General features: G+C 63.2%; 103 protein-coding genes and 2 pseudogenes (1 of these 105 running past the window's edge). 42 read left to right on the forward strand and 63 right to left on the reverse strand.

The genetic code is table 11. From position 1 onward, the window contains the following. Positions 1-166: 166 nt before the first annotated feature. From murJ to QSV46_RS20195, 5 genes and pseudogenes are all read right to left on the reverse strand, one after another. Entirely contained in the window at positions 167-1,693 is a 1,527-nt protein-coding gene (gene murJ / locus QSV46_RS20175) for a murein biosynthesis integral membrane protein MurJ (protein ID WP_314955248.1), read from the reverse strand. A gap of 227 nt (positions 1,694-1,920) precedes the next feature. Next, positions 1,921-3,072, reverse strand: a complete 1,152-nt coding sequence (locus QSV46_RS20180) for a DegT/DnrJ/EryC1/StrS family aminotransferase (RefSeq protein WP_314955251.1) — start codon at positions 3,070-3,072, stop codon at positions 1,921-1,923. 51 nt (positions 3,073-3,123) lie between these two features. Then, entirely contained in the window at positions 3,124-4,128 is a 1,005-nt protein-coding gene (locus QSV46_RS20185; RefSeq protein WP_314955253.1) for a Gfo/Idh/MocA family oxidoreductase, read from the reverse strand. 183 nt (positions 4,129-4,311) lie between these two features. Beyond that, on the reverse strand, positions 4,312-5,724 hold the full coding sequence (locus QSV46_RS20190; protein ID WP_314955255.1) for a mannose-1-phosphate guanylyltransferase/mannose-6-phosphate isomerase: 1,413 nt from the start codon (positions 5,722-5,724) through the stop codon (positions 4,312-4,314). Positions 5,725-5,731: 7 nt separating this feature from the next. Continuing rightward, positions 5,732-6,240 (reverse strand): annotated as a pseudogene (locus QSV46_RS20195) (NAD-dependent epimerase/dehydratase family protein); the annotation flags it as partial. 248 nt (positions 6,241-6,488) lie between these two features. Between QSV46_RS20195 and QSV46_RS20200 the strand changes: the two are divergent. Together QSV46_RS20200 and QSV46_RS20205 are read left to right on the forward strand one after the other, a co-directional pair. Then, a complete protein-coding gene (locus tag QSV46_RS20200) occupies positions 6,489-7,448 on the forward strand; it encodes a lysylphosphatidylglycerol synthase transmembrane domain-containing protein (RefSeq protein WP_314955257.1) in 960 nt (319 codons plus the stop codon). Further along, positions 7,445-8,464 carry a glycosyltransferase family 4 protein gene (locus tag QSV46_RS20205; RefSeq protein WP_314955259.1) on the forward strand — a complete coding sequence of 340 codons (1,020 nt, stop codon included), beginning with the start codon at positions 7,445-7,447 and terminating at the stop codon, positions 8,462-8,464. The genes QSV46_RS20200 and QSV46_RS20205 overlap by 4 nt, the downstream gene beginning before the upstream one ends. Here QSV46_RS20205 and QSV46_RS20210 read toward each other — a convergent pair. From QSV46_RS20210 to rfaD, 6 genes are all read right to left on the reverse strand, one after another. Continuing rightward, the gene (locus QSV46_RS20210; protein ID WP_314955261.1) at positions 8,452-9,399 is read right to left on the reverse strand and encodes an NAD-dependent epimerase/dehydratase family protein; all 948 of its coding nucleotides are present in this window, start codon (positions 9,397-9,399) and stop codon (positions 8,452-8,454) included. The two genes, QSV46_RS20205 and QSV46_RS20210, sit on opposite strands and share 13 nt — an antisense overlap. Further along, positions 9,396-10,616 carry a glycosyltransferase family 4 protein gene (locus tag QSV46_RS20215; protein WP_314955264.1) on the reverse strand — a complete coding sequence of 407 codons (1,221 nt, stop codon included), beginning with the start codon at positions 10,614-10,616 and terminating at the stop codon, positions 9,396-9,398. Before QSV46_RS20215 ends, QSV46_RS20210 begins: the two co-directional genes overlap by 4 nt. Positions 10,617-10,618: 2 nt before the next feature. Further along, complete coding sequence (locus QSV46_RS20220; RefSeq protein ID WP_314955267.1) at positions 10,619-12,532, reverse strand: nucleoside-diphosphate sugar epimerase/dehydratase; 1,914 nt, start codon at positions 12,530-12,532, stop codon at positions 10,619-10,621. Between the two features lie 84 nt (positions 12,533-12,616). After that, positions 12,617-13,903, reverse strand: coding sequence for an O-antigen ligase family protein (locus tag QSV46_RS20225; protein WP_314955270.1), 1,287 nt, complete (start codon positions 13,901-13,903; stop codon positions 12,617-12,619). After that, complete coding sequence (gene rfaE1, locus QSV46_RS20230) at positions 13,900-15,384, reverse strand: D-glycero-beta-D-manno-heptose-7-phosphate kinase (RefSeq protein ID WP_314955274.1); 1,485 nt, start codon at positions 15,382-15,384, stop codon at positions 13,900-13,902. Before rfaE1 ends, QSV46_RS20225 begins: the two co-directional genes overlap by 4 nt. Before the next feature lie 12 nt (positions 15,385-15,396). Further along, a complete protein-coding gene (gene rfaD, locus QSV46_RS20235) occupies positions 15,397-16,377 on the reverse strand; it encodes an ADP-glyceromanno-heptose 6-epimerase (protein WP_314955276.1) in 981 nt (326 codons plus the stop codon). A gap of 172 nt (positions 16,378-16,549) precedes the next feature. On the opposite strand from rfaD, the gene waaF reads away from it, so the two are divergent. Further along, positions 16,550-17,626, forward strand: a complete 1,077-nt coding sequence (gene waaF, locus QSV46_RS20240) for a lipopolysaccharide heptosyltransferase II (protein WP_314955279.1) — start codon at positions 16,550-16,552, stop codon at positions 17,624-17,626. A 159-nt stretch (positions 17,627-17,785) separates the two neighbouring features. Here waaF and QSV46_RS20245 read toward each other — a convergent pair whose 3' ends face one another. Further along, complete coding sequence (locus QSV46_RS20245) at positions 17,786-18,823, reverse strand: glycosyltransferase family 4 protein (RefSeq protein ID WP_314955281.1); 1,038 nt, start codon at positions 18,821-18,823, stop codon at positions 17,786-17,788. A gap of 126 nt (positions 18,824-18,949) precedes the next feature. On the opposite strand from QSV46_RS20245, the gene galE reads away from it, so the two are divergent. The 3 genes from galE (at position 18,950) to QSV46_RS20260 (ending at position 22,620) form a co-directional block, all read left to right on the forward strand. After that, the gene (galE, locus tag QSV46_RS20250) at positions 18,950-19,963 is read left to right on the forward strand and encodes a UDP-glucose 4-epimerase GalE (protein WP_314955284.1); all 1,014 of its coding nucleotides are present in this window, start codon (positions 18,950-18,952) and stop codon (positions 19,961-19,963) included. A gap of 117 nt (positions 19,964-20,080) precedes the next feature. Next, the gene (locus QSV46_RS20255) at positions 20,081-21,883 is read left to right on the forward strand and encodes an ABC transporter ATP-binding protein (protein WP_314955287.1); all 1,803 of its coding nucleotides are present in this window, start codon (positions 20,081-20,083) and stop codon (positions 21,881-21,883) included. A 35-nt stretch (positions 21,884-21,918) separates the two neighbouring features. Beyond that, entirely contained in the window at positions 21,919-22,620 is a 702-nt protein-coding gene (locus tag QSV46_RS20260) for a fumarylacetoacetate hydrolase family protein (protein WP_314955289.1), read from the forward strand. Between the two features lie 85 nt (positions 22,621-22,705). On the opposite strand, the gene QSV46_RS20265 is transcribed toward QSV46_RS20260, so the two are convergent. The 4 genes from QSV46_RS20265 to QSV46_RS20280 form a co-directional block, all read right to left on the reverse strand. Further along, complete coding sequence (locus tag QSV46_RS20265) at positions 22,706-23,164, reverse strand: YybH family protein (protein WP_314955292.1); 459 nt, start codon at positions 23,162-23,164, stop codon at positions 22,706-22,708. A 13-nt stretch (positions 23,165-23,177) separates the two neighbouring features. Then, entirely contained in the window at positions 23,178-24,107 is a 930-nt protein-coding gene (locus QSV46_RS20270; protein WP_314955295.1) for an aspartyl/asparaginyl beta-hydroxylase domain-containing protein, read from the reverse strand. A 140-nt stretch (positions 24,108-24,247) separates the two neighbouring features. Beyond that, positions 24,248-24,403 carry a hypothetical protein gene (locus QSV46_RS20275; protein ID WP_014493894.1) on the reverse strand — a complete coding sequence of 52 codons (156 nt, stop codon included), beginning with the start codon at positions 24,401-24,403 and terminating at the stop codon, positions 24,248-24,250. Between the two features lie 145 nt (positions 24,404-24,548). Continuing rightward, complete coding sequence (locus tag QSV46_RS20280) at positions 24,549-25,472, reverse strand: LysR family transcriptional regulator (protein WP_314955335.1); 924 nt, start codon at positions 25,470-25,472, stop codon at positions 24,549-24,551. 215 nt (positions 25,473-25,687) lie between these two features. Between QSV46_RS20280 and QSV46_RS20285 the strand changes: the two genes are divergently transcribed. Then, a complete protein-coding gene (locus QSV46_RS20285) occupies positions 25,688-26,398 on the forward strand; it encodes an SDR family NAD(P)-dependent oxidoreductase (protein WP_314955337.1) in 711 nt (236 codons plus the stop codon). Between the two features lie 16 nt (positions 26,399-26,414). After that, a complete protein-coding gene (locus QSV46_RS20290; protein ID WP_314955339.1) occupies positions 26,415-26,651 on the forward strand; it encodes a 4-oxalocrotonate tautomerase family protein in 237 nt (78 codons plus the stop codon). Between the two features lie 142 nt (positions 26,652-26,793). On the opposite strand, the gene QSV46_RS20295 is transcribed toward QSV46_RS20290, so the two are convergent. The 12 genes from QSV46_RS20295 to QSV46_RS20350 form a co-directional block, all read right to left on the reverse strand. After that, on the reverse strand, positions 26,794-27,435 hold the full coding sequence (locus QSV46_RS20295) for a phasin family protein (RefSeq protein ID WP_314955341.1): 642 nt from the start codon (positions 27,433-27,435) through the stop codon (positions 26,794-26,796). Next, entirely contained in the window at positions 27,404-28,066 is a 663-nt protein-coding gene (locus tag QSV46_RS20300; protein WP_314955344.1) for an AAA family ATPase, read from the reverse strand. The genes QSV46_RS20295 and QSV46_RS20300 overlap by 32 nt, the downstream gene beginning before the upstream one ends. Positions 28,067-28,206: 140 nt before the next feature. Further along, entirely contained in the window at positions 28,207-29,667 is a 1,461-nt protein-coding gene (locus tag QSV46_RS20305; RefSeq protein WP_314955346.1) for an NAD(P)/FAD-dependent oxidoreductase, read from the reverse strand. A gap of 160 nt (positions 29,668-29,827) precedes the next feature. Then, on the reverse strand, positions 29,828-31,249 hold the full coding sequence (ahcY, locus tag QSV46_RS20310; RefSeq protein WP_314955349.1) for an adenosylhomocysteinase: 1,422 nt from the start codon (positions 31,247-31,249) through the stop codon (positions 29,828-29,830). 129 nt (positions 31,250-31,378) lie between these two features. Further along, entirely contained in the window at positions 31,379-32,575 is a 1,197-nt protein-coding gene (metK, locus tag QSV46_RS20315) for a methionine adenosyltransferase (protein ID WP_314955352.1), read from the reverse strand. A gap of 62 nt (positions 32,576-32,637) precedes the next feature. Continuing rightward, the gene (locus tag QSV46_RS20320) at positions 32,638-33,993 is read right to left on the reverse strand and encodes a hypothetical protein (protein ID WP_314955354.1); all 1,356 of its coding nucleotides are present in this window, start codon (positions 33,991-33,993) and stop codon (positions 32,638-32,640) included. Positions 33,994-34,445: 452 nt separating this feature from the next. Continuing rightward, complete coding sequence (locus QSV46_RS20325) at positions 34,446-35,564, reverse strand: cobalamin-independent methionine synthase II family protein (protein ID WP_314955357.1); 1,119 nt, start codon at positions 35,562-35,564, stop codon at positions 34,446-34,448. 21 nt (positions 35,565-35,585) lie between these two features. Beyond that, positions 35,586-36,302 (reverse strand): ABC transporter ATP-binding protein, encoded by a 717-nt coding sequence (locus QSV46_RS20330; RefSeq protein WP_314955359.1) that lies wholly within the window; start codon positions 36,300-36,302, stop codon positions 35,586-35,588. Beyond that, positions 36,295-37,050 (reverse strand): ABC transporter ATP-binding protein, encoded by a 756-nt coding sequence (locus QSV46_RS20335; protein ID WP_314955362.1) that lies wholly within the window; start codon positions 37,048-37,050, stop codon positions 36,295-36,297. Before QSV46_RS20335 ends, QSV46_RS20330 begins: the two co-directional genes overlap by 8 nt. Continuing rightward, complete coding sequence (locus QSV46_RS20340; protein WP_314955365.1) at positions 37,047-38,075, reverse strand: branched-chain amino acid ABC transporter permease; 1,029 nt, start codon at positions 38,073-38,075, stop codon at positions 37,047-37,049. The genes QSV46_RS20335 and QSV46_RS20340 overlap by 4 nt, the downstream gene beginning before the upstream one ends. An 8-nt stretch (positions 38,076-38,083) precedes the next feature. Beyond that, entirely contained in the window at positions 38,084-38,953 is an 870-nt protein-coding gene (locus QSV46_RS20345) for a branched-chain amino acid ABC transporter permease (protein ID WP_212250637.1), read from the reverse strand. Positions 38,954-39,086: 133 nt separating this feature from the next. Beyond that, positions 39,087-40,265 carry an ABC transporter substrate-binding protein gene (locus QSV46_RS20350; protein ID WP_314955379.1) on the reverse strand — a complete coding sequence of 393 codons (1,179 nt, stop codon included), beginning with the start codon at positions 40,263-40,265 and terminating at the stop codon, positions 39,087-39,089. A gap of 507 nt (positions 40,266-40,772) precedes the next feature. On the opposite strand from QSV46_RS20350, the gene QSV46_RS20355 reads away from it, so the two are divergent. Then, positions 40,773-41,057, forward strand: coding sequence for a hypothetical protein (locus QSV46_RS20355; protein ID WP_314955382.1), 285 nt, complete (start codon positions 40,773-40,775; stop codon positions 41,055-41,057). A gap of 94 nt (positions 41,058-41,151) precedes the next feature. Here QSV46_RS20355 and purU read toward each other — a convergent pair whose 3' ends face one another. After that, complete coding sequence (gene purU, locus QSV46_RS20360; RefSeq protein ID WP_314955385.1) at positions 41,152-42,015, reverse strand: formyltetrahydrofolate deformylase; 864 nt, start codon at positions 42,013-42,015, stop codon at positions 41,152-41,154. Between the two features lie 156 nt (positions 42,016-42,171). Here purU and QSV46_RS20365 point away from each other — a divergent pair, with 156 nt between their 5' ends. Then, positions 42,172-43,011: a uroporphyrinogen-III synthase gene (locus QSV46_RS20365; protein WP_314955388.1), complete on the forward strand. Its 840-nt coding sequence runs from the start codon at positions 42,172-42,174 to the stop codon at positions 43,009-43,011. Between the two features lie 4 nt (positions 43,012-43,015). On the opposite strand, the gene QSV46_RS20370 is transcribed toward QSV46_RS20365, so the two are convergent. The 3 genes from QSV46_RS20370 to QSV46_RS20380 all read right to left on the reverse strand — a co-directional run bounded on the left by QSV46_RS20370 (position 43,016) and on the right by QSV46_RS20380 (position 47,077). After that, on the reverse strand, positions 43,016-44,404 hold the full coding sequence (locus QSV46_RS20370) for a CHAT domain-containing protein (protein WP_314955390.1): 1,389 nt from the start codon (positions 44,402-44,404) through the stop codon (positions 43,016-43,018). Further along, on the reverse strand, positions 44,356-46,188 hold the full coding sequence (locus tag QSV46_RS20375; protein WP_314955905.1) for a tetratricopeptide repeat protein: 1,833 nt from the start codon (positions 46,186-46,188) through the stop codon (positions 44,356-44,358). The genes QSV46_RS20370 and QSV46_RS20375 overlap by 49 nt, the downstream gene beginning before the upstream one ends. Positions 46,189-46,402: 214 nt before the next feature. Continuing rightward, the gene (locus tag QSV46_RS20380; RefSeq protein WP_247505597.1) at positions 46,403-47,077 is read right to left on the reverse strand and encodes a Crp/Fnr family transcriptional regulator; all 675 of its coding nucleotides are present in this window, start codon (positions 47,075-47,077) and stop codon (positions 46,403-46,405) included. Between the two features lie 338 nt (positions 47,078-47,415). Between QSV46_RS20380 and QSV46_RS20385 the strand changes: the two genes are divergently transcribed. The 6 genes from QSV46_RS20385 to QSV46_RS20410 all read left to right on the forward strand — a co-directional run bounded on the left by QSV46_RS20385 (position 47,416) and on the right by QSV46_RS20410 (position 54,521). Next, positions 47,416-48,237, forward strand: a complete 822-nt coding sequence (locus QSV46_RS20385; RefSeq protein ID WP_314955395.1) for an ABC transporter ATP-binding protein — start codon at positions 47,416-47,418, stop codon at positions 48,235-48,237. Next, complete coding sequence (locus QSV46_RS20390; RefSeq protein WP_314955398.1) at positions 48,234-50,165, forward strand: long-chain fatty acid--CoA ligase; 1,932 nt, start codon at positions 48,234-48,236, stop codon at positions 50,163-50,165. The genes QSV46_RS20385 and QSV46_RS20390 overlap by 4 nt, the downstream gene beginning before the upstream one ends. A 76-nt stretch (positions 50,166-50,241) precedes the next feature. Next, entirely contained in the window at positions 50,242-51,135 is an 894-nt protein-coding gene (locus QSV46_RS20395) for a branched-chain amino acid ABC transporter permease (protein ID WP_314955401.1), read from the forward strand. Positions 51,136-51,138: 3 nt separating this feature from the next. Further along, positions 51,139-52,212, forward strand: a complete 1,074-nt coding sequence (locus tag QSV46_RS20400) for a branched-chain amino acid ABC transporter permease (RefSeq protein ID WP_314955404.1) — start codon at positions 51,139-51,141, stop codon at positions 52,210-52,212. A 43-nt stretch (positions 52,213-52,255) separates the two neighbouring features. Beyond that, positions 52,256-53,539, forward strand: coding sequence for an ABC transporter substrate-binding protein (locus QSV46_RS20405; RefSeq protein WP_314955408.1), 1,284 nt, complete (start codon positions 52,256-52,258; stop codon positions 53,537-53,539). 142 nt (positions 53,540-53,681) lie between these two features. After that, positions 53,682-54,521 (forward strand): ABC transporter ATP-binding protein, encoded by an 840-nt coding sequence (locus QSV46_RS20410; protein WP_314955411.1) that lies wholly within the window; start codon positions 53,682-53,684, stop codon positions 54,519-54,521. A gap of 2 nt (positions 54,522-54,523) precedes the next feature. Here the strand turns inward: QSV46_RS20410 and QSV46_RS20415 are convergent, their stop codons facing one another. Further along, the gene (locus QSV46_RS20415) at positions 54,524-55,660 is read right to left on the reverse strand and encodes an AGE family epimerase/isomerase (RefSeq protein WP_314955414.1); all 1,137 of its coding nucleotides are present in this window, start codon (positions 55,658-55,660) and stop codon (positions 54,524-54,526) included. Between the two features lie 86 nt (positions 55,661-55,746). On the opposite strand from QSV46_RS20415, the gene QSV46_RS20420 reads away from it, so the two are divergent. Beyond that, a complete protein-coding gene (locus tag QSV46_RS20420; RefSeq protein WP_314955415.1) occupies positions 55,747-56,970 on the forward strand; it encodes a phenylacetate--CoA ligase family protein in 1,224 nt (407 codons plus the stop codon). 702 nt (positions 56,971-57,672) lie between these two features. Here the strand turns inward: QSV46_RS20420 and QSV46_RS20425 are convergent. Continuing rightward, a complete protein-coding gene (locus tag QSV46_RS20425) occupies positions 57,673-57,867 on the reverse strand; it encodes a hypothetical protein (protein ID WP_314955418.1) in 195 nt (64 codons plus the stop codon). On the opposite strand from QSV46_RS20425, the gene QSV46_RS20430 reads away from it, so the two are divergent. Continuing rightward, positions 57,860-58,270: a MarR family winged helix-turn-helix transcriptional regulator gene (locus QSV46_RS20430; RefSeq protein WP_314955420.1), complete on the forward strand. Its 411-nt coding sequence runs from the start codon at positions 57,860-57,862 to the stop codon at positions 58,268-58,270. The genes QSV46_RS20425 and QSV46_RS20430 overlap by 8 nt on opposite strands. 56 nt (positions 58,271-58,326) lie before the next feature. Here QSV46_RS20430 and QSV46_RS20435 read toward each other — a convergent pair whose 3' ends face one another. After that, the gene (locus tag QSV46_RS20435; protein ID WP_314955423.1) at positions 58,327-58,659 is read right to left on the reverse strand and encodes a hypothetical protein; all 333 of its coding nucleotides are present in this window, start codon (positions 58,657-58,659) and stop codon (positions 58,327-58,329) included. A 143-nt stretch (positions 58,660-58,802) separates the two neighbouring features. Here QSV46_RS20435 and QSV46_RS20440 point away from each other — a divergent pair, with 143 nt between their 5' ends. The 5 genes and pseudogenes from QSV46_RS20440 to QSV46_RS20460 all read left to right on the forward strand — a co-directional run bounded on the left by QSV46_RS20440 (position 58,803) and on the right by QSV46_RS20460 (position 62,612). Continuing rightward, a complete protein-coding gene (locus tag QSV46_RS20440) occupies positions 58,803-59,093 on the forward strand; it encodes a recombinase family protein (RefSeq protein ID WP_314955426.1) in 291 nt (96 codons plus the stop codon). 1,204 nt (positions 59,094-60,297) lie between these two features. Beyond that, positions 60,298-60,474: pseudogene (locus tag QSV46_RS20445) on the forward strand (DNA ligase); the annotation flags it as partial. Then, the gene (locus tag QSV46_RS20450) at positions 60,471-60,683 is read left to right on the forward strand and encodes a hypothetical protein (RefSeq protein WP_314955428.1); all 213 of its coding nucleotides are present in this window, start codon (positions 60,471-60,473) and stop codon (positions 60,681-60,683) included. The pseudogene QSV46_RS20445 and the gene QSV46_RS20450, both read left to right, overlap by 4 nt. Before the next feature lie 98 nt (positions 60,684-60,781). Further along, on the forward strand, positions 60,782-60,982 hold the full coding sequence (locus tag QSV46_RS20455) for a hypothetical protein (RefSeq protein WP_314955431.1): 201 nt from the start codon (positions 60,782-60,784) through the stop codon (positions 60,980-60,982). A gap of 178 nt (positions 60,983-61,160) precedes the next feature. Beyond that, positions 61,161-62,612, forward strand: coding sequence for a hypothetical protein (locus QSV46_RS20460; protein ID WP_314955434.1), 1,452 nt, complete (start codon positions 61,161-61,163; stop codon positions 62,610-62,612). 680 nt (positions 62,613-63,292) lie between these two features. On the opposite strand, the gene QSV46_RS20465 is transcribed toward QSV46_RS20460, so the two are convergent. Further along, entirely contained in the window at positions 63,293-64,111 is an 819-nt protein-coding gene (locus QSV46_RS20465; protein ID WP_314955908.1) for a GDP-L-fucose synthase, read from the reverse strand. Positions 64,112-64,232: 121 nt separating this feature from the next. After that, positions 64,233-65,303, reverse strand: coding sequence for a GDP-mannose 4,6-dehydratase (gmd, locus tag QSV46_RS20470; RefSeq protein WP_314955437.1), 1,071 nt, complete (start codon positions 65,301-65,303; stop codon positions 64,233-64,235). Between the two features lie 245 nt (positions 65,304-65,548). On the opposite strand from gmd, the gene QSV46_RS20475 reads away from it, so the two are divergent. Continuing rightward, entirely contained in the window at positions 65,549-66,091 is a 543-nt protein-coding gene (locus tag QSV46_RS20475; protein WP_314955440.1) for an HAD family hydrolase, read from the forward strand. 4 nt (positions 66,092-66,095) lie between these two features. After that, positions 66,096-67,307 carry a glycosyltransferase family 4 protein gene (locus QSV46_RS20480; RefSeq protein ID WP_314955442.1) on the forward strand — a complete coding sequence of 404 codons (1,212 nt, stop codon included), beginning with the start codon at positions 66,096-66,098 and terminating at the stop codon, positions 67,305-67,307. Here QSV46_RS20480 and QSV46_RS20485 read toward each other — a convergent pair. From QSV46_RS20485 to QSV46_RS20495, 3 genes are read right to left on the reverse strand one after another with little or no spacing between them, the layout of a single operon-like run. Then, complete coding sequence (locus QSV46_RS20485) at positions 67,304-68,401, reverse strand: DegT/DnrJ/EryC1/StrS family aminotransferase (protein ID WP_314955445.1); 1,098 nt, start codon at positions 68,399-68,401, stop codon at positions 67,304-67,306. The genes QSV46_RS20480 and QSV46_RS20485 overlap by 4 nt on opposite strands. A 12-nt stretch (positions 68,402-68,413) precedes the next feature. After that, complete coding sequence (locus QSV46_RS20490; protein WP_314955448.1) at positions 68,414-68,884, reverse strand: acyltransferase; 471 nt, start codon at positions 68,882-68,884, stop codon at positions 68,414-68,416. Continuing rightward, the gene (locus tag QSV46_RS20495) at positions 68,881-69,942 is read right to left on the reverse strand and encodes a Gfo/Idh/MocA family oxidoreductase (protein WP_314955451.1); all 1,062 of its coding nucleotides are present in this window, start codon (positions 69,940-69,942) and stop codon (positions 68,881-68,883) included. Before QSV46_RS20495 ends, QSV46_RS20490 begins: the two co-directional genes overlap by 4 nt. Before the next feature lie 324 nt (positions 69,943-70,266). Between QSV46_RS20495 and QSV46_RS20500 the strand changes: the two genes are divergently transcribed. From QSV46_RS20500 to QSV46_RS20530, 7 genes are all read left to right on the forward strand, one after another. Further along, a complete protein-coding gene (locus QSV46_RS20500; RefSeq protein ID WP_314955454.1) occupies positions 70,267-71,619 on the forward strand; it encodes a hypothetical protein in 1,353 nt (450 codons plus the stop codon). Continuing rightward, positions 71,606-72,916, forward strand: coding sequence for a hypothetical protein (locus QSV46_RS20505; RefSeq protein ID WP_314955457.1), 1,311 nt, complete (start codon positions 71,606-71,608; stop codon positions 72,914-72,916). The genes QSV46_RS20500 and QSV46_RS20505 overlap by 14 nt, the downstream gene beginning before the upstream one ends. Positions 72,917-72,929: 13 nt before the next feature. Then, on the forward strand, positions 72,930-74,105 hold the full coding sequence (locus tag QSV46_RS20510) for a glycosyltransferase (RefSeq protein ID WP_314955460.1): 1,176 nt from the start codon (positions 72,930-72,932) through the stop codon (positions 74,103-74,105). 115 nt (positions 74,106-74,220) lie between these two features. After that, positions 74,221-74,667 (forward strand): hypothetical protein, encoded by a 447-nt coding sequence (locus QSV46_RS20515; RefSeq protein WP_314955463.1) that lies wholly within the window; start codon positions 74,221-74,223, stop codon positions 74,665-74,667. After that, a complete protein-coding gene (locus QSV46_RS20520; protein WP_314955465.1) occupies positions 74,664-75,782 on the forward strand; it encodes a DegT/DnrJ/EryC1/StrS family aminotransferase in 1,119 nt (372 codons plus the stop codon). Before QSV46_RS20515 ends, QSV46_RS20520 begins: the two co-directional genes overlap by 4 nt. Before the next feature lie 65 nt (positions 75,783-75,847). Further along, complete coding sequence (locus tag QSV46_RS20525; RefSeq protein WP_314955468.1) at positions 75,848-76,546, forward strand: class I SAM-dependent methyltransferase; 699 nt, start codon at positions 75,848-75,850, stop codon at positions 76,544-76,546. 20 nt (positions 76,547-76,566) lie between these two features. Beyond that, on the forward strand, positions 76,567-77,754 hold the full coding sequence (locus QSV46_RS20530; RefSeq protein ID WP_314955470.1) for a glycosyltransferase family 1 protein: 1,188 nt from the start codon (positions 76,567-76,569) through the stop codon (positions 77,752-77,754). A gap of 6 nt (positions 77,755-77,760) precedes the next feature. Here the strand turns inward: QSV46_RS20530 and QSV46_RS20535 are convergent, their stop codons facing one another. Next, complete coding sequence (locus QSV46_RS20535; RefSeq protein WP_314955473.1) at positions 77,761-79,224, reverse strand: hypothetical protein; 1,464 nt, start codon at positions 79,222-79,224, stop codon at positions 77,761-77,763. 384 nt (positions 79,225-79,608) lie between these two features. Between QSV46_RS20535 and QSV46_RS20540 the strand changes: the two genes are divergently transcribed. Then, the gene (locus QSV46_RS20540; protein WP_314955476.1) at positions 79,609-80,811 is read left to right on the forward strand and encodes a hypothetical protein; all 1,203 of its coding nucleotides are present in this window, start codon (positions 79,609-79,611) and stop codon (positions 80,809-80,811) included. On the opposite strand, the gene QSV46_RS20545 is transcribed toward QSV46_RS20540, so the two are convergent. The 5 genes from QSV46_RS20545 to QSV46_RS20565 form a co-directional block, all read right to left on the reverse strand. Continuing rightward, complete coding sequence (locus QSV46_RS20545; protein ID WP_314955479.1) at positions 80,808-81,257, reverse strand: VOC family protein; 450 nt, start codon at positions 81,255-81,257, stop codon at positions 80,808-80,810. The genes QSV46_RS20540 and QSV46_RS20545 overlap by 4 nt on opposite strands. After that, positions 81,257-82,198: a class I SAM-dependent methyltransferase gene (locus QSV46_RS20550; protein WP_314955483.1), complete on the reverse strand. Its 942-nt coding sequence runs from the start codon at positions 82,196-82,198 to the stop codon at positions 81,257-81,259. The genes QSV46_RS20545 and QSV46_RS20550 overlap by 1 nt, the downstream gene beginning before the upstream one ends. A 13-nt stretch (positions 82,199-82,211) precedes the next feature. Beyond that, positions 82,212-84,053: an HAD-IIIC family phosphatase gene (locus tag QSV46_RS20555; RefSeq protein ID WP_314955485.1), complete on the reverse strand. Its 1,842-nt coding sequence runs from the start codon at positions 84,051-84,053 to the stop codon at positions 82,212-82,214. A gap of 84 nt (positions 84,054-84,137) precedes the next feature. Then, positions 84,138-84,374, reverse strand: coding sequence for an acyl carrier protein (locus QSV46_RS20560; RefSeq protein WP_314955488.1), 237 nt, complete (start codon positions 84,372-84,374; stop codon positions 84,138-84,140). Between the two features lie 94 nt (positions 84,375-84,468). Then, on the reverse strand, positions 84,469-85,329 hold the full coding sequence (locus tag QSV46_RS20565; RefSeq protein ID WP_314955491.1) for an AAC(3) family N-acetyltransferase: 861 nt from the start codon (positions 85,327-85,329) through the stop codon (positions 84,469-84,471). Between the two features lie 290 nt (positions 85,330-85,619). Here QSV46_RS20565 and QSV46_RS20570 point away from each other — a divergent pair, with 290 nt between their 5' ends. Then, entirely contained in the window at positions 85,620-86,582 is a 963-nt protein-coding gene (locus tag QSV46_RS20570) for a glycosyltransferase family 2 protein (RefSeq protein WP_314955493.1), read from the forward strand. 9 nt (positions 86,583-86,591) lie between these two features. On the opposite strand, the gene QSV46_RS20575 is transcribed toward QSV46_RS20570, so the two are convergent. From QSV46_RS20575 to QSV46_RS20585, 3 genes are read right to left on the reverse strand one after another with little or no spacing between them, the layout of a single operon-like run. Next, positions 86,592-87,515: a transketolase family protein gene (locus QSV46_RS20575; RefSeq protein ID WP_314955495.1), complete on the reverse strand. Its 924-nt coding sequence runs from the start codon at positions 87,513-87,515 to the stop codon at positions 86,592-86,594. After that, positions 87,512-88,330: a transketolase gene (locus QSV46_RS20580; RefSeq protein WP_314955498.1), complete on the reverse strand. Its 819-nt coding sequence runs from the start codon at positions 88,328-88,330 to the stop codon at positions 87,512-87,514. Before QSV46_RS20580 ends, QSV46_RS20575 begins: the two co-directional genes overlap by 4 nt. Continuing rightward, on the reverse strand, positions 88,308-89,225 hold the full coding sequence (locus QSV46_RS20585) for an NAD(P)-dependent oxidoreductase (protein WP_314955501.1): 918 nt from the start codon (positions 89,223-89,225) through the stop codon (positions 88,308-88,310). Before QSV46_RS20585 ends, QSV46_RS20580 begins: the two co-directional genes overlap by 23 nt. A 170-nt stretch (positions 89,226-89,395) precedes the next feature. Here QSV46_RS20585 and QSV46_RS20590 point away from each other — a divergent pair, with 170 nt between their 5' ends. Then, complete coding sequence (locus QSV46_RS20590) at positions 89,396-90,349, forward strand: sulfotransferase (RefSeq protein WP_314955504.1); 954 nt, start codon at positions 89,396-89,398, stop codon at positions 90,347-90,349. Continuing rightward, complete coding sequence (locus tag QSV46_RS20595) at positions 90,339-91,226, forward strand: phosphotransferase family protein (protein ID WP_314955507.1); 888 nt, start codon at positions 90,339-90,341, stop codon at positions 91,224-91,226. Before QSV46_RS20590 ends, QSV46_RS20595 begins: the two co-directional genes overlap by 11 nt. Here the strand turns inward: QSV46_RS20595 and rfbG are convergent, their stop codons facing one another. Further along, a complete protein-coding gene (gene rfbG / locus QSV46_RS20600) occupies positions 91,227-92,294 on the reverse strand; it encodes a CDP-glucose 4,6-dehydratase (RefSeq protein WP_314955509.1) in 1,068 nt (355 codons plus the stop codon). Continuing rightward, positions 92,291-93,061, reverse strand: a complete 771-nt coding sequence (gene rfbF / locus QSV46_RS20605) for a glucose-1-phosphate cytidylyltransferase (protein WP_314955512.1) — start codon at positions 93,059-93,061, stop codon at positions 92,291-92,293. The genes rfbG and rfbF overlap by 4 nt, the downstream gene beginning before the upstream one ends. 217 nt (positions 93,062-93,278) lie before the next feature. On the opposite strand from rfbF, the gene QSV46_RS20610 reads away from it, so the two are divergent. Both QSV46_RS20610 and QSV46_RS20615 read left to right on the forward strand, forming a co-directional pair. Beyond that, positions 93,279-94,844 carry a hypothetical protein gene (locus QSV46_RS20610; protein ID WP_314955515.1) on the forward strand — a complete coding sequence of 522 codons (1,566 nt, stop codon included), beginning with the start codon at positions 93,279-93,281 and terminating at the stop codon, positions 94,842-94,844. 185 nt (positions 94,845-95,029) lie between these two features. Beyond that, on the forward strand, positions 95,030-96,937 hold the full coding sequence (locus QSV46_RS20615; protein WP_314955518.1) for an acyltransferase family protein: 1,908 nt from the start codon (positions 95,030-95,032) through the stop codon (positions 96,935-96,937). Between the two features lie 15 nt (positions 96,938-96,952). On the opposite strand, the gene QSV46_RS20620 is transcribed toward QSV46_RS20615, so the two are convergent. Next, on the reverse strand, positions 96,953-98,662 hold the full coding sequence (locus QSV46_RS20620; protein WP_314955520.1) for a hypothetical protein: 1,710 nt from the start codon (positions 98,660-98,662) through the stop codon (positions 96,953-96,955). Positions 98,663-98,771: 109 nt separating this feature from the next. On the opposite strand from QSV46_RS20620, the gene QSV46_RS20625 reads away from it, so the two are divergent. Further along, positions 98,772-99,812: an acyltransferase gene (locus QSV46_RS20625; RefSeq protein WP_314955523.1), complete on the forward strand. Its 1,041-nt coding sequence runs from the start codon at positions 98,772-98,774 to the stop codon at positions 99,810-99,812. A gap of 119 nt (positions 99,813-99,931) precedes the next feature. On the opposite strand, the gene QSV46_RS20630 is transcribed toward QSV46_RS20625, so the two are convergent. After that, a complete protein-coding gene (locus QSV46_RS20630; RefSeq protein ID WP_314955526.1) occupies positions 99,932-102,490 on the reverse strand; it encodes a M10 family metallopeptidase C-terminal domain-containing protein in 2,559 nt (852 codons plus the stop codon). Between the two features lie 393 nt (positions 102,491-102,883). Between QSV46_RS20630 and QSV46_RS20635 the strand changes: the two genes are divergently transcribed. The 3 genes from QSV46_RS20635 to QSV46_RS20645 all read left to right on the forward strand — a co-directional run bounded on the left by QSV46_RS20635 (position 102,884) and on the right by QSV46_RS20645 (position 106,354). Then, positions 102,884-104,356 carry a DUF6056 family protein gene (locus tag QSV46_RS20635; RefSeq protein ID WP_314955529.1) on the forward strand — a complete coding sequence of 491 codons (1,473 nt, stop codon included), beginning with the start codon at positions 102,884-102,886 and terminating at the stop codon, positions 104,354-104,356. Between the two features lie 413 nt (positions 104,357-104,769). Next, entirely contained in the window at positions 104,770-104,982 is a 213-nt protein-coding gene (locus tag QSV46_RS20640) for a hypothetical protein (protein ID WP_314955532.1), read from the forward strand. A gap of 178 nt (positions 104,983-105,160) precedes the next feature. Next, positions 105,161-106,354 carry a CoA transferase gene (locus QSV46_RS20645; RefSeq protein ID WP_314955535.1) on the forward strand — a complete coding sequence of 398 codons (1,194 nt, stop codon included), beginning with the start codon at positions 105,161-105,163 and terminating at the stop codon, positions 106,352-106,354. Positions 106,355-106,454: 100 nt separating this feature from the next. Here QSV46_RS20645 and QSV46_RS20650 read toward each other — a convergent pair whose 3' ends face one another. The 10 genes from QSV46_RS20650 to QSV46_RS20695 all read right to left on the reverse strand — a co-directional run. Continuing rightward, positions 106,455-107,324, reverse strand: a complete 870-nt coding sequence (locus QSV46_RS20650; RefSeq protein ID WP_314955537.1) for a porin family protein — start codon at positions 107,322-107,324, stop codon at positions 106,455-106,457. A 159-nt stretch (positions 107,325-107,483) separates the two neighbouring features. Next, a complete protein-coding gene (locus QSV46_RS20655; protein WP_314955540.1) occupies positions 107,484-109,001 on the reverse strand; it encodes a tripartite tricarboxylate transporter permease in 1,518 nt (505 codons plus the stop codon). 11 nt (positions 109,002-109,012) lie between these two features. After that, entirely contained in the window at positions 109,013-109,555 is a 543-nt protein-coding gene (locus tag QSV46_RS20660; protein WP_314955543.1) for a tripartite tricarboxylate transporter TctB family protein, read from the reverse strand. Between the two features lie 150 nt (positions 109,556-109,705). Continuing rightward, positions 109,706-110,680, reverse strand: a complete 975-nt coding sequence (locus tag QSV46_RS20665) for a Bug family tripartite tricarboxylate transporter substrate binding protein (RefSeq protein WP_314955545.1) — start codon at positions 110,678-110,680, stop codon at positions 109,706-109,708. Positions 110,681-111,072: 392 nt separating this feature from the next. Next, the gene (locus tag QSV46_RS20670) at positions 111,073-111,636 is read right to left on the reverse strand and encodes a hypothetical protein (protein ID WP_314955547.1); all 564 of its coding nucleotides are present in this window, start codon (positions 111,634-111,636) and stop codon (positions 111,073-111,075) included. Positions 111,637-111,749: 113 nt separating this feature from the next. Further along, positions 111,750-112,343: a type II secretion system protein GspM gene (gene gspM, locus QSV46_RS20675; RefSeq protein WP_314955550.1), complete on the reverse strand. Its 594-nt coding sequence runs from the start codon at positions 112,341-112,343 to the stop codon at positions 111,750-111,752. Beyond that, entirely contained in the window at positions 112,340-113,377 is a 1,038-nt protein-coding gene (locus QSV46_RS20680; RefSeq protein WP_314955553.1) for a PilN domain-containing protein, read from the reverse strand. Before QSV46_RS20680 ends, gspM begins: the two co-directional genes overlap by 4 nt. Position 113,378: 1 nt before the next feature. After that, positions 113,379-114,293: a type II secretion system protein GspK gene (locus tag QSV46_RS20685; RefSeq protein ID WP_314955556.1), complete on the reverse strand. Its 915-nt coding sequence runs from the start codon at positions 114,291-114,293 to the stop codon at positions 113,379-113,381. After that, a complete protein-coding gene (locus tag QSV46_RS20690; RefSeq protein ID WP_314955559.1) occupies positions 114,290-114,994 on the reverse strand; it encodes a hypothetical protein in 705 nt (234 codons plus the stop codon). Before QSV46_RS20690 ends, QSV46_RS20685 begins: the two co-directional genes overlap by 4 nt. Continuing rightward, positions 114,991-115,343 carry the 3' portion of a prepilin-type N-terminal cleavage/methylation domain-containing protein gene (locus QSV46_RS20695; protein WP_314955562.1) on the reverse strand. Its footprint extends 43 nt past the window's final position, so the window shows 353 of its 396 coding nt (coding positions 44-396); the start codon falls outside the window, past its right edge; the stop codon is at positions 114,991-114,993. Before QSV46_RS20695 ends, QSV46_RS20690 begins: the two co-directional genes overlap by 4 nt.

Raw genomic sequence — 115,343 nt, forward strand, 5'->3', positions numbered from 1 at the left:
GACGCTTTCACACCCGAGGAATGCGCCAACTATCTCAAAAATTCAGGCTATCGAACTTAATGCCATCACGCTTTAGGGTGAAGTGCGTCAACACGGCCGGTATCGGAGGCAGAGCGGACGTCACACGAAGTGCAGCGCGAGTTTATGAGCACATCTCCTAGCTCGCCTAGCCGCGCACAAGCGAGACTAACCAGCGGCGGCCGAACAACACGAGGACCACGAGCGCATAGACGATCGCTCCTCCAACGGCCAATAGCGCGAGCGTCAATTCGTCCCGGAAAGGCATCGAGGCAAAATAGACACCGCTGAAACGCGCGATCATCCAGAAGGCAGCGGCCATAATGATTCCGGTCAGCAGGAATTTGGCGAGCGACATCAGCCAGGCGCGATCCAACACGAGAAATCCGCGCCGCACGGCGAAGAAGAGCACTAGCAGCAGATTAGTCCAGATCCCCACGGCGGTTGCCAGCGCAAGCCCGATCTGGGCGAGCGACCCCATCAAGGCGAACTTCAGCGCGACGTTGACGGCGATGCCCGCCAACGACGCGCGGACCGGCGTCGCGGTATCCTTACGCGCATAGAAGGTCGCGATCGCGCTGCGGATCAGCACAGCCGGAATCAGGGCAATCGCATAGGCCGCGAGCGTCGCACCGGCGGCGGCGGCATCGGCCTTCGAGAACGCGCCACGGGCGAACAGCGCGCGCATGATCTCATCGGGCACGGTGAGGAAGGCTGCGACGAACGGCACGGAGAACAGCAGCGTGAAATCGAAGGCGCGTCGCTGCGCCTTCATCGCGCCGTCATGGTCGTTGGCCGTGATCCGCCGCGACATCTCCGGCAGCAGCACCGTGCCGATGGCAATGCCGATCACACCGATCGGCAACTGGTTGAGGCGGTCGGCGTAATAGAGCGCCGACAGCGCGCCTGCGGGCAGGAAGGTCGCGATAATGGTGTCGGCGAACAGCGCGACCTGCGTGCCCATCGATCCCAGCGTCGCTGGCCCCAGTGCTTTGAAGAAGCCGCGGATGTCTTCGTCGAGCCTGAGCGGTGCAAAGCGCGGCAGCCCGCCATGGCGGGCGAGATCGCCTGCGAGCAGGAAATACTGCAAAAAGCCCGAGATCAGGACGCCCCAGGCCGCGGCGTGGCCCGCACTTGGAAACCAGGCGGCCAGCGCCAGCGTCATCATCATCGAGATGTTGAGGAAGATCGAGGCGGCCGCGGCGCTGGCAAAACGCTGCATGACGTTGAGCATGCCGCCGTAGAGCGTCACCAGCGTGATGAGCAGCAGATAGGGAAAGGTGATCCGCGTGAGCTCGATCGCCAGCTTGCGCTGCTCGGCGTCCTCGGAAAAGCCAGGCGCCAGAATGCTCATGGCCTGCGGCATGAACAGCCAGGCGACGATCAGCAGCACGACCTGTGAGGCCAGCAGCAGCGTGAAGATGCGGTCGGCGAACAGTTTTGCCGCGCCCGCCCCGCGCTCGCCATGGACGTGCGCATAGGCCGGCACCCAGGCGGCGTTGAAGGCGCCCTCGGCAAAGATCGCGCGGAAGTGATTGGGCAGCCGCAGCGCCACGAAGAAGGCGTCGGCCACCGGGCCGGCGCCGAGGATCGCCGCGAGCATGATGTCGCGGGCAAATCCCGTCAGCCGCGAGAGCAGCGTGTAACCACCAACCGTGAAGATGCGTCCGAGCATGCGTCTGTTTTAGAGCATGGCGCGATTAGGTCTAGGGCAAGCCGCGGCGGAAGGTTCACCCTCCCCGGCTGCAAATCGCACATGAAATGCGCGCTAGGGGCGCCGACGGTCACCGCAGCGTCATGGCCGGGCTTGTCCCGGCCATCCACGCCTTACCACGCACTCAAAGAACGTGGATGCCCGGGACAAGCCCGGGCATGACGACCAACGTAACAGGAACGCTTAAATCAGCCCGCGATCGCGCCGCGGACGGCGGCGATGATCCGCTCCTGGTCGGCTTCGGTCAGATAGGCGTGCATCGGCAGGCTGATGACGTCCTGCGACAGGCTCTCGCAAGCCGGCAAGCCGCCGTCGGCGACCGGATACTGCCTGTAGGCGGTCTGCTGATGCATCGACTTGCCGTAATAGATCGCGGTCGGCACGCCCTGGGCCTTCAGCGCGGCGGCAAAGCCGTCGCGGTCGGTGCCCTCAGGCAGGCGGATCGTGTACTGCGCCCAGACCGAGGTATTGCCCGGCGCAAGACGCGGCACGGTGACCACGTTGGACAGACCGCGCGCGTAGCGCTCGGCGACCTTGTTGCGGGCGGCGATCTCGTCGTCAAAAATCTTCAGCTTCTCGATCAGGATCGCGGCCTGCATGGTGTCGAGCCGGCCGGTCAGGCCGAGGCGGACGTTGTCGTATTTGTCGACGCCCTGCCCGTGCACGCGGATGCTGCGCAGCGTCGCGGCCAGTTCGTCGTCATCGGTGAAGATCGCGCCGCCGTCGCCGAAGCAGCCGAGCGGTTTTGCCGGGAAGAAGCTGGTCGCGGTGGCGAGCCCGAACGTGCCGAGCTTGCGGCCCTTGTAGCTCGAGCCAAACCCCTGGGCGGCGTCGTCGAGCACGAACAGGCCTTCGGCCCTGGCGATTTCGGCGATGGCGTCGTGATCGGCGGGCTGGCCGAACAGATCGACCGGGATGACCGCGACCGGCCTCAGGCCGGCCTTGCGGGCGGTCGCAATGCCGCGCTTGAGCGATTCCGGGCTCATGTTGAAGGTCGCCTCGTCCACGTCGACATAGACCGGCGTCGCGCCGGTCCGCGCCACCGGCGAAGCCGTCGCGATGAAGGTGAAGGACGGACACAGCACGGCATCGCCGGGCCCGACATTCTTCGCCATCATCACCATCAGGATGGCGTCGGTGCCGCTGGCACAGCCGATCACGTGCTTGGCGCCGGAGTAGGCCGCGAGCTGCTTCTCGAGCTCGGCGACCTCGGGGCCGTTGACGAACTGGCAATGGTCGAGAACACGCTTCACGGCCGCGTCGAGCGAAGCACCGAGCCGGCGGCGCTGCGAAGCGACGTCGATGAAGGGAATGGGTTCGGAACGCAGATGCTGGTTCATGGCGCCCTGCTGATTGTCTTGCGAAGCTTGAGAAATCGACATGGAAAGGGATCAGCCGGCAACGCGGCGCGGGCCCTTGCGGGCGGGCGACGTCGCCGCGGGCCGCGACGCCGTCTCCAGACACTGCGTGGCGATCTCGAGACTGGCGACGCCTTCGTCGCCGGTCACCGCCGGAATCTCGCCGCTACGCACGGCGTTGAGGAACGCGATCAGCTCGGCGCGGAGCGGCTCGTCGTGCCCGACCGGCAGATGCCGCATCGAATAGCTGCCATCCGGCTTGAAGCCGAAGCATTCGGTGACCTGGCGCGTCAGCAGATCGCCCATCACGTACTTGCCGCGGGTCGCGACCGTGACGCTGCGCGCCTTGAACGGCGTCAGCCAGTTGGTGTTGATGTGCGCCAGCACGCCGTTGGCGGTGCGGAACTGCAGGAGCGCGATGTCCTCGCGCTCGGCGACCGCACTCGACAATTGCGGCTGCACCTCGACGATGTCGGATTCGGTGAACCAGCGGATCAGGTCGATGTCGTGCACGGCCAGATCGATGACGACGCCGACATTGGACATGCGCGGCGGGAACGGGCCGACGCGCGTGATCGCGATGGAGAGAATGTCCTCGCCCGCGATCGCCTGCTTGACCGCGGCAACCGCCGGGTTGAAGCGCTCGACATGGCCGATCATCAGCGTCACGCCGGCCTTTTGCGCGGCGGCGACGATCTCGCGACCCTCCACGACCGTGGAGGCGATCGGCTTCTCGACCAGCACGTGGATGTTGTTGGCGATGCAGGCGAGCGCGACCTCGTGATGCAGATGGGTCGGCGCAGCAATGGTGACGGCATCGACCCCGGCAGCGAAGAGCTGCTCGATGGTCTCGAACCCCTCGCAGCCGGCAAGCTCGGTGGCGCGCGTCAGGTGCACCGGCGAAGGATCGACCACGCCGACGAGGGTGACGTCGGGCAACCCTGCGAGCACGCGCGCGTGGTTGCTGCCCATCACGCCCGCGCCAATGACGCCGACGCGCAAGCCGGCCCTTGCCGGTGCTGATCCTTTGGAACTCATCTGAGCAAACCCCGATTCAACGCAAATCCCCGGGCCGCTTCTAGCACGGGCGCCACACTTGTGGCGAATGCCGCCCTTATGGGCCGGACACGATTTGATTCAAAAAATTACACGTTCCCCGGGCCTTAAGCCGAAAAAGGGACCGCCTTTCCGGCCCGGGTCGCGTGATTCGGAGCTGGCTGGTTACGACCTTTGATAGTCGTCTTCAATCCGGATGATGTCGTCTTCCCCGAGATAGCTGCCGGTCTGGACCTCGATGAGCTCCAGCATGATTTTACCGGGGTTCTCCATCCGGTGCACCGCGCCCATCGGGATGTAGATGGATTCGTTCTCGTGCACCGTCTTGACGGTCTCGTTGACGGTGACCCGGGCCGCGCCGCGGACCACGATCCAGTGCTCGGCGCGATGGTGGTGCTTCTGCAGCGACAGCCGCCCGCCCGGCTTCACCACGATGCGCTTGACCTGATGACGCTCGCCATTGTCGACCGACTGGTAGCTGCCCCAGGGCCGGTGCACCTTGAGGTGCTCCTCGGTGACCTTCGGTGCGACCGTCTTGAGCTTGGTGACGAGACGCTTCAGGCCGTTGGCATCCTTCTGTCGCGAGACCAGCACCGCATCCGCGGTCGCGACCACGATGAGGTCGTCGACGCCTTCGAGCGCGACCAGCGCCTGGTCGGTGGTGACATTGCAGTTGCGCGAATCTTCGAACACCGCAGCACCGTGCGAGGCGTTGCCCTGCGCATCCTTCTCCGACAGCTCCCACACCGCATGCCAGGAGCCGACATCGGACCAGCCGCAGGACACCGGCACGACGGCGGCGCGCGAGGTCTTCTCCATCACGGCGTAGTCGATCGAGATCGCCTTCGCCGCGCCGAACGCCACGGGCTCCAGCGTCACGAAGCCGAGATCGCGGCCGGCATTGGCCACCGCATTGGAGATCGCCTCCACGCTCGCCGTGTCGACCCTGCGGTATTCGTCGAGCAGCACGCTAGCCGGGAACATGAAGTTGCCGCTGTTCCAGAGGTAGCCCGAATTGACGTAGTCGGCGGCCTTCACCGCATCAGGCTTTTCGACGAAGCGCGCGACCGCGTGCACCGTGCCGGAGATCGCCTCGCCCGGACTGATATAGCCGTACTCGGTCGCCGGCCGCTCCGGCTTGACGCCGAAGGTGACGATGCGCCCGGCGCTGGCGGCGGTAAGGCCCTCGCGGCAGGCCGCGACGAAGGCGGCATTGTCCTGCACCACGTGATCGGCGGCGAGCGCGAGCACGATCGCTTCACTGGCGCGGTTCTGCGCGAACACCGCGCCCGCGGCGATCGCCGGGCCGGAATCGCGCCGCATCGGCTCGAGGATCACGTCGGCCTCGATGCCGATCTCGGCGAGCTGCTCCAGCACCATGAACCGGTAGGACGCGTTGGTGATGACGATCGGACGATCGAACAGCGAGGCGTCGGACACGCGCAGCAGCGTGTCCTGGAAGGTCGAGCGCGTGCCGAACAGCGGCAGGAATTGCTTGGGGCGCACCTCGCGCGAAGCCGGCCACAGCCGCGTTCCGGCACCGCCGCACATGATCAGGGGGATAATGCGTTTGTCCATCGTCATTTCAAACCTTGAAGTAGTCCCGATACCAGGTGACAAAATTGCGAACCCCGTGCGCGATCGGCGTTGACGGTGCAAAGCCGGTATCGCGCATCAGATTCTCGACATCCGCGAACGTTTCCAAAACGTCTCCCGGCTGCATCGGCAGCAATTCTTTGATCGCCGTCCGACCCAGCTCCTGCTCCAGAAAGTCCGACGACATGCATCAGCTCTTCCGGATGGTGGTTGCCCACATTGTAGACCTTAGACGGCGCATTTGCGGCAGCCGGGTCATCCGCGGCACCCGATCGATGAGCTTGGATACTACACGGGCAACATCGTCAATACAGGTCAAGTCGCGGCGCATTTTGCCATGGTTAAAGAGCCGGATCGGCCGGCCCGACATGATGGCGTTCACAAACAGAAACACGGCCATATCGGGCCGTCCCACGGGCCGTAGACGGTGAACAAGCGAAGGCCCGTCACCGGCAGCCGGTCGAGATGGCTGTGGGACTGCGCCATCAGCTCGTTCGCCGATGAAGCCGGCGGCAGCCGTGACCAAAATCGCCTGATCCGTCATCCTGTTCCCGCGGCATCCCTAGTTCACGGCGCCTCTTTAGCCGCGATATCGAGGGGGTCGCAATAGCCCGAGAGCCCTCTTCACGACGGCTCTTCACGACGGCTATTGCAAGATCGGCGCCAAGACCATACCAAAGCGGCCGAATTCGGCGTCCTGCGTCGGGTTGCCTGAAATCTTCGCAAACCCTGTTCAAGCGGGCGAGATGCGCCGAATCCTGCTGTCGACGGCTAAAATCCTGATTTCCGCAGCGCTGCTCTACCTGGCGCTGCGCAAGGTGGATCTGACCGAACTGTTCTCGCGATTCACTGCGACCAGCCTGCTCTGGATCGCCATGGCAATCGCGATCACGTTCCTGCAAATCTTCGTCGGCGTGCTGCGCTGGCGCGAGATCAGCGCCGAATGCGGCGCGCCGCTCGAGCTCGCCCGGGCCATGCGCTACAACGTGATCGGCGCCTTCTTCAACCAGACCCTGCCCTCCGCGATCGGCGGCGATGCGGTCCGGCTGTGGCTGGTCGCGCGCGCCGGCGCCGGATGGCGGGCGGCCACCTATTCGATCTTCGTCGATCGTGCGATCGGCCTCGTCGCGCTGGCCATTCTCATCGTGGCGAGCCTGCCCTGGAGCTACCAGCTGATCACCGATCCGCACGGACGCTCGGCCCTGCTGCTCGTCGACCTCGCCGCGCTCGCCGGCGGGATCGGCTTCCTGGTCTTCGGCGTGCTGAAATGGCGGTGGCTGAAGACCTGGTGGGCCACCCACCACATCCACGCCTGCGCCGTGATCGCCAACCGCGTGATCTTCAACGCCAGGCGCGGACCTGTGATCGCGATCCTGTCGCTGCTCGTGCACGTGCTCGCCGTCGTCATCGCCTGGTGCGTGGTGCAGTCGATCGCTGCACCCGTCACGTTCGCCCAGGTCTTCCTGCTGGTGCCGCCGGTGATGTTGATCACTCTGATGCCGATCTCGATCGCCGGCTGGGGCGTCCGCGAGGCGACCATGGGCCTCGCCTTCGGCTTCGCCGGGCTTGCCGCCAATGAAGGCGTCAACATCTCGCTGTTGTTCGGCGCGGTATCCTTCATCGTTGGCGCGTTCGGCGGCCTCGTCTGGATCCTCAGCGCGGAGAAAGCCGCGCAGGGCTCGGCGCAGCTCGGGGTCCCCGAGTGAACCCGGCCAGTGATGTCGTTGTCACCGTGCCCTCGCTGCTTGCCCTCGCGATTGCCGCGCTGATCTCGGCCCTCGTCACCTGGGCCAGCCGTCCTCTGCTCCAGCGCTACGCGCTGGCGCGGCCGAATGCGCGCTCGTCGCATCGCATCCCGACGCCGCAAGGCGCCGGCATCGCGGTGATCGCCGCAACGCTGCTGGTCGCATCAATGTGGGCGGCCTGGGCGAACATTGCGATCCCGCCGGCGCTGGTCATTGCAACGATCGTGATCGCGCTGGTCGGATTCGCCGACGACATCGTGTCGCTTCCGGTGCCGGTGCGGCTCGTGCTGCAGGCCGCCTGCGTCGGTGCGGTGGTGTTCACGGCGCCCGAGACGTCGCGCATCGTGCCGGCGCTGCCGCTCGCGCTGGAGCGCGGCTTCATCCTGCTCGCCGGAATCTGGTTCGTGAACCTCGTCAACTTCATGGACGGGCTCGACCTGATGACGGTGGCGGAAGTGGTGCCGGTCACCGCGGCGCTGCTGCTGCTCGGATGGCTCGGCGAGCTCTCATGGCCCGCCGCGCTGATCGCAACGACGCTGTGCGGTGCCATGCTCGGCTTCGCGCCGTTCAACAAGCCGGTCGCAAAGGTGTTCTTGGGAGATGTCGGCAGCCTGCCGATCGGCCTTCTGCTCGGCTGGTGCCTGCTGGAGCTGGCCTGGCACGGACAGCCGGCCGCCGCACTGCTGTTGCCGGCCTATTACCTCACGGATTCCACCATCACGCTGTTTCGCCGCGTCGCGCGGCGCGAGCAATTCTGGTCGGCGCACCGTTCGCATTTCTATCAGCGAGCGACCGACAACGGCTTCACCGTTCCGCGCGTGACCGGCGAAGTGTTGGCGCTCAATATCGTGCTGGCGGTGCTTGCGATCGTCACCGTTCGCGCCGGCTCGATGGCGGCCACATTGCTCGCGCTTATCGCTGGCGCAATCGCGATCGGATTGGTGCTGCGCCGCTTCTCCCGCCGTCAGGGCTCCTGAGTCGACAGCGCCAGCCGCAAGCCCTCGTCGAGGGAGACCTGCGGCTGCCAGCCGGTCGCGATCGCTTTCGAAAGGTTGAGCTCGAGCGAGCCGATCAAACTGTCATGCGTATCCTGCCGGCCCATCACGCTGAGCAGCGTGCTCAGCAAGTCCGGCGGCATGCCGAACAGGCGCGAGTTCTTGCCGGCCGCCTTCGCCAGCCGCTCGATGAATTCGGGCGTCGACACTTGTTCCCTGTCGGCCACCAGGAAGATCTCGAAACTGCTCGCAGGATCGGGGTGAGCCAGCCGGCGCAGGATGAACGACGACAGGTTCTGCACGGCCAGGAACGCGCGCTGATTGTGGATCGCGGCAAAGGGCAGCGGCAGTCCCAGATTCACCGCGCGCGTCAGCAGCGCGAAATTGCCCTTGGCGCCCGCGCCATAGACCAGCGGCGGCCTGATCACCGAGATCTTCATGTCGCTGTCGCGCGCCAGCGTCCTCAAGCCCGCTTCGGCGGCAGCCTTGGACATGCCGTAGAGGCCGCGCGGCGTGAGGATGTCGTTCTCGCTGAACGGCGCACGGCCTTCATTGCTACGGCCGTGCACGAGAACGGTGCTGACGAAGATGAACTGGCGCACGCCCGCCGTCGCCGCGCAGCGCGCCAGATGCAGCGTGCCGGCGATGTTGACGTTGCGGTAGAGCTGGACGGCGTGCTCCTCGTGCTTGTGATGAACGCGCGCGGCGAGATGGACCACGGCATCCACGCCTTCGAGCGCGGCCGTCCAGTCGGTATCGGGGCCGATCGATTCGATCACGACCTCGTCGTCGATCCCCTCCGGCCCGCGTACCGCGCGGCGGACCGACCATCCCTCGCGCGCCAGCGCGGGCGCGACATGACGGCCGACGAAGCCGCTCGCTCCCGTCACCAGCACGACTGGCTTGTGCTCGCTCATCGTTGCTCCGCCAGAACAGGGTTGTGCAACAATTCGTCCATCAGGCCGGCATAGGCGTTCATCGCGACGGTCCGGTCGAACTTCGAGGCGGCTTTCACCGCGCGTTCCGCCATCGCGCCGCCGTCTGCCCGGGACGCCGCGCGGATGGCATCCGCGAGCTGATCGGCGCGGCCCGGCGTCACGACCCAGCCGAGCCCGTTCTCCACCACCGTCAGGGCAGCCTCGGCCTCCGGCTCGGATACCAGCGCCACGGGACGTCCGACCGCCAGCAGATTGTAGAACCGGCTCGGCACCGACACTCCCGCAACCTCCTTCCGGTACGGAATGATCCAGAGATTGGCAGACGCCAGGAAGGCCTCGAGCTCGGCATCCTCGACCCGCGCCACGAAGGAGACATTGGCGAGGTTCGCCTCGGCCTGCAACTGCTTCAGCCGCGTAAAGCCGATGCCCCAGCCGGACAGCAGGAAGTGAATGTCCGGCTCGTCTTTCAGCAGGCGCGCCGCCTCGAACACGATGTCCGGATCATGGGTAAAACCGAGATTGCCCGACAGGCCGACGACGAAACGCGCCGACAGCGCCTTGCGGAACGGATTGTCCGACGTGATCGGACGCGGCCCGGGCGCGAGCGTTGCCCAGTTCGGGATGAAGCGGATCTTGTTTCGCGTCATGCCGGAATAGCTCAGGAGCGGCCGCTCCGCATCGCGGCCGATGGTGATGACGGCATTCAGCGCGCGGAACATCAGGCTGTTGGCGGCGCGCATCGTTCGCGTCACGATGGAACCGGGCTTCAGGAGTCCCGCCATCACCAGCACGTCGGGAAACAGGTCGTGCATGATCAGTGCGGAGCGCGCGCCCCTCAACCTTGCTGCCGCGGCAACGGCATAAGGCAGCATGAACGGCGCCGTGACGGTGAGCACGACGTCGCCAGCCTTAAGCTCTCGGATCAATGCGAGGAACGTGCGCGAAGCGAACAGCAGCTCGGATCCGCCGCGCCGCACCAGCGCAGCCTTTCCCGCCATCTTGTTCTTGACGGCGACGACGCGCGGCTTGCCGGGGCCGGTCTGCGAAGTCGGCAATGCGCCTGGCGAGCCCGACAGTACCACGACCTCGTGGTCCGCCGCGACGCGGCAGGCGATCTCGGCCATGATCGCCGCGGTCGTGCTCGGATCCGGCGGGTAATGCTGACTCGCTACGACGATCTTGCCTTGAGGCTGCATGGTCAGGCCGCGGTCGACCCGAATTCCGGCACCGCGTCCTTCAGGATGGTCCTGATGGTGGCGCGATCGTCCCGGGCGATCGCCTGCTCGAGCGCCGCGATCCACTTGCGCAGCGTCTGCATCGGCGGCTCGTTCGGCTGCGCGGCCATGATGCCGGCGACGCCGATCTCGCGGGTCGGTTCCTCGGAGGCGAACAGGATCTCGTGCAACCGTTCACCCGGTCGCATGCCGGTGAACACGATCTCGATGTCGTAGCCGGGCTGGAGGCCGGAGAGACGGATCATGCGCTCGGCGAGATCGACGATCTTCACCGGCTGGCCCATGTTGAGCACGTAGACCGAGACGTCGGGACGCTGCGTTCCGAGCGCGTGCGTTGCCGCCGTGATGACGAGATCGCAGGCCTCGCGGATGGTCATGAAGTAGCGGACCATGTCGGGATGCGTCACCGTCACCGGCCCACCGGCTTCGATCTGGGCCTTGAACTTCGGCACCACCGAGCCGTTCGAGGCCAGCACATTGCCGAACCGGACCGAGATCAGCCGCATCGGTGGCCTCGCGCCGCCGCGACCTGCCGCAAGATCGTGGTCGAGCGCCTGGCAGTACATCTCGGCGAAGCGCTTGGTGAGGCCGAGCATCGACACCGGCTCGATCGCCTTGTCGGTCGAGATCATCACCATGGCTTCGGCGCCGGCGCTGTGCGCGGCATCGGCGACGTTGATTGAGCCGAAGATGTTGGTCTTGACGCCCTCGCTCCAGTCGCGCTCCAGGATCGGCACGTGCTTGAGCGCGGCGGCATGGAACACGATGTCAGGCTTGAACTCGGCCATCAGGCGCATGATGCGCTCGCGGTCGCGGATGTCCGCGATCCGCCCTTCGATCGCGGCCGCCGCGCCGTGTGCCGCGAGCGCTTCCGTGACGGCGTAGAGCGCCGGCTCGGAATTCTCCACGATCAGGAGCCGCGCGGCGCCGAAGGCGACGACACGCTCGCAGATCTCGGAGCCGATCGAGCCGCCGCCGCCGGTGACAATGACAGCCTTGCCCTTGATCAGGGCTTCGAGCCGCGCATAGTCGATCGTCTCGCTCGGCCGCAGCAGCAGGTCCTCGACCGCGACGGCGGTGAGGCGCGGCGTATCGCCGCTCTCCAGCGAAGGCATGCGGTTGACGATGACACCCAGCTTGCGCGCCCGCATCAGGATCGATTCCGGATGCGCCTCCGGTTCGAACGCCGAGGGCGTCATAATGAGGCGCGCGATCGCCTTGTTACGCTTGGCGAAGTCGGCGACGACATCTTCGATATCGTCGATGCCGCCCAGCACAGGCACGTTGCGGATGAACTGCCCGCGATCGGAGTTCGACGGCGACAGGAGGCCGACCGGCCAGATACGCTTGATCGCCCCGCTCTCGATGCCGCGCAGCAGCACCTCGGCATCCGCCGCGCGGCCGATCAGCAGCGTCGGTGCGGCATCTACCGAGCGGGCATGACGCCGCACCCGCGTATAGCGGAAATAGCGATAGGTCATGCGTAGCGCGCTGAGGAAGGAAATCTCGAGGAACCAGTACAGGACGATCGTCATCTTGCCGAGGAAGAAGGCGCCGCGGACGTTGGGGGCGACGAAGATGTAGTCGAGCACCAGCAGGGCAACCGTCAGCACGGTCGCGACGCGGATGATGTTCAGCGCGTCAGGTAGCGAAATGAACCGCCATTTCGTCGTGGTCAGGTTGAAGAGGAAGAACACGACCACGCTGAAGGCGAGGAAGTAGGGCAGGATCTGGAACAGCAGCGGCAGGCGGTCGTAGAAGCCGTCGCCGCCCTCGAAACGCAGATAGAAGGCGACGAACAGCGCCGCCGTGGTCGCCAGCAGGTCGTGGAGCGCGATCATGAAATTGCGCAAGGTGAGATGCGAAAGACGCGTCATCCGCCGACCGATGAATATCCCGTTGGGTGCAACCTGACCGCGCTGATAGCCCATCTCGACCGGAGTTGCCAGCCGCGCGGCCGTTCAGGAACCGGCTTCCCCCATCTTCGCTCCGGCCTGTTGTGTCCGGAGCACCATGCCGCCGGCAACGCCGACGCCGATGACGTACATCCAGCCCTCGTGGAAGTCGAACAGATGGGAGTTGAACAGCGAGGTGAAGAGGTTTTGGACCACGACCAAAAGCCCGATCCAATGAGCCAGCCCGTCGCCGCGAAACAGCAGGAAATGAAAGACCCAGATCGCGTAGAGAACGAAGATGCCGATGACGCCCCACTGCACGGCGACATGCAACGTCTGGTTATGCGGATTCGGAAAGACCCTGACGCCCTGAACCCATGAGGGCTCTTTGGCAGCTCTCTCGAACAGTCCCTGGGAGGATCCGGTACCATGCCCCACAAACGGAGCCTGCATAAAAAACTGAATTGAATGCCGCCAATATTCGAGGCGTTCGCCCATGGACGTCGGAACGTTCTCCTCCATGTAGAGCCGATAGTCTCGGGAGAACGTGTCTGCGGTCTTGCGCAATTGCGGCGAAGCCTGCCAGGCCAGGACGGCGCCGGCGAGCAGGGCAACGCAGATGATCGCGATGCTGCGCCATCTCAAATGCAGCAGCGCGAACACGGCAAGCATGATGGGCACGGTGACTAGGGCGGTGCGCGAGACCACCACGAAGGCCATGTTGACCAGGAAGCTCAGCGCCAGCGTGATGAGCAAGCCGGCGAGCCAGTAGCGCTTCTCACGCAGCAGCATCATCACGGGATACGCGAGCGCGACCGCACACAGCGTGAATTCCTGACTCTGGTCGATGTAGTTCTTGACAAAGATGCCGCGCTCGAGGGGATCATAGGGTTTCAGCGACAGGCCGGGATAGAAGACGACCAGCCACGACATCACCGAGAGCAGTGCACAGGACACGAGGAAGGCGATAAAGATCCAGTGTCCGCGCGGAGATCGTTCAAAATGATAGAGCAGCACGGGCAGCACCAGCAGCTTGACCGTCGGGCTCAGCGCATAGAGGCGCGCGCCCCAGGCCGCATCCGACCACAGCGTTCCCATCAGTGCGAGCAAGACGAGCGCGATCGGCGCGGCAGCGATCGGACGCTTCAGCGATTGCAGGAAGGCACGAACGTCGAGGAACGGCACCATGCAGACCAGGAACGCGACGTTGAAGATCGCCGCGAGCGAGGTCGACCACGGCAGCGAGGCCGCGGTCAGGAGCGCGAACAGGTCGACCGTCTCGCCCCAGGCGGCCGGACTGCGCAGGCGTCGCCAGAACATCGCGGCCGTCGTCTCGCGGGCGAGCGCCGTCACTTATCCCCTCCGCGCGCGCGATGGACGAGTGCCGTCGTGCTGAAGCCCTGCAGGATGTCGACCAGCACGACGGTTCCTCCGGCCGCCTCGACGACCTCGTGGCCGACCACCTGCTCGCGGGTGTAGTCGCCGCCCTTCACCAGCGCGCTCGGCCTGATCCGGGTGATCAAATCGATCGGGGTGTCCTCCTCGAAGATGACGACGAGGTCGACAGCTTCGAGCGCCGCAAGCACTTCCGCGCGCGCGCGCTCGTCCTGGACCGGACGCTCCTCGCCTTTCAGCCGCCGCACCGAAGCGTCGCTGTTGAGGCCGACGATCAGGCGGTCGCAGGCGGAGCGCGCCGCGGTCAGCACCTTGACGTGGCCGGGATGCAGGATGTCGAAGCAGCCATTGGTGAAGCCGACCCGCAAGCCCTGCCGCTTCCATTCCGCCAGTTGCGCGTCGAGCCTATCAGGTTCGAGCACGATCTTCTCCTCGGCCGCCAGATACGCATGCGGCAGGATCTTCCGCCGCAGCTCGGCCGTGCTCACGCTGGCGGTACCCTGCTTGCCGACGGCGACGGCGGCGGCGGCATTGGCCATGCGCAGCGCCGTATCCCAATCGGCGCCCGTGGCGAGCGAGACCGCGAGCGCTGCGGCAACGGTGTCACCGGCACCGGAGACGTCGCGCACCTTCACGGGGAAAGCCGGAACATGAACGGCCGCGCCATGGCGCGGCACCAGCGTCATGCCGTGCTCGCCTTGCGTGACCAGGATCGCCTCGCAGTCGGCGAGCCGCATCACGTCCTCGCTGGCATCCACGATGCTCTGCGGCGTGTCGGCGCGGCTTCGCGTCGCTTCCGAAAATTCCTTGCGGTTGGGCGTGAGAAGCGTGGCGCCGCGATAGATCGCCCAGTTCAGGCTCTTGGGATCGACGATCACGGGCTTGCCGAGCTTGCGGGCAGCGTCGATCGTGTTGCGGATCACGCGCGCGGTCAGCACGCCCTTGGCGTAGTCGGAGAGCAGCACGATGTCGGCGCGGACAATCTGCGGCAGGATCGCCTCGATCAGCTTCGACTCGGTGTCATCGGAAGCAGGCACCGCCTGCTCCCAATCCGCGCGCAGCATGTGCGTGGAGAAATGCTCGGACACGAAGCGGACTTTGCGCGTAGTCGGCCGCGACGGGTCGCACACCAGCACGCTTTCGATGGCACCATGTTCAGAGAGCGCCGAGGCGAGCCGCCTGCCGGAATCGTCCTCACCGACGAGGCCGACGAAGATGCAGCGCGCGCCGAGCGAGGCGACATTGCGCGCGACGTTGCCGGCGCCGCCGATATGGATCTCGCTGCGATTGGCCGCGATGACAGGCGCCGGTGCTTCCGGCGAGATCCGCGACACCTCGCCATAGACGAATTCGTCGAGCATGATGTCGCCGATGCACAGCACCGTGCGGCCGCTGATGGCTTGCGTGAGGGCATCGAAATCGAGAATGGGCGTCGGCATGGTCCTGGAGCCTCAGCGGAAACGGTCGGGCCGGTCGAGGTAGTCCCCGACATAGGCTTTCACCGAATCCTCGAGCGTCGTGAAGCCGCCGTTATAACCGGCACGGAGAAGACGATCGACCTTGCTCTGGGTGAAGTATTGATAGCTGCCGCGGATGCTTTCGGGCATGTCGACATATTCGATGTTGGGCTTGCTGCCGAGCGCGGCATAGGCAGCCAACGTCAGATCCCTGAAGCTGCGCGCTGTGCCGGTTCCGACATTGAAGAGGCCAGACACCGATGGCGTCGCCAGCAGCCACATCACGACGCGCACGACGTCGTCGACATAGATGAAATCGCGGCGCTGCTCGCCGTCGGCGATGCCCTCGCGGTGCGACTTGAACAATTGCACGACCCGGCCCGCTTTCACGTCGTCGAAGCGGCGCGTCAGTACGCTCATCATCGAGCCCTTGTGGTACTCGTTGGGGCCGAACACGTTGAAGAATTTCAGCCCGGCCCACTGCGGCGGCAGCTTCTCGCCGCGCGCGACGCGCTCGGCGACCGCGAGATCGAACAGATGCTTGCTCCAGCCATAGAGATTCATCGGCCGCAGTTTTTTCAGAGCGGGCAGCGAGGCGTCGTCGTCGAAGCCCGCTGCGCCGTCGCCATAGGTCGCCGCCGACGAGGCGTACATGAGCGGTACGGTATTCGCCGTGCACCAGTCGAGCAGGCGCATCGACAGGCGGAAATTGGTCTCGATCACGAGGTCGCCGTCGGTCGCAGTGGTCTCGGAAATCGCCCCGAGATGGATCATGGCATCGAGCTTGCGGCCCTTCAGCCAGTCGGGAATTTCAGAGGGGGGCACGATATCCACAAGCTGTCGCTTGGCCAGGTTCCGCCACTTGCCCTCGCTGCCGAGGAGATCACAGACCACAACATCGCTGCGACCGGCGTCATTGAGCGCGGCCACGACATTCGACCCGATAAAACCGGCCCCGCCGGTCACCAGCAACATTCCACCTACCCTGCCAGGTTTTGCCCTGCCCGAATTCTGCGGCCCGTCCTGCCCTAGCGCATGATCCGCCAAAGTGTAAGCGGTTTTGGCATTGGCCTTCAGCCGGCTTTACCTGCCGGCCGGGAGCGGCTAACCGAACCGCCACGTCAGCACGCTTCGGTCCCATTAACGAATGAACAAAGATTCGCAACTTAGCGGAAATGCAGATCGGAGCGACACGCGCCCGATTCTGATCGTCCCCTATATGTGGATCGGCGATTTCGTCCGGAATCACACCGTGGTCCGGGTCCTGAAGGAGCGCTGGCCGAACCGGCCGGTCGATCTCCTGACGACGTCCCTGTGCGCCCCGCTGGTCGATTACATGCCCGGCGTGCGCGCTGGCATCGTCTGGGACCTGCCCCGCGGCCGGCTGGCCGTAGGCCGCCAACTGGCCCTGGCAAAGCTCCTGCGCGAACGGAATTACGGCACCGCCCTGGTGCTGCCGAGGACCTGGAAGGCCGCCATAGCGCCGGCGCTGGCCGGCATTCCCGAAAGGGTCGGCTTCGTCGGCGAGTTCCGGTTCGGCCTGATCAACCGCTGGCGCTGGGGCGAGAAGAAGCTGCCCCGCTTCATCGACAAGAACGCCGCTCTCGCCCAGCCTGACGGTGCGCCCCTGCCGGCCGAATGGCCCGTGCCGCAACTCCGGGTTCCGGCCGAGGAGATCGTCCGCTGGCGGCAGGCCAACGGCCTCGGCGCCGGCGCCGGCGCCGCCGTGGCGCTCGCCCCCGGCTCGGTCGGCATCTCCAAGCGCTGGACCTACTATCCGGAAGCGGCCCGCTTGCTGGTCGAGCGCGGGCTGGAGGTCTGGGTGGTCGGCGGCCCCGCGGAGAAGGGGCTGGCCCAGGAGATCGTCGCGGCGGGCGGCCCTGATGTCCGCGACCTCACCGGCACCGATTTGCGCAACGGCGTGCTCGCCATGGCCGCAGCCGGCGTCGCCATCTCCAACGATTCCGGCCTGATGCACATCGCAGCCGCCCTCGGCACGCCCACCATGGGCATCTTCGGCCCGACCAGCCCCTATCTCTGGGCCCCCCTCAACGGCCTCGCGGCAACCGTGGTCCAGGACAAGAGCGTGCTGTCCTGCCAGCCCTGCCAGAGCACGATCTGCAACATGAACGATCACCGCTGCATGCGGGATATCGCGGCGAGCGAGGTGGTGGGGATTGCGGAGCGGGTGTTGCGGGAGGATATGGCGAAAGCCACGACCTGAGGCCTCGCGCCGATGATGGCATCCTGCCACTGTTTTGCCCGACGAGTCAAACAGGCTTCGTAAAATCCGCAGATCACTGGACCGCGCGCCAAGCCATTGATTCCGCTAGCACCGGCTACTGTGCATGGGGTTGTTTTCGCGATTTTTGTTTGAGGCGGCTCAGAGCAGCGGCCGATAGACCTCGCCGATCCGCGCCGCCTCGGCATCGAGGCTAAAGCGTTCGAGCACCCGTGCCCGTCCGCGCTCGCCCATCGCGGTCGCCGCAGCCACATCGCGCATCAGCGGCTCCAGCGCCGCAGCGAGCGCATCGGCATCACCCGTCGGGACCAGCACGCCGCTCACGCCATCCTCCACCACGAGCTCCGCCGCGCCGGCGCGCGCGGCGACGAGCGCGCTGCCGGCCGCCATCGCCTCGATCAGCGTCAGGCCAAAGCCTTCGTTGCGCGAGGTGAAGGCGTAGATCGTCAGCCGCTGGTACCAGCGCTGCACTTGTTCGATCGGCAACTCGCCGGTGATGACGATGCGCGATTGCAGGCCGGCGGCTTCGATGCGTTTCTTCAGATCGTTCGCAAAGGGCGTTTGCTCGGGCGTGACCTGGCCGACAATGACGGCGGTGAAATCGGGATAGCGCGGCAACAGCCGGCACATCGCGTCGACAAACACATCGGTGCCCTTCTGCGCACGTACGCGGCCGAAACAGCCGATGGCGTAACGGCCCGGCAAGCCGCTTTCCGAGAAGGCCGCGACGCGGTCGATCGGCGGCGCGTAGATTTCGGTGTCGACACCGTGCGGGATCACCGTCGCCTTCACCTTCAGGAACGACGCCGAGAAATCCGATGTCGCGACGATCGCGTCCATGCGCCGGATCAGCCAGCGCGTGATCCAGCTGTGATGCCGCTGCGCCGCCGAGGTGAACACGAGTTTCAGCGGCCAGCCGAGCGCGCGCAGCACCACGCCTGCGATCATCTCGTTGTTGCGCCGCGCGTGCCAGATCAACGGCCGCTTGCGGCGCCACAACTTCAGGACATCGGCGCTGCGCAGCCGCGCGATTCCCTCCGGCGCGTCAGAGCCGAACCACGCGGCGCGATATAGTTTCGCCAGCCGCGGCGCCACCATCCGGTTGGTCGCGGTGACCCCGGAATAGCGCCTGTGCAGATTTGGCACGATCACTTCGAGGTCGCCGGGGGTCTTCGCCACGTCACGCTCCGTTTCGGAAAGCTCCTATACGCAACATTAAGCATAGTGACCAGTTCAGCCGCGCCGATACCCCCTCTTCACCACGCAAACGTTAGCTTGGAGCGTTGATCGAGGACGGGTGAGACCATGACTGTGCTAGTCACCGGCGGCGCCGGCTATATCGGAAGTCATACGGTCCTGGCGCTGGCGGAAGCCGGCGAGGACGTCGTCGTGATCGACGATCTCTCCACCGGTTTTTCCGCCTACCTGCCGGAAGGCGTGCCGCTGTTCATAGGCGATGCCGGCGACGAGAACCTGCTCGAAGGCGTGATCGCCCAGCACAACATCGAGAGCATCATCCATTTCGCGGGCTCGGTGGTCGTGCCGGATTCGATGCGCGACCCGCTCGGCTATTATCGCAACAACTTCACGACCGCGCGCAATCTGCTCAACGTCGCGGTCAAGCGCGGCATTGGCCGTTTCATCTTCTCCTCGACCGCGGCCGTCTACGGCAATCCGGACCAGGTGCCGGTGCCCGAGCACGCGCCGACGCGGCCGCTGTCGCCCTACGGCTCGTCGAAGCTGATGACCGAGATCATGCTGCACGACGTCGCCGCCGCCTACGGCATGCAGTGCGTGACCCTTCGCTATTTCAACGTCGCCGGCGCCGACCCGCAGGCCCGCATCGGCCTTGCCACCGTCGGCGCAACGCATCTGCTCAAGATCGCGGTGGAAGCCGCGACCGGCCAGCGCGCCAAGATCGACGTGTTCGGCACCGACTATCCGACCCAGGACGGCAGCTGCATCCGCGACTTCATCCATGTCACGGACCTCTCGCAGGCGCATCGCTCGGCGCTGGCCTATTTGCGCAATGGCGGCGCCTCGACGACCTTGAATTGCGGCTATGGCCGCGGCTATTCGGTGCTGGAAACCATCGACGCGGTGCGCCGGGTGTCCGGCCGCAGCTTCGCCGTGCAATACGCCCCACGCCGGCCCGGCGACATCATGACCATGGTCGCCGACACCAGCCGCATCCGCAGCCTGCTCGACTGGAATCCGCAATACGACGACCTCGAGACCATCGCCGCGCACGCGCTGGCCTGGGAGGACAAGCTGTTCCGCGAGCGCCATGGCGAGCTCCGCCATGCCGTCTCGGCCTAGATTCCGTCCGGGCGCAAGTCCTTAATTGGGCTTGAAAAGCGTAGCTTTAGCGGGCACAGAGGCCGTTCGATCCCTGACGCGCGGGCAGGCTTTCCCTGCGCCGTCAATGGACTACGGATGGCCCAGTTTCCAAAGAAAATCACCGACGATCCCTATGCGGCAATGGCCCTCGTTCGCCGCCTCATCACGGAACAGGGGATCCTCTACTGGCGGCGCTACCTCGTCGCCTTTTCGCTGATGGCTCTTGCCGCCGGATCGACCGCGGGTGCGACCTATGTGCTCGGTCAGGTCATCAACCAGGCCTATGTCGACAAGAACATCCCGGGCATCGCGATGTTCTCAGGGATCACGGTGATCCTGCTCTTCATCAAGGGCGTGGCGACCTACGGCCACATGGTGATCCTGACCAAGATCTCCAACGCCATCCTCGCCACCAACCAGCGCCAGCTGTTCGCAAAACTGATGCGCGAGAGCGTCGGCTTCTTCTCCGAGCGGCATTCGTCTGAATTTTTGGCGCGGCTGACGGCCGGCGCAAAGTCCATCACCGACGTGCTCAACATGCTGGTCAACGCCGTCGGGCGCGATCTCATGATGCTGCTCGCCATGATCGGCGTGATGGTTTGGCAGGATCCGGTGATGTCGTTCATCGGCCTCGTCGTGGTGCCGCCGGCGATGCTGGTGCTGCGCAAGCTGGTCAAGCGCATCAAGGGCCTCGCCTTCAACCAATTCACGGGCACCGCCGACATCATGGAGACGATGCAGGAGTCGCTTCAGGGCATCCGCACGGTCAAGGCGTTCACGCTCGAAGATACCATGCAGAAGCGCATCGACGAGAACATCGCGATCGTCGAGCGTAACGCCAACAAGATGGCTCGCGTCGCCAACCGATCCAACCCGCTGATGGAGATGCTCGGCGGCTTCGCAGTCGCCGGCTGCCTGCTTTACGGCGGCTACAGCGTGGTCGCGCTCAACGCCACGCCGGGCGCATTCTTCTCGTTCATGACCGCCTTCCTGATGGCGACCGAGCCGGCCAAGCGGCTGGCGCGGCTCAACATCGACCTGAACAGCCAGCTCGTCGGCGCGCGCATGCTGCTCGAAGTCGTCGACAGCCCCGCCAGCGAGCATTCCGACGACGACAAGCCTGCGCTGAAATTGTCCGACGCACGGATCGAGCTGCGCGACGTCAGCTTCTCCTATCGCGCGGGCGAGACCGTGCTCAACCGCATGAGCTTCACCGCCGAGCCCGGCAAGGTCACCGCGCTTGTCGGCCCTTCCGGCGGCGGCAAGTCGACGGTGCTCTCGCTCCTGCTGCGCTTCCACGAGGTGACGCAAGGCGACATCGTGATCGACGACCAGTCGATCGGCGCGATCTCGCGAAAGTCGTTGCGCGCCCAGACAGCCTATGTCGGCCAGGACGTCTATCTGTTCCGCGACACCATCCGCAACAACATCGCGTTCGGCAAGCCCGGCGCGAGCGAAGCCGAGATCATGGATGCCGCCAGGGCGGCCTGCGCCCATGATTTCATCATGGGCTTCCCGCTCGGCTATGACACCCCGGTCGGCGAGCACGGCACCCAGGTATCAGGCGGCCAGCGCCAGCGCATCGCGGTCGCGCGCGCGCTGCTCAAGAATGCGCCGATCATTCTGCTGGACGAGGCCACCGCCGCGCTCGATTCCGAGTCCGAGAAGCAGGTGCAGGAGGCGATCGAACATCTCTGCCAGAACCGCACCACCATCGTGATCGCGCATCGCCTTCATACCATCATGCACGCCGACGCGATCCTGGTGGTCGAGGGCGGCGAGATCGTCGAACAGGGCCGGCACGACGAGCTGCTGCGCCGATCCGGCCGCTACGCCTCGTTCTTCCGCCTGCAGCATCACGACGCCGGCGCTCTGGCGCCGATCAGCGCAACCGCATAGAGTTCGTTCCACCTCAAGAGCAGCGAGACCGCTATATGAACGCCGCCTCCTACGTCATCCCGCTTCCAGCCCAGCCGTCTCTTCCCGTCGTCGGGGAAAGCGGCCGTTATCCGGTGCGCCGCATCTGGTGCGTCGGCCGCAACTATCTCGAGCACATCCGCGAGATGGGCAATGACGAACGCGCCCCGCCATTCTTCTTCGCCAAGCACGCCGACATGCTGGTGCCCGACGGCGCCACCATCCCCTATCCGCCGCTGACGAAGGATCTGCATCACGAGGTCGAGCTGATCGTCGCGATGAAGAGCGGCGGCCTCAACATCCCCGCCGAGAAGGCGCTCGACCACGTCTACGGATATGCCGTCGGCATCGACCTCACCCGCCGCGACCTCCAGCTCGCCTCGCGCAAGAAGGAGCGCCCGTGGGAGGTCGGCAAGTCGTTCGACGGCTCCGCCCCGTGCTCGGCGGTGCAGCCGGCCTCGAAGATCGGCCATCCCGCCAAGGGCAAGATCTGGCTCACGGTCAACGGCAAGGAAGCGCAGAAGGGCGATCTCACCGAGCTGATCTGGAACGTGCCCGAGATCATCTGGCAGCTTTCGCAGCAGGTGAAGCTCGCCGCCGGCGACATCATCATGACGGGTACGCCGGCCGGCGTGTCGCAGCTCCAGCCCGGCGACAAGCTCGAATGCGGCGTCGACGGCGTCGGCACGCTGAAGGTGAGCATCGGTCAGCCGGAGTAGGCTGCACGACATCGCGACATCGAAAGGCCCCGGATCTGTCCGGGGCCTTTTGCATTTCGATCGCACGCTGCCGAACGGCTTCGATCTACCAGGCCTTCACCGGCCGATTGGCGTGGCTCGTCTGCGGCACACCGCGGTTCAGCGACATGTGCGAATGCACACACAGCCAGTCATCGCCATGTCTCGAAAACACCATCGTCGCCCGGCCGGGACGCGGAAACGCGCTGCCATCGGGATGGTAGCCCGTGCTCGTCCACGGCGCGATCACAGTGGCCATCGTGCCGTCGGAAGACCCCAGAATCGAAGTCTGATCGAGGACGAAGCGAAAGTCGGTCGTCTTCGGCCAGACATTGTCCCATTGCGTCGAGACCCATTGACCGAGGCCGGGGATCACATCGTTATGCGTGCCGAAGGCAAGCACATCGGGATGAAACAGCGGCCGCGCCGAAGCGTAGTCGACCTCGCGGACATAGCCGGCGAAGGTCTCCAGCCACGTGCGGAAGAACTGCGCTGTCTCCGCGTTTGCGTTTGGCAAGGAACTCATTGCGACGCTCCGCTCACCGCAACGCCGACAGCACGATGAGGCCGAGGATCAGCGCCGTCAGCGAGTATTTCAGCGTGTAGTAGACGTTGCGGTTCCACTCCTTGACCTTGCGGCTGGCGAGATGGATCTCGTAGAGCTTGCCGAACACCTTGTTGAGCACGCCGACATTCTCGCCGTCGACGTTTTGCGTCGCCGACGCCTTGACGATGTGATGGCTGACCCAGCGGTTGATCGCGGTCATGAAGCCGAACTTCATCGGGCGCTCGACGTCGCAGAACAGGATGATGCGGTTGACGTCGGTCGCATTCTCCGCGCTGTGAATAAAAGTCTCATCGAACATGAAGGCCTCGCCGTCGCGCCAGACGCATTCGACGCCGTCGACCAGGATGCGGCACTTGTTCGAGTTGGGCGTGACGAGGCCGAGGTGATAGCGCAGCGAACCGGCGAAGGGATCGCGGTGGGCGCCGAGCTTGCCGCCGGGCGGCAGCATCGCGAACATCGCGCCGTGCACGCTCGGGATCGCGTTGAGCAGCTCCACCGTGTTCGGGCACAGCGTGCGCGCCGAGGGCAGGAAGTCGTCGTACCATTTCAGGTAAAACCGCTTCCAGCCGCTCTTGAAGAACGAGTAGAAGCCCCAGTCGTTGTTCTTCGCGGCGGCGCGGATGAAGCCTTCGTCGAATAGGCGCACGGCTTCGTCGCGAATGGTCTCCCAGTTCTCGCTGAGCGGTTTCAATTCCGGAAACCGATCGACCGGGATCACTGGCCTGTTCGGCACGGCCGAGCCCGCGTACATCAGGACGTTATAGGGGGCGAGATAGGTGGAGTGATCGCCGAGCTGGCGCGCGAATCGCAGCCGCTGCTTGCCGCGGAAGTGAACGTAGATCGTTGAAGCCGCAAGCACATACAAAATGACGAGTTGCGGTGCAAAAAGGTGTTTCAGCATTTCCCCAAATCCCGAGTAACCCAGGCGGGGACGTGATCTATCGCGACGCCGCCCGAGCGGCAAGATATTCACCGCAGGGTTGCGTTCACGCTGGGGAGAGCACGGATGCAGATGGGGCCGAAACGGACTGAACGGCCGAATCAGGCCCGCGACAGCGCCTGAAGACCCTTGAAGGTCAGGCGCTTGGGGTCGGTGACGCCGGCGAGATAGAGCCGGCGGATGAAGGCGATGACGGCGTCACGGTCGCAATCGGTCAACGCGACGACGGCGTCGACCGCGATCTTTTGGGCTTCCATTGGGCTCACCTCGGCCTTGCGAGTAACCCCGGCCGAGACAGGCTAGGACTCATCCGTTAAATCGGCGTTAACCGTTTGGGCAGCATCGCCGATTCAGGTGGACGCCCGTATACGCAAAACAACGCATTGCCGCCTGCGCAACTGGTCAGCGCGCACTGATGCTCTTCTTGAGCTGCGCAAAGTGCTTCTTCAGCCGCGGCACGGCGAAGTCGGTGAACGCCCGCACCTTCGGCACCGAAAGCCGGCCCTGCGGGCAGATCAGGTGCGCGGGCATCTCGGGATCCTCATCGCCCGACAATACGATCTCAAGCTCGCCGCGCCGGACCTGCTCGGCCACCTGGTACGAATACATCCGCGCGACACCGCGCCCGGCGACGGCGGACGCCACCGCCGCATAGGTGCTGTTGACGACGAGCCGCGGCGTAAATTGGACCGTGCGCGGCACCGACGAACCTGCCCGCGGCGCAAAGGTCCAGGAATTGGGAAGGTGCGCCATTGCCACGATCTGATGCCTGGCGAGATCGCCGGGTTCGGTGATGCGCGGATGCTGCTTGAGATAGCGCGGGGCCGCGACGACGACGCGACTGATCTCGCCGACCCGCATCGCCACCATCGCGGAATCCGCCAGATGGCCGATGCGAAGCGCGACATCGACGCCCTCCTCGATCAGATTGACCGCGCGGTCGAACAGCAGCAGCTTTGCCGATACGGTCGGATAGGCGTCGAGAAACGCATCGAGGATCGGCCGCAGCACCATCTCGCCCGACACCACGGGGGCGGTGATCGTAAGCAGGCCGCGAGGTGCCGTGCGCGGTCCGGCGGCGATGTCGTCGGCCTCCTCCAGCTCGGCGAGCACACGGCGGCAGATCGCGACATAGCGCTCGCCCTCCTCGCTCAGTTTGATCGAGCGCGTGGTCCGGTGCAGCAGTTCGGTGCCGACTCGTTCCTCCAGGAAGGCAATGGCTCGACTCACGGCCGCCGGCGAGCGGCCGAGCTTGCGCCCGGCGGCCGCGAGGCTGCCCTCGTCCACCGCGACGACGAAAACCTTCATTGCGTCGAGACGATCCATGCCCCCGCCAACCCCTCAAACTCCTGTTCCGCAAACTAGGGCCTCGCCCGCGCCCCGACAACCGATCCGGCCGCCTGACGGGCATTCGTTCGCGGCGCGAAACAGTGTCTGCCGTTCGGCGGGTCTTCGCGGCAACGGCGGGCGAGCGTACTTCAGGGCCACGCCAGTCACTCCCCGCAGCCGACCGGCTTTGTTTCCAGCAACAGGAGCCCATCATGGGTATCGAGCAGAAAGTCGCCATCATTACCGGAGCTTCGCAGGGTATCGGCGCTGCCCTGGTTCAGGGCTTTCGCGACCGCAACTATCGCGTCGTCGCAACCGCCCGCTCCATCAAGCCATCGAGCGACGATGAGGTTCTCGCCATTGCCGGCGACATCGCCGACCGGAGCACAGCAGAACGCGTGGTTTCGCAGGCCATCGCCCGCTTCGGCCGGGTCGATACGCTGGTCAACAATGCCGGCATCTTCGTCGCAAAGCCGTTCACGCAGTACACCGCTGAGGACTATGCGACGGTGATGGGCACCAACGTCGCGGGCTTCTTCCACGTCACGCAGCTGGCGATCGCCGAAATGGAGAAGCAGGGTTCGGGCCACGTCGTCCAGATCACGACGACGCTGGTCGACCACGCCAATTCCAACGTTCCGTCGGTGCTGGCCTCACTGAGCAAGGGCGGGCTGAGCGCCGCGACCAAGTCGCTCGCGATCGAATATGCCAGGCGCGGCATCCGCGTGAACGCGGTGTCGCCCGGGATCATCAAGTCGCCGATGCACCCGGTCGAAACGCATGCCCAGCTCAGTGCGCTGCACCCCGTCGGCCACATGGGCGAGCTGTCCGACATCGTCGATGCCGTGCTCTATCTCGAGGGGGCCTCCTTCGTCACCGGCGAGATCCTGCACGTCGACGGCGGCCAGAGCGCCGGCCACTGAGCGCGGGAGAAACACGATGCCCATCATCACCATTCAAGTGACCCGCGAGGGAACGACGCCGGGAGCGGCGTCGATCACGCCGGAGGAGAAGGCCGCACTGATCAAGGGATCGAGCCAGCTGCTGCTCGACGTGCTCGGTAAGCCGCTCGATTCCACCTTCGTCGTGATCGAGGAAGTCGAGACCGACAATTGGGGCTGGGGCGGCCTGCCCGTGCAGGAATTCCGGCGCCGCCGCGCAGCCCAGACAGGATGATCCGCGCGGCACGCTGCGCAGGGCTTGCAGCAGACCTGGTATGGTCTCCGCGTTCTGTCGGTCCTGCTGACGCTTGCGAGCTGGTGGAATTGGTCTGCGGACGCAAAGGATGATGCTGCGCCTGCGACGCAGGCGAGGGGCGCTACCTCGCGCCGGGCGTTGTCATGTTTTGAGCAAGCAATCTCAGCAACTCGGTTTGCTTCAGGACCAACTCACATTGCTTTCGCGCATGCGTGCTCGACAGCTCAACCAACTCCGCCAGCGTTCGCGCACGGCCCAACTCCCGCGCATACTCCAACGTCGCGCCAGCATTCACTTTCATCAGTTCGAGCACGACGGCGCGACACTCAGCTGCCGTTCCAATCGCCTCGATAAGGTGGCTTTCCGCCGCGGCGACTGCTCCAGACTCCGACGTCCCACCGGCTAGCCGTGGCTTGGCGATGTCGTTGGCATAATCCAGCGCAGCGTGAGCACCAGCCTTCATGCCGTCCAAGGCGCGGTCCTGACAATCCTTGACCATGTCCAGGATGAGATCGGTGGTGGTACTGCTCGGAGGTTCAGGGCTTGCAGCGATGACGCTGGCCGCTTCCTGTGCCGGAGCGGTCATCGGAGCAGGCGCTGCTTGCGCGATCTGCGGCGCATCCTGGAGGAAGACGGTGACCGGGCGCGGGGGCATCGCCAAGCCCTCGTCGACGGCGCGGCTCACTTCCGCCGTCAGTTCCACCAGCGAGCGACGCCTGGCGCGTGCAATGTCAGCAGGCTGTCTTGAGCGCGGCTTGTCCATGATCATTCGACTCCACGATGAGACGCTCCGAGATCCAATCCCATAGGGCCACAATTTCCTCCGCGGCTTTTCCCTCCGGCGCGAATTCGGTCACGCCCAGCCCTGCCCCGAGCGCATCCTGATGGTCGTTACGCTGCCCAATGAAGGGGAGCGCAAGCACGCCGAGCGAGTTGAGCGACGTGGCAGCTTCGCTCAGCCGGCACCCCCGTGCGGGCGTCTGATTGAGGATGAAGGCAAACCGGCGATTGCGCCTGCGAATAGCGATCAGCGTAGGGATTGCGGCTTCGATATCGGCCGGGCTCGGACGCGCCGGGATGAGGCAGAGATCGGCGCTGGCGATAGCGCGCAACGCCAGGCTGTTGGTCGTCGCGGCAGTGTCGATGATTGCAAGCCAGACGCCTTCAGCCCGAAGGCGCGCGATCAACGGCTCGATCTCGGCGGGATCGGCAACATGCTCGACGCAAGGATAGCGATTCTCGCGGCGCTCTTTCCATTTCAAGATCGTGCCTTGCGCGTCCGCTTCAATGAGAGCGACGCGCTCTCCGCGCTGCATCGCTGCCACCGCCAATCCAGCGGACAGCGTACTCTTACCGCTTCCGCCCTTCTGCGTGACCAGAGCAAGGACGTACATGTTCCGCGCTCTCCTCAAGACGGCAACAACGCGGAACTCAGACGTCGCCGGAAATAAATTTCTTGCAACGCAACAATGCTACCCTAAGTCGCGATTCGTCTCAAGCGCTCAAGCCTTCTCCGGTAATTTACGTAGCAAGATCAGGAGTATCGCATCACGCCGTCGTCGATCCGGCCGAAGCGCAGGGAGACGATGTCGAGGGCATAGTTCTGGTAGAGCCGCCACGGCTGCTTCGAGCCCTGCTTGGGCATCTTCGCCACCGAGCGCTGCACATAGCCCGAGGTGAAATCGAGCGACGGCTGCGCGGTGATGGTCGGATCATCATTGTGCGGCACGCACTGGCGGAAATTGTGCCGGTCCATGTAGTTGATCAAGCGGCAGACATATTCGCAGGTGAGATCGCATTTCAGCGTCCACGACGCGTTGGTGTAGCCGAAAGCCGACGCCATGTTCGGCACATCCGCATACATCATGCCCTTGTAGGTCAGCGCATTGGCGAAATCGACAGTGCGGCCGCCGACACTGATGTCGAGGCCGCCGACAACCTGGAGCACCAGCCCTGTCGCCGTCACGATGATGTCGGCCGCAAGCTCGCTGCCGTCCTTGAGGCGGATGCCGTCGCGCGTAAAGGTGTCGATCTCGTTGGTGACGACGGAAGCACGCTGCTCCCGGATCGCCTTGAAGAGATCGCCGTCAGGCACGAGGCACAGCCGCTGGTCCCAGGGATTATAGCGCGGCGTGAAATGGGTCGCGACGTCGTAGTCGGGGCCGAGCGCGCTTCTCACGCCCTTGAGGACCAGCTCCTTGACCTTTGCGGGACGGCGCCGGCTGAGCTGGAAGAAGAACATCCCCCACATCACGTTGCGCCAGCGAATGACATGATAAGCGAGCCGCGTCGGCAGGTTGCGGCGCAATTTGTTGGCGACGGGATCCTGCGCCGGGCGCGACACTACGTAGGTCGGCGAGCGCTGAAGCATGGTGACCTGCGCCGCCTTCTTGGCGAGCTCCGGCACCAGCGTCACTGCGGTTGCACCCGAGCCGATCACGACGACGCGCTTGCCCGCATAGTCGATATCCTCGGTCCATTTCTGCGGATGCACGATGCGGCCGGCGAAATCGGCTGCGCCTGAAAACTCCGGTGTATAGCCTGCCTCGTATTTGTAGTAGCCCGAGCACATGAACAGGAAATTGCAGGTGAAGCGCACCGGCTCGGTTGCGCCCTCACCCGTGACGCGCTCGGCCTCCACGGTCCAGCGCGCCTCACTCGTTGACCACTCCGCACGCTTGACGCGATGGCGGAAACGGATGTGCTTCTCGATGCCGTTCTCGGTTGCGGTCTCGCGCACATAGTTCAGGATCTGCGGCCCGTCCGCGATCGCCTTCGAGTCGGTCCACGGCTTGAACGAATAGCCGAGCGTGAACATGTCGCTGTCGGAGCGGACACCGGGATAGCGAAACAGGTCCCAGGTGCCGCCGATGCAATCGCGCCCCTCCAGGATGACGTAGCTCTTGCCCGGGCATTTGGTCTGAAGATGATAGCCCGCGCCGATGCCTGATAGCCCGGCACCTACGATCAGGACGTCGAAATGTTCTTGTTGCATGGTTTCCTCCGCCGAGGAGGATTGTCCGCCCGCCGCTGCTGGCCGTCAATTGGCAATCAGCCGTGCAGCAACTGCAGAGCGAGTTGAATTCCATGCGCCGAAACAACGAAGCCCCGGATCGCTCCGGGGCCTCGCGTCGATGCTCGGTCCAACCAATGGCTCAGTAGCGATAGTGATCGCTCTTGTACGGACCTTCCTGCTTGACGCCGATATAGTCGGCCTGGTCCTTGCGCAGCTCGGTGAGCTTGACGCCGATCTTGGCGAGATGCAGCCGGGCCACCTTCTCGTCCAGCGACTTCGGCAGCACGTAGACTTCCTTCTTGTACTTGCCGTCCTTGTTGTTGGCGAACAGCTCGATCTGCGCCAGCGTCTGGTTGGTGAAGGAGGCCGACATCACGAAGGACGGATGGCCCATCGCGTTGCCGAGGTTCACGAGACGGCCCTCCGACAGCATAATGATGCGGTGCTTGTCGGGGAATTCGATCTCGTCGACCTGCGGCTTGATGTTGGTCCACTTCAGGTTGCGCAGACCCGCGATCTGGATCTCGTTGTCGAAGTGGCCGATGTTGCAGACGATGGCGCGATCCTTCATCGCGCGCATGTGCTCGATGGTGATGATGTCCTTGTTGCCGGTGGCGGTGACGAAGATGTCGGCGCGCGGGGCGGCATCTTCCATGGTCACGACCTCATAGCCTTCCATCGCCGCCTGCAGCGCGCAGATCGGATCGATTTCGGAGACCATGACGCGGCAGCCGGCCTGGCGCAGCGAGGCGGCCGAACCCTTGCCGACGTCGCCGAAGCCCGCGACCATCGCGACCTTGCCGGACATCATCACGTCGGTGCCACGGCGGATGCCGTCGACCAGCGATTCACGGCAGCCATAGAGGTTGTCGAACTTCGATTTTGTCACGCTGTCGTTGACGTTGATCGCCGGCCACAGCAGCGTGCCGGCCTTCTGCATGTCATAGAGACGATGCACGCCCGTCGTGGTCTCTTCGGAAACGCCCTTGATGCTCCTGGCGATCTCGGCGAAGTAGCCCTTCGGCTTCTCCTTGAGCTGCTTCTTCAGAAGCGCGAAGAAGACTTCCTCTTCCTCGGAGCCGGGCTTGTCGAGGAAGGCGGTGTCGCCGTTCTCGGCGCGCAGACCGAGATGAACGTACATGGTGGCATCGCCGCCGTCATCGAGGATCATGTTCGGGTGACCGCCGCCGTGCCAGTCGAACAGCTTTGCGGTGTAGTCCCAGTACTCGGTCAGCGTCTCGCCCTTGACGGCGAAAACGGGAATGCCGGCCGCCGCGATCGCCGCGGCAGCGTGGTCCTGCGTCGAATAGATGTTGCAGGAAACCCAGCGGATGTCGGCGCCGAGCGCGGCCAGCGTCTCGATCAGCACGCCGGTCTGGATCGTCATGTGCAGGGAGCCGGCGATGCGCGCGCCCTTCAAAGGTTGTTTGGGGCCGTATTCCTCGCGGGTGGCCATCAGGCCGGGCATCTCGGTCTCGGCGAGCGAGAGCTCCTTGCGGCCGAAATCGGCGAGCGAAATGTCCTTGACGATGTAGTCGGTGAAGCCGGGCTTCGCATTCATAGCGGAGGTCCTGTTGTTGAATTGGTCGTTCCGGGGTCGCCCTCGAGAGGTGCCCCCGGAATCTCGACGCGATGGATGAGGATCCCGGGTTCGCTCGCTCACGCGGGCGCCCCGGAATGACGCATAAGGTTAGACGGCGCGCTTGAGCGCTTCGACGAGGTCGGTCTTCTCCCAGGAGAAGCCACCCTCGTTGTCCGGCGTGCGGCCGAAATGGCCGTAGGCTGAGGTGCGTGCGTAGATCGGGCGGTTGAGATCGAGATGGGTACGGATGCCGCGCGGGGTGAGGTCCATCGCCTTGGCGGCGGCCTTCTCGAGCTGATCCTCCGACACCTTGCCGGTGCCGTGGGTGTCGATGTAGATCGACAACGGACGCGCCACGCCGATGGCGTAGGCGAGCTGCAGCGTGCAGCGATCCGCAAGACCGGCCGCGACGATGTTCTTGGCGACGTAGCGCGCGGCGTAAGCCGCCGAACGGTCGACCTTGGTCGGATCCTTGCCGGAGAACGCGCCGCCGCCATGCGGGGCCGCGCCGCCGTAGGTATCGACGATGATCTTGCGCCCGGTCAGGCCGGAATCGCCGTCGGGACCGCCGATGTAGAACTTGCCGGTCGGATTGATGTGCCAGATGGTCTTCGGCGTGATCCAGTCCTTCGGCAGCGCCTCGCGCACATAGGGCTCGACGATGTCGCGGATCTGCTTGGACGAGATGTCCTCGACCAGATGCTGGTGCGACACCACGATCTCGCGCACGGCGACCGGCTTACCATTCTCGTACTGCACCGTGACCTGGCTCTTGGAGTCCGGACCCAGCACCTTCTCGCGGCCGGAATGGCGGGCTTCGGAGATGAGACGCAGGATCTTGTGAGCGTAGAAGATCGGCGCCGGCATCAGATCCGGCGTCTCGTTGGTGGCGTAACCGAACATGATGCCCTGGTCGCCCGCCCCCTCTTCCTTGACCTCGCCCGGCTGCAGCGCATCGACGCCCTGCGCGATGTCGGCCGACTGCGGATGCAGCAGGATCTCGATGTCGGCCTTCTCCCAGTGGAAGCCGTCCTGCTCGTAGCCGATGTCCTTGATCGCGGCGCGCACGACGCTCTCGATCTGGTCGTTGGTGACGGACTTCGGGCCGCGGGTCTCGCCGGCGATCACCACCTTGTTGGTCGTGGCCAGCGTCTCGCAGGCGGCGCGGATCTGCCAGGGGTCGATGCCGGCCTTCGGCCCTTCGCGGTAGAACAGATCGACGATTTCATCGGAGATCCGGTCGCAGACCTTGTCGGGATGGCCCTCGGACACGGACTCGCTGGTGAAGAGATAGGACGCGCGCATCAGTAACCCCTTGTTCCGCCGCTAAGCTGGCGGGCGTTTGCGATGTTTACCTTCGGATTAAGTCAATCACGCCGTCGCGAGATGACGTAGGATTCGTCGAGAAACCAGAGCCCGTTGTACTTTCGCAGCACATCCCTGGCGGCATCCAGAGTGCGGCCGTTTTGAGTCATTTCTGTCAAACGATCGTCCTCGATCTGAGCGACATACACCGCCGCATTCCACGCTGCAAAGGCCGTCGAGGTTCCGATGGTACCCGTTACCTCGTTGGGCAGCGCTTCCATATCATACCTGAAGATCGAACGGTTATCCGCGTAGGCATTAAAATTCAGGTCCCGGCCCAACGCCCCAAGCTCGTACTTCACCGCGCGCAATAACTCATGACGGCTGACCGAGAAAGGATTTTCTCCCGGCCAGATCGCCTGGATCATTTCCATGCCCGGATCCTGGCCGTGGGAGTGGATTCCGATCAGCCGCCCCCCGGGCCGAAGCGCGCGCGCCAGGGGCGCAATAATCCGCTTTGCCCGGAAATTGACCGAGGACAGGGCTCGGTAGGGCTGTGAGGCAATGACGAGATCGAAATTGGCCTCGGTCTGCCCCGGCCGGGGAATGGTCGAATCCAGCAGGAACCGGTGATCCTCGCGATAGAGCACAAGGACGACGGGCCGTTCATAGAGCGGCATGGCCGTGCGTGGGCTGATGGCGGCACGCCAGTTCTGCTCCAGGAACGGCCGCAGCTCGGCGATCTGCTGCTCGAACTCGCCCGATGAGGCGCCCCGCAGCGGAACCTCGTGCCAGACGGTCGCAGCCGCCGCCGCAGGCGACGCCGGCGTCAGCCAGGGCGCCTCCGAATAGAACATGTTGGTGAAGACGAACACCGACGCCGGATGCTCGAAAATGCGGTCCGGCACCTTCTCCAGCGTCAGGCGAAGGTCCTCGAGACTGAGTTCCTTGCCGGCCACATAGAACGGCATATGCGGGTAGCGCTGGTGCGTTGCGCGCAGCACCCGCGCCAGCACCGTGCCGTCGCCGACGCCGGCATCGAAGATGCGCAGCGCCGGCGGACGCGGATGGATGCTGGCGAGCTCGAGCGCCACGCGCTCGGCGACCACCCGCTTCTCGCTGCAGGTATGGACGAACAGCAGGTATTTCTGCCGGTTCTCGAAGAAGCGGAAATTGCCGCGCGGATCACGCTTTTCCGGCGGCACCTGAAGCCCTCGCGGCGGCGGCAGGCCGCCGGTCGTCGACGCGGCGATATAGGCCTGGATCCGCTCCAGCGTGTCGATGGTGATGCGCTTTCCCTCGCGCAGGCGCTGCACCAGCTTCCCATCGTTCACCGCGCGCCGGCCAAACGTCGATTCCGCCATGTCCGCCTTGCGGCAGAACTCGGTGATCTGGCTGAGGATTTCGTCGTTTTTCATGAGTTGGGAAACGGTGGGCAGAAGCGTTGGGAACAGTCTCTTAGCAAGATCTGCCCACTAGGGGAATACCCACTCTGCCCTTCCTCTACTTCCAATGGCGGGAACTGAACGCAGCGAACCGTTTTCCGCCGCCGTCTCCCGCAACGCCGGCACGCCGGGGGCGGGAGGTACGCAGATGCTGACGTGGGTGCGGCAGAGGTCGTCTCATCGACCAAGGGCACGCGGGTGCAGCGGTCGCTGGGCGACGTCTATCTGATGGAGAAGTGACGACGGCGCGCTCTTCGCCCAACATTCAGCTGTCATCGCCCGGCCTTGACCGGGCGATCCAGTATTCGAAGACGTCAGTGATTCACCGAAAGGCCACGGCGTACTGGATTCCCCGCCTTTGCGGGGAATGACGACGAGAGCGTGGTGACGCTCCGCGTCACTCACGTGGCGAAGCGAGCGGAGGCTTACTGGCCCCACACTTCCTTGGCGATCTCCACCGCAAGGCTGAGCTTGGCCCACTGCTCTTCCTCGGAGAGGATGTTGCCCTCTTCGGTGGAAGCAAAACCGCACTGAGGCGACACCGCGAGCTGCTCCAGCGGCGCGAACTTGGAGGCCTCTTCCAGACGACGTTTGATGTCCTCCTTCTTCTCGAGCTCACCGAACTTCGAGGTGATGACGCCGACCACGACGACCTTGTTGCCCTTGGGCAGGAAGCGCAGCGGCTCGAAGCCGCCGGCGCGGTCGCTGTCATATTCGAGGAAGTAGCCGTCGTAATTGGTGCCGGCGAGCATGGTCTCGGCGACCGGTTCGTAACCGCCCGAGGAGATCCAGGTCGAGCGGAAATTGCCGCGGCAAACATGGGTCGTCACCACCATGTCGGCGGGCTTCTCGGCGAGCGCGTAGTTGATGATGCGCGCATAGATCTGCTGGAGACCTTCGGGATTGTCGCCGCGCTCGCGGGCCTTCTGCAATTCGTCCTGCGAGCAGAGATAGGCCCAGACGGTGTCGTCGAACTGGAGATAACGACAGCCGGCGTCGTAGAACGCCTTCACGGCCTTGCGGTAGGTCTTGCCGAGATCCTCGTAGAACGCGTCGAGATCGGGGTAGACGTCCTTGGATATCGCCTTGCGGCCGCCGCGGAAGTGCAGCACCGCCGGCGAGGGGATCGTCATCTTGGCGGTGACGTGGGCCTGGTCGGTGTACTTCTTCAGAAAGCGGAAGTGGTCCAGCATCGGGTGGTCATCGGGGAAGTCGAGCTTGCCGATCACGCGTACCGCGTCGTGACGGGTCTGCACGCCCGCGAACTGGATGCCGGTGTCCGGGTGGAACAGCTCGCAGCCGGTCAGCTTGGCCAGAAAATCGAAATGCCACCAGGAGCGGCGAAACTCGCCGTCGGTCGCGAGCTTGAGGCCGATCGAGGCCTGCTTGTGCACGACCTTTTCGATCTCCATGTCCTCGATCTTGCGCAGATCGTCGATCGAGATCTCGCCCTTCTCGAGACGGCTGCGGGCTTCCTTGATCTTGGCCGGACGCAGGAGGCTGCCGACCTCGTCGGCGCGGAAGGGGGCTCTGGTTCGCTGCATTCTTCTAACTCCCGGGATGCTCTAGTGGGCGGCCGCTCCGGCGACGCCAAGGTGGCGCTCCAGGACCGACGGGTCGGCCTTCAGCGCGGCGCTCGGGGCGTCGTGGACGATCGTTCCGCGCTCCAATATCACAACGCGGTCGGCGAGCCCCAGAATCTTTTGGGCATTCTGCTCGACGATGATGGAGCAGATGCCCCCTGTCCGGGTGATGGTCCCGATCGCCCTCAAGAGCTCCTCGACAATGATGGGCGCAAGGCCCTCGGTCGGCTCGTCCAGCAGCAGGACCTTGGGATTGAGGGTCAGCGCGCGGCCGATCGCCAGCATCTGCTGCTCGCCGCCGGAGAGCTGGTTGCCGAAATTGCCCCGCCGCTCCTTCAGCCGCGGGAACATCTCGTAGACCCTCTCGACGGTCCAGGGGCCGGGCTGCGCCACCGCCGTCATGTTCTCTTCGACCGTCAGCGAACGGAAGATGTTGCGCTCCTGCGGCACCCAGCCGATGCCGGCGCGGGCCCGCTGGTCGGGCCGCAAGGGCGTGACGTCGGCGCCGGCGAGCGCGATGGTGCCGGAGAAGCGGCGGGTGACGCCAACGATGGAGTTGATCAACGTGGTCTTGCCGGTACCATTGCGCCCCAACAGCGCCAGCACCTGCCCTTCGGCGAGGCGCAGGGACATGTTGGGCAGCACCACCGCCTCGCCATAGCCGGCGCGAAGTCCGTCGATTGCGAGCAGGTCAGACATTGACCGCCTCCTCGCCGAGATAGACCGCCTTGACCTGCGGATCGCGCGCGACCTGGTCCGGCGGGCCTTCGGTGAGCAGCGCACCCGAGACCAGCACCGAGATGCGATCGGCGAAGGAGAAGACGAGATCCATGTCGTGCTCGATCAGGAGCACGGTGACGTCGCGCGGCAGGCTGCCTACGACCGCAAGAATGTCGTGGCGCTCGCTCTCGGGCACGCCGGCGGCGGGCTCATCCAGCAGCAGCACGCGCGGCTTGGCTGCGATCGCGACGGCGATCTCGAGCAGGCGCTGCTTGCCGTAAGGCAGGGTTACGGTCTGCTCGTTCATGACGTCGAGCAGATGGAAGCGCGTCAGCAGATCGGCGATCTCGCCGTTGACGTCGCTGCGCGTGCCCATCCGACGCCACCATTCGCCGCCATGGCCGAGGCGCTCGGAGACGGCAAGGCCAATGGTCTCGAGCGGGGTAAGATCAGGATAGAGCTGGTTGATCTGGAAGGTGCGCGACAAGCCGCGCAGCACGCGCTTGTGCACGGGCAGATCGGTGATGTCCTGGCCTTCGAGCAGGATGCGGCCCGAGTTCGGCTTCAGCACGCCGGTGAGCTGGTTGATGACGGTAGTCTTGCCGGCGCCGTTCGGGCCGATCAGCGCGTGGCGGGCGCCCTGCTCGACCTTCAGGGAGAGATCGCGGGTGACGCGCAGGCCGCCGAACTGCTTTTCGAGATTCTGGGTTTCGAGCGCGATGGTCATGCGTCGCTCTCCGGCACGGCGACGACCGCCTTGCGTCCGGCAATCTGCTTGATGATCAGGTTTGGCACGTACAGCGCCCAGCGATGCAGGCGCTGGCGCCCGACCAGCACGATCACGACCAGCACGAGGCCGATCCAGAACTGCCAGTATTGCGGGGTGATCGTCGAGAACAATTCCTGGAGCATGCGGAATACCACCGCGCCGATCAGCCCGCCATAGAGATAGCCGGTGCCGCCGATCACGAGCACCAGCATCAAATCGGCCGAGCGCTCGAAGGCAAACACGTCCAGCGAGGCGATCGCGGTGGTCTGGGTAAACAGTGCCCCGGCGATGCCGGCATAGAACGCCGCGAGCGTGTAGATCGCGATCAGGCGGCGGTTGACCGGAACGCCGATGGCGGCAGCGCGCAGCGGATTGTTCTTGATCGCGCGCAGCGACAGGCCGAACGGCGAATGCACGACGCGGCGGGCAAGCAGGAACAGCACGAACAGCACGGCCAGCGAATAGAAGAAGCCGGTCTTGCCGAACATGTCGAAGGGAATTTCGCCGAAGATCGGCTGCATCTCGATGCCTTGCAGACCGTCGGTGCCGCCGGTGATGTTGGAGAAGCGTTCGGCGAGCGCTTCCAGCAGCAGCGCGATTCCGAGCGTGACCATCAGCCGGGTCAGATCGACGCCGCGGATCACCAGGAAACTCGTGGCGAAGCCCAGCACCATCGCGACGAGCCCGGCGACGATCAACGCGAGCACGGGCTCGTTGATGATGCCGTGCAGCGCAAGCAGCCCCGCAGCATAGGCGCCGGCGCCGAAGAAGGCGGCGTGGCCGAGCGAGACGATGCCGGCATAGCCGAGGATGAGGTCGAGCGACATCGCAAACAGCGCCAGCCGCAGGATATCGGTCATGATCAGGTAGCGCGTGGGAAATGCGAAGCCGCAGCCCAGCACGATGAGCCAGAAGGTGGCCTCGCCGTAGTGCCAGCGCGCCTGGCGCTGGGCGTGATAACCGACGTCGGATGAAGCGCTCATCGGCGAACTCAACGCGCGGCCGTGCGGCCGAACAGGCCGTTCGGGCGCCAGATCAGAATCACGATCATCATGGTGTAGATCACAAAGGGGCCCATCTTCGGCACGTAATATTTGCCGGCGACGTCACCGATGCCGAGCAGGAGCGAGGCCAGGAAGGGACCGGTGATCGAGGAGGAGCCGCCGACGGTGACCACGATCAGGAAGTAGATCATGAACTTCAGCGGGAAATACGGATCGAGGCCGAGAATCTCCGCGCTGAGGGCGCCGCCGAGACCGGCAAGGCCGCAACCGAAGGCGAAGGTGAAGGCGAACACCTGCGGCACGTTGATGCCGAGGCCGCTCGCGGCACGGGGATCATCGACCGCTGCGCGCAGCCGGCTGCCGAAACGCGTCTTTGCCAGCACCATCTGGAGCGCGATGGTGAGCAGGCCGCAGATCACGATGATCATCAGCCGGTAGCGGCCGATGCCGACGCCGAACAGGTCGAACTGGCCCTGGAGCGCGGCCGGCAAGTTGATGAAGACGCGCGAAGAGCCCTGGATGTAGTCGACGGCCGCGACCGACATGAAAGTCAGGCCGATCGTGAACAACACCTGATCCAGATGGCTGCGCGCATAGAGGTGACGGTAGAGCGTGCGCTCGAGCGCGATACCGATTGCGGCCGACGAGACGAAGGCGAGCGGCAGCGCGGCGAAGAACGGCCAGCCCATCCGGTTGACCAGCACCATGCAGACATAGCCGCCGGCCATGGCGAAGGCGCCGTGGGCGAGGTTGACGAAGTTCATCAGGCCGAGCGTGACCGCGAGCCCGCAGGCGAGCACGAACAGCAGCATGCCGTAGGCAACGCCATCGAACAGGTTGGTAAGGATGGAGGTCATCGAGAGCCGATTGATCCGGGTGGGCGTTCGTCATTCCGGGGCAGCGCGCAGCGCTGAACCCGGAATCTCATTCAACAATTTCGAGATCCCCGATGCGCGCTAAGCGCGCTCGGGGATGACGCGCTTTCGCGCGTCACTTCTTGGTCTTGCCGAGATCCTTGACGGCTTCGAAGGTCGCGAACTCGACGTTATAGAGTTCTCCGTCGACCTTCTCGACCTTGCGGATGTAGATGTTCTGCACGATGTCACGCGTCTCGGGGTCGATCGAGATCGGGCCGCGCGGGCTCTCCCACTTCTGGCCCTTCATGGCCTCGACCAGCTTGGTGCCGTCGGTGTCGCCATTGGTCTTCTTCAACGCCTCGTAGATGAGGTGGATGCCGTCATAACCGCTCACGGCCATGAAGCCCGGACGGTTGCCGAAAGCCTTCTTGTAGGCCGCGACGAAATCCTTGTTCATCTGCGAGGGGTGCGCCGCCGAATAGAGATGTGCGGTGACCGTGCCGAGCACGGCGTCGCCCATGTTGTTGAGCAGATCGTCGTCAGTGACGTCGCCCGGCCCGATCACCTTGATGCCGGCCTTGTCGAGGCCGCGCTCGGCGTACTGCTTCATGAAGTTGCCGCCTTGGCCGGCCGGCACGAACACGAAGATCGCGTCGGGTTTTGCGTCCTTCATGCGCTGAAGGAACGGCGCGAAATCGGGATTTGCGAGCGGCGTCTTGACCTCCTCGACCACCTCACCGCCGCCGGCTGTGAAATTCTGCTTGAAGAAGTTCAGCGCATCGTTGCCCGGCGCGTAGTCGGAGGTGAGCGTCGCCACCTTCTTGATGCCGTTCTTCACTGCCCAGTCGGCGATGATGGTGGAGGACTGCGCCAGCGTGAAGCTTGTGCGCACGATGTAGGGCGAGCGCTCGGTGATGATCGAGGTGCCGGCCGCCATCACCACTTGCGGGATCTTGGCCTGCGTCGCGAGCGGAGCCGCCGCGAGCGCGGCCGGCGTCACGCCGAAGCCGGCGATGAAATTGACTTTGTCGTTGACGATCAGCTCCTGCGCGGCCGTCTTGGTCTTGTCCGGAATCGCAGCGTCGTCCTTGAGGATGATCTCGACCTTCTTGCTGGCGACGGTGTCGCCCTTCTGCTGCATATAGAGCTTGATCGCATTCTCGATCTGCTTGCCGGTCGAGGCCTGGCCGCCGGTCATCGGCAGGATCAGGCCGATCTTGACGGCGTCCTCGGCCTTGGCGGGCGCGAGAGCCGCCAGGCCGGCGATGACGGCCGCTGCTGCCGTCCATGAAAATGTCTTGCGTTCGAACATCAGACGTCCCTCCCCTTCATTCCTGACCTCTCGTGCGCCGGACCGAGTGCCCGGTCCTTGCCGTTATCTTAGCTCACGCACGCGCGATGTCGCGCGCCACAAGGCGTCTTTCGCGCCCTTATTGTCAATCGGACGTTTGGCGGCCATTCGGCGCAAGCCAAGCGTTCCGATCGCCGACGGGAAGCAGTGTGTCGAGGTTACCCCGGACTCCCCGGCTTCGCCTATTTGTACGATTGTACAAATAAAATGGACCTGTCAACGAAAAAACCCCCGCGCCGACCAAGCCGATTTGTCGCGAGGCTGTCGCCACAGTCTAGAAATGCGACCGACGGCGTGGATGGAGGATTTCGTCTTTCTTTTGTAGAAATCGGACATTGAAGGGCTCGGCCGACCGCTGTTCGGTAATACGTTACCTACCTCGAATAAGTCTATTTTACCTTGTTGAAGGCTAGTCTCCGCCGCGCCAGCCTGATCTGGCGTCCAACACACTGAATTCGCGCACCCTCAATGCTCAAGCCTTTCCGCTCCGTTCTCGCCCTCGTTGCGCTCGCCGCGGGGCTGTCCGGCTGCGGCACCGTCAACGAAAAGCTCTCGGCCGGCATGGGTGACTACGTCCCGCAATGGGCTGGCGGCCTGCCAGCCGACGCACCGCCGCGCCCCGGCACGCCGCAATACGACGCCTATCTGAAGGAGCGCGAGCGCAAGCGGCTGATGCCGGCGGCGGATCGTGAGAAGGAAGAGCAGGCGCAGAAGGGCGCGACGGGGTCTACGTTGGGAAGCACGGTGCGCTGAGGCGCGATCGTCATTCCGGGATGGTCCGAAGGACCAGATCCGGAATCTCGAGATTCCGGGCTCGCCTCTTCGAGGCGCCCCGGAATAACGGTGCCTAATCCATGAACACCACGGTCTTGCGGCCGTTGGGGATGACGCGGTCGTCGAGATGGTACCGGATCGCGCGGGCGAGCACACGGCGCTCGATGTCGCGGCCCTTGCGCACCAGGTCCTCGGGCGTATCGCGGTGGCTGATGCGCTCGACGTCCTGGTCGATGATCGGGCCCTCGTCGAGGTCGCGCGTCACGTAATGCGCGGTGGCGCCGATCAGCTTGACGCCGCGCTCATGGGCCTGGTGATAGGGCTTTGCGCCCTTGAAGCCCGGCAGGAACGAGTGGTGGATGTTGATGCAGCGTCCCGACAGCTTTGCCGACAGATCGTCCGACAGTATCTGCATGTAGCGGGCGAGCACGACGAGATCGGTCCCGGTCCCGGCGACGAGATCGAGGATCTGCGCCTCCTGCTCGCGCTTGGTCTCCCTGGTGACAGGCAGATGGTGGAACGGAACGCCGCCGAAATCGAGCCCGGCATAGACCTCGCGCGGATGGTTGGAGACGATCGCGGCAAGCGTCATCGGCAGCTCGCCGGTGCGCCAGCGATAGAGGATATCGACCAGGCAGTGGTCGGACTTCGACACCAGCAGCATCACCTTGCGATGCGCGGCGCGGTCGCGCATCTGCCACTCCATGCCGAAACGCTCGGCGATCGCGGCAAAGCCGGTCTGGAGTGCCGACAGCTCCACCGCAAGGTCGGCGGCGGTGAAGACCACGCGCATGAAGAACTTCTTGGTCTCGACGTCGTCGAACTGCTGGGCGTCGAGAATGTTCTGTCCGTTATGGGCCAGGAAGGTCGACACCGCCGAGACGATGCCGGGACGATCAGGACAGGACAGGGTCAGAACATATTGGTGATCGGGCATGACTGTTGAAACAATGGCTCTTGATGAAGGTTTGTGCAACGGCTGCCGAACGAGCCGCGATTTGCGCCCTGCTCTATCACCGACCCCGGCCTTGCGCCAATCCCGACCGCGGAGTCAGGATGAACGTACCATTGAAATTCTGACCGGAGCACGCCCATGGCCGACCGCTTGAACGGCACCCGCATCCTCATCCTGGAAACGCGCGAGGAGGCGCAGTTTTCCAAGCTGCTGGCCGAACAGGGCGCCGAGGTCGTGCAATGCCCGATGTTCACCATCGAGGATGCACCGGACCCCGCCCCGGTCGAGGCCTGGGTCCGCCGCGCCATCGACAGACCCTTCGACGACCTCGTGCTGATGACCGGCGAAGGCCTGCGGCGGGTCATGAAGCTCGCGCGCGCTCGCGGGCTCGATCAGGCTTTTGTCGCGGCCCTGGCAAAATCGCGAAAATTTACCCGCGGGCCGAAACCCGGCAAGGCGCTGCGCGAGATCGGGCTCGAGCAGCAGCAGATGACGGAGAAGCCGACCACCGAAGGCATCATCGAGATGCTGGGTAAGCTCGATCTGAAGGGGCGGCGCCTCGGCGTGCAACTCTACCCCGATAAGGACCATAGCGCGTTGACCGGCGCACTCTCTGCGCAAGGCGCGGAGGTCGATACCGTGCTGCCCTACGTCTACGATTCCAAGGCAGCGGACGCGAGCATCGTCGCCGCCATCGACGACATGGCCGAGGGGCGGATCGATTCCATTGCACTGACCAATCTCGGCCAGGTCCGCCGGCTGATCGAAACCGCCAAGGCGCATGGCAGCGAGGCGAAGCTGCGCGCCGGTTTCGAACGCACACTGATCGCCTCGGTGGGACCTGCAGTCTCGGGCGAGCTTGCCGCGAACGGATTGCGCACCGACGTGTCGCCGGCCGATGAAGCCTATTTCATGCGGCCGCTGATCTCGGCGATGGCCGCGGCGCTGGCGGAGCGGAAGCCGGCCGCAGCACGCTGATCCGCTACATGGCGCTGGCCCCGACCAGCACGAACGGCGCCCATGTTCCAGGCCGAGCATTCTCGCCACCCTTCGCGACCAGGGCCGAGATCGAACGACGCAGCGCCTCGGCGCGGCCGACATCGGGATGGCCATTCATGGCGTCGATCGTGCCCGTGGTGATGGCAACCGCCGCATCGGAGTTCACCGCCCAGTGCGACACCAGCAAAGCGCGTGTGCCGGCATAGAAGAAGGCCCGCGCCAGACCGGAGAACGCCTCCGAATTCGCCGCCTGCCCGCCGGCGGTGTTGCAGGCCGAGAGGATCACCCAGTCGGCATCGAGCTTGAGACCCGAGATTTCGGATGACGAAAGATACCCGTCATCGGTCGATGTCGGCGCCGTTGGCGGGCTGAGGATAAGCCCGGGCTCGATCGATCCACGCACTTGCCCTGCAAGCGCGCCATGCGTCGCAAAATGCAGGACGCGATATTTCGCGAGATCGCCGCTCTGACCGAGCGCCTTCATCTTGGTCTCGGTGGCATCTCCAGCGAGGACGACATCGCCTTTGACGGGCGAGAAGGTGTTTGCCACGGCGCAGAGTTCGAGCGCGGTTTCCGGCAGTGGCATCTGGCGCCTGAGCTGCGCAATGTCGGCCGTGCCGCCCGACAGCGCGTCCACGGCGCGCAAGTTCCTTTGCGCGACCTGGGCCGGCTGCGGCGGGATGGCGGCACAGGTCTGGATCTGGCGCGCCAGTTTGGCCCGCGCCATCGAAAGATCGCTGCTGCCATCGCCATCGAGCAAGGGATTGCCGACACCGAGAAACGGTTTCGACGCTGCGGTCTTGCGTGCGACCTGTCGCAGGGCCTTCAGACTGGAGACGGATGGCAAGACCGTCGTCGCAAAGCGCCTGACCAGCCAGGGCACCTTCGTGCGATCCCCACCTGCGTCCGGCTTCTCAGTCAACAGGACCTGAAACGGCAGCGTTGCCAACGGGCCCGACGGCACCAGGATCAGCTCCTTGCCATCGATGTCGCGCGCAACCGGGCCGAGCAGCGCCTGATAGAGCGCAACAGCGCGCTCCTGATCAAACGGCAATGGCTCGTCTGCGCCGAGCGAATTTTTGCGGCCGAGCTTCTGCGCACATGTGGACGCCTTGTCCAGCCATGCCTCTGCGTCCAGACCGCAGCGCAAGGCGCCGACCGCCTCAATGAGCTGCTTCTCACCGAGCTCGGCCGCGTGCCAGCGCACATCGGCGCGCGTCACTGTCCAGACGAAGGTGGCACGCGACGTCGTGGTGAACAACAGCATCGCCTCGTTGGAACGAAGCTGCTTCTGGACGTCCTCGATCGCAATGGGCGCCTTGGTCACCAGCGCCGCATAGTCCGAAAACTGCGCGGCGATCGTCCGATCCAACTCCCGGATCTGACCTGCGATGGCCGAAGCCCGAGATCGAAGGGCCTGTTCCGCCGCCGCGTCGCGTGCGTTATCGGCTCGCGAGATCGCCGCGACGAGCATCCTGTCGACCGCAACGGCCTGCTGGCTGAGATCCTGCCGCTCGCGGACGCGGGCCGCCAGATCGCCGCGCCCGTCGGCGATGCGGGCCGACATTCCTGCGATCGCTCGTGCGGCCTGCTCGTCACCGATTGCGCTGCCTCGAACGCCTGCGACCGCAGCGCGCCCGCCTGCCCGCCATTGGCTGCGCTCGCAAGATTGTAGGCGGCGACGATCAGTCCCGGATAGGGATTGGTGTCTTCGCGGGCCTTCAGATTGCTTCGGCTCTCCCCGCCGAACTCAGCGGCATGGTGGCTGCTCTGGATCGCCACCGCGCGGGCGAACGCGTCGCGAGCCTGCTGCCAATCCTTCAGGTCGAGATAATGCGCACCGAGATTGGCGAAGCTGTTGGCGACATCGGGATGCTGCTCGCCGAGAGCCCGCAGCCGGACATCCAGCGCGCGCCGCAGCAGCGGCCCGGCCTCCTGCTGCCGGCCGGTGCTGTCCAGAACGACGGCGAGATTGTTGAGGCTGTTGGCGACCAGCGGATGCGAGCCGCCGAGCGCGGCTTCGCGTATGGCAAGCGAGCGGCGCGCGAACGGTTCGGCCTCGGCGTAACGATCGCCGTCACCCATCAGTGTCACCAGATTGTCGAGCGCGATCGCGACGTCGAGATGTGTCGAACCGAGAGCCTTCTCGCGGATCGCCAGCGATTTGCGGAGGAGTTGTTCGGCCTCTCGGCCGCGGTTGAGATGCGCCCAGGCCTCGGCAAGATTGTTCAGAGCCGTCGCCACGTTCGGATGCGCCGCGCCAAAGGACTTTTGCTGGATCGCGAGCGCGCGCGTCAGCAGCCCCTCGGCCTCGGCGTCCCGGCCCTCGCGCGAAAACACCAGGGCAAGATTGTTGAGGCTCGCGGCGACGTCGGGATGATCGGGTCCGAGCGCCTTTTCCCTGATGGCCAAAGTCCGGCGGGCCAGTTGCTCGGCCTCCTGAAACCGCCCCTGCGCGCGCCGGAGCTCGCCGAGGTTGTTGAGCGTGGCGGCCAGATAGATGCTATCAGGGCCGTGCTGCTTTTCCTGAAGCACCAACGCTTCGGCGAAATTCGCTTCCGCCTGTTGCAATCGGCCCAGTGCGCGGTTGACTTCCGCGATGTTGTTCAAGGCCACCGGGATCATGATCTCGGCCTGGCCGGGCGACTTCCGGAACACATCGAGCGCGCGATTGAACAGCTCGAGCGCCTCGGTCTCCTTCATCTGGCGGTGACGGAGAGTGCCGAGCTGCATGCGCGCCAGCGCTGTCGTAAGATGGCCGGAACCCAGCACGTTCTCGTCGATGGCGATGGCGCGCGACATATCGCGCTCGGCCTCGCCGAGCCGATTCTGGCCCAGCTCGATCTGGCCCAGCGTACCCAGCACGGCCGCGACATCGGGATGATTGGGACCAAGGCTCTTCTCGCGGATTGCGAGCGCGTGCCGCAGGACGCTTTCGGCCTCTGTGGCGTCGCCTTGCGTCTGGAGCGTCTGGCCGAGCACGACCAGCGTGGTTGCCGTCACGGGCGACTGCCGCCCTGTGCTCTTCTCGGCCTCAACGACGAGCTTCCTGGCCAGACCGACGGCCTCGCCATATCGGCCCTCCTTGGCCAGCGCCGTAATGCGCTGCATCAGCGCCAGCATGTCCTGCGGTCCGGCCTGCCCCGGCAAGACCATGGCACTCACGAGAAACACGAAACAAAAAAACTGCGCGGCAAACCTCGGCAACTGTACCCACATGCTGCAATCGCTCCGATCCCCCCGCGCCCGCGAACCTGTTGGGCCACAGCAAGATGAAGACTATGTGACCGCGACATGTGCCTGTGGAGGAGGCGGTCGCGATCCGCTGGCGCGCCGATCTCTGGCCGGTACATGCCCCCGCCAACGCGCGCTAGTCCCCATATCCGCGCAGCCGCTCGACGTCGAGGATGGTGACGCCGCCATATTCGAGCCGCAGCAGCCCTTCTTTTTCCAGCCGGTTCAGCGCGCGGTTGGCGTTCTGGCGCGACATCCCGGAGAGCGCCCCGATCTCCTCCTGGGTGATCTCCAGATGCGCGGTCGATTCCGGATAGAGGATCGGGTTGAACAGCGAGGCGATGCTGCGGGCGAGGCGCGCGGTGGCATCCAGCGTGCGGTTGACCTCGAGCATGCCGATGAACTGGCCGAGCCGCTCGTTGAGCTGGCGCACCAGGAAACGATTGAAGCCGACGCTGTTCTCGAACAGCCACATGAAGGCGCTGCGCTCCATCAGGGCGACGCGGCTGTTGCGCAGCGCGACGACGTCGTAGCGGCGCGGTTCGTTCTTGAGCACGCTGCCCTCGCCGAACCAGGCTCCCGCCGTCAACCCCGCCAGGCTTGTCTCCTTGCCGTCGCGTGAGACCCCGCCCATCCGGGCAAGGCCAAAGACCATGCCCGCCCAATAGTCGAACGTGTCACCGCGCATGAACACGGTCTCGCCGGTGCCGTAGGACCGCTCCGTGATGCCGGCACGGGCGACCTCGATCTCCGCTTGCGTGAGCTCGCGCGACCAGGCGGCGACGCGCTTCAGTTGATCCTCTGAAATCATGATCCCGAAGCCAACCGCACCGTTCTCGTCGCTCCATTCTTCTGTTGCACTGCAACACGACCGCTTCGATATCCATCCGACGAAAGACGAAGGCCGCGGCGACCCGAAAAACTTTGTCGCAGAATTGTCAGCCGGGAGACATTCTAAAATAGCGCTTTCCCCTATTGAGGACCACCTCGGGCGATGCGGCTTTTGATCCCAAACAGGAAGAAAGCGGCGCGGCTTTCGGTGGAGACCATCTGCTGCATGGCCTCACCGGCACGGCCGTACTAGGATCGCACGACAGGAACCGACGAAGAGCGCCGCTGAATGCGCCATCACCGGGAGGGATTTGTTTGGTGGCTACCAATCTCGAAGTGCGCGGCGTGTCCTTGCGATTCGGCGGCGTCCGTGCGCTGACCGATGTCAGCTTTGCCATCAGGGACGGCGAACTGTTCTCGATCATCGGCCCCAACGGCGCCGGCAAGACCTCGATCGTGAACTGCATTTCCGGCCGCTACAAGCCGACCGAAGGCCAGCTCTTCTACGGGGAACGCGACATCACCGGCCTGACGCCGAATGCGCGGGCCTCCCTGGGCATCGGCCGCACCTTCCAGAATCTCGCGCTGTTCCACCACATGAGCGTGCTCGACAACATCATGGTCGGGCGCCATCACCTCTTGAAGAACAATTTCCTCACCGGCTCGCTGTACTGGCTCACCGGCGCGCGCAAGGAAGAGCTCGAACACCGCCGCAAGGTCGAGGAGATCATCGACTTTCTCGATCTCCAGTCGGTGCGTAAAGCCCCCGCCGGCACCCTCTCCTACGGCCTGCGCAAGCGGGTGGAACTCGCCCGCGCCATGGCGCTGGAGCCGCGCCTCATCCTGCTCGACGAGCCGATGGCCGGCATGAACTTCGAGGAGAAGGAGGACATGGCCCGCTACATCGTCGATCTCAACGAGGAGTTCGGGATGACGGTGGTGATGATCGAGCACGACATGGGCGTGGTGATGGACATCTCCCATCGCGTCATGGTGCTGGATTTCGGCCGCAAGATCGCCGAGGGCGACCCGGCTGCGGTTCTTGCCGATCCCCATGTCAGGCGCGCCTATCTCGGCGAAGAGGACGAGGTGCTGGTCGATCCCGACGATGCTCCGCCAGCGCGGGAGAGCGCGGCATGATGGATTACGCAGGCCGCGTCGCGCAGGCCGACACCTATCCGAAGATGCTCCGGCTCAACGCGAAGGAGCACGGCAACGAGATCGCGCTGAGAGAAAAGGATCTCGGGCTGTGGCGCGTTTTCACCTGGAACGATTACAACACCCGCGCGCGCGACTTTGCACTCGGCCTCGTCGAGTTGGGCCTGGGACGCGACGACGTCATCGGCATCATCGGCGACAACCGGCCGGACTGGGTTGCGGCGGAAGTGGCGACCCATGCGATCGGGGGCTTGAGCCTCGGGCTCTATCGCGACGTGCTGGACGAGGAAGCCGCCTATCTCCTCACCTATGGTGAGGCTCAGCTCGTTTTCGCCGAGGACGAGGAGCAAGTCGACAAGCTGCTGGCGCTGGCCGAGCGCGTGCCGAGATTGAAGCACATCATCTATTCCGACCCGCGCGGGATGCGCAAATATGACGACCCGCGTCTGATGTCGGCGGAGAAATTCGCCGGGCTCGGCCGTGCCCGGGCCACACGCGAACCGGAGCTGTACGATCGGCTGGTGGATGCGACCAAGGGCGAGGACGTCGCGATTCTCTGCACCACGTCAGGCACGACTTCGCACCCCAAGCTTGCCATGCTCGCCGCCGGCCGCGTGCTCGGCCATTGCGCGACCTATCTCGCCTTCGATCCGAAGGGCCCCGACGACGAATACGTCTCGGTGCTGCCGCTGCCCTGGATCATGGAACAGGTCTATGTGCTCGGCAAAGGCCTGCTCTGCCGGATGAAGATCAACTTCGTCGAAGAGCCCGAGACCATGATGAACGATCTGCGCGAGATCGCGCCGACATTCGTACTGTTTGCGCCGCGCGTCTGGGAATCGATCGCCGCAGACGTCCGCGCCAAGGTAATGGATGCAACGCCCTTCAAGCAGCGCCTGTTCGATATCGGTATGAAGTCGGGCCTTGCCGCGCTCGAACAGGGCCAGCGCTCGGGCTTTGCCGACGCGATCCTGTTCCGCGCGCTGCGCGACCGGCTTGGCTTCAGCCGCCTGCGCTCGGCCGCGACTGGCGGCGCGGCACTCGGGCCCGAGACCTTCAAGTTCTTCCAGGCCATGGGCGTGCCGCTGCGCACGCTCTACGGCCAGACCGAGCTCCTGGGCGCCTACACGCTGCATCCCGAGGGCAAGGTTGACCCCGACACGACGGGCGTACCGATGGCCGACAGCGTTGAGATCCGCATCGACAACGCCGATGTCCACGGCGTCGGCGAAATCGTGGTGCGGCATCCCAACATGTTCCTCGGCTATTACAAGAACCCCGAGGCGAGCGTCGCCGACATCAGGGACGGCTGGATGCTGTCGGGCGACGCCGGCTATTTCAACGACAACAAGCAACTCGTCGTCATCGACCGCATCAAGGATCTCGCCGAGACCTCGCGCGGCGAGCGCTTCTCGCCGCAGTTCATCGAGAACAAGCTGAAATTCTCGCCCTACATCGCCGAAGCGGTGGTGCTGGGCGCCGGCCGCGATGCGCTCGCGGCGATGATCTGCATCCGCTACTCGATCATCTCGAAATGGGCGGAGAAGAACCGCCTCTCCTTCACGACCTACAGCGACCTCGCCTCCCGGCCCGAGGTCTATGCCCTGCTCAAGAAGGAGGTCGAGACCGTCAACGCCACGCTGCCCCCTGCGCAGCGCATCTCGCGCTTCCTCTTGCTCTACAAGGAGCTCGACGCCGACGACGGCGAGCTCACCCGCACCCGAAAGGTGCGCCGCAGCGTGATCAACGAGAAATACGCCGGCATCATCGACGCGATTTATCGCGGCGATGCCGACATCCCCGTCGACACCGTGATCCGCTTCCAGGACGGCACCACGCAGCGGGTGCGAACGACGCTGCGCGTGGTGGATCTTGGCGGGCACGGGCATCTGGCGGAGGCTGCGGAGTGAGCTCACTTCCGATGCAGAGCGCCAATCGACGCACTGTTTCCCCGCAAGCGGGGAGAGGCGAAGGACAGCATATCATATGAACACCGCCTTCCTTATCCAGCTCCTGGTCAACGGCCTCGTGGTCGGCACCCTCTATGGCGTCGTGGCGATGTCGTTCGTGCTGATCTACAAGGCGACGCAGGTCGTCAACTTCGCGCAAGGCGAGCTGCTGCTGGTCGGCGCCTGGGTCTGCTGGGCGCTGCTGGCGAAATACCAGGTGCCGTTCTGGATCGGCATGCCGATGACGCTGGTGTTCATGTTCGTGTTCGGCATCGCGATCCAGGTCCTGATCCTGCGGCCCATGATCGGCGAACCCATCATCTCGGTGATCATGGTGACGATCGGCCTCTCGACCGTGCTCCAGGCGACGCTGAAGTGGATGTTCGGCGTCAACCCGCAGCCGTTCCCACGCGTGTTCGAGAGCCAGTCGGTCAGCCTGTTCGGACTCCAGATCCAGACCGTCTACGTCATGAGCCTCGTGGTATCCGTGGCGATGATGATCGGCATGGCCTGGTTCTTCCGCGCCTCTAAATACGGCCTTGCGATGCGCGCCACCGCGTTCAACCAGCAGGTGGCACAGTCGCTCGGTATCTCCGTGAAAAGCGTGTTCGCGATGGCCTGGGCGATATCGGCGACGGTCTCCGCAGTCGCGGGCGTCGTCGTTGCCGTGGTGAACGGCGTCTCATCCGGCTTAGCCGGCTACGGCATCAAGGTGTTTCCGGCGGCGATCCTCGGCGGGCTCGATTCCGTCGGCGGCGCCGTGCTCGGGGGCATCATCATCGGCCTGCTCGAAAACGTCGCGCAATATGTCGACAGCGAGTATCTGCATTGGGGCAATCTCTACGAGATCGCGCCGTTCTACGTCCTCATCATCGTGCTGATGATCAAGCCTTACGGCCTGTTCGGCACCCACGACATCGAGCGGATCTGACCCATGGCCGGCCCTGCCCTCATCCCCGCTGGTGACTTCCGCACCTCCTACGCGGCCGACACCACGATCTTTCCGACCACGACCAGCCGCAACTTTGCGATCGCCGGGGCATTGCTGCTCTGCCTCGCGCCGCAATTCCTCGCCGGCTATTGGCTCAGCATCCTGATCCAGATCGGCATCTTCTCGATCGCCGCGCTCGGCCTCAACATCCTGGTCGGCTTCACCGGCCAGATCTCGATCGGGCACGCCGCCTTCTTCCTGCTCGGCGCCTTCACCTCGGCCTACATCTCGAACAATGCGCCGATCCCGGTGTTCTTCGCGATCCCGCTCGCGGGCGTCGTCACCGCGCTGGTCGGCCTGATCTTCGGCATCCCTGCGGCGCGGCTGAAGGGGCTCTATCTCGTCATCGCGACACTGGCCGCGCAATACATCCTGCTCGACTTCTTCTCCCGCGCCGAGTGGTTCACCGGCGGCTCGGTGCCGGCGAGCGCAAACCCGTTTTCGATCTTCGGCTACACGCTGCGCGGCGATAAGCAGTATTTCTACGTCGTGCTGGCCTATGTGCTGGCGAGCTACATCCTCGTCACCAACCTGATGCGCACGCGCGACGGCCGCGCGCTGGTGGCGATCCGGGACCATTATCTCTCGGCCGAGATCATGGGCATCAACTTGACCAAATATCGCACGCTGTCGTTCGGCCTCGCCGCCTTCTTCGCCGGCATCGCGGGCGCGCTCTATGCGCACTACCAGCTCGTGGTCTCCCAGGAAGGCTTTGGCATCGAGCGCTCGATCCTGTTCCTGGCCATGATCATCATCGGCGGCACCGGATCTATCATGGGCACACTGATGGGCACCGCCTTCGTGGTGCTGCTGCCTGAGGCGATGGAATTCATCAGCCATTATTTGAAGGGCGGCGCGATCGACAAGGCGCTGTCGCTCAACACCAACATCACCTTCCTGCGCGAGATCGCGATCGGGGTGATCATCATCGCGTTCCTGATGTTCGAGCCGGACGGACTTGCCCATCGCTGGCGGCAGATCAAGGCGTACTGGAAACTCTACCCGTTCTCGCATTGAGCCGGGCTGCTTCACTTAAACAATAAACAGGAGGAACCGACCCATGAAGATGAAGTCCCTTTTGAGCACCGCATCGCTCGCCCTCATGATCGCCGCATTCTCGGCAGGCGCGCAGGCGCAGATCGCGATCGGGCACCTCGCCGATTATTCCGGCGGCACTTCCGATGTCGGCACCCCCTTCGGCCAGGCCGTCGCCGACACGTTTGCGTGGGTCAACAAGAACGGCGGCGTCGGCGGCAAGCAACTCAACGTCGACACCAACGATTACGGCTACCAGGTGCCGCGCGCGATCGCGCTCTACAAGAAATGGTCGGCACCCGACTCCAAGGTCGCGGCGATCATGGGCTGGGGTACGGCGGACACCGAGGCGCTGACCGGATTCCTTGCCCAGGACAAGATTCCCGACATGTCGGGCTCCTACGCCGCGGCCCTCACCGATCCCGAAGGCGTCAGCGGCAAGGCCAAGCCCGCACCCTATAATTTCTTCTACGGCCCGAGCTATTCGGACTCGCTGCGCGCGATGCTGATGTGGGCGGCCGAGGACTGGAAGGCGAAGGGCAAGCCCGGCAAGCCGAAGTTCGTTCACATGGGCGCCAACCATCCCTATCCAAACGCACCGAAGGCCGCCGGTGAAGCAATGGCGACGGAGCTCGGCTTCGAGGTGCTGCCGCCGCTGGTGTTCGCGCTGGCGCCGGGTGACTACAGCGCGCAGTGCCTGAGCCTGAAATCCTCGGGCGCCAACTACGCCTATCTCGGCAACACCGCGGCCTCCAACATCTCGGTGATGAAGGCCTGCAAGAGCGCCGGTGTCGACATCCAGTTCCTCGGCAACGTCTGGGGCATGGACGAGAACGCCGCCAAGACCGCGGGCGACGCCGCCAACGGCGTGATCTTCCCGCTGCGTACCGCAGTGAGCTGGGGCGGCGATGCGCCCGGCATGAAGACGCTGATGGAGATCTCGAAAATGTCCGATCCCACCGGCAAGGTCTACCGCCCGGTGCACTACGTCGCCGCGGTCTGCTCGGCGATGTACATGAAGGAGGCGCTCGACTGGGCCGCCAAGAACGGCGGCGCCACCGGCGACAACGTCGTGAAGGGATTCTACCAGAAGAAGGACTGGGTGCCGGCGGGCATGGAAGGCGTCTGCAATCCCTCGACCTGGACCGACAAGGATCACCGCGGCACGCTGAAAGTCGACCTCTATCGCACCAAGATCGCGGGCGCGACCGACGGCGACCTCAACGATCTCATGGGCAAGGGCACGATCAAGCTCGAGAAGGTCAAGACCATCGAGCTGCCGCGCAAGCCGGAGCTGCTGGGGTGGTGAGCCTCACTATCCCTACACACGCAACTGTCATCCCCCGCGAAGGCGGGGATCCAGTACGCCGCGCCCCCTCGGGGAACGTCAGGCGTCTCTGGAATACTGGGTCGCCCGGTCAAGCCGGGCGACGACAGCGGAGTTATGAAGAATGAACGAGATCGCCGAAACAGCGCGCACCTCCCCGACCGTCGTAGCCGCACCGCCCCTGCTTGCCGTGCGCAACATCGAGGTCGTCTATGACGACGTCATCCTGGTGCTGCGGGGCCTCAGCCTCGACGTGCCCAAAGGCGCTATCGTGGCGCTGCTGGGAGCCAACGGCGCCGGCAAGTCGACGACGCTGAAGGCGATCTCGGGGCTGCTCAAGACCGAGGACGGCGAGGTCACGCGCGGCGAGATCCTGTTCGAGGGCGAGCGTATCAACGGCATAGATCCCGACAAGATCGTGCGCCGCGGCATCTTCCAGGTGATGGAGGGCCGCCGCATCGTCGCCGACATGACATCGCTGGAAAACCTCAAGCTCGGCGCCTTCACCCGCAGGGACCGCGAGGTCGATGCCGATCTCGACATGGTCTTCAACTATTTCCCGCGCCTGAAGGAGCGCACCGGTCTTGCCGGCTATCTCTCCGGCGGCGAGCAGCAGATGCTCGCGATCGGCCGCGCGCTGATGGCGCGCCCGAAGATGATCCTGATGGACGAGCCGTCGATGGGCCTGTCGCCGCTGCTGGTGAAAGAGGTGTTCTCGATCATCCAGAAGATCAACCGCGACCTCGGCGTCACCATCCTCTTGGTCGAGCAGAACGCGCGCGCCGCGCTGTCGGTGGCGAGCCACGGCTACATCATGGAGCAAGGCAAGGTCGTGCTCGACGGCACCGCCGACGAATTGCGCGACAACGAGGACGTCAAGGAGTTCTACCTCGGCGGCGCCGGCGACCAGCGCAAGAGCTTCAAGAATCTCAAGAGTTTCAAGCGGCGCAAGCGCTGGCTCTAATCCTAGAGCACCTGCTCCGCTTCCGTGACTGCGCAGAGAACATGATAGAACGACGACGCAGGAATGGTGTCGACCAGCGACTTGCCGTCGCGATCGAACTGGTCGTACCAGCCGCCCTTCACGGGGTGGCTGAGATAATGCCGTTCGAGCCGCACCAGCGCCGCGCGCGCCTCATCCGCCGCTCCGGCCTCGCCGGACTCGGCCTGTGCGATCCACGCCTTCGCGATCTCGGTCTGCGGCCACAGCCTGCGCGTGCTACAGCGGATGTTGCCGGCGTCATCGCCCTCATCAGTGAGGCAGCCGGTCGCCCCGTCGCGATAGCGCAGCGCGGACGCCAGCAGCTCGGCGCGGCGCTGCCCGGTCGGGCATCCCGTGATGCGTTCAAATCCCTTCAGCAGCCAGACCCACTCCGCCTGATGGCCGGGCTCGACGCTGACCGGCTCGATCTTCGACCAGTCTTCCTCGAAATATTCGGTCAGGATGCGCTTCTGCTTGTCGTAGAGATTGGCGAGGAACAGCGCGAAAAACTCGCCGGCGCGGTTCTGGAACGACAGATCGTGGGTCGCGTCGAAACACCCGATCATCGCCTCGAACAGATGCATGTGCGGGTTCTGCCGGCGCGGCAGCGACACCGGCAGGCTCTCGTGCACGCCGCCATGCGGCGAGCGCAGATGACCGTCGAGGAAGGCGAGCAGCGCATCGATCTCGGCGCGAATTTGCGCATCCCCGTCGAGCGTGTAGACGGCCGCGAGCGCGAACAGGATGAAGGCGTGGTCGTAAGCATCGCGCCGGCCATCCAGCACCGCGCCTTCCGGCGTCAACCGGTGCACGTAGCCGGGCTTGCCGTCGGGCGCCTTCGCGCGTGCCAACAGGTATTCCAGCCCCTTCAGCGCGATGACGCGCCCCTCGGGATACCAGCCCAGCTGCGCCGCCTTGGCGTAGCACCAGATCTGGCGGGCCTGCACGAACATGCGGCGCGGCGCGGCGGCGTCCGCCGAGCCGTCGCGATGCAGCCGGTCGATGAAACCACCCGCTTCGTGGTCCCAGCCGACCGTCGACCACAGCGGCAGCGCCTCGTCGATCATGCGACGCTTCAGGCGCGCGACGACGTCCGCCGCAATCATTCCTTCGTCCGCCATCGCGTCCTCTTCAAGCCGTGCCCATGGCCGTCTGATAGCCATGCCGGCGGCGGCGCGCAACGGATGCCAACCCGGAAAGACCAGCCATGACCGCCCATTACGACGCCTTCGAGACGTGCGAGCCGGCCGCGCGCGAGGCCAAGCTGTTCGCCCGCTTGCCGCAGGTGCTGCGCGGCGCGATGGCCGCGCCGGCCTATGCCGAGCGGCTGAAGGGCGTCGATCCGGCCGCAGTGACCTCCCGGGCGGCGCTGGCGAGCCTGCCGGTGCTGCGCAAGTCCGAGCTGCCCGCCCTGCACAAGGCCTCCGCGCCCTTCGGCGGCTTGGTGGCAGCTGCCCCGGGCTCGTTCGCCCGCCTCTTCACCTCCCCCGGCCCGATCTTCGAGCCGGAGGGCCGGCAGGCCGATCCCTGGCGCGGCGCGCGGGCACTGTTTGCGGCGGGGTTCCGCGCCGACGACATCGTGCTCAACACCTTCAGCTACCATCTCACCCCCGGCGGCTTCATCTTCGACGCCTCGGCCCGCGCGCTCGGCTGCGCGGTGATCCCGGCCGGGCCCGGCAATACCGAGCAGCAATTCGAACTGATCGAGGCCTACCGGCCGGTCGGCTACAGCGGCACGCCCGATTTCCTGAAGATATTGCTCGATGCCGCAGCAAGCGCGGGGCGCGACGTCTCCTCAATCAAGCGCGCGCTGGTCTCGGGTGCGGCCTTCCCGCCCTCGCTCCAGGCCGAGGTCAAGGCGCGCGGCATTGACGCCTACCAGGCCTTCGGCACCGCCGATCTCGGCCTCATCGCCTTCGAGACCGAGGCGCGCGAGGGCATGGTCGTGAACGAGGACCTGATCATGGAGATCGTCAGGCCCGGCACCGGAGATCCCGTGGCGCCCGGCGACGTCGGCGAGATCGTCGTGACCTCGCTCGATCCGCATCATCCCTGGATCCGGCTCGCACTCGGTGACCTCACCGCGGCGCTGCCGGGCATGAGCCCGTGCGGGCGCACCAACATGCGCATCAAGGGCTGGATGGGTCGCGCCGACCAGACCACCAAGGTCAAGGGCATGTTCATTCGCCCCGAGCAGGTTGCAGAGATCGGCAAGCGCCATTCCGCGCTCGGGCGCATGCGCCTCGTCGTCACGCGCCAGGGCGAGAGCGACGCCATGACGCTGAAAGCCGAAACGGCAGCCGCGAGCGAGGCGCTACGCGACGAGATCGCCGGCACGTTGCGCGCGGTGACGAAACTCGGCGGCAATGTCGAGCTGGTGAACCCGGGTGCGCTGCCGAACGACGGTAAGGTGATCGCGGACGAACGGTAAGAGACCGATCGTCCACTGTGCGCCAGGGCGGCATAACAGGGAATTTCTCAAAAAGATGGACTAAAAACAGGTTCTCACCAAGTCCACAAATATGGGACCTAGCCGGATTTTGGTAATGTTTTCCGCGGCTTCGGCATCGCTACCGCACTTTGCTGTTAATGCCGATAACAGGCCGCGAATAGGAGGCGATCTGGATAAAATCGCACGTCCGCCTTCTCTCCCAACCTTGAGGCATTGCGCAGACGAGATGAAAATCGAATGTTCGTTTCGAATATCTCGCGATTGCGCAACAGCTTTCCTGTCCTGACGGAGCACGGTCGATCCAGTTAGAGCAGCACGAACTCGGCAGACGGAATATGTTGCCATTGAATGGCGTCCGCGCCTCTGCCGCGATCAAACCGGTGGCGCCGCTGCAACACGGCGATCAAGGCTACGATACTGTCGTAGGAGAGTCTTGGCAGGGCCGGAATGTTCAAACTCACTGCCCGAGCATACGGCGAATGCACGGTTGTGCTGCGGCGGGCGTTGAGGAGCTTAGGGACGCGCAAGCGGAACTCGAGGATAGAGTTTCACATTTGGTAACTTAAGGCGCGCAGGCTGATCTGATGAACCTTCCGTCTCGGTTGCTGCACCATCGCAGTTCTCCTTTAGCTATCTCCTGGCAACGATGTCGTCCCTGATGCGCGCAAAGCGGCGACGCTCCTACACCTGCGCCGGGTTGTGAAAGATGGTGCCCATGAAGACAAAAAAGGGCGGTGTCAAAAATCCGATCGCCAAAAAGCCGCCGCAGACTGCGCGCTTCGCCAAGCTGTCGCGCATTGTGCCGCGATCGGCGCCAGTTGCAAAGCCTGCGCCGCCCAAGCTGCTTGCCTCCGCAGATCTGTCCCATTTGCTCATCTATCACATCCGACGGGCCCAGCTTTTGCTCCTCAAAGAGGCCAGCCGGCGGCTCGCCGTCTTTAAGATCAGCCCGTCGCAATTCTTCGTGCTGTCGGTGATCGAGGCCAATCCAGGCGCCAATCAGCTCGCCATCGCGCAATCGTTGTCGATTGAGCGCGCAGGGATCGGGAGGCTGGTGGACCAACTGGAGCGGCGCGGCCTGGTGCAGCGCTCCGCCTCCGCCGTCCATCGCCGCTACTACGAGCTCCATTTGACCGGGACCGGCGCCACACTCTTGGGTCGCTTGCGGCCGGCGATCGCCGAAAGCGAGAAGGCGCTAGCCGGAAGGATTGGGCCGCACTCCTTCCGCGAATTGCTGTGGGCGCTGGACCGGATCGGGACCCTGAAGGAAGCCCCGTGAGAACAGGCCTGCTTTAGTTAGCGGCGCGCCAGCGTGAACCGGCGGGCCTGACGAGATCAGCGCTTCGCCGCGTTACCTGCCAACTCCATCGCTAGATCCAGAGCTGCCACCCCAATCTGATCCGAGGAATTAGATTTGCAGCGCCGGTCCATCCAAGCAATAATCGCGGTGAAATCACCGCGGCCCACAATTTCTCTGTCACCACTGACATTGAGCCCGCTGACGAAGCCCATGACCCAGGATTCGAACGCTCCCTTTACGACGAGGTTCTTCTTCCGGTTCATCCAGGCGGTGCACGACTGAGAGCCCGCGCCGACGATCGTTGATCCAGCGTTCAGGCACGTTATAGGCAGAAGCAGCATGGCGATGCCGGTTAGCGCTCTTTTCATCATTTGCTCGGACCGAAACGGCGACTGTCGACCAACCTACATCTGAAAATCGCTTGTGTCAGCTTGGATACAAGCCCTGCTGTCGTGCGGGCTACGCGCTGGTGCGAGAGCTCGTTGATGAAAAGATGCAAACAAGAGGGGTGATGAGAAAGGGTGACCGCAAGTACATCCTCACGGACCACATTCGGATAAGGCCGGGCGATCCGAGGGAGGTAGCCGTTGTGAAGTGGATATTCGACAGGTTCCTGGAGGTCAGGTCTGAAACCGTGATTGCTTGGGAGCTCAACCAGAAGGGGCTCGTCTCGAGCACAGAGACGCCATGGACGCGTGCTGCAGTTGGTATTCTTCTCAGAAACGAGAGCTATATCGGAAACCTCATCTTCAACCGAAAGTCTCGCAAGTTACGACAGAACGCCGTGACCAAATCCTCCTGAACAATGGATCAGAAGCGAAGGTTGCATCGAACCCATCATTGATCGCGAGGTCTTCTTCAGCGTCAGGAGAATTATCGAGGAGCGCCGCGTCGACCTTTCAGAGGAGGAAATGCTCGTTCGGCTGCGCCGAGTTTTTCTCAGAGAAGGGCGCCTTACCCCGGCAATTATCGATAGAACTCCAGGACTTCCCTGCTCTGCGACCTGTCAAACCCACTTTGGCAGTTTTCGGAATCTATATCGACTAATCGGATACGCACCGAAGCGGAACTACGAATTCCTCGACTCACGTCCTCTTTGGTCGGAGCTAAGGGCCAAGCTTCTCGTACAGGCCGCGTCCGCGATTCGAGCGGCGGGCGGACGCATCAGTCCGGGGGGCTGGAGCGATTGCCTACTTGTCAACGGGACGACCTGTCTTTCGGTCAGGGCTGCTCGTTGGACTCCCGGCCAAAAGCCAAACCATGCACCACTCTGGAGTATTGAGCGCGAGGGGTGCCTTCCCGACGGCTGGATCGCCGCCATAAGATTGTCCGAGCACAACAAGTCCGTACTCGACTACGTGCTGTTGCCGACTGACGGCAAAGTGAAACGTACGATCCGCTTTTCCGAGGCAGCGCGAGCGCGACGGGGAATTATGCGGTTCAAAACGGCCAATGGCCTTGTTCAAGCTATCAGCCGGCGGCTTACAGAAACACGCCCCGCCTCCCAAGCCACGCCAGGGCCGCAGAGCAAGCGGCCGAAAGCAACGCGGTCCAAAGGAACGCCCGCGGGCGGCGCTGATGGAGCGCAGGTACAGGAAGCTCCGAGAAGCTTCCCGTAATTTCTTCGGAATTCTCCGTTAAGCTTAGCTACCTCAGGCAGATCTGACAGCTTTACATTCATCGGCCATGAGCTGGGCTCCATTCGCGATTGGACCAGCGCCCTATGAACCACTGTTTTGCCCGACGATGCAAGCTTCACTTCGGTTTTTTCGATACGACGATGCATAGCCCACCGCAGAACACTTGTACGTTTGCTCGCCAACCGAGAATGCCGGCGCGAGTAGCTTAGCGCCGATCGCAGACTCGAATCGGGCCAATGAAGGATCTCATCGGCCGGTCGGGATCGACGTAAGTTCTGCCGCACCATCACGAAGGCAGGATAAGCCCGATGGTGATGGCCACAGCCAGCAGCGGGAAAGTTTGTTTGACATGGCACCCAGCCGACCGAGCTGCGGAAGCGGCTGAAGCCCCCGATCCGGAAGAGTCAGCCTTATGCCAAGCGGGTCGCGCACAAGGGCATCTGGGTCGAGCCGAAGCTGCTTGCGGAGGTCGAGTATCGGGGCAAGTCGCCAGAGGGCAAGGGCCGGCATCCGTTCTTCAAATGTCTGCGGGAGGACCTATGATGGCCTACAAGCGAGATGCGCGCGAGGAGATGGCGAAACGATCGGGGCCGACGTGGTTCATCCCTAAACATGTCCCTGACATTCACACCGGCGAACCATGGTCCGAGATGGTGGTCGAAGACCTGCAAGCCGCATGGAAGACCGGTGCCGACCTCGGAGAGTTGAGCACATATCGTTGCCATGACCGGGACGACATCACCCAGAAATAAGGAGCTTGGTCTTGATCTGATCTACCAGCTGCAGCGCCGTCGGGGCTATCTGCAAAAGCAGAGCGGCAGGCCGAGAAGAAACCCGACGAGCGAGCATCATGAACATGGCCCGGCTGATCCCCGCCGAGCAGATCGAGCAGAGCTATGACCTCACCATGATCGCGCTGGCCGACGCGCGAGCGCGACGCAGCGGCCACCATCGACCGGCTAATCAGCATTCTCCATCGCGCGATGCCATCACCGAGGTGCTGGTCGACGAGCGGGTGCGCTCACGGCCCAGATCGGATGTGCCAGGATAGGAGGCCGCTCGGCAACAGCGCCTAAGCCCAACTTGCGCCTTTCACTATGTTTCCAACACCGGGATTTACCCGATTGCGTCGCTGCCCCGCGGCGTCCTATGGTTCCATCGATTGCTTTTTATAAATTGGGGCGGGGGCTCCTTTGGTTATCTCGATTGCCGTCGCGGAAACGCGACCTTTGTCGCGCGTGTCCACGCGCGCGGTCGTTTACATCGCGCTCTTGTCGCTCGCTGGCGCCTATTTCCTCACTTGGCCAATTTGGCGCGCTCAGTTCTTGATTGAAATCTGGCCTACGGAGTCGTGGAACGCCTATTGGCAGGACGCGGCGGCTGCGTGGCGGCCGATCTACCCAGGGCCAGATAGCCTTGCCGGCAATAACTACCCGCCGCTCTCGTTCTATGTGATCGGGGCGCTCGGCAAGCTGCTGGGTATGGACAACCTGTTTGTGGGGCGCGCGCTCTCGCTGCTGGCCCTGGCGGCGCTGGCCCTGGAGGTATTTCTTTCGGTCCGGATTTTGGCCTTGGGCCGCCTTGGCGGCGCCGTTGCGGCGCTGTGGTATGTCGCGATGATGGCGCGCAACTCGACCATCTACATCGGCACGAACGATCCGCAACTTGCTGGCCTCGCTATCATGGGCGCGGCGCTCGTGTATTTCCTTCGGCTTTGCCAGCAGAACCGCTCTCCAGTCCCCGCGCTATTGCTCATGGTCGTCGCGGGCTTCTGGAAGCACAACATCATTGGGGTCCCACTAACGGCGCTCTGCTGGCTCTTCCTCTCATCGAACCGGGAAGCCGTCAGAGCGACGTTCGTGAGCAGCTTGGCAACCCTGGCCGGACTTCTCGCCTGCGTCGCCCTGTTCGGGCCAAACTTCATACCCGATCTGCTGGCTCCACGACAATACAGTTGGTCGAATGTTCTGACGAACGTGGGGCATCTGCAATGGTCTGCGCTCGCGCTGCTGATCTGGGCTGCATGGGCGATTTTCGATCACCGCTCCACGCCCGCAAGGTTTACCGCCCTGCACATCGGCGTCGGGCTTGTCGCCTGCATCGTGCAATGGTTGGGCCACGGCATTTTCGGGAATGCCGAGTTCGATTTGGTCTTCGCCGTGGCAATCGGCCTCGGCGTCACCTTCAATCGCATGGAGTCGAGCTACGTTGCGAGAATGATTGGGCCCGATCGTTGCCGGGATGCGATGGTCCTCGCTCTTCTGCTGAGGCTGATCCTGACCGATCGGCAGGAAACGGCTCTTCTTTTCTTAAGCCCCGAGTTCCGGGAGTCGCTGTATGCAAGCGAACATAACATTTTGAACGAAGCTAAGGTCGTGGCGGCAATCCCGGGGGACGTCGCCTGCACGATCAAGCTTGTTTGCAGGCAAGCGGGCAAGTCATTCATCGTTGATGAGTTCAGGACGGACGAGATGGTGGCAACCGGGAAGCTCGCCCCCGCCGACATTCCGGCTCTGCTGAGCGCCAAACATATTTCCGTGCATCCCAAGACGCAGCCGACCGGACCGGAACAAGACACGTCCATTTCGAGGTGGTGGCGAAGGCGAAACCAACCGATCGTAAACGCCCATCGCGTCACCCCAACGATCCTCGCATGCGGCGCGATCTGTACCTGCTCGTGATGGCATTCAGGCGTTCGGGCCTAACCTCGCCAACTCGGCTGGCTGGCGCGTGATGTTTCTCGCGCCGCGCTGGTACGATCAATGCAAGAAGGGTAACCACGTCTCGGTCGACCAGATGCAGTTCATGCGTTCTACGGCAAGAGTTGGGAGCGTTTTGGCGACGGAAGATGCCGCCGCCGCAGACAGCAACTCTCTGGTCAGGTGGTTCGGAAGTTGCCATCAGCCCGGCGCGTCCGATTCTCGAGCGCGGATTAATCCGACATTAGCGCTTTCCAGGTTAGTTCTGTTGATGTCCGTCTCATCGCTCCGCGGGCTCGGACCAGCCAGACGCTTGGAAGCGGGCGGTAAACACGGCGCTTAACCGAGGCTGATCGCAGCCGCCACTCCCCCGGCCCCCATGGCGGAGGTCAACATCACCTCTGACATGGTCCGCCGCGATCGCGCGGCCAGCGTCCCGAATTTCTGGTTTGAGACATTCTCAATCGCCGTTTTTGTGTCGGCGATATGCGTCACGCAACGGCATCGTCTATGTCATCGATATCTGCCAGATCCCGGAACCGAGAACGGCGTCATCTTTCGAACCAAACCGCTCTGCGTATTTTCGACGGAGACAAACGCACCCACGGTCCGGAAAGCTACATCTTTGCCACCTGCTGAATGAGTCGGCTCGCGATTACTTCCTATCCCGCTCTGTCGATTCGTTTTTTTTCTAAGAAGGCTTGGTAAGTCAGCCGCAGGCCGTCCTCGATCGAGGTCTGTGCGCGCCAGCCGAGCCTTTCGAGACGGCCGACGTCGAGCAGCTTGCGCGGCGTTCCATCGGGCCGCGAGGTGTCGAAACTGATCTCGCCGCGATAGCCGACGATTTCGGCGACGACGCGCGCGAACTCGGCGATGGTGATGTCCTCACCGGTGCCGACGTTGATCAGCTCCGCGCCGGAATGGCTCTTCATCAGATGCACGCAGGCATCCGCCATGTCATCGACATAGAGGAACTCCCGCCGCGGCGTGCCGGTGCCCCACACCACGACGCTCGTCGCGCCCGAAAGTTTCGCCTCATGAAAGCGCCGGATCAGCGCGGCGACGACGTGGCTCAGCTCGGGGTGATAATTATCGCCGGGGCCGTAGAGATTGGTCGGCATCACGCTGATGAAGTCGGATCCGTACTGACTGCGATAGGCCTCCACCATCTTGATGCCGGCGATCTTGGCGATCGCATAGGGCTCGTTGGTCGGCTCCAGCGGGCCTGTCAGCACCGAGTCCTCGCGCAGGGGCTGCGGCGCCAGCTTCGGATAGATGCAGGACGAGCTGAGGAACATCAGCTTCTCGGCGCCGTTCTGATGCGCTGCCTGGATCACGTTCGCCGCGATCGCGATGTTGTCGTAGATGAACTCGGTGCGCAGCGTGTCATTGGCGACGATGCCGCCGACCTTGGCGGCGGCGAGAAAGATCACTTGCGCCGCGCCTTGGCGAACCAGTCGAACACGGCGGCCTGGTCGCAGAGATCGAGCTCGCGCCGGTCTGCGGTGACGAGCTGGACATCCTCGGGTGCCAGCTAGCGCACAATCGCGCTGCCGACCATTGCCGCGATGGCCGGCGACCTAGACGGTCCTACCCTTGAGTTCAAACGCTGCGCTTGCCACTGGCCGCGTCCCGTTTTGCTTCCGCCAGATCGCTCGCCATCATCTCCTCGACCAGCTGGGTGAACGTTCGCTTCGGCGTCCAGCCGAGCACTTTTCGCGCCTTGCCGGCGTCGCCGACCAGCAGATCGACCTCGGTCGGCCGGAAATAAGTTGGATCGATCTTCACCACGGTCTTGCCGCTGTTCTCATCAATGCCGGTCTCCTCGACGCCCGCCCCGCGCCAGGCGATGCGGCGGCCGACCTGCGCGAACGACAATTCGACCATCTCACGCACCGAGTGCATCTCGCCGGTGGCGAGCACGAAATCGTCAGGCTTGTCGGCTTGCAGGATCTTGTGCATGCCCTCGACATAGTCCCTCGCGTGGCCCCAGTCGCGCTTGGCCGAGAGATTACCGAGATAAAGAGTGTCCTCGAGTCCCACCTCGATCCGCGCCACGCCGCGGGTGATCTTGCGGGTCACAAACGTCTCGCCGCGGATCGGGCTCTCGTGGTTGAACAGGATGCCGTTCGACGCGAACATACCGTAGGCTTCGCGGTAGTTCACCGTGATCCAGTAGCCGTAGAGCTTGGCGACACCGTAAGGCGAGCGCGGATAGAACGGCGTGGTCTCCTTCTGCGGGATCTCCTGGACAAGACCGTAGAGCTCCGAGGTCGAGGCCTGGTAGAACCGCGTCTGCTTCTCCATGCCGAGGATGCGGATCGCCTCGAGCAGCCGCAGCACGCCGATGCCGTCGGCGTTGGCGGTGTATTCCGGGCTCTCGAAGCTGACGGCGACGTGGCTTTGGGCCGCGAGATTGTAGATCTCGGTCGGCCGGATCTGCTGCACCAGGCGGATCAGATTGGTCGAGTCCGTCATGTCGCCGTAGTGCATCAGGAACGGCACGTTGCCGACATGCGGATCCTGGTAGAGATGATCGACCCGCGCGGTGTTGAACGAGGACGAGCGTCGCTTGATGCCGTGCACGACATAGCCGAGCGACAGCAGATATTCGGCGAGATACGCGCCGTCCTGGCCCGTGATGCCGGTGATCAGAGCAACACGTTGAGTCATGGCCAACCTTGTTCCCGTAGCATTTGACATGGACGGATGCACACGAAACGCCGAGCGAAGCGCACCCGACCCTCTTCTTGGCCATATCGCCCCTCGCTGGTCAACCCCGGGCGCGGCCTGGAAACGGGCGCGCCGAGAGTGCCGGGACAGATTGGACCTGGAACACAATCGTGATACTTAGCGAGAGGGCGACGGGGCCGCATTAGCGGCCTGCCCGCCCACAGAGAACGCAATGTTGAGCCGAAATGTCCCGAGACCGAGAGAGCACGGCGATCAACCAAGTGCTGCGCCCCGCCGTTTTCTTTGATCGCGACGGTGTTCTGAACGTCGACAGCGACTATCTGTTCGAGATCGACAAATTCCTCTGGATCGACGGCGCCATTGAGGCCGTGAAGGCGGTCAACGATGCCGGCTATTTCGCCTTCGTGATCACCAATCAGTCGGGCGTGGCCCGAGGCTTTTATCAGGAGACCGACGTCGATCGGCTGCACGATTGGATGGCGGAGCAACTGGCGGCCCGCGATGCGCGGATCGATGCTTTCGAATATTGCCCGTTTCATCCGGACGGCCTGGTGGAGCGCTACCGGCGCATCAGCGATCGGCGCAAGCCGCAGCCCGGCATGATTACAGATCTCCTGAAGAAATTTCCCGTCGACGCGAGCAAGAGCTTCGTGATCGGCGACAGATCGTCCGACGTCGAAGCGGCACGCGCCGCCGGATTGCCGGGACACGTCTTTGCGGGCGGAAATCTGCGTGATTTCATCCTGCCGCTTCTGGCGAACGGATAACGTCGTGGAGAAAGCTCCCAGCTTCATTCTCGCGACGGAGTACTATCCGCCCGATTCGAGTACGACTGCGACCTATCTCGGCGCGATCGCAAATGCGATCGCCCTGGACGTGAAGACGGTCGTGCTGTCGGGAACACCGGGCACCGCGAGGCCGGCAGCGACCGGCAACAGCGCACCCGAGGTCATCGAGATCACGAACTGGAGACCACCCAAGCATGCGCTCACAAGACGCGTCATCGCAAGTTCGGCGCTGGCAATGCGGCTGTTCTGGACCGTCTACAAGCGCGCGCGGCCGGGCGACGTCGTCATGTCGGTCACGAGCCCCTTCACCCTGCCCTACACGATCACGCTCGCCGCAAGGCTGCGCCGCGCCAAGACGGCGCTCCTGATCTACGACCTCTATCCGGAAGCTCTGGTGGCCGCAGGAATCGCCCGGCAGACTTCGCTCGTCACGCGCGTCTTGCGTCTCGCCAATGGCTGGCTCTTCGGATCCCTCGACGCGATCTTCGTCATCGGCCGTGACGTGCCCCCGCTGCTGCTGCGCTATCCGCGCGTCCGCGCAGAGAACATTCATTTCGTACCCAACTGGACGCTGCTGCCGATTGCATTCCGCGAACCCGTCGATGACGGCAGCTTCAGGAAGCCCCACCCGGCAAAGTTCGTCGTCGGCCTCTGCGGCAATCTCGGCTTCACGCATGCACCTCGCACCGTGTTCGAAGCCGCACGGCTCTTGCGACGTGAGCAGAACATACACTTCGTTCTGTCCGGCTGGGGCGTCGGCTGGACCGAGTTGAAGACCCTTCAGGCTTCGGAGAATCTGGAGAACGTCACCTTGCTGGATCCCGTGCCCGAGGAACAGCTTGCCGAATTCCTGGCGGCGGCGGACGCCTGGGCCATTCCCTACCGGCGCAACGTCGCAGGTGTTTCAATTCCAAGCCGCCTCTACAACTTTCTTGCCGTCGGGCGGGCGGTCATCGTCGGAACGGAACCGAATTCGGAAGCCGGACTTGCGGTCGCGGAGGAAAACATCGGCTGGGTCGTGCCTCCGGAGGATCCCGCGAGCCTCGCGCAAGCGATAACCGAGGCCGCGTCCAATCGCGAGGCGACGCTAGAAAAAGGCCGGCAGGCCGCGGTCGCCGCGCTGAAATACAGCGAGCAAGCCTCGACGCTGCGCTACCGGAACATCGTACGACGCTTGGGCGAGGATGGCGGCTAGAAATTCCTGATCAGCCGAATGACTTCATCCTGCTGCTCGCGCGTGATTTCCGCAAACATCGGAAGCGAGAGGATCTTGTTCTGATCTTCAAACGCTCTCGGAAACTGTTCGGTGCGATGCGCAAATCGCGAATAGGCGGGCAGCAGCGGCAGGGCCGTCGGGTAGTTGATCGCCGTCTGCACCCCGTTCTCGCCCAGATATGCCGCGAGAGCGTCACGCCGCTTATGCTTGATCGTGTAGAGATGGTAGACGTGGGTGCGGTCAGGCGCGACACGGGGCACCTCCACGCCATCGAGTTGATTGAGGCCGGCATCATAGACCGCCGCAGCGTCCTGACGCGCCTTGGTCCAGGCCTTCAGGTGCTTCAGCTTGGCCGACAGGATCGCCGCCTGCATCCCGTCCAGCCGGCTGTTGATGCCCTCGATCAGATGCTTGTGCTTCACGAGACCGCCGTGACGGGCCAGCATGGTCATGTGCTCGGCAAGCCCGGCATCCCCGGTCACGACCGCGCCGGCATCGCCGAACGCCCCCAGATTCTTGCCCGGATAGAACGAGTAGGTCGCGGCCGCTCCGAAGGTCCCGACCGCCTGACCCTTATATTGCGCAAGATGCGCCTGGGCGCAGTCCTCGACAACCCAGAGGCCGTGCTTGCGCGCGATCGCCATGATCGCGTCCATGTCTGCCGGCTGGCCGTAGAGATGCACAGGGATGATGCCGACGGTGCGCGGCGTGATCGCGGCTTCGATTGCCGCGGGGTCGATCGTAAACGTCTCGCCGTCGGTATCGCAGAACACGACTGTCGCGCCCGCTTGGGTGATCATCGCGGACGTCGATATCCAGGAATGCGCGGTCGTGATGACCTCGTCGCCTGGCTTGACCTTGAGCGCCGCCATCGCGAGGTAGAGCGCATCGGTGCCGTTCGCACAGGAAACGCAGTGCTTGACCCTCGCGGCGTCCGCGAACTCCCGTTCGAAGGCGTCGACATACGGGCCGCGGATGAACGCGCTGTCGCGAATGACCGCGGCAATCGCACGGTCGATTTCATCCTTGATCGACTGATACTGGAGCCCGAGATCCGCATAAGGTACCGGCATGAATGCTATTCCCTAGGTCTTGCCCTTGAGGCGGCGGGCGGGATTCCCAGCGTAGGTGCCCCGTTCCACGATGTCCTTCGTGACCACTGAGCCCGCCCCGATCACGACGTCATCGGCGATGGATACCGGCATGATGGTGGCGTTCGAACCGATCGAAACCCGGTTGCCGACCCTTGTCGCACGCCACAATTCGCGGCGGCCCCGTGCGGGCCCGCCGGTCGAAAAGGTGTCGTTGATGAACATCACGCCATGGCCGATGAAGCAGTCCTCTCCGATCGACACCAGTTCGCAAATAAAGGCATGCGACTGCACGCGGGTCCGCGCACCGACGATTGCGCCGGCTTGTATCTCTGTGAAGGGGCCAACGAAGCAGTCATCCGCGATCTCGCAACCATAGAGATTGCACGGTTCGACCAGTTTGACGCGCTCGCCGAACTTGACATCGCGCACGGCGACCTGGTGCACTTGCGGTCTACCGCTCACGAGATCACACCGAGCTTGCTCCGCCGCGGCTCGAAGCGCAGCGCAACTTCCTGTCCCGTCTCGATCGACTCATAGAGGGCGGAGATTAGTTCAAGGCTCTTGCGGCCCTGAAGGCCGTCGACCAGCGCCGCGCGCTGATGCAACAGGCAGTCCACGACGTGCTGGTAGTAAGCCTGGTGGCCGAATCCGTAGACGTTAGGCGGATTGACCGAGAACTTCTCCATAACGACCTTGTCGCTCGGCAGCTCGTCGACGAAATTCCAGTGCCTGATCTGGTTGACCGCGAAGCCCGCGATCTCCACGGTTCCCTTCTCGCCGAGAATCGACAGCGAACCCTCGAGGTCCTTCGGGCGAACTGCCGTGGTCGCCTCGATGATACCGAGCGCGCCGTTGCGGAATTTCAGCGTCGCCACCGCGGTGTCTTCGGTCTCGACCTTCACCAGGGCCGTCGTTGCCTTCGCATGTACGCTCACCACGTCCCCGAAGAACCACTCCAGCATGTCGATGTGGTGGCTGGCCTGATTCGTGAGCACGCCGCCGTCATAGCCCCAGGTGCCGCGCCAGGCGTCCTGATCGTAATAGGCCTGGTCCCGGCACCAGCGCACCCGCACGGTGCCGAGGACGAGCCGGCCAAACCTGCCGGCGTCCAGCGCCTCGCGCGCCTTGACGACCGGAACGTTGAAACGGTTCTGCTTGACGACAAACAGCTTCACGCCGGCCTCGTCGCAGGCGCGGATCATGTCGTCGGCGTCCTGTAACCGAAGCGCCATTGGCTTCTCGACGACGACGTGCTTTCCAGCGCGCGCGCACGCGATCGCGTGCTGCGGATGCATGCCGCTCGGCGTCAGAACGGCAACAGCGTCGATGTCCTTGCGCGCGAGCATGTCGTCGAGATCGTCGTAGGCGGAAACTGAGAACTTCGTCGCGACAGCGTCCGCACGCGCCCCGAGTTTATCGCAGACCGCAACAAGGCGGGCACCCTCGATTTGACCATTCCCCAACAGTTCCGAGTGACGCTTTGAGATACGTCCGCAACCGAGCAGGCCAAATCTGATCATTCAGGTCATCCTCACCTTGGCACTGCCGCACGAGATATTCGTCCTGACCGCGCTCCGAAGTCAAAGCCTATATTCGAAAATTCCGTTATGAATCAAGCCAACAATGCGCTTCTCCTGAATTGTCAGCCCCCATGCAGAACGAGCCTGGGCAGACTTTGGGCTGCCGTCGTCGGCACGGCAGCGAGGCTGCCAAGTGCCTAGCCGGGCTTCGATAACCGGAGCGGGAACTCAGGGTTGGCGACCGACAACTGGCTTGCCCTCAGTGGCCACGCCGCACCTTCCATGATACGGAGCGCGCGATACTTCGCAGGATGCACCTCACCAATGAAAAGCGCGGATGTTTCAGTGACGTCGCTGCCTCGCCTTCGATTCCGGCTGGCCACCCTCCTCGTTTGTCACGTCCTGACCTCCTGGGTCTCCCTGATTTTCGTAGGTGAGTACTATCGGCGCCTGTTGCCCTTGGCCGAGAACAGTCTTCCTCGCATTCTGACCGCAGCGGCCATAGCCAGTCCATTTGCCCTGCTCTCAGTCATCTTCGTAAGACGGCGCTTCAGTTTCGGTTATGCGCTCGGCTTTTATCTCTTCACGCTCGTTCTGGGCTATCTCTGGCTTGTCGAATTCTCGACGTTTCACTACGATCACCGCCTATCAGCAATCTCGGCCTTCATTTCCGGGGCCGCGTTTCTCATCCCCGCTCTATTCCTGAAGCTCCCGCCTTTTCCCTGCCGATTGACATTGACGACAAAGAAATTCCACAAGCTGCTGTACGCCATTCTGGCCATCTCGATCGTTGTTCTAGCCATCGGCGCGACCTTCAACCGGCAGCTCGTCAGTCCACTCGACATCTATCAGTTTCGGGAGCAGCTCGTATTTCCCAAGCCTCTTCTCTACGCCATCGGTATCGTCTGCGGAGCCCTATTGCCTTTTGCATATGCGAGCTTCTATCAGCTGAAGAGGTATGCCCTTGCAGCGCTCTGCCTGGTGCTCCTTGGGCTGTTCTATCCGGTCACGCTGACGAAACTCGCGCTGCTCGCGCCGGGGTGGCTGCTGTTCCTCACGCTCTTGTCGATCTATTTCGAGACGCGAACAGCGGTCATGCTCTCACTGTTGCTGCCGGTGTCGGTCGGATTGCTGCTGGTGCTGGCGTATAATCTTGGTCTCTTGGCGGAGTACCCGTTCCTGGTCTATTTCGGCACGGTCAATTTTCGAATGATCGGAATGCCGGCCAGTGCGCTCGACTTCTACAATGATTTCTTCTCGACCCACGAACTGACGCTCTTTTGCCAGATCGGCCTGATCAAGCCGTTCGTATCGTGCCCCTATACTGAACATCTTTCCGCCTACATGCAGAAGAGCTATCATGTCGGATTTTTCAATGCGTCGCTGTTTGCGACGGAAGGTATCGCGTCGATTGGCCCTATGTTCGCGCCCGTTACGGCCTTCATATGCGGACTTGCGATCAGCATCGCGAACCGGGCATCCGCGGAACTCCCTGAACGCTTCGTGCTGGTGTCGGGCGGATTGCAGCTACATATTTTCCTGAATGTGCCTTTCACCATCGCGCTGGTGACCAATGGTACTGCCGTTCTTTTTCTACTTTGGTACCTGACACCGGCCGCCGCACTGCAAAACGCCGGACCGATACCTCCCCAGAGCCAGGACAATGCAGTTTTCTGATCATTTCAAGACTTCGCCAGGGACGCCATTGATACTTGCACTTCTTGCGCTTCATACGCTCGTCTGCGGCGTGTCGCTCGCGATGGTCCTGCAGCTGTATGGATATCTCCATCTTTTCACCTGGAGCGCCTCGCACATTGGCGAAGCAATGCTCCTTGCGCTTCCGGTCGCCGCGCTGGCATCCGTCATGGCCTTCACAAGATTCAGCTTTGGCTATCTGCTGTCATTCTATCTCTTCACTATGATCCTTGGCTATGTTTGCCTCATACCTTTTTCGGAATTGCCATACGACCACACGCTGCCGGCTATTTCAGCAATAATCTCTGCTATAGCATTTCTGGTCCCCACCGTGTTTCCCAAATGGCCTCTCAATTCGACGCATACGGTCTCGGTGAAAGGCCTACGCCGGCTCATCGCGGCGATTGCCGCCGCAAGCCTGGCCATCATCGCCATAGGCGTCTTCTTCAACTTCAAACTGGTGGGACTCGCGGACATCTATCAATTCCGCGACGAATTAAGGTTTCCGATCGTCCTTCAATATGCAATTGGAATGACCTTAGGCGCCCTGCTGCCATTCGCCTTTGCGTGCTGCATCGAGATGCGGGCCCCCCTCGCAGCGATGGCAATACTGCTTCTCCTCGTCGCCTTCTACCCGATCACCCTCGCAAAGACGGCCCTGTTTGCACCGGGCTGGCTCTGCTTCCTCTGGTTCATCTCGAGCCACCTCGAAGCAAGGGCTGCAGTCATTGTATCCCTGCTCGGGCCGGTCGCGCTCGGAATCGTCGTGACGATTCTGTCCGAGCACGGCCCGATCCCTCGGCCGCTCTACCTGGACTACTTCGGGACGATCAACTTCCGGATGGTCGCATACCCGTCGATCGCGCTCGACGTTTACAACGATTTCTTCTCGCGGCACGAACTCACGCATTTCTGCCAGATCTCAGTCATCAAGCGCCTGAGCACTTGTCCTGACAGCGAGCAACTCGCACTTATCATTGCGAAGAATTATCCGGTGGGCAATCTCAACGCATCCTTGCTTGCAACCGAAGGGATCGCGTCAGTCGGCAGCACGCTGGCGCCGCTAAGCGCGCTTCTCGCCGGTCTCATCCTTTCGATCGGAAATCAGGTATCCGAGGGGCTTCCGCCGCGCTTCGTCATCCTGTCGAGCGGGATGGTGATACAGAATTTCCTCAATGTGCCGCTTTCTGTCATGATGGTTACGAACGGCGCTGCCGTCCTGTTTCTGCTTTGGTACATCATGCCGCGGATACAGGTTCCGGCGCCGCGGCCTTCATAAGGACCTGAGTTCGATGCGCACGCTCGTCCTGAACGCCGATTACCCTCGATTCCTAGCGTGGTTTTATGGTCGCCACCCCGGGCTCGACCGGGCCGGCTATGCCCAGCAGATGGCAGCCCGAAACGCGAGCCTGTTCGGCGTCGCCGACTTCTATTCGCGCAATTTCACGGCATTGGGCCACCAGGCCGCCGATATCCACGTCAACAATCTATCGCTGCAATCGGCTTGGGCGCGCGAGCACGGTATGACGCTCGGCACGGAAGCCAGCTTCGGCGCCAGCAAGAAGCAGCGCTTGCCGGGATGGCTCCAACGCACGATCGCACCGCTAAAACCGGCACTGCGGCCATTAGCCCGCCGTCTGGGATTGAGCCCGCGTTTGAGCGAGCAGGCCGAGCGCGTCCTGCTCGCCCAGATCGAGGACTTCAAGCCGGACCTCATCCTCAATCAGGATGTCTTCTACATCAGCACGGGACTGGTGCGACGCATGCGGGATCTGGGGGTACGCGTCGTGATTGGACAGGTCGGCATCGAGCCGACAAAGGGAGAGGACTGGAACGCCTACGATCTGATGCTCTCGCAACTGCCGCGGGTCGTCGGGGCGTTTAGGGCGGCCGGCGTTCGTGCGGAGGTCTGCCACCTTGCGTTCGAACCGGCCGTCCTGGACGCGCTGTCTGCGGCGCCCGCACCCGACGTCGACGTCTCGTTCGTGGGGTCGGTATCGGAAGATCACCGGGACCGGATCGCGCTCCTGGAGTTCGTCGCAGAGCGCCACGATCTCAAGCTATGGGGTAACATTCCGAGTTCGCTCCCTTCGACGTCTGCGCTTCGACGATGCTTCCAGGGCGAAGTCTGGGGCTCCGAAATGTACGATGTCCTGAGGCGATCGCGAGTCAGCCTGAATTCCCACATCGACATCGCCGGGGAGGAAGCCGGCAACATGCGGCTGTTCGAAGCCACCGGCGTCGGCTCTTTTCTGCTGACAGATTCCAAGCGGAATCTGCACACTCTCTTCGAGCCCGATCGCGACGTCGCGGTCTGGCGGTCGCGTGAGGAATGCTCCGCGGCAATCGCGCACTATCTCGGCGACAATGAGAAACGCGTGGAGATCGCCGCAAACGGGCAGAAGCAGACGCTGGCGAAGCACACCTTTCGCGGTCGCGTCGAGGAGATTCTCCGCTTCATTCAGTAGTCGCGGTAAAATCCGAAAAGCCAGGCGTTACCCTTGACGATTTGGGGGAAAATGGCCAAAGTCGGCCGCATGAACGCTAGCGCGTTGTAATATAATCGTATTCTGGAAACGACAGATGGAACACGTCGAACACGTCCGATTCGGCGATCAGCTCTATGCAATCATCGTGCGTGCTTCGTTTCGCGAGGCGGGTATCCACTTTTTCTCGACGCCGGAACTGTCGCAGCAGCTCGCATTCATGAGCCATCCAGAGGGTAAGAGCATCGCGCCGCATCGCCACAACAAGGTGACGCGCGAGGTGCATTACACGCAGGAAGTCCTCCTGATCCAGAAGGGAAAGCTCCAGGTCGACTTCTACACCGTGGACGAAGACTATCTCGAGAGCCGCGTGTTGTGTGCCGGCGACATCATTCTGCTGTGCAGCGGCGCACATGGCTTTCATGTGCTCGAGCCGGTCGAGATGTTCGAGGTCAAGCAGGGCCCCTACTCCGGTGAGAACGACAAGACCAGATTCGACGAGGTCAACGCGTCGCAAATTCGGATCAAGGGCCTGGGCCTGTGACCGGCTTCATTCCCGTCAATACACCGCTGCTGGACGGCAACGAGGCTGAGTATCTGGCCGAGTGCGTCCGTACCGGCTGGATTTCCTCGGAAGGTCCATTCATCAAGCGCTTCGAGCAGGAGATGGCCCGGGTCGCAGGCCGCCGCCATGGCGTCGCCGTGACTAACGGCTCTGTCGCGCTCGACATCGCAGTCCATGCGCTCGGGCTCAACCGCGGCGATGAAGTCATCATCCCGACCTTTACGATCATCAGTTGCGCCGCCGCCGTGGTCCGCGCCGGCCTTGTCCCTGTTGGGGTCGACTGTGATCCGTCGACCTGGAACATGACCGTCGAAGGTGTGGAAGCTGCGCTCACGCCGCGCACCCGCGCCATCATGCTGGTCCACATCTACGGCCTGCCGGTCGATCTCGAAGCAATCCTGACGCTCGCCCGCAAGCACAACTTAAAGGTCGTCGAGGACGCCGCCGAGATGCACGGCCAGACCTATCGCGGCGCGCCCTGCGGCAGCTTCGGCGATGTATCAACTTTCAGCTTTTATCCGAACAAGCACGTCACCACCGGTGAAGGCGGCATGATCCTCACCGACGACGACGCGCTGGCCGACAGGCTGCAAAGCCTGCGCAATCTTTGCTTCCAGCCGCAGCAGCGCTTCATTCACGAAGAGCTCGGCTGGAACGCGCGCATGACCAATCTGCAGGCCGCGCTCGGCGTCGCGCAGATCGAGCAGCTGCCGCGCACGGTCGAACTCAAGCGCAGGCTGGGCAGGCTGTACGACGGGCATCTCGAGGGCGTGGCCGGCATCCGTCGCCCCGTTGCCCGTACCAATTATGCGGACAACATCTATTGGGTCTACGCCATTGTCCTCGACGACGATATTCCGTTCGACGCCAAGGAGGCGATGCGGCGTCTGGGCGAGAAGGGCATCGGCACGCGGCCGTTCTTCTGGTGCATGCACGAGCAGCCCGTCTTGCGCCGCATGGGATTTATGCTTGAGGAGTCCCATCCGATCGCCGAGAACATCGCTCGCCGCGGCTTCTATCTGCCTAGCGGACTGGCGCTGACGGAGGATGAGATCGCCCGGTCGGCGGACGCGTTGAAGGAGATTTTGGCGTGACCGTGTTTGCGGACTATGCCCCCTGGTACGATCTCCTGTACCAAGACAAGGATTATGCGTCCGAAGTGGATTTCGTCGAGCGGCGCCTGCGCGACCATGCCGTGACCCCGGGCGGAATCCTGGATCTCGGATGCGGAACGGGCCTGCATGCGATCGAATTTGCCCGGCGCGGCTGGAATGTCGCCGGCATCGATCTGAGCGAAGAGATGGTGGCCAAGGCCAAGTCCAGCGCCGCCCGGTCCGGATTGCCCGTGCCCTTCCGCCAGGGTGATGCCTGCGAGATCGGCCCGGAGCGCAACTTCGATGCGGTCGTGTCGCTGTTTCACGTGGCGAGCTACCAGCGCGATCCCGCTAGCCTCGAGGCACTTTTCCGAACCGCCCACGCGGCGCTCAAGCCGGGCGGGGTCTTTCTCTTCGACTACTGGTATGGCGGCGCAGTGCTGGCGCAGGGCGTCGAGACCCGCGTCAAGGTGATCGAGCGCAAGCCGTTACGGCTGACCCGGATTGCGCAATCGGACCATGATGAGGCGAACGCCACGGTCTTCGTGAATTACACCCTGTTCTGTGAGGACACTGATCGTTCCACGATCCGGCGCGTCGACGAAACGCATCGCATGCGCTACTGGTTTCCGTTCGAGGTGGAATCTTCGCTCAAGGCCTGCGGATTTCAGCCGGACGGCAACTACGCCTGGTACTCCGATGGTGCGCCGAACTCGAAGACCTGGGCGGCCTATTCGATCGCCAGAAAGAGACTGGCGCCGTGAGACCGATGCGACTGGCCGTCATGCTGGAGCAAGCCCTCGAAGTCGGCGGCGGATTTCAGCAGCCGCTGAACGACGTCCTCTGGCTTCGCGACTGGGCGGCCAAGTCCAACAATGAAGTCGTCGTCTACTCGCCCTATCCGAAGACCCAGCAGATCCTGAAGGAATTCGGTATCGAGGCGCGCCTCTTGAAGTTCGGCGTCCTCGATCACGCCTTCCTCTTTCTCAAATATTGCAGGCCGTTCGACCTCGTGCAGTTCGGGCTGGAGTTGAAGTCTCCGTTCGAGCGCGCCCTGGTCCGTGACGGCATCGACGTCGTGCACTTTACCTCGACATCGAAGCGGCATCTGCTGCTCTATCAGCTTCCCTTCATCATTACGATCTTCGACGGCTGCCATCGCGATGCGCCGGAATTCCCCGAGGTCCGTGCATTCGGAGAGTTCGAACGCCGCGAGGTCGTGTTCGGGTTAGGCAGCACGAAGGCGGTGCTGGTGCTGGTCAACTCCCCCGAGCTGGTCGAGGATTTGTCGCGACGCTATGCCGTCGACAGATCGCGCATGATCTCGATCCCGTTCTCACCTTCGGTCTACGTCACTTCGCCGGCCGAAGGCGCGAATGATTGCGACGACGCGGTGCTGGAGAAGTATCAGCTCGAACGCGGTTATCTGTTCTACCCGGCCCAATTCTGGCTCCACAAGAATCACTTCACCCTGCTGGCGGCGCTCGCCAAGCTGCGCGAGCAGGGCCGCACCGAGCGGCTGGTGCTGTGCGGATCCAATCGCAGCGGCCGCGAGAAAATCGATGCCGCGATCGCCGCCTTCGGGCTCGCCGGTCAGGTCTCGATCCTGGGTTTTGTGGGATCCTCGGAGCTTGCCGCGCTTTACCGGGGCGCGGCAGCCCTTGTCATGCCAAGTTATTTCGGCCCGACCAACCTGCCTCCGCTCGAAGCCTGGGCGGTCGGAACGCCCGTCATCTATGCCGAGGCGTTCCAGGCGCAAGCGGGCGACGCCGCGATCCTGTTCGACTATGACGATCCGGACTCGCTGGCCAACGCTATCATCAACTTGCGGTCGGACGGGACCACCCAGCGTCTGCGCGAAGCAGGTCAACGACGGCTGCAAGAGCTCGCTGGCGAAACCGAGCTCGCGCGGCAGCAATTCGCACGGCAGATGGAGCGGCTGAAGCATCGCCTGGCGCTGATGCCACGCTGACGGCGCTCAGTGCGGAATGCTCACAATAAGCCTGTTCCGTATGCCGCTTCTCCCCAACGGCGAGACGATCAGCGCCATCCCGGCCATCCAGACACTGCATTGCAGGACCAGATCGATGAATCCGGTTCCGGGCACCGCGTAGCGCGCCACCATGCCCATCGTCAGTCCGGTCGCCACGACGGCCAGCATCATTCCGAACAGAAGCACGGCGTGTCGAAAGGAATGCTGCAGCGTCTGGACCAGCAGCAGTGAGAACAGGATGCCAAGCTGCGCCACGGCATCTGCGGAGGTGAGACTGATCGCAGCCCCCAGCGGACCAAGAGTCGGAATCAGGAACGCCGCCAGACCGAAGAAGATCGCGATCTGCAGCGACTTGGTCCACAGCAGCAGCGTGCCTCTGTCGCTGTAGCTTGCATAGCTCATGGCGAACGTTGCCGGCGTGACGAGACACGTGCCGCCGATCAACACGACCGCCAGCGTCGCATCATATGGAATCGCGCCCGAGGTCCAAAGCTCGAAGAACTCGCGCCAGAACGACAACAGGCCGCCCGTGATCAGGCTGACCGTAAAGGTCACGATGAAAAGGCCCTTCGCATAAAGGGCCCGCAGGCTCTCGCGCGCGCCGACGGCATGGTCGTGGCCGAGTTCAGCGGCGATGGGCAGTGAGAATTGATAGCAAAGCACGCGCAAGAAGTTTGCAACGGTCCTGGTCAGGACCCATTGCGCGATCGCGGCCCGATCGGAGACCAGGGCTCCCACGAGCAGGACCGAAAGATACGACATTCCGACTTCGGCGAAATTCATCACCCCGAACGGAAACGCGCCCGCGAATTGCGCCCTGGTCCATCGCCATGAGACGCGTCGCGGGGTCATGCTGAGGAACGGAAAGTGCCGTTTCAGATCCGAGAACAGGATGAACGCGGAGAAGCCGACCTGCCCGGCAACGAATGCCAGTGCCACCATCAGCAGGTTGCCCGTCAGGAAGACCGCAATCACCTGCGCGACCTGACCAAGCCCCGTTCCCCACGCCTGCACGGTGACGACGCGGCCATACAGGCCGCGGGCGCGGAACAGCGAGCTGGCAAGGTTCACCGGCAGCGTGGTTGCAAGGCCGAGCGTCACGACCGCGAACGCTAGATTGAATCCCGGTTCGTTGCGAAAGCCGAGGACGTCGGCCGGCTTCAGCAGCAGCAGCAGGATGCCGATGACCGAGACCAGCCCCGCGACGACTCCGATGAAGAGCAACAGGACGCCCGCGAAGTAGCTGCGCGTACGACGGTTGGTATCCGCCCGCGACCTGAACGACAGAAAACGATTCAAGGTCCAGGCGTGGAGGCCGGGATCGGCGGCCTGCACCAAGCTCCCGGCGGCGAAAATCGTAAGCCACGCCGAGAGCGTTTCATGTCCGAGATAACCCAGAAAGAACGGAATAAGAACAATCTGCTGCGTCAGCGCGAGCAGGACGATCATCGAATTCGCCGACCATCCGCCCAGGATTCGGCGACCGCGATTTGAGCCCGATTTCGTCATGTCAGGCACAGGCGAGGTGATTCGATCGGCCGGAAGCGGCACATCTGGCCCATCTCTATTCCGCTCCGCTGTTCCATCGCGGACTAAGCCTTAGTATTCCGCTCGTCCGCGCACAAGCGACGAGAGACCGGTTCCGGGTTGGACGCTGGCGCAAAAATTGGCTAGTGACATCCGCGCCATGGAGAGGGCTGAACGTTGTCGAACATCACAGCGCGAGCGGGCCATCGAGACATAACGCCGCGCGACCGCCCGGTCTGGCTTGCGGGTTATCCGTCTAGGACCAATCCCTGCGCCGACATTCTCGACTCCATCGAAGTCGGAGCGGTGCTGTTCGAGAGCCTTGGACGCCGGATACTGCTTATCTCGTTCGACCTGCTGCAGGTCGGCTCGGAGCTTCAGGACATCATCCACGCCAAGCTCGAGAAGCGCGGCTTCGGCCAGGACGAGATCGTCCTGCAGGCCTCTCATACGCACGGCGCTCCGGCGACCGACAAGGCCTCAGCCCGTCTTGGGATTCCAGATGAGCGATTTGTCACGGACCTTGGCGACGCCGTCGACGATCTTGTCGGACAAGTCCAGGGGCAGGAGCCCGTCGAGGTGGTATTCGAAATCTTCGAAGGGCAGCTCCGGCACTCGATCAACCGCCGACGTCGCTGGCCATTCCCGACGATCAGCAGGATGTATGGGTTCAGCCTCACGAGCACCGCCTTCTCGCCGAACCCCAAAGGGCCGAAGGACGAGCGGGCGACGGTGCTGCTCATACGAGGCTCGCGCGAAGATCGGCCCCTCGCGGTGATCTGGCATTACGCCTGTCACCCGACGGCGGTTGTCCCGACCGACGCGATCAGCGCCGACTTTCCCGGCAAGGTACGCGAACGGCTTCGCCGTAGGCTTGGAGCCGTTCCGTGCCTGTTCATTCCCGGATTCTGCGGGAATATCAGACCGCACATCGTGCCGGCCCCGCGGCCGGTGCCGCTTCGAGAGCGCTTGCGGCGGTGGGCGCGGATTGCGCTGGTCGGAGATCTCTTTCCGCCCGTATCGGCGGAGGACTGGCGCCGCTGGAGCGACAGCCTCGCGAGCGAGCTGGACGCCATTGCGCAACAGCCCGCGACGAAGACGTTCATGCCGCGCGGGTTGCGGACCGGTTCGGCCAGCGTCCCGCTGAGCACCTTTTTTCGCGGCACTGCGCCGCCAAAACCCCTCTGCGCGCAGGTCCTGTGCTTCGATGATGCGCTCGAGATCGTCGCCATCTCGGCGGAACCGTCAGTCGAATGGGAGGCCGAGATCGCCGAGGCCGTGCCCGAGCCGCCGCAATGCCTGCGCCTGTACGCGGGCTATCTGGGATCACTCTGCGGTTATCTTCCCACCAGCGCGCAGGTTCCCGAAGGCGGATACGAGGTGAAAGGCTTCCAACCGCTGTTTGGATTTGCCGGCGAGTTCGACGCTAAAGAGATCGGCCCTGCGGTCTTGTCCTGCGTGCGGCGGGCATTCGAAGCAGCCCGCAGCAATCCCGGCCGCATCGGCTAGATCGGGAGGAATTCGCGCGAAGCCCCCTCGCCCTCGATCAGTTCGACCACCACGGAGTCCCGGGTGAGAAAAAACTGCACGGAAGCGCCGTCGAAGGCGATCGCAGGCTTCGCCGGGCCCGTCGGTATGGCACGCTGCGCGCGGAAGTATTCCGCTGCGTCAACCAGGTTCTTGACCCGATAAGCGATCTGATTGATCACGCCCCTGCCCGACGCCGCGATCTTTGCGACCGGAGAATTGTCTCCGAGCGGCGCGATGAGCTCAAAGATCACACCGCTCGCGTCACGCAGGAACTGGACCGAGACTCCAAGTACCTCGTCGTCATAGACCTGCGTCGCCGAGACGATCGGCAGCAGGGAGCAGACATTTCCCAACCCAGATTTGAGATCCCGCACGACCAGGCCGACATGGTCGAAGATCAGCTCTGGGCGCGCGGGAGACGACATCAGTTCGGTCTTGCAATGATGCAGGCCGAGATCGTCAGCTTGTGCTTCCGCGCCTGCTCCATCGTGTGGTTGGTCATCGGGAAGAATTCCGCGCGTTCAATCTCGAAGCCGGCCACACGGACCGCTTCGACCGCTTCTTCCGGCGAACGCAGCAGATAAAGATGATCCGGCGCGGGGCTGTTGATCGGAACGTTCACGAACAGCCGGCCAGTCGGCTTGAGGAGCGACCGCAACTTGACCAGAGCGCCCTTCGGATCTTCCAGATGCTCGAGAACCTCCGAGAAGGTGAGGCAATCGAACTTCTCGCTGTCGTCCGGGACAGCATACAAATCCTGCAGAACGAGTTCGGGCTTCTTGCCCGACATGCCCATGACCGTCAGCGCATCCCAGGTCTGGCCGATGCTCGCCTTGCTGACGTCCCAGCCCTTCACACTCCTCGATCTTTCATCCTTGAGGGCCTGATAGAGCAGCAATCCGTGTCCCGGACCGATTTCCAGATAGTCGTAACCGGCTGGCGCCTGCTTCAGGAACACGTTGCGATAGAACTGGTAGCAAGCCGTGTGGTTCGACCAGTAGATCTGGGTCAGGAGCAGGCCGTCCATGTACCGGCCCATATATTCGGTATTGCTGTAGACCAGACGATTGGCCTCCTCGAAAGTCTGGAGCCTGTATCGCCCTTTCCGCCGGAAGAAGATCTCTTCCTCGCGCACGATCTTGCAGATGAAATCGTAACCGTCGCAAATTTCGCCAAGGCGCGGACCAGCGATCTGGCGAATCTGACTGGCGAGCTCCTCGAGCGTCGTGAAATCTTCGGCCGAGGCGTGCGAGAACCTCGTCTCGAGATAGCCACGATGCGCCGGCGTCCTTTCATACTGGCACCGCATCAGTGCAGCTAGGTGCGGAAAACGCTGTTCATCGATCAGGCTTGATGCCGTGCTCAAAACTCTGTCTCCCTCAATGCGCGCCAGCAGCATCGCGGATGCGGATGGGCGGCTTCTTGTCCTGATAGGCGTTCACGGCGAGTTCCCAGGCGGTCTCGCCACCGGGACGCTCACCGGTCAATTTGAATCCCAGGTTGCGGTAGTGATCCGCCACCATCATGTTCTTCTTGGTCGGGATGTAGATGCCACGCACGAATCCCTTGCCCAGATTCCGTGCGCGAGCAACGAGCAAGTCCAACGTCGCCTCGGGAACGCCGCGTCCAAGGACGCGGCACGACATCAGCCATGTATCGATCTCGATCGCATCCGTGCCGATATCCGCGATCACGACGCCAATCATGCCGTTGTCGCCAAAGGTGTCGCTGAGGCGCATCTGCATGGTGATAAGGCGCGGATCGGCCTCGGCCGACGCCACGTCAGCCTCCGAATAGCGTCTGGTCGTCAGGTTGAACTGGTTAGACTTCGAGATCAATTGCGCGATCCGCTTGCGCCCGATCGCATCGAACGGATTGACCTGCAATTCCATGTCGAGCGACTGGAGATAGTCCTCCTGCCGCGCGAACGACTTCAGTTGCGCCGTCCGCCGGGCATCGGCCCGATAGTAGGCGGCCCGGTCACGATCCTCTGCCGTGAATCCCGTGGCCTCGAAGTAGCAGGCGGACTGGAAGACCGGAATCCACTCCGTCACATCCTTGGGGACTTCAGGTACCGCGACTTGAGGCAGGGCAAAGCGGATTTGGGCGCGTTCCGCCGGATTGTCGTCCAGAAAGACGAAGCTATCGAGACCGAGGCTCAGAATTTCGGACAGCGCCTGCAGATTGGCTGCCTTGTCGGTCCAGTTGATCTGGAAGACGGCGATGTCCTCTTCGGCCAACACCATCTCCGGATGCGTGCGGAACGCATCCAAGGCAACGCTCTCCTCGTTCTTGGAGGAGACGCAGAGCACGATGCCGCGGTCGCGCAATTCCTTCGCCATGGCCTGGAGCGCGCAGTGCGCTTCCCCAACCGGACTTCCAGGGCCGAGCAGCAGGTTCTCCTTGCCGTCGTCGCCGACGATCCCGCCCCACATGGTGTTGTCGAGATCGAGCACGAGAACCCGGCGCGACTTACCGAACTTCAGCGCCACCAGCCTGACCAGATGCTCCGCATAGAGCGGCGCATTCTCGGGCGCGAACGGATACTTGGCCAAGGCCCAGTGCCGCGCGGAGTGCCAATCGTCCTGGCCAATCCTCTCGGACAGCATCGCGACGTCCAGCAACAGGTCGCCGCTGGATCTCACGTACTCGGACAATCCTGCATTGACCCGGCCGACAAGGTCGGCGTGCGAGCCCGGTATCAACCGGTCCACATGCAGCCTGACGTGCGCGGGATCCGGCGTCAATGTCTGAAAGATGACGGGCTTGTTGAGCGACGAACCGATACTCCGGCGGATGGCGCGCAGACGCTGGAGCGTCCGGTCCGCGGTTGCGGCAGCGGCCTCTGGATTGCCGGTCGCAGGACGCAGGCCCAAGCCACGTACATCCATAGCAAGAACGACGATATCCGGACCGAACGTAGCGATGCCGTCTTTATCGCGTTCCAGCAAAACCTCGGGATCTTCGTATTCCGAGATCATGACCTCGACATGCAAACCATGCCGGAGCCCGGTGCCGATCAGCGTCTCCTTCAGATGCCGTGCGGTCGAATTCGACAGCAGCAGCACGCGGACAGCTTGCAGGCCGTTCTGTCCCCCCGTGTCCTGAATTCCGGAGAGACCCGTTGCGAGCCGCCGCAGGCCGCCAGTATCCCATTCGTATTGGGCGAGGCGAACCAGATCGGCGACACTGCTTCCGCCGAGGCTGCGGCTGAGCTCCACGTCACTTGCCGTGGGCTGTGGCAACCACCTCATCATCGGCTTGATCACGGCAGGCTCGCTCGTACTGGGAAGGACTGGCCAACGTCACGCGGCGATCATCGAGATCAAGTCGCTTACCGAGCGAATGCTCTCGATCTGCGCGGCTTCGAACTCGCGATCGAACTCCCTTTCGACCGCAGCGACGATGCGAATCGTCGCAAGGCTATCCCATCCGTCCACGTCGTCCGGGGTGGACTGCGGCGAAATCTGCAAATTCGGGAGATCGAGCTCCTCCCGGAAAATCGCCTGCAATCGGCCAATGAGGTCTGCCTGCTTATCCACTGATCAAGCCCTTCGAGGTTGAGAAACGCCTTCATATACTCCGGTCCGCGCCGCTTCAACCGGAGTTTTCCCTTTTGATTTCAAGGCAATAGCATCATGCCAGAAAGCGCCTGTACCAAGGCATGCGGTACATGCTGATACCACACCGACCAAGGGAAACGCCCGTCATGATCGCGTCACGCGCCGGAATTGACCACATCCACAAGTTCGACAGCCGGAATTCGATATACTGGTCGCGGGGATAATGCCGGCCAAGCCACGCCGCGTCGAAAGCACCGTTCCGGTTGAGATATGTATGCGTTCCTTCTTCTCCCTCTCGAGTACGCCATCGATACGTCGTCGAGCCGTGAAATACCCCTGCGAAATCCGGATTCTCGTGGCGAAGGATGCTTTCGACCGCGTGCAGGGGCGTCAGCGTTGCTAGAAACCTGCCGACCCCCAGTCCGACACAGATGGCATCGACCTCCATCAGCCTTTGATAGGGGGATTCGGGATCCCACGGCGTTTCCGTGGTCTGGTGGTCCTTTACGAGATACTCTGCCTGCGGCCCCAATGCGATCACCGAGGACGAATTATGAATGCTGCGTTTGACGCCGCGGTAGCGCCTGAATGTCTCGGCGATCAGGCCCGTGGACACAGGCTCCCGATGGATTTCCAGAATCTTGTGATCGTCGACTACGAGGGGAATCGCGGACATGACCAGCGTGCCTTCGGAACCGATCAGGTCGAGAAGCAAATCGATCACTGACGACGGCTTGCCCGGGAAATTGTAAAATTCATTCCAGGACGACTGAACCCACACGGTGGCACCGGCCTTGATTCCCAGCCTCTCGAAGGCCGAGCGCAGTTCGGGAGCCGAGATAGGATCCTTGAAGAGCCTCTTTTCAAGGGCAAGCCTACGAAGCCGGACGTAAGACCGCAGGTCCTCGCGGCCGAGGGCACGCCGCAGCGCCAAGATTACGAATTGTCGAATTGAGGCTGACATCTTTTGCTGTAGCAGCTTGGGGCCCCTGATGGAGATCGTCAGCTATCAGGCTGCCCCGCCGTTGTCGACAATATCCTGAATTTCGGATTGCCAAAATCAGGAGGTCTCGGACACCCTGTTCCTGGGAACAGAAGCCTGCCCGTTTGATTCGCACTTGGCATTGCGGTAGCAAACTGGCATGCGGCATACACATTCCTAGAAGCTCCCGTCTGCCGTCCGGGAGACCTGCTCTAGCCCGTCATTCGTTGAGGGATACGATTGTGAAAACAATCAGCGTCATTACGCCATGCTACAACGAAGAGCTGAACGTGCGGGATTGCTACGAGGCGATCCGACAGATCTTCGACAACGACCTTAAGGGTTATCAGCGCGAGCACATCTTCTGCGACAACGCCTCTGACGACCGCACTATGGAGATCCTGCGCGAGATCGCCGCACAGGATTCCGCGGTGAAGATCATCGTCAATGCGCGCAATTTCGGACCGCTGCGCAACACGTATAACGGGGTGATGGCGAGCACTGGCGACGCCGTTCTCCTGTTCATGCCGGCAGACCTTCAGGACCCGCCGGAACTGCTTCCCCAATTCGTCAAGTTGTGGGAGGCCGGCAACGAGATCGTCTACGGCATCCGTGCCGTCCGGGAAGAAAGCCGTCTGATGCGCGGGCTCCGCGACGCGTATTATCGCGTGCTGACCAGATTTTCGGAGTTGAAGGTGCCTCCCGGTGTCGGCGATTTCCAGCTCGTCGACAGGCGCGTCGTCGAAGCGATGCGCCACGTCCGTGACGCCTATCCGTTCATGCGGATGATGACGTTCGAGTGCGGCGGTCGCATGGTCGGCGTGCCCTACACCTGGCGCGAGCGCAAGAAAGGGTTTTCGAAGAACCGGGCCGGCGCGCTGATCGATCAGGGTCTCAACGGGCTGGTGTCCTTCACGACCGCGCCGGTGCGCTTTGGGCTGTTTGCCGGCTTTCTGATCTCGGCCGTGAGCATCGGATACGCGATCGTCAACTTCATCATCGGCCTCGTGCTCTATCAGAAGCTTGCCGAGCCGGGCGTCCTCACGCTGATCGTTGCCATGTTCTTCTTCGGCGGCGTGCAGCTATTCTTCATGGGCATGATCGGCGAATATGTGCTCGCGATCTACGGCCAGGTGCGCGAGAAGCCCGTGGTGTTCGAGCGCGAGCGCGTCAATTTCGATCCACCGTCGCCCCCTGGCGCGTGAGGAGCCGCCTCAGCGCTTCGCCAGCGACTGCTCGATTCGCGCAACGATCGCGGGCACCGACAGGCCGGCGGCATCGAGCAATGCCTCGCGCGATCCTGCGCTCGACGTTTTGCCGCCCTGCTCGGGAATGCCTATGCCTGTCACTGGCACGCGCTTCGCATCGCCGGCGAACGCGCCGGCCACCAAGCTGAACAAACCGCCGCGCAAAATATGCTCCTCGAGCGTCACGATGAGCGACGCGTCGCGCACCGCATCGCGGATCGCGGCCTCGTCGAGCGGCTTCAGGCAGGAGACGCTGACCACACCGACGTCCCGGCCCCGCCCGGCAAGCTCGCCGGCCGCCTCCAGCGCCCGTGAAGCGATCGGTCCTGATGCGAGGATGACGACGTCCCGTCCCCTCCGCAAAGTCCGCAGCTTGCGCGGGTCGGTCACGACGGCGCCGAGATTCGGCTCACCCTGCCGGCTGAGCCGCAGATAGGACGGCTTGCCGCTTGCGGCGATCAGGCGCGTCGCGGCGCGCACCTCTGCGGGATCACATGGCACGAACACCTCGATGCCCGGCAGCATCGACATGATGCCAGCGTCTTCCAGCGCATGATGGGTGTAGCCCTGGCTGCCATAGGCATAGCCGGCGCCCACCGCGACGACCTTGACGTCGGCGCCGTGGTAGCAGACGTCGTTGCGGAGCTGCTCGAGGCAACGCAAGGTCGGGAAGTTGCCGATCGAATAGATGAAGACCGTCTTGCCCGACAGCGCGATGCCGGCGGCAATGCCCGCCATGTTCTGCTCGGCGACACCGACATTGAGATAGCGCTCGGGGAATTTCGCGGCAAAGGGCTCCAGCACGGAATAGCCGAGATCGCCGCAGAGCAGCCAGAGATCAGGATTCTCGCTCGCCGCCTGCGACAGGGTCTCGATGAACGTCGTCCTCATGCGCCAACCTCCGCCAGCGCCTGCGCGAGCAGCTCATCCGAGGGCGAGCGGTAGTGCCATTCGAGCTTGTTCTCCATGAAGCTCACGCCCTTGCCCTTCACGGTGTGGGCGATCACCACGGTCGGCCGGCCCGATGGTGCCGGCACGGCGCCCAGCACGCGCTCCAGCGCGACGACATCATGGCCGTCGATCTCCTCGACATGCCAGCCGAACGCCTTCCACTTCTCCGCAAACGGATCGAGGTTCAGCACCTCGGCGACAGAGCCGAAGCTCTGGATCTTGTTGAAGTCGACGATGACGCAGAGATTGTCGAGCTTGTGATGGGGCGCGAACAGGATGCCCTCCCAGTTGGAGCCCTCGTCGCATTCGCCGTCGCTGAGCAGGCAGAACACGCGGCTGCCGGCGCTTGCCGTTCGCGCGGCCAGCGCCATGCCGATCGCGATCGGCAGACCATGGCCGAGCGAGCCGGTCGAGACCTCGACGCCGGGAACGGCATGGCTGACGTGCCCGGTCAGAATCGATCCGTCGCGGCAATAGGTGTCGAGCTCGGCGAGCGAGAAGAAACCGCATTCGGCAAGTGTGGCGTACATGATCGCCGTGGCGTGGCCCTTGCTGAGCACGAAGCGATCGCGGTTTGCGGCTTGCGGCTCTGCGGGATCGAGGCGCAGGATTCGCGTGTACAGCACCGCCAGGATGTCCGCCATTGAGAGGCAGCCGCCGATATGCGAGGCCTTGGCGGCATGCACCATCCGCAGCGCGTGCGCGCGAATGCGCCGCGCGAACTCTATCGGCTCAGGGAGATTTGGTCGCGTCATGCCAGTTTACCGTCTCGCGTAGTCCTTCATCCAACGGCACTTCGGGCTTCCAGCCCAACGCGAGCATGCGCGAAACGTCCGCAGCCAGGATCATAACCTGATCGGGACGGTACGCCAACTCACCGAAGCCCAGCGCCGCGCCGGGGTCGACGAGATCGCGCAACCGCGTCACCGTCTCGCGCAGCGGCGGCGCCTCCGGGCTGCCTACATTGAAAATCCCGTGCGCAGCGTCATGGGTGACCGCGAGCCCGAAGGCAGCGGCCGCATCGCGCGCGTGCAAAAATCCCCAGCGCTGCTCGCAAGCGGTCAGCGCCATGTGGTGTCCGGAACGCAGGTTCCGGATCATGCTTGGAATCAGCCAGTAGTCCGCATCTTTCGGCCCATAGGTCGAGAAGATCCGCAGCCATGCCGCGCGCAGCCCCCGCTCCTCGCACAGGCGCATCGCCATCGATCCGGCCGCGAGCTTGGCCATGCCGTAGAGCGTGGTCGGTCGCGGGATGTCATCCTCGCGGATCGCGCGATCATGGGGGCCGTATTCGGCCTGCGATCCGGCGCCGACGAAGATCCTGGCACCGGCTTCGGCAGCGAGTTCGGCAAGCGCGACCGCATCAGCGACATTAGCCGCCTGAACCGGGCTGTTGCGGTCGCTGCCTGCGACGCCGCGCCAGGCCATGTGCACGACCGCCTCCGGCGCAAAGGCCCCGACAGGCCCGCGCAGCCCGCCCAGATGCTCCAGGACGCCCGGAATCACATGCAGGCGGTCGTAGGCCTCCTCGAGACGCCAGGAAGCGCTGTCCGGCCTCAACAGGACTGCCACCTCGTGCCCCCGTTTCAGGAGGTCCGCAACGAGATAGGAACCCAGAAAACCACTCGCGCCAGTGACGAAAACACGCATGGGCCCCGGGTAGATCAGTGACCGGGGTCCGTCAATGTCCCGCTCCGAGCGCGCATCCCGGCCTGGAGCGGTATTTCCACCCGGATCGGGCCCGATCCGAACTTGATTATCCGGCCCATGCAGCTAAACGGGGGGCCAGAATTGACGTTTGACGACACAGGGGTAGAGGCATGAGCGACTTCAGGCTGGCTATGGTTTCCGCGGGCTTCGAGCACGGCGGAAACGTCACCCATCGTCACTTCGACGGCCATCCCGACCTGCTCGTCTACCCCTTCGAGTCGCAGCTCGGAAACCGCAACTTCAACGACTTCCTCGCCTCGGTCGAGCGCGTTCAGTATCGCTATCCCGAATTCCCGGAGGGGCTGACGGCGGTCGAGCTCTACGAGCAGATGATCGACGAGGAGCTGAAGACCTTCCTGCGCAAGCGCAACGGCTCCAAGTTCCGCGACGCCGACTGCGTGCTGGACGAGAGCAAGCGCGTTGCCGAATTCGTCCGGCTGTGCGGCGAGGCACCGATCCCGCGCCGCAAGGTCATCGAGGCCTTCTTCCGTTCGACCTTCGCGGCCTGGGAGAACTATTACACCAAGCCGCGCCCCGGCATGGTCCATGTCGGCTACTCACCCGCTATCGGCATCGACGCGGACCGGATGGTGCGCGACTTCCCGAACGCCCGCATCCTGCACATCGTGCGCAATCCGTTCTCGGCCTATCGCGACACCAAGCGCCGCCCGTTCCCGCAGCCGCTGACGAAATACCTGATCACCTGGAACATCTATCACTCGACGGTCGAGATGTTCGCCAAGATGTATCCTGAGAACGTGCGCGTCTTCCGCTACGAGGACCTCGTCGAGGACAAGCGCAAGTTCATGACGGAAGCCGCCGCCTTCATCGGCGTGCCGTTTGCCGAGAGCATGCTCTATCCGAGCTGGAACGGCGTCGAGATCAAGGATTCGATCGCCCCCTGGGGAACCGTGCTCAAGAGCACCAAGGACTACAACCAGGCCGTCATCCAGGAGCTCTCCGACGACGAGCGCAAGCAGATCGCGCAGGGCACTGCGGCGCTCGCCCGTCATTTCGGCTATGACCGGATCGACTATCTGAGCCCGCTCTATCGTGCTGGGTAAGATCGAGTTCTTCGAAACCGACGACCGCCCCGACATCGCCGCTGATCGCGCGCGCATCCTGACCGCGCTGCTGCGGCAGCTGCAATCATCCGGCCGCAACGCCGTCGTGACGCCGGCGCTGGGCGGCACGCTCGGCGTCTGCTTCGACGCCGAGATTGCGGGCGATAGGCGCTTTCTCAAGACCCACCTTCCTGATCCGGCCGCCCGCGCCAGCCTCGCCAGGGAAGCCGACATCCTCGTCCGGCTCTACGACAAGGCGATCGTGCTCGATCGTTTCGAGCTCCCGCTTGCGGACGGAACGAGGCGGCTGTGCCTGCTGATGCCAGCGCTCACACCGCTGTCAGGCCCGATGCAGCCCGCGGACGCCGCCGCGATGGCGCGCGAATGCAGCGAACGGCTCGGCGACTGGCGGCCGGGTGATCTCCCCGCGCTCCACCACTATCTCGCCTCTGCCGCACGGGCGCTCAAAACGCTTTCGGACCGCGGCCTGCTGGATCAGGCGAGTGCAGACGAGGTGAGCCGCCTGATCGGACTGCTCGCAGATCGTTTCGCGGATTTGAGCCAAGCGCTCTGCCACGGCGATTTCGGGCCGAAGAACATCATGCTCGAGGGCACAGTACCGCGCGTCATCGACTGGGAGGACGCGTTTCTCGGCATCGCCGGCTACGACTATCTCTACTGGCTGACCTTCATGGAGAACTGGCCGTTCCTGCAAACGGCAGCCTTCGGCCGAACCGGTCTTGCGCCCGAGAGCGAGCGCGCGATCCTCGTCCTCGTCGTCCTGCTCAAATCCTATCTGGCGGTCTGCTCGGGTGCGTATCTGAAGCACGCAGTGTCCCCGCAGGCCCGCATCGCCGAGATCCTGGAGCTGCGCTGATCACGCGCCCCGCGCGGTGCCGACGACCTGATCGAGCTGATCGAGCGAGAATGTGCGCAGGTCCTTGCCCTCGCGCAGCGCCTTGTACCAGTCGATGGTCAGGCGGAGGCCCTGCGCCAGATCGAGCTGCGGCGTCCACCCGAGCTCGCTACGCGCCTTGGCGCAGTCGAGCCTGAGATAGGCGGCTTCGTGAGGATGCGGGCCGGCATCGGCGGTCCAGCGCGCGCCATCGCCCCACAGCGCAATCAGATGTTCGACCACGGTCCCGACCGGCACCTCGCTTGCGGCATCGGGCCCGAAATTCCAGCCGCCGATGAAGCGTTCGTCGTCCGCCAGCCGCTCGACCAGTCGGAGATAGCCGAGCACCGGATCCAGCGCGTGCTGCCAAGGCCGCACCGAATTGGGATTGCGGATGCGCAGCGCCTCGCCGCCCAGGAACGCCTGCATCGCATCGGGTATCAGGCGGTCGCGCGCCCAGTCGCCGCCGCCGAAGACGTTGCCGGCACGCGCCGTCGCGACGCGAGCCGAGCCCGGCGCTTTGAAGAAGCTGTGGCGATAGGAGTGCGTCACGAGTTCGGCGCAGGCCTTGCTGTTGCTGTAGGGATCATCGCCGCCGAGACGGTCGCCCTCGCGGAAGGCGGCGCCCGCGCCGTTGTTCTCGTAGGACTTGTCGCTGGTGACGTTCAGGATCACCTGCACGCAAGCCAGCTGCCGGGCCGCTTCGAGCACGTGCACCGTACCCATCACGTTGGTCGCGAAGGTTTCGACCGGCTCCTCATAGGACGGGCGCACCAGCGCCTGCGCGGCCATGTGGATGACGATGTCCGGCTCCGCCTCCGTCATCGCGGCGCGCAGGGAAGAGAGATCGCGGATGTCGGCGATGCGATGCCTGATGTCGTCGGCGATCCGCGCCGCCACGAACAGCGAAGATTGATGCGTCGGCGCCAGCGCATAGCCGTAGACGCTGGCCCCGAGCCGGCGCAGCAGCAGCGAGGCCCATGCTCCCTTGAAACCCGTGTGGCCGGTCAAAAAGACCTTCTTGCCGCGCCAGAATGCGGGATCCGTCACCAGACTCTCCATTTGGCGCGGTTGCCGGCCCACTCACCCTCGAGGAAATTGCGATCCCGCAGCGAGTCCATCGGATGCCAGAAGCCGGGATGCACATAGGCGCGCAGATCGTCGCCGCGCACGAGTTGCTCCATCGGCTCGCGCTCCCAGATCGTCCCGTCGCCTGCGATCAGCTCGCCGACCGACGGCGACAGCAGGAAGAAGCCGCCATTGATCCAGCCGCCGTCGTCGTTCGGCTTCTCCTCGAAATTGACCACGCGGTCTCCCTCGATCGCCACCGCGCCAAACCGTTTTGCCGGCCGCACCACCGAGACGGTTGCCCTTCGCCCATGCGCCTTGTGAAAGGCGATCTCGGCCGCGAGGTCGATGTCGGCGACGCCGTCGCCATAGGTCAACGCAAAGAAGGGCTCGTCCGCGACGTAAGGCAGCACCCGCTTCAGCCGTCCGCCGGTCTGGGTGTCCTCGCCGGTGTCGACCAGCGTGACCCGCCACGGCTCGGCGGTCTCGCGATGAACCTCCATCCGGTTTTCGGCGAGATGGAAGGTGACGTCGGACATGTGCAGGAAGTAGTTCGCGAAATACTCCTTGATCATGTAGCCGCGGTAGCCGAGGCAGATCACGAAGTCATTGAAGCCGTAATGGCTGTAGATCTTCATGATGTGCCACAGGATGGGCCGGCCGCCGATCTCGACCATCGGCTTCGGCCGCGTGCTGGTCTCTTCGGCGATCCGGGTGCCCAGACCTCCAGCGAGAATGACGACTTTCATAGAAACCCTGCTGAATCCGGGACAATACTTCCGCTTGAGCACTGGTTACTGCAGGCGATCTAGGCCGTCAATTGGGAGCGCGGGCGATCAGAAGGTCCCACGGGCTACCTCGCCGGCGATCTCCGACGCACTTGCGTGATGGTGTCGACATGTGGCGGCCAACATCGCTATGGTCCTGCCCGCAAGCTGCCCCTGATCGCCAGCCATAGACCGAGTCATGCACAAACAGCCCCATCGGACGCTAATACTCCTTTTTGCGACTGTCCTTGCCGGCCTGTTCATTCTGCAGTTCGGAACCTTTATCGATCGCGCGACGCCGGCGCTCATCGACGATCACGACATCCTCTATCCGCTGGGCGACAAGTCGACCGCCACGCTGCACGAGATCTGGACTGATCTCAAGAATACCGACGAATACCAGGAACTGGCGAACACCGGATCGGCCACGCGATTTCGTCCTGCTTTCTATCCCCTGAAGTCGATCAAGACCTATCTGTTGGGAAGCAACATTCGCCTGTGGTACATCGCCAATTTCCTGCTGTACCTGGGCAGCACGACGGTGCTGTTTTCTCTCGTCCTTCGGACTTTCGGCATTCCAAGCGCGCTGGTCTTTGCCGCACTCTATCTCGGCCACAAATCGTGGGCCGATATCTTTCCCCGGCTTGGCCCGGTGGAGATCGAATGTATCCTGGTTGGAACATTCCTGATCTGGCTGCTTTGGCGATGGATCGAAACCGGAAGAGCGTCCGCGCTCTGGCTTGCGATACCGACAGCCCTGCTGTTCGGAGCGACGAAAGAAGCCGATTCACCTCTGTTGATCGCGGTCGGTGGGCTGCTGCTGGTTTGCGGCTTCCTGAGCGGCACCAGGCGAATGGTCTCGGCCGGCGTCGTCCTGATTGCCACAGGCGCGATCGTGTTCGCGATCATGTTGCGTATCACGGCCACGGCAGGCACGGGACTCGTAGCGCCGTGGGGTCCATTGTGGTCCTACCGGCATCATCACAGCAGGGATGCGCTCGCTTGGCTCGCCCTTCTCCCGATTCCCGTCCTGGCGGCCGCTGCGATCGCTCGTCGCCGTGGCTGGCTGAAGATGAGCCGGGGCGAACTTGCAGCACTCATGCTCGCGGCGCTTTCGGTCGAAGTCCTCAGATTGACGCTCTACTACATCAGCTTCTCGATGACATATGGCGGGCAGAACGACGCCATCGGCATGCGATACGGATACCCGCTGGCTTTGATGCAAGCCATTGTCGCAGCCTTTGTGTTCGGCAGGCTTGCAAAGCACGGCGATCGCAGGGTCGCGCTACTCTCGGGAGCCGCCGCGATCGCCTGTGTTTTCGCCGTGCTTATGGTCAATCGAGGCCTCTTCTCACCTTACACGTTGAAGGCCCGGGACTGGTGGCTTCAGTTCAACACGGATGCGAACACGACCATCAGCGAAGCGGCGCGGCTGGTTTATGAAGCCCGCAAGGAGAACAAGGATCCGGTGCTGATCGCGACGGGTCCTGCTCTGGAATGGGAGCCAAAGCTTTCTCTCATCCTCTTCCTGAAGCGAAAAATGCCTGACATGGTCGTGTACTTCGACCCGAATGAGCAATCCTCGAATGCGCTATATTACAGCAAGTTGTCGATCAAGCTGGGCGGGACTCCCCTGCCGCCGGAAATGCGGGCATCGCTCGCCGCACGAGGCTGCATCGTCGTTCACGTCGACGAGCGCGAATCTGCAGATCCCGTTTGCAAGGTGTTGAACATCACGACCATTACCGGGCGCCCTGCGCCCTAAATATTCCAGAGTGTCGCTGATGGCATTCTTCCCGCGCGTTCTTTGTGGATCAGCTTCGTCATCGTTCGAATATGAGCATCAACACGGAACATCGGAATCTCTCTCTGGCTCGCTCCGCGGAAATTCCAGCCTCTAAAAAATACGGTTTCCCTCCCCTGTTGCGAACTGAGCATCACGAGACGATCTTGCCCATACACAAACACGAAGCACAATTTCGCCCGGATATTGACGGTCTGCGTGCGATATCAGTCCTAGCCGTCATAGCATTCCACCTCAAAATTGGACTCTCGGGAGGCTTCACCGGCGTTGACGTGTTCTTCGTTATTTCCGGATACCTCATCGGTCGGATTGTATATTCCGAGGTCGCCAGAGGAAGCTTCTCACTCACTCGTTTTTATGAGCGCCGTGCCAGGCGCATTCTGCCGGCACTTCTTGCGACAATCGCTATCAGCTGGTTCGTAGCCGACCGCTACCTTTACGCATTCGAGATGGGCGATTTCTCGAAATCGGCTATCGCATCGATCTTGTTTGCAGCCAACCTATACTTCTATGGGGCGAGCGGATATTTTGCACCAGCCGCCGATACCATTCCCCTGCTTCACCTTTGGTCTCTAGGCTTTGAAGAGCAGTTTTATCTGCTGTTCCCGCCGACTATAGTCCTCTTGCGACGATATTCGCCGCGACTGATGTTTGCGGCGCTCCTCATGATGTGCCTGATTTCCCTTCTTGTATCGCAAGCCTTGCTTTCGTCGCATCCTGACGCGGCCTTCTACCTTCCGATTAGTCGAGCCTTCGAGATATTGCTCGGCGCTCTGATTGCCCACCCCCTTTTTCCCCGTTCATACAATCGCCTGGCGTGCGAACTCTCCGCAATTCTGGGAGCCGCCTGCCTGCTGTTTTCGCTGGTCACGTTCACAAACGACATCCCCTTTCCGGGCGTAGCGGCCATCTTGCCCTGCGTTGGCGCAACGATGATCGTGTGGTCGGGTCAGTCGAATACAACTCAGATATCCCGTTTGCTCGCCTGGCAGCCGTTGGCTTATGTCGGAAAGCTCTCCTATTCGCTCTACCTCACTCACTGGCCCGTAATCGTCTTTGGCAAGTTGCTTCAGCCAAATTTGTCGCATCTCGTGTTCGCAATTGCTGCTGCCTCGGCATCGGTCGTCCTGGCAGCCATCAGCTTTTGGCTCATCGAAACACCACTGAGGTACGGGACTCTCACCAAACAATACTGCCTGCCAAAAGCGGCTGCAGCTATGTTGCTTGTCGGGCTCCTGCCTGCATGGAATCTGGCAAAGCTGCACGCGCCCGCTTCGGCAGATCCAACCATCAACTACATATTGAGTTTCAACTCTTACAATCCGCGAACGCGCTTTCTCGCTCGGGAATGCTTTCTCGATGCGGAACAAACGTTCAGCGACCGTCAAGTCGAAAAGTGCGTCCCCGCATCGATCAGCACGGGCGCGATGCTATGGGGCGACAGCCACGCTGCCCACCTTTACTTCGGGCTGCGAGCAGAGATGCAAAAGGCAGCGATTCCAGTTGGCATGTTGGCATCATCAGGGTGCCCCCCGATCGTCGATCTGGACGTTGAACAACGACCGAAGTGCAAGGATGTGAACAAGGAAGTTTTGTCTTTCCTGCTCCGTTTTAGGCCTCGCTTGGTTGTGCTATCCGCCGCATGGCGCATGAACAGCGAAGTTACCGCAAAGCTAAAGGCCACGGTAGACCAACTCGAGCAGGCCGGAATTACAGTGGCAATCGTTGGTGAAAGCCCCGCTTTCAATAGCCGCGGCCCTAATATCGCCGCCGCCCTGCTCCAAGCTGGAAAGCCGCCGCTGGCAACCGAGATCGACACCAACATCGAAACGATGAAAGCTACAGACGCACTCCTGGCCGCAACATTCGGAGCTTCCTCGGGAGTATTCCTTCTATCTCCGTTCAAAACGTTTTGCTCGGAGAAGGGGTGCCCTCTCCTCTCGGGCGACGGCATCCCGCTCTATTTTGACCATTCACACCTCACGGAGGCGGGATCCACGCTTTACGCCAAGGCGCTCGTTTCCACGATAGTCGGCCCACTAATCAAGCATTGAGATTGTACTGCGGCCTCAACACGGCCCTCTCTCAACGATCGGTGCGTATAGTTTCACAACGCTGCCGTCGACGGGATGGGCGAGGCTATCGACGAGCGAGCGGGGTGCGAAGTCGAGTCCCAAGCCTTCCCACTCGTCCTTCTTTAGGGAGTGGACGCCCGTCCCCAGAATCAACCACGCGCGCCGAAGACGTTCGGGGCCAACCATCTTCAGATATTCGCCTGCTAGACGATGCGACGACGGATAGCCGGCAAAAATCCAGGGGAAGACGGGCATGCGGCCGCCAATCGCAAAGACCGCACCCGGCACTTCGCCGCTGAGGTCGATGGCGAGGTCGTCACGGCAAAAACCGCGGCTCGCGACGTCGCTCTGCAGCGTTTGAATGAACTGTCGGGTACGCTCATCAAGCTTCAGCGTGGAGTCTGGGCCGACCGCAGTTGGAACTGTTTGCTGCATGATTGGGGTTGCCAATCGATAAGGAGATGTCAAACCCGCAGCCGTTGCACTGTACACAAGGTAAACGCCGACGAAACAAGCCAGCGTCAACCCGAACGAACGCGGAAGCACCAGCGCCGTGGCGATGACCAGCACCATTAATGACAAGCCCGGGAACAGCGCGACCTGAAAGCACACCCTCCCGGCGCTTCCCAACGTCGCAGCCCAAGGAATGAGCCCGATCAGGGCTAGGAGCGCAATCCATTTGAGGCTGACGTCCCGTCGACACGCGATTGAAAGCATCGCGAATCCGCCTCCACCAAGCAAAGAAAAAACATGACAGTTAGCCGGGTCAAACGATCGCCGCAGGAGTGACAATCCGAGCAGGACAATTGCGAAGAAGGCAATCAGCTCTTCTCCCCTTCCGATGAAGGTTCGCCCGGAGTAGCGGGCGAACATGCATACCAGCAGCAATCCTCCGCTCGCCCACCATATCCACCCTTCGCGAAGGAATTCGATCTGCTGATCGCGCATCGAAAAGGGGTTCGGATGGGATCCGCCGAAAACGGCGAAATAGCCATTGATCTGGCTGACTATCGTTTCGAGAGGAAGACTCGCCACCAGGACGAGGAGCAAGCCGGCGCCGAATAAGATCGTGCGACCGAGTTGCGCTATTCTGGCCCGATTGTCGGAGAACGCGCACAGGACGCCCAGAAGATAGATCGCGCTGTAAGCCATAACGTTGAGAGGCCTGGTAAATAGCGCGATCGCGATCGCAAGAGCCGCGACGAATGCGGAAAAAGCAGGGAGCGACTGCAGGAGCACCAACCCGAAGGCCAGAATCCAACCAGCGACCAGGACGAGCCAATTGTAAGACGGCGTGGGAAGCCAGTACGTGTAGTAGAAGAACGGAGCCAACAAGGCCGTACCGACGATCAGGATCGCATCTGGATCTCGCCAGGAGAGCTTCAATCTCGTCAAGACAGCCCAGCCCAATGAAACTCCCAAGCCGGCAAGAATGACAGCACCAAGGCGGTTGAACGCTGACACGGATTCGCCGACGAGCAGATACAAGGGATGAATGGCGTAACTGAAAAGTCCCAGGACAAGGTCATATTCCGTTGGCCTCTGGGCCAGCATCAAATAGAACGCCTCGTCGGTAAAGTCGAAGCCCCTGTCCATCTTCAGGATCAGGCTTGACGCCAGAACGGCTGAAAAAGCGAGCAACACCGCTGCTGCAACAAAACGGAGCCGCGAGACCGATGCGGCAAAATATCCCCGAATAGGCATATGTCGTTCGAATCCTGACGATCGATAGTCCTTGAGCCCCGGCCAGCTGGGTCCGCAGCAATCAAGCCCCCAATTTGACGATCTGGCTGGAATATGACATGGCGGCGGGATGGGATGGTTACGCTTCTTACTGGCAGCTCTCGTCGTCGGTTACCACTGCCAATTCCACCGGGTGCATCAGACGATCGGCGGCTTGGCCGCGGTCGAGGCCTTCTTTTTCGTGAGCGGCTTTTACATGGCCGCCGCCTATCCAAGATATCAGGGGCGATTTTCGGCCCTGCTCTTCTGGTTGAGCCGTTACCTTCGGTTGATCCCGTTCTACCTGACCGTTCTGGCCCTGACCTGGCTGGTTTGGCTCAGCGGTCTGGCCACGAACAAGACTTCAATCTTCAATGCGTTTAGCACAGCCGACGCTCCCTGGCTGGCCAATATCACCTTGCTGGGCCAGGATCTGATCGCGATCGACGAACGCACCAATCTCCTGCTTCCGGTTCGCCAATCATGGTCGATCAGCGCAGAACTGGTCTTCTACCTGCTCACCCCGCTTTTTCTGAAATACCGCAATTGGCAGCTGATTGCCCTCGCCTGTCTATCATTCGCCGGCAAAACATACTTTACGATCTCTGGGGACTGGAGGAGCGCCTATTTTCCGTTCTATTCGCAGGTCGGCTATTTTATCCTGGGGATAATGTTATTCAGGCTCCGCGATGGATTAACTTGGTCGAGATCAGCCGCGCTTCCCTTGCTTTTGCTGACCTCGGTCTATCTCTGCGTCAGCCATTTTGCAGCATTCGAACTCAACGGTATTTTACCGAACTTCGGGATGATCATGGCAATCGCCATCACGATGCCAACAGCCTTCGCGCACTCCAACCAACCGACCTCGAATTTTCTCGGTGATATTTCCTACGGAGTATATTTGGTGCACGTTCTGATGATCGAAGTGCTGATCTCGCTGGGATGGTTCACCTACGACGCGGTTTCACGACCGGCAATCGTTTGGATGTTCATCCTCGTGCTATTCGTTTCGGCAGGCGTCGCCGCGATTTTCGAGATCGTGGTTCAAGAGCGGATTGATCGCTGGCGCCGAAAGACATTCTATGGTGGCGTAGTGCCTCAAGTCGAAATCAACATGCAGGAATCAACATAGCGCCGCCGCAATGCCCGGCTAAACGACAGCCCGCTCGTTTGCCCGCTCGACAATGCCTTCGGCAACGACAGTGTGGGACTACGCGATCTGGCGCGCAGCAGATAACCCCATGCCGATTGTCAGACGAGCAGTGGATGATCGAGATGCAGAGCGGCCAGATACTGGACCAAAGCCACGGTTACGATCGCATCGTGCGGCTGCTCGGCGGGCAACAATGCAATAGCCCCCCCTGGACTTGGTCCAGGCATCGCGTCTGGGGGGTCGAATTGGAAGCTTGCAGTGTTGGCAGAATTCGTCGCGAAAGCGAAACTGTCCGCGGCCGGAACCGCGGCCAACGGCGCCGAGGCAGGAACGCCGATCGTCCCGTCCCCGTTGAGATCCTGATGAAGGGTGCTCTCGGCTTGCTTCAGCGCCGTGCTGGCGCCCGAGAGCACGCCAGTGTCGTTGCGATAATTGCCATTGCTATCAGTGTGCCAGATGATGAACTGGCTTGAGCCAGGCGCCTTCCACGCAATGTCAAATCCGCTGGCGGTCTGTTCTGCGCCGACCGGCGTCCAAACACCGAACTGGCCGGCCACGACCGGCGAACCGCCGTAGGTCAGCTCTGGCCCAGAACCGCCGCCAACAGGGTTCATGTAAAAATTCGCGCCGCTCTGGACTAGGCTCGTAGTGCCGAAGCTTTCGATGGCCGGCGCAGTGACTGCGACGGGACCGATTGTCCCATTCCCGTTAAGATCCTGATGAAAGCTGCTCTCCGCCTGCTCCAGCGTGCCACTGGTACCTGACACCACTCCCGTGTCGTTTTGATAGTTGCCGCTGCTGTCGGTGTGCCAGATAATGAACTGACTTGCGCCAGGCGCTTTCCACGCAATCTGATATCCATTCGCGGTCTGCTCGGCGCCGATCGGCGTCCACACCCCGAACTGTCCCGCCGCCACCGGTGATCCACCGTATTTCAGCTCGGGTCCCGTCCCACCCGCAACCGGGTTCATGTAGAAGTTACTGCCGCCGTTCTCGACAAGGCTGATCCCACCGGACGCTTCAATGGTCGTGACCGGCACGCCAATCGTCCCATCTCCGTTCAGATCCTGATGCAAGCTGGTCTCTGCTTGTTCGAGCACAGCGCTGCTGCCTGACACCACGCCGGAGTTGGTCAGATAATTTCCGTTGGCGTCGGTGTGCCAGATGATGAACTGACTAGAGCCCGGCGCCTTCCACGCAATGTCAAATCCGCTCGCGGTCTGTTCGGCGCCCCCCGGAGCCCAGGCTCCGAACTCACCTACCGTGACCAGCGAGCCACCATATTTCAAATCTATATGCGTCCCTCCGCCAACCGGGGACATGTAGAAGTTGCTGCCACTCTGAAACAGGCTCGTGGTGCCGATCGCCTCGATCGATACAGGGGGATTGGCGACGGCATTGCTCGAGAGCGCGCCGTCGGCAAACTGAAAATATTCGACGGTCGTGACGGTATCGGCGCCATCAGGTGAACCGGACCGCAGATCGTCAATGGTGAAGGTTTGCGTCGCCGAATTGTACGCAACGGTGTAGTTGGCCCGGTTGCCCGAATACACCGCCGTATCGGTGCCGGCGCCGCCGATGATAGAATCGTTGCCGCCGCCACCGGTTAACGTATCGCCGCCGGAGCCGCCATTCAGCGTGTTTGCGATGACATTGCCAGCGATCGCGTCGTTGCCGGACCCACCGATGGCGTTGTCGATGTAGGAGCGCGCGTCGTTGCTGTAGAGATAGGCGTTGTAGACGTTGCCTGATGCGTAGTGACCGTTGCCGAGATTGGCCAGTTGCACCGACGAGAACAGCGACGACGCACCGGGATTGAGATTGATGCTTAGGCTCGTGGTGTAGTTCGACAGATCGTAGGTGTCGATGCCGCCGCCATCCCAGACCGTCTCGTAGATGCGGTTGGCGGAGCCGCCGGCCCCGCCACCGGGCGCGAGTTGCCCGACGCCGTTGATGAACTCCTGCCCCGTCGTCTGGCTCCAGGTATAGACCGTGTTGCCGCTCTGGGTCGTGTAGTTCGCACCGTACATCGTTTGTAGCGCAAGAATATCGTTGGCCATGTAGGTCTGCGGATATCCGTAGGCCTCATTGGTGTAGCCGGTCGACGTCGAAGCGCCGACATAGCTGCGATAGCTCATCACGGTGTATTCGCTGTCGTCATGCGCGCTCGGCACCGCGACGTTGGCGACGCCGCCGGTCTCCTGGCTGTGCTTGAGGCCAAAGGCATGACCGAGCTCGTGCAGCGCGGTCGTGAAATAGTAATTACCGAGCTGCGCCAGCGAATAGTTGTACTTGGTCCCGAACCAGACGTCGCCGCCAGCCGCATAGTTGCCGGGATAGTAGGCGTAGGAGGTCGGGCTTGCCGACGGCGACTGCGCGATCATGACGTCGGCGCTGCCGGTCCCGTTGTACTGGATGTTGGCGTTGGTGTAGCCGTTGATCAGTGCGACGGCATAGGTGATCGCCGTCTGCATCTGGGTCGGCGCCGAGGCAAAGCCCGAAGTGGTCGGCTCGCTGCTGCCGCCGCTATAGGGATTGACGTAGTCGCTGGGCGAGTCGGGAAAGCTGTAACTGATCGTGCCGGACCATTTGACGCCCGACAGCAGGCCGTCGATATCCGCGTTGTTGGTGGCAGTGACGGAAACTGCGGTGGCCAATGGACTCTCCAGAGCAAAGCTTCCGCACGATTCGAGGCGCGGGTGCAGGATTCTAGCGAGAAAGGTATAGGTTTGGTTTAAAATTGCCAATCCTGCCCTGCTTTGCGCAGGCGAGGTAGAATTTCGTAGTCACACGGCGTATCAGGGAACCCGCGGTTGCGCTTGGATTTTCTAATAAATTCAGTAGCTGCCACGCCGCCTCTTGTTCCCTCTTAGCACAGAATTATTCGCCTTTCGGAACTGGCACGCGATCCTCGTCTAAGCCATCTTTGGCTCGAACCCCTTCGGAGGAGAGTTGTCCGTACCGCTTGTGCTGATCTGGACTACGCATGGAAAGCCATTCGTGCACGACAACGACCTACATTGGCTGTCGGCGGCGTAAGGTTTGGGTGCATGTCGATTAAATTTGCGGAGAACGCGGAGCTTTCAACGGAGCAATCCTTTGCTAAGTCGACATGGCTCCTCGCATGTTTGGGCCCCCTCGTTTTTCTGACTGTCCTGATTCTATTAGCCCTCTACGGTGCGCCGGAACATGATGATTTCTGCTTAGCCTACCAGAATGTCCGCTATGGCGCCGCGCAGACGGTCCTCGCGTTCTACACTGGCCTGTCGGGGCGCATGGTCCCCCTTCTGATCATTCAGATTCCGGCCGCAATCGCAAAGACCACGGGCAGCAGTATTCTGCCGGCATACGCTGCCACGCTCATCGCCTTTGCGATCCTGTTCGTCGCCGGATCGGCTTTCGCCATGGTTCGGATGTGGCCGAACGTCCGTGGCCTGCCATTGCTCGTGCTGATGCTCGGATTTCCTGCTGCAATTGCCGGAGCAACGCCAAGCGCGCACGATCTTCTCTATTGGCTGCCCGGAGTCGCCTGCTACGTGCCTCCGGGCCTGGTCACCATCCTGATATTGGGAGAATGCGTTTACGCAATTGATCGCGAGCGGCAGTTTTCGATTCAAGCGACGGCGTGGGCAGCCGTCGGCGGCTTTTTGGCCGCGACCTGTAACGAGTTCACTGCCGTCTGGCTCGTGGCAATCGTTGCGGCTTCCCTGCTCGCCCGCCATGTCTTCGGTCAGAAATTGCAGATGGGAGACCATGTGGTGATCGCAGCGGCCGCTGTGGTTGGATGGCTGATCGTTGCTGCAGCTCCAGGCAACGCTCAGCGGATCGCCACCGTCGGGGGCAGCTGGGATGTTGGATTCGCGATCACGGAAAGCTTTATGTTCTTTCTGACGGACTTGAGAATACTCTTGCTGTCTCCGTCACTGATCGCGTGGCTCGTGGTTGTGGTGACCATTTCCACTGCGATATCCGGGCCACAAAATCAGAACCCCAGCCGTGAGAAATGGCTGGCTGCGGGGATCGTCGCGCTCCTTCTTGGAGCCTGCTGTTTTGAGTATTTCCTGCATCAGCTAATCACCGGCGCGCGCCTCGTCGATCGCGCACAGAACCAGGCGTTGATCTTGATCGTCTTTAGTTTGACGCTATGCGCTTCGCTTCTCGCCAGTGTCTATCGGCCGCAGCTTCGCCGGAAGCTTGCCCTCGGAGGCGCGCCCATCTCACTCGACAAACAGGTTTGGCCCCTGCTGCTGACGGCAATCATCGCCGTCTCGCTCTATTTTAGCACGACAGGCTCGCGCATCCACCGTGAAATGGCTACGTTCAAGCCTTTCTGGCAGGAAGCCGCTGCGCGCGATCGGCTGCTCGCGTCTCGCCCCGATCAAGTGGTCGACGTGCCGAAGCATCGCTGGAAACCATCAACCCTGATCAGTGCGGATATTACGAGCAATACCGGGTGCGTAGCGCAATACTATCACAACAAGGAATTGCTCCCTGTCGAGCCACCAAGCGACGGTTCGCGGTAGCTTCGGCCGTACAAGCTGCGCCAGGTCTTGTCCACCAGCGCGACGGCGAGCATCAGAGCCCGTCCGACTCGCCGTTCTTCGGCGTCGAGCGCGGCACGAAGGGGCGAACGACGTGTCCGTCGTGGTCGGCAAGGTCAGCCTGCCGCCGGAATTGGACGGGCCGGCAGCAATTGCGGGTGCGCCAGCGGGCGGAGCGGCGGTCCGCATTCGCGACTATTGAATCGATGACGCTTTTGCGCAAAGGTGCGCTTTCATACAGTCGGGCTGGGGGAGCGCCATCGGCGCAGCTGCGCGACCTGTGACACGGCATCGCATATTCCCGGGCTGTGACGGAAACCATGAAGATACTTCGACTGTCAGCCTGGACTCTCTCCGCGGTGTTCGCCCTCGCCAGCTCTGGAGGACCGCCCGTTATGGATTCGAAAGCCAAAGCGGCCGAACGCGCCAGCGAGACGCTCTTGCCGACGGTTCCACCCGCCCGTGATCCTTCCGTCGCCGTGGCAGAGGAGTACGAAGGCGCCCGCCGCAAGGACACGGTGGAAGCCTACGAGCTTTTCATCGCGCGCCATGGTGATGACCCGCTCGCCGCGAAGGCGCGTGACGATCTCAAGCGTCTGTCGCGCTAAGCGGCATCGCTGGATTGCTGGCGCAGCAGTGGACGCACGCGACTCCACCTGCAAGCTCTCACAGTCTCGCGCCGCCATTTTTTCGACCGCGGTGCATAGCTGGCTGCTCCGGCAGGCGCTTGCCGCATGATGTTTCGGCACTATGGTGGCTCCGCAATCTGTCCCGGAGCCTTTGACGATGCCCTTTCCGCATGCCTCGGAAGCCCTGTCGCGCTTCACCGTGCTCGATCTGACCCGTGTCCGCTCCGGGCCGACCTGCGTGCGCCAGCTGGCGGACTGGGGTGCCAACGTGATCAAGATCGACGCGCTGACCGAGGATTCCGGCGGCGAGCAGCCGGGCGGACCGCGGCGAGGATCCGACTTCCAGAATTTGCACCGCAACAAGCGGGCGATGACGCTGAACCTGAAGGACGAACGCGGCCTTGCCGTGTTCAAGCGCCTCGCCGCCAAGGCCGACGTCGTGGTCGAGAATTTCCGGCCCGACGTGAAGAAGAAGCTCGGCATCGACTACGAGAGCCTCGCCGCGATCAACCCGCGGATCGTCTATGGCAGCATCTCCGGCTTCGGCCAGGACGGCCCCTATCACAAGCGGCCGGGCTTCGATCAGATTGCACAGGGCATGGGCGGGCTGATGTCGATCACCGGCGCGCCGGGCGAAGGCCCGATGCGGGTCGGCATTCCCGTCGCCGACCTCACCGCCGGCCTGTTCTGCGCCATGGGCATCCTCACCGCGCTGCTCGAGCGCGAGGTCTCGGGCAAGGGCCAGTGGGTGCAGACCTCGCTGCTCCAGGCCCAGATCTTCATGCTCGACTTCCAGGCCGCGCGCTGGCTGATGGAGAAGGAAGTCGCCAAGCAGGCCGGCAACAATCATCCGACCAGCATCCCGACCGGCGTGTTCAGGACCTCGGACGGCTACATTAACATCGCCACGACCGGCGGACGGATCTGGGAGCGCTGCGCGCAGGCGATCGGCGCGCCCGAGCTTTACAGCCATCCCGACTACGCGACGGCCCCTGCCCGTTCCAAGAACCGCGACGCGCTCAACGCCGAGATCGAGAAGCGCACGGTTGCGAAGTCGACCGAGACCTGGGTCCGCGAGCTCAATGAGGCCGGCGTGCCCTGCGGGCCGATCTACGCCATCGACCAGATGTTCGAGGACGCGCAGGTCAAGCATCTCGGCATCGCGCAGGACGTGCCCAACGAGGAGGATCGCCACATCCGCCTGGTCGGGCAACCCGTGACGCTGTCGCGCACGCCGAGCAGGATGGTGGCGCGGCCGCCGGAATTCGGCGAGCAGACCGATGAGGTGCTGAAGGAATTCGGCTTCGCAACGGACGAGATCGCGGAGCTCAGAGCGGCGAAGGTGGTTTGAGGCCCTCCGGGCCCAGGACGATGTCCGCCGCAAACGACAAGGCCCGGCGCGAGCCGGGCTTTGTTTCTTGTTGGACGCCTCTGTCGATCTCGGTGCTTGCTTAGTACCGGGCGACCACCGGGCCGCCGAACTGGTAGTTGATGCCGGCGCGCAGGATATGGTCGGTGAAGCGCGACGAGACGTTGGCAGCGATCGCCGACGCCGGCGCGAGCGTGAACGGACCGGACGAGAAGCGGCCAAGATCCATGTAGAGATATTCGAGCTTGGCGCTCCAGTTCTGGGTGATCTTGCCCTCGACGCCGGCACCGACGGTCCAGCCGACGCGCGTATCCGAGTTCGACCCGGTCGAAGCGACCGCGACACCAGCGGGGGTGAAGCCGGTCATCGTTCCCGTGGTCTTGATCTCGCCGAAAGCCACACCACCGGTGCCGTAGAACAGCACTTTCGGGGTTGCCAGGATGCCGACGCGGCCACGAACCGTACCGAACCACTGAAGATGCTGGTCGATCGTCAGCGAGGTGCCGGCAGCGGCGCCGGCGGGGAGGAAGGTCAGGCCCGGAAGACAGGCTCCGCCTGCAAATCCGGAGGGGGCGCAATTGAAGCCTGCGCTGCCCTTTTCACCAGACCACTGCAGGTCGCCCTCGATGCCGAACACCCAGTTGGCGCTCTGCCAATTGTAGCCCGCCTGACCGCCGGCGACGCCGCCGTTCATGTCGAAAGAGGCGTTGGTGATCGAGCCAGCCGGCGGTGCGATCACGGCGCCAGTTGCCGTGTTGTTGTAGGTGACGTCGGAGCGCGAACGGCCCCAGCTATAGCCGCCATTGGCGCCGACGTAGAAGCCGGTCCAGCTCCAGACCGGATCGACCATGACTGGCGCCTTGACATAGGGCTTTGCTGCCAGATCAGCAGCCAGCGCGCCCGTCGCAAACAGCGACATTGCCGCTGCCATTCCAATCACGATCCGCTTCATGGACATTCCCCCGTGCACGATCTTGTGATGAAAATATACGCCGAGGGCCGCCCAAGAGCTGTGCCGCACCAGCAACAACCAGAAGCAATCTGGGCGTGCGGCATTCCGGACTACAACGACATCAGAGCCTATCCTGTTGAATTTGAAAACGATTCTGACTTACCGCGATGTCGCCTTAGACCCCTGCGTCAATCCGACACGGGCAAGCAGACCGTCGATCACGGGCCAGAACAGCAGCACGATTGCCAAGGTCGTGATCGAGCCGACCAGACCGTTCGACCAGAACACCCCAAGATTGCCGCCGGAGCCGATCATCGACAGGCGGAAGGCATCCTCGGCGCGGTTGCCGAGCACGAGCGCCAGCGTGAACGGGGCCAGGGGGATGCCGATCTTCTTGAAGACGTAGCCGACGATTCCGAAGCCGAGCATCAGCCAGATGTCGAACATCGCGTTCTGGATCGCATAGGCGCCGATCGCGCAGGACACCACGATCATCGGGGCCACCGCGGCGAACGGCACGCGCAGGATCGAGGCGAAGATCGGCACAGTCGTCAGCACCAGCACGAGGCCGACGACATTGCCGAGATACATCGAGGCGATCAGGCCCCAGACGAAGTCCTTGTGCTCGACAAACAGCAGCGGGCCCGGATTGAGGCCCCACACCATCAGCCCGCCGAGAAGGATCGCCGCGGTGCCGGAGCCGGGAATGCCGAGCGCCAGCATCGGCAGCAGCGCCGCGGTGCCGGAGGCATGCGCCGCCGTCTCCGGCGCGAACACGCCCTCGATGCGGCCCTTGCCGAAACTCTCGGGATCCTTGGAAAAGCGCTTTGCCAGATTGTAGCCCATGAAGGAGGCCGCGATCGCGCCGCCCGGCGTGATGCCGAGCCAGCAGCCGATGAAGGAGGAGCGCAGCAGCGTCACCCAGTATTTCGGCAGGTCCTTCCAGACGCCGAGCACGACGCGGAGCGAAATGCTCGCCGCGTGTCCGCGTAGCGCCAGCCGCTCCTCCATCGTCAACAGGATCTCGCTGATGCCGAACAGGCCGATGACGGCGACGAGGAAGTTGATGCCGCGCAGAAGCTCGGCCGACCCGAACGTCATGCGCAACTGACCCGACACGGTATCCATGCCGACGCCCGCGAGCAGAAGCCCGAGCGACATCGAGATGACGGTCTTGTGCTTGGCCTCGCGCCCGAGGCCGACGAAGGAGCAGAAGGTGAGGAGATAAACCGCGAAGAACTCCGGCGGGCCGAACTTCAGCGCAAAGGACGAGATCATCGGCGCGAGGAAGGTGATGAGGAGCACCGCGACCAGCGAGCCGATGAAGGACGACGTGAACGCCGCGGTCAGCGCCTCTGCCGCCCTGCCCTGCTGCGCCATCGGATAGCCGTCGAAGGTGGTCGCGACCGACCAGGCTTCGCCAGGAATGTTGAACAGGATCGAGGTGATGGCGCCGCCAAACAGCGCGCCCCAGTAGATGCAGGACAGCATTACGATGGCCGAGGTCGGATCCATCGTGAAGGTCAGCGGCAGCAGGATCGCCACGCCGTTAGGGCCGCCAAGCCCCGGCAGCACGCCGACGAAGATGCCGAGCACCAGTCCGACCATCATCAATACGAGCGTCTTCCACGTCAGCAGGACGGCGAAGCCGTGAAGCAGGAGACCGAGAGCTTCCATCGCAGGCCTGCCTAGTGGCCGAAGGCCGCTTCGAGCGGCCCTTTCGGCATAATGACGTCGAACGCGATGTCGAAGGTGACGAACATGATCGCCGTGAACAGGAAGGCCGTGACCAGCGACTTCCACAGCGCGATCTTGCCGACGAGGCGCATGAAGCATGAGATCAGCAGGAAGCTCGCGACATAGAGGCCGAGGAACTGCATCATCAGGCAGAACAGCAGCGTCGGCACGAACACCGCCATCACGCGGCGGGCCTGCGCGCGCGTGACGAAGGTCTCGCGTGCGGCGCGGCGCGCAAGAAGCGCCACGACCAGGCCGTAGAGGCTGCCGCCACCGAGGATGACGGAGAGATAGAACGGGAAATAACCGGGCTCGGGCCCGGTCGAATCCCAGGCGGCGCCGGTGCGCCAATTGTCGTAGCCGAGCGTGACGGCCAGCGCGAGCAGCAGAAGGCAGACGACCATCTCGATCGTGCCGGATGAGACGACGGAGGGCGAGTCGTCTTCAGGCGCGGTCGGATCGTCAACGACGATTTCAAGATCGGTTTGGGACATGGGCCGCCAAGTCGAGTTGCGCTGTCATCATCCGCCTAGTGCGCAATTGCGCACAGGAGCGGATGATCCAGTAGGCCGTGCAGAGCCATCTTCGAGCTCTGAGCAATACTGGATGCCCCGCCTTCGCGGAGCATGACGCGGAGGATGGGATTACTTCGCGACGAAACCGGCTTCCGTCATCAGCGCCTTGTTGATGGCATCGTCCTCCTCGAGGAATTGTACCATGTCCTTGCCGGTGAGGAAGATCGGCTTCAATGCCTGTTTTTCCATGTAGTCCTTGTATTCGGCGGTCTGCGTCACCTTGTGAAACAGATCGACATAGAACGCCTGCTGCTCCGGCGTGACCTTGCCGGGCAGGAACATCGCGCGCAGCATCAGGTACTGGACGTCGACGCCCTCCTCCTTGCAGGTCGGAATGTCGGCCCAGGACTGCGTCTCCGTCACCTTGCTGGTGTAGGAGATGCGCTCCTTGTCGAACACGCAGAGCGGACGCACCTGGCCGGCGCGCCAGACTTCGAGGTTTTCAGACGGGTTGTTGACGTTGGATTCGGTGTGGTTGCCGACCAACTGGGTCGCGGCCTCGCCGCCGGACTTATAGGGCAGATAGGAGAATTTGGCGCCGGTTTTCTGTTCGAGGAAGACGGTCAGCACGTGATCCTCGCGCTTGGAGCCGGTCCCGCCCATCTTGAACGGCGCGCTCGCCGCCTTCGCGGCCGCGACGAACTCCTTCACCGTCTTGGGGCCGGCGCTGTTGTCCCACAGCACGAACTGGTCGAGCGCAACGACCGAAACCGGGGTCAACTCGCGCCAGTTGAACGGGATCTTCGCGGACAGCGGCAGCATGTAGATCAGCGAATAGGCGATCAGCACCTTGTTCGGATCGCCCTCGCTGGACTTCATGTACATCAGCGCTTCCGCGCCCGAGGCTCCGCCCTTGAGCGAGACCACGATCGGCTGCTTCATCAGATTGTTCTTCTGGATCGCGGCCTGCATCATCCGCGCCATCTGGTCGGAGGCGCCGCCGGCACCGGCCGCCACCACGATCTCGACGGGTTTGGTCGGTTCCCAGCCGGCAAAGGCCGGCGTCACGCAAAGTGCGGCCGCCAGCGTGACCGCGGCCTTCATTCCATGTCCCACGCGCATCTTCCCTGTGTTTTTCGTCGGTTTCGCCGTTTAAAGTGTCGTTGAAGCGCATTTTGTTGACGAAGGCCAGATAGTTCAAGTCGTGGGCTACGATCCGGACTATGACTTTCGGCGAATGAGGCTGACACGAGCCTCCTGCGCGAGGTCAGGAGTATCGACCCAACTAATTGATATCGTGGTGATTGATCGACGCCCGATCCACCCTGCTGTGAGCCCGACGCCTGCGTTCCGTCCGCGCTGAGATTAAGAGGCGGGCCTACTTATGCTTCGCGAAGGTCGCGCGGTAGACGCGGCACATCCGGTTCTGCGTTTTCCGTCGGCCGACGAGATCCACGAAATTGTCTCTTATTCACAAAAGCAGCAATGCGTAAGAACTATTGAACAGGTTGACTTGTGGACCCACCTTCTCGACGCAATGAGAACACCTCGTTCCGATCGCCCTGCTTGAACGTTACCTGGCGCGGTTGCACCGCGCTCAACAGCCACCCGCCCCGCGACTCTCCCCGACGCAGGCGGATGACCTTTTGATCGGTTTTGTCCAGGAGGACAGCGATGGCGTCGTCTTCACCGACGACGGCGCCGACCAGCACAAGCGGCGGCGGTGCGTCGGGCGCCTTCGGTGATGGCGATGCGACCACTTCTTTGACCGGTGCGGCGGTCAAACCCTGGGGCGGCGGGCGGCGAGAGGCAGAAAAAATCGGACGCTCCTCGGTCGCAGTCAATGCGGACAGAGGCGTCGCCCAGAGCGGATTGCCATGCCGCAGCGGTTTGCTCGTCGGCTCCGCAATGGGCCGTGTTGTACCGACATCGATAGTGTCTTCTAGACTCGGCCCGTCGAATAGGAGATCAATACGTGAAGACGTGGCGGCCACTACGCTCCAAGCGCCCAGCGCGGTAGCAAGCACAGCAAACCCGATGAGTCCGCCACGCTTGGCCATCGAAACTCCTTGCGACCCCCCGCCGGCGCGAGCCGCACGAAAATGCTTCAGCAGGTTAATTCCAACGCCCGCCGCCATCAACCTCGAAAGCGCGGAATGGAACGCGTTCCGCCCTACTTCCCCGGCTGCCACTGGCCGGAGACGCCCAGGATCACCCTGACGCGGCCGGTGCCGGCCTCGTTCAGCGCGGTGGTCTGCGGCACCTGGACGTCGAGCTGATCGACGAACAGGAACGGCATGCCGGCTTCGAGATCGTAGAGCACCTTCTGCAGCGCGGGCTGCTCCAGCTCGCAGCTCACGACGAGGCCGACGAAGCCGTCCTTCACTTGCGCGCCGGAGACATCGACCTGCGAGGACTGCACCGAGCCGCCGACATTGCCGACGGCGGCCGCAACCCGCTGCAACAGATTGGCGCCCGCGACCGTCACCGTCGGTCCCTCCAGGAACGGCGTGCCCGGATGTTCGGCAGACATCGCGGCTGAATTCCTGGCGCCGCCCTTGCGGCCGCGCAGCTGGTCGAGCAGATCGGAGGTCTGCGCCAGCGCCTGGCGATGGCTGACGACATCGGCGATCGACAGGCCCGCCATCAGCAAGAGCCCGCCCGTCACCGCGACATAGAGCGTGACCGCGATCAACGGCGAGCCGGCCAGCGCCCGCGAAACGGCATTCCCGCTTGTGATCGCCGCGCTGGTCGTGGTGCTGCTCATGGCGCGTTCCTCGGTTCGATCTGCGCCTCGATGTGGAAGCGCTCGCCGGGATCGGGCGAGCTTCGCGTGGTCGGCGCGTAGAACGTCGCGCGGGTGAAGTGCTGGGACTGCTCGATCAGGGGGATCAGCGAGGGCGCATCGCGCGTGATGCCGCCGATCTGAATCTTGTTGCCGGCCAGATGCAGCTCGGTGACATAGGTGTGGTCGGGCAATATCCGGCTGAGAGATTCCAGCACAATCACGCTCGCAGGCGTCTCGTATTTGCGGCGCTCGAGCAGCGCGAGCGGCGATCGCTCGCCGCCGTCGCTGCCGCGAAGCGCGGCACGGCGCTGGGTGATCCGCCGGTCGAGCTCGCGCTCCTGCACGCCGAGGCTGTCGGCGAGATAGCCGGCGGCAACCGACGCGATCACCGCGGCGACCGCGACGAGGGCCAGCACCGCTTGCAGCGTCCGGCTGAGCCGCGCAGGATCGATCGCGCCGCGCGATCTCTGCTCGAACACCTTGATGTGCCCGCCGCCGGGCGCATCCGTCGCGATCGCGATCGCGGAGGGATGAAAGCCCGACAGCGCCTCGACATAGCCCATCGCCAGCCGGCGCGGTGCCGCTGCGATCTCGGTGGTGATGCTTTCGCGGCCTTGCGCCGAGGGCCGGCTGCAACCGAACACGGCCTCGCTCGCGCTCCATGGCGTCAGCCGGTCGATCTGCGCCCGCACGATGCCGTCGAGGAAATCCGCCGCGCGGGCGGGCAGCTCCAGCGGACGGAACAGGAAGCGCGACGGCCGCAGCACGATCTCGACGCGGCTGCCGCGGACGATCTGCGCGAGATTGGGACTGGCGAACTTGCCGTCCTCGAACGCGATCTCCTTCGGAATGTTTTCCGGCTTCGCCGCCACCAGCGCGAACGTGCCGGTCTCGTTCTCGACCAGCTGCACCACGCGCGGCGCGACCAAGCGCTCCAGCCCGGCGACGATTGCGCCGGCGACGGTGCCGGTCCAGGCATCGACGATGACGCGAAGGGAACTGAGCGAATTCATCTCACAGAGGCTTTCCGGCGGCGCCGTCGAAGGCGTTGTGCCACGACAATACACGATAGGGCTCATCGCCGCTTTCGAGAAGCAGGATAACGACCTCGGCCGAGCTCTGCCGGCGCGACGGCGCCTCGACCGCGACCGTGACCCGGTAGGCTTTCGAGCCCTCGACCGTCGCATTGGCATTGCCGGCGAGCCCGACCAGGGACTGCGGGTCGATGTTGGGATCGGTACGGTCGCGCAGCAGCTGTTGCAGCGTCTGCGGCGTCATGCCCGGCAGCGCCGCTACCACCTGCGGCGCGGCGTCGAGCACGTTCACCGTTCGCATGTTGCTGAACACGGTGACGAAGGGCAGCACGCGCTCGACGATTGCGGGCGGAATACCGCGCACCAGCCAGAGCTCGTCGCTATGTGGAAACGGCGCATGGCGCGGCAGATAGGACGCGCCGAGCGTGCGGTAGTAAGAATCTTCCGGGTTGTCCTGGTCCGGCTCCGTCGACGAGCGCCAGGCCAGGATCCGGTCGGCATAAACCGGCGCATTGTCCGCGGAAACACCGAGCGCCGTCATCAGGCCAGCAAGGACCGCCTTCGGCGCCATGTTGAGATCGACGCGCGCGGCCTCCGAGCGGAACGTGACGTTCACCCGGCCGGCCCCGACGCGCGCGTTGAAGGTGCCGCTGGTCGGGCGCGGCGCCTCGTTCTGCGCCGTCAGCCGGTAGGCCGCGAGCTCAAGCCCGGCGTTCACCAGCGCGTCGGCCTGCAAGCGGTCGGCATTGACGGCGACCGTGACCGCGGTGTTGGTGACGTAGGTCAGGTAGATCAGCGCGAGCGCGGCCAGCGCCGCCAGCATCCAGAGCACCGCGACGACGATGAACCCGCCGTCATCGCGAAGCGCGTGCCTGCCGTGCCTCACGGCGCTCACAGCTGCTGCTCCTCTTTCTCCGTCTGCTGCGGCCGACCGCGCGCCGCAACGCAGGTCGCCGGATTCTTGGCCCGCGCGCATGCGGCCGGCGCCGTGATATGCGGGACCGCCGCAGCCGAGACCGCCAACACCTGACCGCTGGCACCGTCACGCACGGTGATGCGGATGCGGTCCGGCAGTTGCGCCTGGCCGCGCCAGACCGGCTGCCACTGGCCATCCGGCCCGGAATAGGAAAAGCTCACGCGGAACGGCGCGCGGATCAGCACGACCTGATCGACGAAGCGGATCTGACCGTCGGTCGGCATCGGCTGAAACGGCGCGCGCTCGCGCACCAGCGCCAGCCCCTGCGCATCGGCCTTCTCGATCAGGCGGATGAATTCGAGCCCGGGGCGCGCGCTCGGCCCGAGCGCGGTGCGCAGCAAGGTCACCGACAATTCGGCGCCGTCGAACAGCGGCGTGCGGGCATCGCCGTTCACCGTCATCGGCTCGGCGACCTGGAGGTCGGCGACGATGCGGTTGAGGCCGGTCGCAAGCCGCTCGGCCCGCTGCACGCGGGCGATGCCGCGATTCCAGTTCGGCAGCCATTGCGCCGTCACCGTCGCCAGCGCCGCCAGGATGACGGTCATGAGCAGCGTCGCGAGCAGCACTTCGAGCAAGGTGAACCCGGCTTCATCGGCGAGCGCGCGGCGAAGGCGTCTCATTGCGATGCCCTCGGCACCAGCTTTACCGTCGTGACCTGGATCGCGCTGCCGTCGGCGCGCTGCAGGCGCATATTGACGGCCATCGGCACGAAGCGATCGGTGGCGGGATTGCCGCCGGCCACGCTCATCGGCGCGACATCGACCCGCCAGCGGCTGCCGGCGAGCTCGCCGACCTGCCGGCCGGGCTTCAGCAGTCCCCGCGCCGGCAAATCCGCAAGCAGCCGCTCGGCCGTGCCTGCGAGTGCCAGATGCTGGTCGATCGAACGCGTACCCTTCACCGTCGTGGCGATGACCGACCCGATCGTGCCGAGCACGACCGCGATAATCGCGAGCGCGACAAGCGCCTCGA

This window comes from Bradyrhizobium cosmicum (assembly GCF_032290525.1).
In the GTDB taxonomy this organism is placed as follows: domain Bacteria; phylum Pseudomonadota; class Alphaproteobacteria; order Rhizobiales; family Xanthobacteraceae; genus Bradyrhizobium; species Bradyrhizobium cosmicum_A.

What these genes read in the sequence shown, in the direction of transcription:
- murJ (WP_314955248.1), bottom strand. Translation starts at nt 1,693, where the DNA reads ATGCTCGGACGCATCTTCACGGTTGGTGGTTACACGCTGCTCTCGCGG.
- QSV46_RS20180 (WP_314955251.1), bottom strand. Translation starts at nt 3,072, where the DNA reads ATGAACCAGCATCTGCGTTCCGAACCCATTCCCTTCATCGACGTCGCT.
- QSV46_RS20185 (WP_314955253.1), bottom strand. Translation starts at nt 4,128, where the DNA reads ATGAGTTCCAAAGGATCAGCACCGGCAAGGGCCGGCTTGCGCGTCGGC.
- QSV46_RS20190 (WP_314955255.1), bottom strand. Translation starts at nt 5,724, where the DNA reads ATGGACAAACGCATTATCCCCCTGATCATGTGCGGCGGTGCCGGAACG.
- QSV46_RS20200 (WP_314955257.1), top strand. Translation starts at nt 6,489, where the DNA reads ATGCGCCGAATCCTGCTGTCGACGGCTAAAATCCTGATTTCCGCAGCG.
- QSV46_RS20210 (WP_314955261.1), bottom strand. Translation starts at nt 9,399, where the DNA reads ATGAGCGAGCACAAGCCAGTCGTGCTGGTGACGGGAGCGAGCGGCTTC.
- QSV46_RS20215 (WP_314955264.1), bottom strand. Translation starts at nt 10,616, where the DNA reads ATGCAGCCTCAAGGCAAGATCGTCGTAGCGAGTCAGCATTACCCGCCG.
- QSV46_RS20220 (WP_314955267.1), bottom strand. Translation starts at nt 12,532, where the DNA reads ATGACGCGTCTTTCGCATCTCACCTTGCGCAATTTCATGATCGCGCTC.
- rfaE1 (WP_314955274.1), bottom strand. Translation starts at nt 15,384, where the DNA reads ATGCCGACGCCCATTCTCGATTTCGATGCCCTCACGCAAGCCATCAGC.
- rfaD (WP_314955276.1), bottom strand. Translation starts at nt 16,377, where the DNA reads ATGTTGCTGGTGACCGGCGGGGCCGGTTTTATCGGGTCGAATGTCGTG.
- waaF (WP_314955279.1), top strand. Translation starts at nt 16,550, where the DNA reads ATGAACAAAGATTCGCAACTTAGCGGAAATGCAGATCGGAGCGACACG.
- galE (WP_314955284.1), top strand. Translation starts at nt 18,950, where the DNA reads ATGACTGTGCTAGTCACCGGCGGCGCCGGCTATATCGGAAGTCATACG.
- QSV46_RS20255 (WP_314955287.1), top strand. Translation starts at nt 20,081, where the DNA reads ATGGCCCAGTTTCCAAAGAAAATCACCGACGATCCCTATGCGGCAATG.
- QSV46_RS20260 (WP_314955289.1), top strand. Translation starts at nt 21,919, where the DNA reads ATGAACGCCGCCTCCTACGTCATCCCGCTTCCAGCCCAGCCGTCTCTT.
- QSV46_RS20265 (WP_314955292.1), bottom strand. Translation starts at nt 23,164, where the DNA reads ATGAGTTCCTTGCCAAACGCAAACGCGGAGACAGCGCAGTTCTTCCGC.
- QSV46_RS20270 (WP_314955295.1), bottom strand. Translation starts at nt 24,107, where the DNA reads ATGCTGAAACACCTTTTTGCACCGCAACTCGTCATTTTGTATGTGCTT.
- QSV46_RS20275 (WP_014493894.1), bottom strand. Translation starts at nt 24,403, where the DNA reads ATGGAAGCCCAAAAGATCGCGGTCGACGCCGTCGTCGCGTTGACCGAT.
- QSV46_RS20280 (WP_314955335.1), bottom strand. Translation starts at nt 25,472, where the DNA reads ATGGATCGTCTCGACGCAATGAAGGTTTTCGTCGTCGCGGTGGACGAG.
- QSV46_RS20285 (WP_314955337.1), top strand. Translation starts at nt 25,688, where the DNA reads ATGGGTATCGAGCAGAAAGTCGCCATCATTACCGGAGCTTCGCAGGGT.
- QSV46_RS20290 (WP_314955339.1), top strand. Translation starts at nt 26,415, where the DNA reads ATGCCCATCATCACCATTCAAGTGACCCGCGAGGGAACGACGCCGGGA.
- QSV46_RS20295 (WP_314955341.1), bottom strand. Translation starts at nt 27,435, where the DNA reads ATGGACAAGCCGCGCTCAAGACAGCCTGCTGACATTGCACGCGCCAGG.
- QSV46_RS20300 (WP_314955344.1), bottom strand. Translation starts at nt 28,066, where the DNA reads ATGTACGTCCTTGCTCTGGTCACGCAGAAGGGCGGAAGCGGTAAGAGT.
- QSV46_RS20305 (WP_314955346.1), bottom strand. Translation starts at nt 29,667, where the DNA reads ATGCAACAAGAACATTTCGACGTCCTGATCGTAGGTGCCGGGCTATCA.
- ahcY (WP_314955349.1), bottom strand. Translation starts at nt 31,249, where the DNA reads ATGAATGCGAAGCCCGGCTTCACCGACTACATCGTCAAGGACATTTCG.
- metK (WP_314955352.1), bottom strand. Translation starts at nt 32,575, where the DNA reads ATGCGCGCGTCCTATCTCTTCACCAGCGAGTCCGTGTCCGAGGGCCAT.
- QSV46_RS20320 (WP_314955354.1), bottom strand. Translation starts at nt 33,993, where the DNA reads ATGAAAAACGACGAAATCCTCAGCCAGATCACCGAGTTCTGCCGCAAG.
- QSV46_RS20325 (WP_314955357.1), bottom strand. Translation starts at nt 35,564, where the DNA reads ATGCAGCGAACCAGAGCCCCCTTCCGCGCCGACGAGGTCGGCAGCCTC.
- QSV46_RS20330 (WP_314955359.1), bottom strand. Translation starts at nt 36,302, where the DNA reads ATGTCTGACCTGCTCGCAATCGACGGACTTCGCGCCGGCTATGGCGAG.
- QSV46_RS20335 (WP_314955362.1), bottom strand. Translation starts at nt 37,050, where the DNA reads ATGACCATCGCGCTCGAAACCCAGAATCTCGAAAAGCAGTTCGGCGGC.
- QSV46_RS20340 (WP_314955365.1), bottom strand. Translation starts at nt 38,075, where the DNA reads ATGAGCGCTTCATCCGACGTCGGTTATCACGCCCAGCGCCAGGCGCGC.
- QSV46_RS20345 (WP_212250637.1), bottom strand. Translation starts at nt 38,953, where the DNA reads ATGACCTCCATCCTTACCAACCTGTTCGATGGCGTTGCCTACGGCATG.
- QSV46_RS20350 (WP_314955379.1), bottom strand. Translation starts at nt 40,265, where the DNA reads ATGTTCGAACGCAAGACATTTTCATGGACGGCAGCAGCGGCCGTCATC.
- QSV46_RS20355 (WP_314955382.1), top strand. Translation starts at nt 40,773, where the DNA reads ATGCTCAAGCCTTTCCGCTCCGTTCTCGCCCTCGTTGCGCTCGCCGCG.
- purU (WP_314955385.1), bottom strand. Translation starts at nt 42,015, where the DNA reads ATGCCCGATCACCAATATGTTCTGACCCTGTCCTGTCCTGATCGTCCC.
- QSV46_RS20365 (WP_314955388.1), top strand. Translation starts at nt 42,172, where the DNA reads ATGGCCGACCGCTTGAACGGCACCCGCATCCTCATCCTGGAAACGCGC.
- QSV46_RS20375 (WP_314955905.1), bottom strand. Translation starts at nt 46,188, where the DNA reads ATGGTCTTGCCGGGGCAGGCCGGACCGCAGGACATGCTGGCGCTGATG.
- QSV46_RS20380 (WP_247505597.1), bottom strand. Translation starts at nt 47,077, where the DNA reads ATGATTTCAGAGGATCAACTGAAGCGCGTCGCCGCCTGGTCGCGCGAG.
- QSV46_RS20390 (WP_314955398.1), top strand. Translation starts at nt 48,234, where the DNA reads ATGATGGATTACGCAGGCCGCGTCGCGCAGGCCGACACCTATCCGAAG.
- QSV46_RS20395 (WP_314955401.1), top strand. Translation starts at nt 50,242, where the DNA reads ATGAACACCGCCTTCCTTATCCAGCTCCTGGTCAACGGCCTCGTGGTC.
- QSV46_RS20400 (WP_314955404.1), top strand. Translation starts at nt 51,139, where the DNA reads ATGGCCGGCCCTGCCCTCATCCCCGCTGGTGACTTCCGCACCTCCTAC.
- QSV46_RS20405 (WP_314955408.1), top strand. Translation starts at nt 52,256, where the DNA reads ATGAAGATGAAGTCCCTTTTGAGCACCGCATCGCTCGCCCTCATGATC.
- QSV46_RS20410 (WP_314955411.1), top strand. Translation starts at nt 53,682, where the DNA reads ATGAACGAGATCGCCGAAACAGCGCGCACCTCCCCGACCGTCGTAGCC.
- QSV46_RS20415 (WP_314955414.1), bottom strand. Translation starts at nt 55,660, where the DNA reads ATGGCGGACGAAGGAATGATTGCGGCGGACGTCGTCGCGCGCCTGAAG.
- QSV46_RS20420 (WP_314955415.1), top strand. Translation starts at nt 55,747, where the DNA reads ATGACCGCCCATTACGACGCCTTCGAGACGTGCGAGCCGGCCGCGCGC.
- QSV46_RS20425 (WP_314955418.1), bottom strand. Translation starts at nt 57,867, where the DNA reads ATGAGCAAATGGGACAGATCTGCGGAGGCAAGCAGCTTGGGCGGCGCA.
- QSV46_RS20435 (WP_314955423.1), bottom strand. Translation starts at nt 58,659, where the DNA reads ATGAAAAGAGCGCTAACCGGCATCGCCATGCTGCTTCTGCCTATAACG.
- QSV46_RS20440 (WP_314955426.1), top strand. Translation starts at nt 58,803, where the DNA reads ATGAGAAAGGGTGACCGCAAGTACATCCTCACGGACCACATTCGGATA.
- QSV46_RS20450 (WP_314955428.1), top strand. Translation starts at nt 60,471, where the DNA reads ATGATGGCCTACAAGCGAGATGCGCGCGAGGAGATGGCGAAACGATCG.
- QSV46_RS20455 (WP_314955431.1), top strand. Translation starts at nt 60,782, where the DNA reads ATGAACATGGCCCGGCTGATCCCCGCCGAGCAGATCGAGCAGAGCTAT.
- gmd (WP_314955437.1), bottom strand. Translation starts at nt 65,303, where the DNA reads ATGACTCAACGTGTTGCTCTGATCACCGGCATCACGGGCCAGGACGGC.
- QSV46_RS20475 (WP_314955440.1), top strand. Translation starts at nt 65,549, where the DNA reads ATGTCCCGAGACCGAGAGAGCACGGCGATCAACCAAGTGCTGCGCCCC.
- QSV46_RS20485 (WP_314955445.1), bottom strand. Translation starts at nt 68,401, where the DNA reads ATGCCGGTACCTTATGCGGATCTCGGGCTCCAGTATCAGTCGATCAAG.
- QSV46_RS20495 (WP_314955451.1), bottom strand. Translation starts at nt 69,942, where the DNA reads ATGATCAGATTTGGCCTGCTCGGTTGCGGACGTATCTCAAAGCGTCAC.
- QSV46_RS20500 (WP_314955454.1), top strand. Translation starts at nt 70,267, where the DNA reads ATGAAAAGCGCGGATGTTTCAGTGACGTCGCTGCCTCGCCTTCGATTC.
- QSV46_RS20505 (WP_314955457.1), top strand. Translation starts at nt 71,606, where the DNA reads ATGCAGTTTTCTGATCATTTCAAGACTTCGCCAGGGACGCCATTGATA.
- QSV46_RS20510 (WP_314955460.1), top strand. Translation starts at nt 72,930, where the DNA reads ATGCGCACGCTCGTCCTGAACGCCGATTACCCTCGATTCCTAGCGTGG.
- QSV46_RS20515 (WP_314955463.1), top strand. Translation starts at nt 74,221, where the DNA reads ATGGAACACGTCGAACACGTCCGATTCGGCGATCAGCTCTATGCAATC.
- QSV46_RS20530 (WP_314955470.1), top strand. Translation starts at nt 76,567, where the DNA reads ATGCTGGAGCAAGCCCTCGAAGTCGGCGGCGGATTTCAGCAGCCGCTG.
- QSV46_RS20535 (WP_314955473.1), bottom strand. Translation starts at nt 79,224, where the DNA reads ATGATCGTCCTGCTCGCGCTGACGCAGCAGATTGTTCTTATTCCGTTC.
- QSV46_RS20545 (WP_314955479.1), bottom strand. Translation starts at nt 81,257, where the DNA reads ATGTCGTCTCCCGCGCGCCCAGAGCTGATCTTCGACCATGTCGGCCTG.
- QSV46_RS20575 (WP_314955495.1), bottom strand. Translation starts at nt 87,515, where the DNA reads ATGAGGACGACGTTCATCGAGACCCTGTCGCAGGCGGCGAGCGAGAAT.
- QSV46_RS20580 (WP_314955498.1), bottom strand. Translation starts at nt 88,330, where the DNA reads ATGACGCGACCAAATCTCCCTGAGCCGATAGAGTTCGCGCGGCGCATT.
- QSV46_RS20585 (WP_314955501.1), bottom strand. Translation starts at nt 89,225, where the DNA reads ATGCGTGTTTTCGTCACTGGCGCGAGTGGTTTTCTGGGTTCCTATCTC.
- QSV46_RS20590 (WP_314955504.1), top strand. Translation starts at nt 89,396, where the DNA reads ATGAGCGACTTCAGGCTGGCTATGGTTTCCGCGGGCTTCGAGCACGGC.
- rfbF (WP_314955512.1), bottom strand. Translation starts at nt 93,061, where the DNA reads ATGAAAGTCGTCATTCTCGCTGGAGGTCTGGGCACCCGGATCGCCGAA.
- QSV46_RS20610 (WP_314955515.1), top strand. Translation starts at nt 93,279, where the DNA reads ATGCACAAACAGCCCCATCGGACGCTAATACTCCTTTTTGCGACTGTC.
- QSV46_RS20620 (WP_314955520.1), bottom strand. Translation starts at nt 98,662, where the DNA reads ATGCCTATTCGGGGATATTTTGCCGCATCGGTCTCGCGGCTCCGTTTT.
- QSV46_RS20625 (WP_314955523.1), top strand. Translation starts at nt 98,772, where the DNA reads ATGGGATGGTTACGCTTCTTACTGGCAGCTCTCGTCGTCGGTTACCAC.
- QSV46_RS20635 (WP_314955529.1), top strand. Translation starts at nt 102,884, where the DNA reads ATGTCGATTAAATTTGCGGAGAACGCGGAGCTTTCAACGGAGCAATCC.
- QSV46_RS20640 (WP_314955532.1), top strand. Translation starts at nt 104,770, where the DNA reads ATGGATTCGAAAGCCAAAGCGGCCGAACGCGCCAGCGAGACGCTCTTG.
- QSV46_RS20645 (WP_314955535.1), top strand. Translation starts at nt 105,161, where the DNA reads ATGCCCTTTCCGCATGCCTCGGAAGCCCTGTCGCGCTTCACCGTGCTC.
- QSV46_RS20650 (WP_314955537.1), bottom strand. Translation starts at nt 107,324, where the DNA reads ATGAAGCGGATCGTGATTGGAATGGCAGCGGCAATGTCGCTGTTTGCG.
- QSV46_RS20655 (WP_314955540.1), bottom strand. Translation starts at nt 109,001, where the DNA reads ATGGAAGCTCTCGGTCTCCTGCTTCACGGCTTCGCCGTCCTGCTGACG.
- QSV46_RS20660 (WP_314955543.1), bottom strand. Translation starts at nt 109,555, where the DNA reads ATGTCCCAAACCGATCTTGAAATCGTCGTTGACGATCCGACCGCGCCT.
- QSV46_RS20665 (WP_314955545.1), bottom strand. Translation starts at nt 110,680, where the DNA reads ATGAAGGCCGCGGTCACGCTGGCGGCCGCACTTTGCGTGACGCCGGCC.
- QSV46_RS20670 (WP_314955547.1), bottom strand. Translation starts at nt 111,636, where the DNA reads ATGGCCAAGCGTGGCGGACTCATCGGGTTTGCTGTGCTTGCTACCGCG.
- gspM (WP_314955550.1), bottom strand. Translation starts at nt 112,343, where the DNA reads ATGAGCAGCACCACGACCAGCGCGGCGATCACAAGCGGGAATGCCGTT.
- QSV46_RS20680 (WP_314955553.1), bottom strand. Translation starts at nt 113,377, where the DNA reads ATGAATTCGCTCAGTTCCCTTCGCGTCATCGTCGATGCCTGGACCGGC.
- QSV46_RS20690 (WP_314955559.1), bottom strand. Translation starts at nt 114,994, where the DNA reads ATGAGACGCCTTCGCCGCGCGCTCGCCGATGAAGCCGGGTTCACCTTG.